Here is a 115,343-nt window from a genome sequence, read left to right as displayed (position 1 = left end):
TCCGAAATAATTAAGCCTTTAAAGCCTAAACGTTGCTTTAAAATGCCGGTAACAATTGGCCTCGACAATGTTGAAGGTAAATTTGGGGTGTTATCTAACGAAGGAATATTCATGTGCGCAATCATTACGCCAGATGCACCTTGCTTAATTAACTCCTTAAACGGATACATTTCCAGGCTATCCAAACGGGCAGCACTGAAAGTAAGTTGTGGCAAATCGTAATGCGAATCTACATCGGTATCGCCATGACCAGGGAAATGTTTTAAGGTTGTCAGCAAGCCACCATCTTGCATACCCATCATGTAGGCAGCCGTTTTTGTGGCAACGTTAAATTTATTTTCGCCGAATGAGCGGTAATTAATTACCGGATTTTTAGGATTGTTATTAATGTCGGCATCGGGCGCAAGGTTCATTTGCATACCCAAACGTTTGAAGTCTTTAGCAACTTCCTGCCCCATCTTGTAAATTAAATCTTTATTCTGTATCGCACCTAAAGTCATTTGGTAAGGGTAAGAAATGGTACTGTCTAAACGCATTCCTAAGCCCCATTCGCCATCATTCGCCACAATTAATGGCACATGACTTACTTTTTGGTAAGCATTAGTTGCTCGGGCCTGTCGCACAGGTCCGCCTTGAAAAAAGATTACACCACCCAACTGCTCTTTTTTAATAACCAGACCAACAGAATCGATATATTTTTGCCCCAGGTTGGTATGCGCCCGCACAAAAAACATCTGGGCAATTTTTTCCCGGCGGTTTAATTTTTTAAAAACAGAGTCAACCCATTTAGGTTGGTTGGCCAGCATTTGTAAGTAGGATGGCTTTTGCGCATGCGCCGAAAAGGTAGCAATGCATAATATTGCAATGAGAATTAAGTTCTTTTTCACGTTGTTTTGTTGTAACGGCTAAATTAATAAGTAATAATCGAATAAAACAAAAACCAATCCAAGTAATCGATTTAATACAATTTAACAGCATGAGTTGTGAAATTCATGATCATCAGGTACGCTTAAATAATTTTGAAAACTGGCGCTCAGTAATGCTACCATAACAGTAGTCCTGCTTTCTGTTACAATCTTTTTGCAGTGCTGCCGTTCTCGTTTTATCGTCATTGCTGTAACAAACAGACGTGGCGATCTTTTTCGTTAATCATCAAAAAGTATTTCCACGGCAATCAGGTTTATAAAACAAAGGCTTGTGTTTTAAACAGCAAAACTGGGTGGAAGAAGCATGGGCTGCAAAAAAAAATAAAACATAATGCAAAATCAAAAGTTAATATAATAACGCTTTGAATAATGTTTAACTAAAATTTATAGCCATGAAAAATGTAAATACACCGAAGAACAATCCAACTACACAAGGAAGTTCAATAGCAGACAGAGCAAACCACGATGTTAAAGTGGATAAAAAAAATCAGGGAATTACTAATGGTGGTGGTCAACGTTCTGATCAGACTTCAAACAAAGACAATCAGCGTAAATACGATAATAAGAAATAGTTGAGATGTAAGATGGAAAATGTAAGATGGACCAGTGTTCCATTCCACATTTTCCATCTTACATTTTCTCCATCACATCATTCCCTCTTCGCTCTTACATCCTCCATTTCCCATCCCTAAGACGGCTCATTTGCCAGATTAATGATGTCTTTTCCTTCTAAAATTTTTCGTTCGTTGTTATGACTTAAGGTATTGATCATTGCATCACCCAACTCGGTCATGGTACAGAAACCATTTGGAGAAAGTCTTCTTCCAATTGGGAATATCCAGTTAATATATTTATAGAATTTATGCGCATATTTCTGTCCTGGAATTGGTTTTATAAATCCCGGACGGAAATGATACACCTGCTCAAAAGGCAATTTCGTAATGTCATTCTCTGTTTTACCCTTTACTTTCTGCCAGTTTAACCGGCCATTTTCGTTGGTTCCACTTCCAGAAACATAACAGAAAGTCATCTGATCATTCAGCTTACTTAAGGTTTCTGCAACATGAAGTGTTAAGGTGTAAGTCATCCTGTAATAGGTATCGTTATCTACGCCAACCGATGAAATTCCAAGGCAAAAGAAACAAGCATTATATCCTTTCAACTGATCTTCAATAGATGAAAAATTAAAAAAATCCTGATGAATAATTTCTTTGAGTTTTGCATGCGTGTAACCGCAAGGTTTTCTATTGATCACTAAAACCGAATCTATCTCCGGGCTATTCAAACACTGGATTAATACGCCCTCGCCAACCATCCCGGTACTTCCGGTGATAATTACGTGATTAGTTGCTCTTGTTTTCCCCATAAATTTTCTTTTCAAATTATTAACTTATAAAGTTACTCTTTGTTTGATTTAATAAATTCAACATAACTTCTCTTCACATACATCAATATTTCGTAATCATTCATTTTCCTGATTTCCGGTAATGTCGGTCGATATTTGTCGATGAATTGCTGCAGTGAATCTTCTGCTAATTTAGTAATGGAATTGATTTTTTCAGGAGAAAACCTGTTATTGATATAATTTGTTCCTTCATCTTTTAGCTGAACTTTTTTGAGTTTTGAAATAGACGATTTATTTTTATTAAGTAAGCCGACTGTTTTCAATATATCTAAACTCAAGATAGATGATGTGGAATTTGAAACCAGGTTTGAACCAAAAGTTGGGTAACGCAGGCCTTTCTTCACTACAATATCTTTAATTGTCGGGGCCTTATAGGCGAAAACCTTTGCGAAATCTGCTCTTATCTGTAAGGAGTCTTTCAGATAATCACGCTTAGAATAAATGGTAATATCAGCTAAATTGATGGCTGCCGGTTTTAACAATATCACTAGATCCTTAAAATTATTGTTTAGGTTGAGATCAAAATCTTCGTAGCCAAGTTTTTTAATTTTGATTAACTGCACCGAAGGATTTCTGGCAAATGAGAATTTCCCCGTAGCGGAAGTAATGTTTACCTGATTTCCGTACGTAATTACAACGTTCTCTACCGGCAGTTTAGAAACCTGATCCAAAATCTGCCCGTTAATTTGCTGTTGTGCAAGTAACTGACTGGATGTGATGATTAGCGCAATGATGAATAAATACCTCATTTTATGCTAAGTTAACTGATATGAAATGATGGCGTAAAAGTTTAACAAAGCTTAACGTTTCTCTTCCCGGGAAAGAAAAAAGGGTTCCGACTTTTAATCGAAACCCTTCTTATTATCTGATAACTGTACCTTGCATCTTATAATCCTTTGGTGGTTCTGCACCCAGCAAATGCTGCACAAAATAATCCCATCTTCTCCTCATCATATAAGGCGAATAGGCGCCATATCCGTGAGCACTGTTCGGAAAAATAACCAAATCAAAAGATTTATTGGCTTTTTGTAAGGCTTCAACAACCAGCAAAGTATTGTATGGTGGCACATTATCGTCCATCATTCCATGAACCAACATTAATTTTCCTTTTAGGTTTTTAGCATAGGTTTGATTGGCCTGTGCTTCATAATCAACATTTTCTGCTAATCCATTATAACGTTCGCCCCAATCATCCTCATAATTTCTGTTGTCGTGGTTTCCTGATTCGGAAATGCCAACTTTAAAGAAATCAGGATAACGGAACATGGCCGCTGCGGTGGCAAAACCACCTCCCGAATGACCCCAAATGCCTACTTTGGCAGTATCAATTGGATATTTTTCTGATAGTTGTTTAATGGCGGTGATTTGATCTGGCAAAGTATTTTCGGCCATGTTCCCATAGTTCATATCATGGAAACTTTTTGAGCGGCCAGGATTACTTGATCCCTCAATAACCACAACAATAAAGCCCAGTTCAGCCAAAGCCTGATGATCGCCACGTGATGCCGAGAAAAACCAGCTGCCCATACTTCCGCCTTGCGGACCAGGGTAAATGTAATCGATCACCGGATATTTTTTGCCGGCTTCCATTTTATTTGGCGTGAAGATCAAGCCATAAATATCAGTTTTGCCGTCGCTTGCTTTTACCGAAACAGGTGTTGGAGCCTTCCATCCTGTAGCGCTCAATCTGGAAACATCAGTTTTCGCCAGTTCAGTAATCAATTTTCCGTTTACATCTCTAAGCGCTACAACAGCAGGAACGTTTGGTTGTGAGTAATTATCGATAAAGTATTTTTCAGAAGGAGAGAAGCTTACCATGTGGTTACCTGGCTCCGGAGTTAGATCTGTAAGTTTTTTACCATCGAAACCTATTTTATAAAAATGACCAAAGTAAGGGTTTAATTTATCCTGACCGTTTGCCATGAAATAAATGGTGCGGGTTTTCTCATCAACTTTTAGCAAACGGGTAACTACCCAATTTCCCTTGGTGATTTGATTTTTTACCTTTCCAGTTGTAGCATCGTAAAGGTAAAGATGGCCCCAGTTATCGCGTTCCGAATACCAGATGATTTCTTTGCTTGCAGGTAAATATCTCCAGTTAATGGTTCCCTGTCCAGATTCGAATTGTGTTTTAACAGTTTCTTCAAAAACTTCACGCACTGATCCGGTTTGTGCATTTGCAATACGGAATTTTTCATTTTTATGATCACGGGAAGTAGATACAAATGCCACTTCCGATCCATCTGCTTTCCAATCGATATCGTCGAATGTTCCGCTGCTCGAAATGTCGTCACTCAAGGTGCCACGGTGCTGGTCAGGCGCAACATTGATTGAAATCACTTTTGGATTTTCTACGTCAATGATCACTCGTCTGATGGTAGCGATTGATTTATCTCCAGGCAAAGGATACTTCCAGGCCTCTAATTTTGGTGCGCCAACATTTGTGGTCACCAAATACATATCTTTTGAGTTTCGTTGATCCTGCTGAAAAGTAGTAATCTTTTTCGAGTCTGGCGACCAGCGTAAGATTGGGGCATCGCTATGTTTCCAGCCAGCATTGTCAGTAGCATAACCGTAATCTTTTATTCCATCTGTGGTTAACTGCGTAAGTTTTCCCGATGCAACATCTTTTACGTACAAATTGTAATCTTTGATTAAGATTGCCTTTTTGCCATCTGGAGAAAGCACTTCACTTCCTGAGCTTCTTCTTCTGTTTGGTGATGTTGGTGCAGAAGTACCACTACCATATTCAGTGGAAATCGTTTTGGTCTTTTTTTCAGGATCTACTAAGAAAGTTTGAGTTCCGGTAGCATTTTTCAATGTAAACCAAAATTTATCTCCTTCAAGCCAGTTCGGAGAAACACTGCCATTATCGATGTATTTCGAAGTGTTGTAAGCCATAAAGCTTTCAGCATGTTCATAATCTTTCGCAGTTAAAACTTTCTGCTGGGCATTTGCTGTAGCAGCAAGCGCAAAGGCTGATAAGAATAGCCAATATTTATTCATAATAGTTAGTTGGTTGATCTTTGGGATAAAATTAATACTGTTTTGGCAGATCAGATTAATTTAGCAAGAATAATACAAATGATGAAGGCTGAAATTTAAGATAGGATTATGCCAATAAAAAATGCCATCTTTTGTAAGACGGCATTTTGCGGAGAGGGCGGGATTCGAACCCGCGGTACCGTGAAGTACACACGCTTTCCAAGCGTGCTCGATCGACCACTCTGACACCTCTCCGGAATGGATTGCAAAAATATATTTTTTATTCAAAAAAAATGCTCCCAAAATGAATTGGAAGCATTTATTATTTTAAAGCTGTTGAAATTAATCAACAACCGTAATTTTTAACATGTTGGTTTTACCTTTAGCTTCAATTGGAATCGCAGCAGTATTAATTAAAATATCACCTTGTTTAACCAGTTTCTTGCTTTTTAAGAATTCGTTAACTTCAATAATGGTATTGTCTGTGCTCTCCCACTTATCATAGTAGAAACCCCTAACACCCCAAAGTAAACTTACTGCATTTAAAAGTGCTCTATTGCTAGTGAAAATGAAGGTTAAAGCCTCTGGTCTGTGACTAGAAATTTCAAAAGCTGTGTAACCACTCAATGTCATCGAAACAATACCAACTGCATTGGTTTGCTTAGCCAAGAAACAAGCTGAATCACAAATCGCATCGCTTAAAAACGAAGGTGATTTTGGTTTAAGGAATTTATCAGGATTGAAAGGATAGTTATTCTGCTCAATGTTTTGAATAATTTTTTGCATCGTTTCGATCACGATCAATGGAAATTCTCCAACTGAAGTTTCACCACTTAACATTACCGCATCAGCGCCATCTAAAACAGAGTTAGCCACATCATTAACCTCTGCACGTGTAGGGCGAGGTGTAGTAATCATGCTTTCTAACATTTGTGTAGCCACAATAACAGGTTTAGAAGCTGCTCTACATTTGGCAACAATCATTTTCTGCAATAACGGAACTTCTTCCATCGGACATTCAACACCCAAATCTCCACGGGCAACCATAATACCATCCGTTACAGCGATAATTTCATCAATATTCGCAATGGCTTCTGGTTTTTCAATTTTTGCAATTACACGGGCTGTTTTGCCACGTTCAGCAATAATATTTTTAAGCTCGATAATATCTTCAGCCTTACGAACGAAAGACAAACCGATCCATTCTACATCATTTTCAAGAACAAATTCTAAATTTTCACGATCTTCTGGCGTTAAAGACGGGATGGAAACTTTAGTATTTGGAAGGTTTACACCTTTTCTTGAAGTTAAAATTCCACCGTGAACAATCTCGCAAACCACTTCATCCTTAAGATTGGTTGATAAAACTTTCATTTGCAGTTTACCATCATCCAAAAGAATGATTTCGCCTGCCTGAACATCTTGCGGGAAATTTTGATACGTGATATAAATACGCTCTTCATTACCAATACACTCTTGCGTAGTAATAATGGTAGTTTTACCGTTAATCAGGTTAATTCCACCTTCTTTTACCAATCCGATACGAATTTTCGGACCTTGTAAATCAGCAAGAATACCAACATTGTAATCGTATTTCTTGTTTAAATCGCGGATAGTGTCTAAAACTGCCTGATGATCTGCCTGAGAACCATGTGAAAAATTCAGACGGCAAACATCCAAACCTGCGTTAAACATGCTATATAATACATCTGGTTTTGCTGATGCCGGGCCAAGCGTGGCTACAATTTTAGTTCTGGAATGAAAAGGTTTCATTTAATTAATTGATTTTAGCAATGCAGTTTCAGAAAGCGCTAATTAATTATCTAAAGTAATTAAACTGCATTAAATTTTATATATTTTGTTTTTTTGTTCGTTGTTTATAACCCTCAAATATAGTGTATTTAATACACCAAGTATATAATTTTTATATTACCAAATTCTCTTTACTCTTTAATTTAGTAGGGTCTATTTTTGCAGCTACCTGAATATCAGGTAGTTTGTTTAATCCGTTTATCAAATAATTAAGATCTTCCTTATCGATAAATTCTTTAATTATAATAAAAAAATCAACGTTTCCCATTTCCGGAACCAGTAATCCATCGCTACTTCTGTTGCTAATCAGGTAATATTCAACCTCTCCTTGCTCTACAAAAAAGTAATATTTCGAGAAAGACCAGGCAGGTTCATCAATGTTAAAAAATATTTCGTGATCATCAATTTTCTCAAATTGCGTATTTAACCTCGTATTAATTTTGTGGCAAAGCACATAGTCTTTAAGGGGCGCAGTAATCGCAATTAGTATAAAATCAAGGTCTAACGTTAATTTCAGGTAAGTTCTGTTCAAATCGAAATAAATTATTTACAGAACGAAATTAAAAAACTAATTCTATATTCGCTGTGTTATTAAGACACCAAAAATAGGTGTCGAAATAAAAACATTTGAAAATTGTAAGAATTTATTTTTCTTTGCACAGAATTATTTAACCATTAAATTATAAAATTATGTCTGATATTGCTTCAAGAGTTAAGGCTATTATCGTAGAAAAACTAGGTGTTGACGAAAGCGAAGTTACGCCAGAGGCTTCATTCACCAACGATTTAGGTGCAGATTCTTTAGATACCGTAGAGTTAATTATGGAATTTGAAAAAGAATTCAATGTAGCTATTCCTGACGATCAGGCTGAAACCATCGGTACAGTTGGTCAAGCAATCGCTTATTTGGAAAAAAACGTTAAATAGAATTACGCTTTTTCAGTATAAATGGAATTAAAAAGAGTAGTAGTAACAGGGTTGGGTGCGCTCACTCCTATAGGCAATAATGTTCCTGATTTTTGGGAAGGATTGACTAACGGGGTGAGTGGCGCTGCTCCTATTAAAGGTTTTGATACTGAAAAGTTCAAAACGAAATTCGCATGCGAGGTAAAAAACTTTAATCCGGAAGACTTTTTGGAGAAAAAGGAAGCCCGCAAGCTTGATCCGTTTGTACAATATGCTTTAGTTGCAACAGAAGAGGCTGTAAAGGATGGTGGTTTTGATTTCGAAAAATTAGACACCAACCGGATCGGAGTAATCTGGGGCGCTGGCATAGGTGGATTGAAAACTTTCTTAGACGAAATTTCGAATTTTGCTAAGGGAGATGGTACGCCAAGATACAATCCATTTTTTATTCCTAAGATGATTATTGATATCGCTCCAGGGCATATCTCTATCAAATATGGCTTACGTGGGCCAAATTTCGCAACTGTTTCGGCATGTGCTTCATCTACCAATGCAATGATTGACGCCTTCAACTACATCCGTTTGGGTATGGCTGACGTGATTATCAGTGGTGGTTCTGAAGCCATTATCAACGAAGCAGGAATGGGTGGTTTCAACGCCATGCATGCATTATCTACACGTAATGATGATCCTCAAACAGCATCTCGTCCTTTTGATAAGGATCGTGATGGTTTTGTAGCTGGTGAAGGCGCAGGAACTATTATTTTGGAAGAACTTGAACACGCAAAAGCAAGGGGTGCAAAGATTTATGCAGAACTTGTTGGTGGTGGAATGAGTGCTGACGCAAATCACATCACTGCTCCGCACCCGGAAGGTTTAGGTGCCAGAATGGTAATGACTAACGCCTTAAAAGATGCTGGTCTAACTACTGCCGATATCGATTACATCAATGTTCATGGTACTTCTACGCCGCTTGGCGATATTAGCGAAACCAAAGCCATTGCTGATCTTTTCGGTGAAGATGCTTACCGTTTAAACATCAGTTCTACAAAATCAATGACTGGCCACTTATTGGGTGCTGCTGGTGCTGTTGAAGCGATTGCTGCAATTCTTTCTGTTCAAAATGATATTGTACCTCCTACAATTAATCACTTTACAGATGATCCTGCCTTTGATCCTAAATTGAATTTTACTTTTAACAAAGCTCAAAAACGCGAAGTGAGGGCTGCATTAAGTAATACTTTTGGTTTTGGTGGTCACAATGCTTCAGTAATTTTCAAGAAATACGAAGATTAAATACTCAGCTTTGCTATATAATTTTGTATGCTAATTAAAAATAGATAACTTAGTTAAATATGCTAATTAGCCGCTAATTGTGTTATTTATTTAATGCCGATATTAAAATTATATAAACTTTATCTTTCTCCCGAAAAGGAGTTTGTTAAGAAGCTGAAGAATATTTTGGGCTTTGTACCTGGTAATGTGACGCTATACAAAATGGCGTTCAGACACCGTTCTGTGGCTAAAGTTTTAAAAAACGGTAGCAGGAGTAGCAACGAGCGATTAGAGTTTTTGGGCGATGCGGTTCTGGGTTCTGTGATAGCAGAATTGCTTTTCAAACATTATCCTTACAAAGAGGAAGGCTTTTTGACTGAAATGCGTTCGAAAATTGTGAACAGGGCAAACCTGAACCAGTTGGCTAAGAAAATTGGATTTGATAAGCTTATCCAATTTGATCAGCGTTCTGTAAGTATCCAAACCAAGCATAATTCGATGTTGGGTGATGCTTTTGAAGCCATTGTAGGTGCGATTTACATGGATAAGGGATACAATTTTACCAAAGAATTTCTATTGCGTAGAATTGTAAAGCCACACATCGATATTCATACCTTAGAACTTACCGAAACCAATTTTAAAAGCAAATTAATCGAGTGGTGTCAGCGCCATGGTAAGGATGTTACCTTCGAGCTCGTTCAAAATGGAGAAGGTGAAAGTGCAAAACTGTTTACCATCAGTGCAATTGTTGATGGCGAAAAACACGGTACAGGTAGAGATTATAACAAAAAGAATGCAGAGAAACTGGCTGCCGAAAAGGCCTGTGAAGCACTCTCTATTTGAGGTTAATTGCCTATTTGTTTAAGTGGGTTAATTGTTCGAATCGTTTAATTATAGTTCTCCTATTTGTTTAAACTGGCCAACTGAAAATAACCAATTCCTAACTGCAAACGTCCAACTGAAAACTACTTTCCTTTCCCCAAGGTATCGGTAAATTTTTTTGATGATTCTTTAATGTATTTGATGTAATCGTAACTATTCCAGTATTGTGCTTTGTCAAAGTCTGGGCGGCAATCCAACATATATCTTTCAAGAGTATCGCCAGTTAACTGCGTATTGTTCTTAATGATGGTTTGATTAAAATACACATCAATCTGCGATTGTTTCAATTCATTATCAGCATATCTTCCAAATCTTCTGGCATTTTTTGGCTCTTTGCCAATCAAATTATAAAGCCCGTTTAAGGGCTGAAAAATAGCAGATAGAAAGGATGATTTGCCACCATTGTATACGCCCTTATTTCTAAAATCTCGCTTTAGATCTTCAAGATCCTGCTTTTTTGTGTTGCCGACAATGGTCACTTCATTTAACATCGTGCTTTCGCGAACCAGATAAATCAGGATGTCTTGCGTTCCAAGCACAACAATTCGTTGATCGGTTAAGTTTCGTTTGGTAATTAAAAGTGTATCTCCAACCCGGGCTTTAAGCTGAAAGAAACCAAGATCGTTACTGCCTACGCCAATTTGCGTACGTTCATTGGTTATTTCTGCCAACGCTACGCGGATGTTGGCTCCCTTTTCAAAAACAACACCTTTAACAATAAAGTCCTGTGCTTTTAAATTGAAGTTAATGAGTATCAATATTAGCGGTAAGATTGCAAGTTTTAAAAATTTCATTCGTATTAATTTTTCAAAGTATCCGTAAATTTTTTGGCAGATAACTTTATATAATTTACAGCATCGTAATTGTTCCAATGTTTCACCATTTCAGCTGCAGGTGAATATTCAAGCATAAATTTGTCTAAGTTTTTTCCTTTAAGTGTCGTATGCTTACTAATCAGGGTTTTATTAAAAAAATTATCTACTTGCATCAACTGCAATTCTTTATCATAGTACCGTTTAAAACGTCGTGCTTTAGCAGGTGTTTTGCCAAACAGTTCATAAAAGAAAGTCAGCGGACTTCCATTTAGTGGATTAAGCAAAGCTAAAGGTGGTTTGCCTTCGTAAAAAGATCCCTGGCGCTTAAATTCTCTTCTGATTTCCTGTAGGTCTTCGATTTTTGTTTTCCCCTTTACTGTTACCTCATCAAGGTTAATACTGGATCTGATTAAATAAACCAAAATGTCTTTATTGCTATTCACCACAATTTGCTGGGAAACGAAGTTTCTTTTCTCAATCAATAGGGTATCTCCCAAACTCACTTTGATGTTAAATAAGCCTAAATCATTACTCCCAACCGCTTTGCCCGAATGCTTATTGGTTATAACACCTAAAGCAATCCGAATGTTCGTACCTTTCTCTATGATTACGCCTTTAATTAAAACATCTTGTGCATAAATTCTGCCGCCAATTGTCATCAGCAAAGAGACTAACAGTAACAGAAAAAATGCCCTCATTTAGGTTAAATATTTCTGTAAAATTAACATTTGTTAACCTTTAATTTGTTAAATAAACGTTAATGGTAGCATGCAATCATCGAAGGTACAGGTTCTGATATAAGCACAAACCTCGTCTACAAACTCTAAACTAATTTTTCTATCTTTGCGCATGATAAAATCCATGACAGGATACGGCTTAGCAACAGCCGATTATGCGAATGCAAAGTACAGTGTCGAAATCAAATCACTCAACAGCAAATTTCTTGAGCTGAATTTAAAATATCCTAAAGCGTTTTCTGATAAAGAATTAATTCTACGCAACGTTTGTAGCAAAGATATCGAACGCGGGAAAGTGAGTTTGAGTATAAACGTAGAGCGATCGAGTGGAGAAGTTACTGGGGCAACCATTAATACTGCGTTGTTAACTCATTATTACAATCAACTGGTTTCAGTAAATTCGGAATTAGGGGCAAATAGTACTAACCTACTTCAAACGGCTTTAACTTTTCCTGAAGTAATTTCTTATAAAGAGGAAAGCGTGAGTGAGGATGAATGGAATCATTTATATCAGATATTTACTCAGGCCCTGGCAAATTTTAACAGTTTTAGAGAAGATGAAGGTGCGGTTTTAAAAGCCGATTTAGAATTGAGAATCAAAAATATTCTCTCTTACTTCAAATCAGTTGAGGAGCTGGAACCTAAAAGAATCGCAGCAATCCGCGATAAATTCTCGCAATTTTTAGAAGATGCGGTAGGCAAGGTTAATATCGACCAGAACCGTTTCGAACAAGAATTGATCTACTACATTGATAAAATTGATATTACAGAAGAAAAAACACGTTTAAAAAGTCATTGTGACTATTTTTTGCAAACCTTAGCAAGTAAAGAAGCAAACGGTAAAAAAATGGGTTTCATTTCGCAAGAAATCGGAAGAGAAATTAATACAATGGGTGCGAAGGCGAACGATGCACAAATGCAACAATATGTTGTTGGCATGAAAGAGGAGTTAGAAAAAATTAAAGAACAGTTATTAAACGTATTATAGAAAGCTTAAAGCTTATAGTTCAAAGATCAAAACTTTGGGCTTTCTGCTTTTCTCTTTATGCTAAACAGAATGAAACAAGGCAAATTAATCATATTTTCAGCACCATCGGGAGCAGGTAAAACAACTATTGTACACCACTTATTAGCTAAGTTTCCTGAATTGAGCTTTTCGATTTCAGCAACCACACGCGAATCAAGGGGTGCAGAAACTCACGAAAACGATTATTATTTTATTAGTAAGGAAGAATTTCTTCACAAAGTTGCCCGCCAGGAATTTGTGGAATTTGAGGAAGTTTATAACGGAACCTTTTACGGTACCTTACGTTCTGAAATTGAGCGCATCTGGAATGATGATAAACATGTAATTTTTGATATCGATGTAGAAGGCGGCCTTCGTTTAAAAAGAAAATATGAAGAAGATGCACTGGCTATTTTTGTTCAGCCACCATCGTTAGCGGTTTTAAAAGAACGTTTAAGCGGCAGGGGAACTGATAGCCCTGAAAAATTGCAGGAACGTTTTGTTAAGGCAGAAAAGGAGTTAACCTACGCTGATAAATTCGATGTAGTTCTTAAAAACTATGATTTGGCTACAGCCTGCGCTGAGGCAGAGGAGTTGGTGAGAAGCTTTTTACAGCGTTAGCAGTTTGTAGTTGCAGGTCGTCATTGCGAGGCACGAAGCAATCTCATTTGACGATCTCTATTTGAAATTTTGAGTAAGATTGCTTCGTGCCTCGCAATGACGAATTTGGTTTAAACTGAAAACTGTAAATTGAAAACTGGTCTATTCTTCGGCTCTTATAATCCCATACATACCGGGCATTTGATTATTGCCAACTATATGGCAAACCATACTGGCCTTGATGAAGTTTGGTTAGTGGTATCACCTCATAATCCTTTAAAAGATAAAGGTGGTTTATCAAACATGTACGACCGCCTGGAAATGGCAACCCTTGCTACCGAAAAAACGGAGAATATAAAAGTGAGTGACATTGAATTTTCATTGCCTCAACCATCTTACACTATTGATACGTTAACACATCTTCATGAACGTTACCCTACCAAAGAGTTTGTTCTGATTATGGGAGCAGATAATCTGGTATCGTTTAAGAAATGGAAAAACTATGAGGTACTTCTCAAGAATTATCAAATTTACGTTTATCCACGGCCCGGAGCAGATGTGAGCGAGTGGCAAAACCATCCGGCGATAACTTTTACAGATACGCCTTTGATGGAAATTTCTTCAACTTTTATTAGAAAAGCAGTTAAAGAAGGAAAAAATGTACAATTCTTTTTGCCGGATAAGGTAATTGATTTTATCGACAGCAAGGGTATGTACAAATGATTTACGATTTTAGATTTAAGAATTTAGATTGGAATCAATTACACTCCATCGCTAAATTTCTTCTAAATCTAAAATCGTAATTATAAAATTAAAATCAATCGGTTATTTCCAACCGCCACCCAGGGCACGGTATAAATTAACCACCGACTGTAGCTTCTGCAACCTGTCGTTTATCCCATTCAACTGAGCAGTTAATAAACTTTGCTCTGAAGTTAAAACATCAGTATAATTTGTTGCTGAGCTGTAACGCAATAACTCTTTAGTAAAATCAACTGCTTTAGTTAAAGATGCGATTTGCTTCGCTCTGGTTTCTTCTTTTTCAGCAGCGGTTTGATAAGCGTACAAGGCATTTGATACTTCTTGTCCGCCAGTTAAAAGCGCTTGTTGAAAAGCATAAAAAGCAATTTGTTGATTCGCCTGTGCTGTAGTTAAACGAGCTTTATTTGCGCCTTTAGCAAATATAGGTTGCGTTAATCCACCTACCAGGTTGTAAAAGATAGAATTATCGAAGAAATTACCCAATTGTAAACTGGTTAATCCACCGGTAGCGGTTAAAGTTAAAGCAGGGTAGAAATAAGTTTTAGCTACGTTTGTATTTTCAAAAGCGGCTCTGAAACCAAATTCAGCGGCGATCACATCCGGACGGTTTTGTAAAAGCTGTGCCGACACACCAGTTTGTAAATTTGTATATGGTAACTGCTGATCTAACGTCGTTCGGTTAATTGTTCCTGGTGCCTTAGCCAATACCACACTTAAGGCATTTTCAGCTTCTTTAATGCTTCTTTTTAAATCAGGAAGTGTTACCTGAGCCGCGTATAAGTTTGCTTCACTTTGAACAACTGCAGCTCCGTTTACCACTGCACCTTCTTTCAAAGCTTTCATGGTTTCAACATCCTCTGTTCTAATTTTAATCGTTTGCTCTGTAATCGCCAGCTGTTTATCTAAAGCAAGCAAAGTATAGTAGCTATTGGCGATAGTGGCAATTAACTGTGTTTGAACGGCTCTTTTTGTCGCATCACTCTGAAGCAAAGTTGCGAAAGCACCACGTTTGGCGCTGCTAAGTTTTCCCCAGATATCAGCTTCCCAGGCTGTACTTAAAGCGGCCCGGTAAGTTTGCGTTTCCAGATTAATGTTAATCCCGGCAGGAAAATTTAATGCCGCTTGTGATTGTTTTGCATCAGTAACCGATACATCAGCCTGCAAACTTGGTAAAAATGCTGCACGACTTTGGCGCAAGGTAGCTTCGGAAATCCTGATGCGTTCGATAGCCTGTTTTAGGTCAAGATTTTCATTTATTCCCTGTTGAATTAAAGATTGTAATGTTGTATCAGAGAACAGGCTTTTCCATGGCAAATCTGCCATGGTTGTGGTATCGGTGGTATTAATGTCTCGGTATAAACCTTCGTTTTTAACTTGCGGGCGATTGTATTTTTGAGTTACGCAAGCGCTTAAGCTAAGGATGGTAAAACCGATAAAAATGGAATGCTTATATGTGATTTTCATTGTTCGATTTAATTAATGTTTACTGTTAGCTGTTGCTAATTCGTATTCTTCCGGCGTTTGCTCTTTTTCAATTCCTTCATCGAAAGGCGACTTGTTACTTATTCTTTCCTGTAACGATTGGAAGACGATAAATAAAGCAGGGATTACAAAAACGCCGAAGATGGTACCGATTAACATACCGCCAACTGCACCTGTACCAATTGATTTGTTTCCTGATGCGCCTACGCCTGAAGAAAGCATTAAAGGCAATAAACCTAAAATAAAGGCGAATGAAGTCATTAGGATTGGACGCAAACGGGCCGTTGCACCATCAATTGCGGCATTAACAATACTCATTCCTTTGCGGCGTCTATCTACAGCGTATTCTACAATCAGAATCGCATTCTTGGCTAGTAAACCCACAAGCATAATCAATGTGATCTGCGTATAAATATTGTTATCGATACCGAAAATTTTATCGAAAATAAATGTTCCGGCTAAACCAACAGGAAGAGATATTAAAACAGCCAGTGGTAAAATATAACTTTCGTACTGAGCGGCCAATAGGAAATAAACGAAAATCACGCAGAGTAAAAAGATAAAAATTGTTTGGCTACCGCTGCTCATTTCCTCACGGGATAAACCTGAGAATTCATAACCATAACCTGCAGGCAAATGTTTTGCCGCTTCTTCCTGAACAGCTGCCAATGCATCACCCGAACTGAAGCCGGCATTTGGGTTTCCTGTAACGGCAATAGAAGTAAATAAGTTGAAACGGGAAATTGCTTGCGGACCGTAAACTTTCGATAGCGTGATAAACTCAGAAACCGGCGCCATTTGTCCATCTTTGTTTCGCACAAAAATACGGGTTAAGGTTTGTTCATTGGCACGATATTGTGCATCTGCCTGATACATTACCCTGAACTGTTTACCAAACTTATTAAAGTTTGAAGCATAAACACCACCGTAATAACCTTGCATCACCCCTAAAACATCGGCAACTGTTAAACCGGCCTGTTTCACTTTAGCAACATTCACATCAATTTGATATTGTGGGAAGTTAGGGTTAAAAGAGGTAGAAGCATACTGAATTTCCGGACGCTGGCTCAATGCAGCTAGAAATGTGTTGCCTATCTCATTAAATTTCTTGATGTCGCCACCGGTTTTATCCTGAAGCTGGAATTCAAAACCACCACTCGTACCAAAACCCTGGATGGTTGGTGGAGCAAAGAAAATAATTTTTGCGCCTTTGATGGTTGCTGTTTTGGCAAACAATTCGCCGATAATCGCTTTTACATCACGTTTACGCTCATCCCATGGAGATAAACGGGCAATTACCATTCCGTAGGAACTACCTGAACCAGAAATCATACTACGACCTACTACTCGTAGCGAGTTTTTAATTTCAGGGATTTTATGTGCAATACTATCAATTTTGGCAATTACAATACTGGTTTCTTCCTGCGATGTTCCCGCGGGTAATGAAATATCAGACATAATCGTTCCCAAATCTTCATTAGGTACGAAACCCTTTGGGGTGGTATTCATTGTCCACACCAAAACAACTGTAAACAATGCAATTCCTAAACCAACAATCCATTTCTTTTTAGCCAAGAAACCGATTGACTTTTTGTATTTACCTGTTACCGCATCAAATGAAGTATTGAAGGCGCCATAAAAACGTTCAAGGAAATTTTTCTTTTTGCCGTGATCATCTTTATGGGGTTTTAAAAATAAGGCACATAAAGCCGGACTCAACGTTAAGGCGTTAATCGCAGATAAGATGATTGAGATGGCTAAAGTTAAACCAAATTGCTTATAAAATACCCCTGATGAACCTTGAATAAAACTCACTGGAATAAATACTGCTGCCATTACCAAAGTAATCGAGATGATCGCTCCACTGATGTCGTCCATGGCATCAACAGTTGCTTTTTTTGCATCCGTATAACCTTCATCGAGTTTGGCGTGAACTGCTTCTACTACCACAATCGCATCATCCACTACAATACCGATGGCAAGCACCAGGGCAAATAAGGTTAATAAGTTGATGGTGAAACCAAATAAACTCAGGAAGAAAAACGTACCGACAATTGCCACCGGAACACTAATCGCTGGAATTAAAGTCGAGCGGAAATCCTGTAAAAAGATAAAAACCACCAGGAACACTAAAATAAAAGCTTCAATTAAGGTGTGGATTACTTTTTCAATTGATGCATCGAGGAAGTCGTTTACGTTAACCAAAGTAGCATAGTGTACGCCTTTTGGAAAAGATTTTTGCGCTTCATCTAAGGTAGTGATGGAGTTTTCAATTACTTCTTTCGCATTTGAACCAGCCGTTTGATTAATGGCGATACCTAAAGCAGGTTTTCCATTGAATCTTACAGAACTGGCATAACTTTGTGCACCTAATTCAATTCTGGCAATATCTTTCAGGCGAAGAATCTGGCCATTGGCATCAGTTTTAATGATGATGTTGCTAAACTGCGCTTCATCTTTTAACCGGCCGGTATATTTCAAAGTATACTGGAATGCCTGGTCTCCCTGTTCTCCGAACTGGCCCGGCGCTGCTTCAACGTTTTGATCGGCCAGGGCGGTATTTACATCACTGGGTACCAAACCATAAGTTGCCATTACATCTGGTTTTAACCAAATACGCATGGTATAATCAAGCGTACCAAATGCACTCGCATCACCTACACCATTAATACGCTTAATTTGCGGAATGATATTGATGTTGGCATAATTCTGTAAAAACTTTTGATCATAAGATGGATCATCACTGTATAAACCGAAGATTAAAACGTTACTGGCCTGTCTTTTAGCCGTAATTACACCCGATCTGGTAACCTCTGCAGGTAATAGACTTGTTGCCCTTGCTACCCTGTTTTGAACGTTAACCGCAGCCAAATCGGGGTTGGTACCTAATTTAAAGTTGATGGTGATGGTTGCAGTACCATCATTACTGGCGGTAGAAGTCATGTATGTCATGTCTTCCACACCATTAATTTGTTCTTCAAGCGGAACAACTACACTATTCATCACCACATCGGCATTCGCACCCTGGTATGATGTAGAAACCTGCACCGTTGGAGGCGCAATTTCCGGGTATTGTGAAACCGGCAACGTAGCTAAACCTAAAACACCGAGAATAACGATGATAATGGATATAACAGTTGATAGAACCGGTCTTTCTATAAATTTCTTAAACATAATATTAAATTATCTCAAAGGGATTCCCTTGGAACGATTAGCAATAAAACTATTTTCTAATATCAGCATAAACTGAATCGGCACTTTGTTCTTCGGGTTTGATTTTCGCACCATCTTTTAGCGATTGGAAACCTTCCAGAACGATTTTGTCGCCAGCTTTTAAACCCTTCGTCACCACGTAAAACTTATCCTTAGCCAAATCCATAATCTGAATTTCAGTGCTAATGATTTTAGATGAATCGCCCAAAACGTAAACAAACTTCTTTCCCTGTAAATCGATAGTTGATTTCTGCGGTACAAGAATTGCATTTTCAACTTTTTGAGGGATTCTAACAGAAGCGCTGGCGCCTGATTTTAAAAGAGAAATTGGATTTGGAAAAGTAGCTCTCAAACTTGCAGAACCAGTTGCGGTATTAATTTGACCGTTAATGGATTCGATTTTCCCATTTTGAGCATATACATTTCCATCAGCCAGAACTAAACTTACTGCCGGAATATTTTTCATTTGCTGAGCCAACGTATTTCCTTTATAGGTTTTTGAAAAGTCTAAAAGTTGTTTCTCATTCAATGAGAAGTAGGCATAAACCTTTGAGGTATTTGAAACAGTAGTTAAAGGTTCAGTGCTCGAACTGCTTACCAAACTACCATTTCTGAATGGGATACTGCCCACAACGCCATCAACCGGGCTGGTGATGGAGGTATAACCTAAATTAACCTGTGCATTTACTAAAGTTGCACGAGCTTGAGCCAGTGCAGCTTTTCTGCTTTGTAACGTTAATTGAGCTGCATCTAAATCATACTTGCTAATGATATCTTTTTCAACCAATGGCTTGGTTTTGTTTACCTGCAATTGTGCTGCATTCACATCGGCTTCTGCACTGCTAATGGCTGCTCTGGCTGTTCGCACTTCTTGTTCATATTGTGGCGCCATGATGGTAAACAATAACTGCCCTTTTTTAACAACCTGACCTTCATCTACCAGTATTTTCTGAATGAAACCATCAACCTTTGGGCGGATATCGATATTTTGAATCCCTTCAATGGTGGCTGGGTAATCTGAATTTAATTCTGTTGTTTGTGCATTAACCGTAAAAACAGGGTAGGCTTGTGGGCCAGCGGCCGCAGCTGCTGCTGCCTTCTTTTGTTCATCATTATTTCCGCATGATGCTAAAAGCATAGCGAGGCTCATGCTAAAAAAGAGAGTTGTTACTTTTCTCATGGACTATTTCTGTGTGTTTAAATTTAATTTCCGGGGTTTGAAAACCTGCTAAAATTTGCTTTTTAACCTGCCGATTTCTGCCCAAAAATAAAGCCTAAAAAAAAATATGTCTGTCCAAATTCTGTCATTTAATCAATCGATTGATTTATTTTAGAGATTAAAACGCCATTAGAGCGGGTTAAAAGGTTGTTATATAGTTGTTTGACTGATATTTTACAACTTAATGTTGTGTGTAAATATCTTGCGACACATGTTAAAACCTGTTAAATTGGTTTAAAATTAGAGCGGAATAATTATTTGCTGATGCCTAAAATAGCCATTTTTATGACATTGTTAGTGTAGATTGTACACTCTGCAGATTTTAAGATGTCGTTCAGAAATCAATTTACTTTTAATCAACCCTCAAAAAGTACAATTTTTGCTGAGAATGCTGAGAGGTAGTTTGGCAGTTTTACAATTGTCCTTCAAAAACCAGTTTAGCTGGTCCGCATAAAAATACATTTGTAAAGTTTGTTCCATCGTAATCAAATTCGATTTTAATATCGCCACCCAGTACCTTTATATCCGTTTTAACATGACCAGTTTGCGATTTGTGTTTAGCCATCGCCATTGCAACCGCGGTTACACCTGTACCGCAGGCATACGTTTCGTCTTCAACACCGCGTTCATAAGTTCTAACGAACAAGTGATCGCCCATATCTTCCACAAAATTTACGTTGATGCCTTTGGCGCTGTAAACATCATTGTAACGTATTTTCTTGCCTTCGGTGAAAACATCATAATTTTTTAAATCGTTTTGCAAACGAACATAATGCGGAGAACCTGTATTCAAAACAAAGGCATCACCATCGTTGGTAATGTTAAACACATCAATCATTTGTAGATCTATCCAATCGCCAGATGCTGATATTCTGGCATAATGCGGGCCATCGACTGCCAAAAAGTTTGTTTCCTTTTCAATTATTCCAAGGTTTTTAGCAAAAGCAACAATACATCTGCCCCCATTGCCGCACATACTTCCCAGTTTTCCATCTGCATTAAAATAATGCATTTCGAAGTCGAAATCAGGATGTTTTGTTAAGAACATTAAGCCATCTGCACCGATGCCAAATCTTCTATTGCAAAGCTGTTCAATCCATGCATGATCAACATCTTTCAAAGGACTCATTGTATGATCTATCAAAATGAAATCATTACCTGCACCTTGATATTTAAAGAAATTAACTTTCATGTGTTGATGTTGTTTTTAGGCTAATGAAGCTGTTCATATATGCTGTAATTTTGTCATTAAAATTAAAAACACATTACTGGTTTCATGAAACCTTCATTTTTAAATGCAATATTTGAGTTGCAAAAAGCAGGTTTAACGGCTGTGTATATTAATTTAACATTTTTTAACAAGGGTTTAAGTGCTTTGCTGATGCAAATATCGTTTATATGGTATTAAATTTGAATAAACTTAGTAAAGAAAATTTGAGCAGATAAAAACTGCTGGAGCATCTGCTTAAACAAAGTGAATACATGCTCTCGCAAAATTTAAATACAATGATTATTTTAAGCAAATAAATCGCTAGCAATATGCTTATTATTTTCATGACCACTAAAAAACAATATACAAACACATGAAAAAAATATTAGGAATTACCGTGTTAGCTGCTTTTATAGGTGGGGCAGCAGCAATTGGAGGTTACAAACTATTTGAGCGTAATCAAACTGGAAGTACAATTTCTGAGAAACAGAATTTATACTTTGCCAACAATCCACTAAAAATTTCTTCGGCTGGTACAGCTGATTTTACACAAGCTGCAGCGGCGGTTGCACCAGGAGTTGTCCATATTAAAACAACTTATGAAGCAAAGAGCGGTGGTGGTAGCAGAGGTTCTTCGCCGTTTGATATGTTCGATGATTTCTTTGGAGGAGGAGGTCGCCAAATGCAACGCCAACCGAAAGCTGCATCAGGTTCAGGTGTAATCATCAGTCAGGATGGTTATATTGTAACGAATAATCACGTAGTTGAAAATGCATCGAAAGTTGAAGTTGTATTAACCGATAGACGTAAAGTTGAAGCTACCGTTATCGGGCGTGATCCAAATACCGATTTGGCTTTAATCAAAGTGAATGCTACAGGTTTACCAGTGGTTAAAATGGGTAATTCTGACAATGTTCAGGTTGGTGAGTGGGTATTGGCAGTGGGTTTCCCGCTTGATTTACAAACTACTGTTACCGCCGGAATAGTAAGTGCTAAAAATAGAAGTATCGGTATCATTGGCCGTGAGCAACAAGGCAATGAAATAACGGAGGAAGAATATCGCGAGTATCAACGTACCGGCAAAAGACCACAGGCACCTGCAAATACCAGTATCGAATCATTTATTCAAACAGATGCTGCCATTAACCCTGGCAACAGTGGTGGTGCTTTAGTTAATGCGAATGGCGAGTTAGTAGGTATAAATTCTGCTATTGCTTCACAAAGTGGCTACAACCAAGGTTATGGTTTTGCAATTCCGGTAAACTTAGCCCGTAAAATTGTTGATGACTTTATGAAATACGGATCGGTTAAACGTGGTTACATTGGCGTTAACTTCTATCCGTTAAGCGGAGATGAGAAACCAGAAGGAATTACTACTTCTGAGGTAAGTGGTTTATATGTGAGTGATGTTGTAGCTGGTGGCGGTGGTGCTGCGGCAGGAATTAAAAAAGGTGATATCATTAAAAAAGTTGATGGTGTCGTAATTAACGATTCTCCTGATTTACAGGAAAAAATAGGTCGTTTAAATCCTGGCGATAAAGTGAAATTAAGCGTTTTAAGAGATGGTTCATTGAAAGATATCACCGTAACCTTAAAAGGCGAATCGAGCATTGGCTTAACCGCAAATAATACCGCTGCAAAAAGCGTAGAAGTTTCAAAACTGGGTGCAACATTTGCACCGGCAACTCAGGCACAAAAAACCAAATTTGGAATTAATGGTGGTGTTGTAGTTACTTCAGTAGTTACCGGAAAAGCTTTTGATAACATAGGCGTAGAGAAAGGTTTAATCATTACGAAAGTAAACGGTCAACCGGTAAATTCAGTAGCCGATGTGCAAAAAGCACTTCCTCAGGGAAGAAATAATATGATCAGTATTTCTGGTGTAGGCGAGCAAGGAACTTATAATTTTAGTTTCCCAGCTCAATAAAAAACTTTTAAAATAAAAAAAAATGTCCCGATGAAAATCGGGACATTTTTTTTTTGCAATTAATCTTGATCAATAGGTTCATGGTTGGCATGGCATGCATCTGCACATTCTTCACAAGCCACGGCACATTGCCTGCAATGTTCATGATCATGATTACCACATTCTTCTGCACAAAGGCGACAAATCTCTTCGCACAACAATAAATACTGACGGCCAATAACCGAATCGCGTTGAAGCAATCTCGCGGCCTGGGTGCAAATATCAGCACAATCTCTATTTAACTTGATGCATTCAATCATCATGTTAATATCCGTTTCGTCTTTTAAACTTGATGAGCCGCAATGCTCACAAGCCATAGCGCAATCTAATAATGCCTGAATTAAGGCATGGTTGTTTCTTGTTTCCATTTCGCTCGATTTTGGTTAGATTATATTCTGTACTAAATAACCAGTCAGGATTTAAAGTGTTTGCAAAATTTCTGGATTAACCGGTGAAAAGTTTTCTGGTCAGCTTTAAATTTGAAGTTTTCGCTGTCATGCCAGAGGTTAAATGATTTTATAATCACCGTAAGTAAAATTTTAACTGTTTTTGCCGGGGTGAGGCCTTTTTTCTGCACTGTTTAAAGTTTTCTAAACCTGACATTAGCGGGCAGCCCGAATTTCTCGGGCTAAAGCGATTGGCAGGACTATCGGAGCCGAAAAGGCACAGAAACTTGCTTTTCAAATCATTTTATTTGTCTCTAATGAAGCGAATTTGCTATTTCACACGTTTTATAAAAAAAACATGTTCATTTTAAATTCATGATCTCCGTCTAGTTTCGCATTTGCCGATTGATAATCTGCGTTTACCGACACTTTATGAATTGACATGTTTTATTATTTCATATTTGAACCAGCAATTAAAACCGAATTTATGGCTTTAGCTTACATCAACCTTAGTGCTAAGCAGTACTTTAATTTCATGTGCAGAACAGATTTCGAACGCAGAATTTTTCACGATACATACAAAGAATTTCAAAAAAGTTCTAAACCATTTAGTTTAAGGCAAACTTTGCATACCTTTTCGCAAATGTGCCAGGCAAATGATAATGCAGTTCAGCTGAACCAAAAAGTTCATTATGCGGTGATGGATACGATACAGGCTTTGGATAATAAGATGCCTGTTTTAAACGATGCCAACGGGAAAGCCATATCATTTGATTGGGCTGAACTGAATATTTATCAATCAGATTTGATGAACAAAGCAGCCCATGTAGTCTCGCTTACCTATACCGGTCCGAAATTGGTTTTACACGAAATAGTAAACGATTTGTTGATTTTAAGCTACGACATTAAAGGACAGTTTAACGAAACCTTTATGCTTAAAATGACAGATGATTTGGTTATCAATTATCAGCAAAGAAGGCAATTGCTGCATAGTTAAAAACATCACAGTCTAATAGCCTAAAAATTATTATTAATTTGTAGCATGCAACAATTTAAAACGCCAACTTTTATCATTCACGTAGCGGGTTGGCTTTTGTTTTTAACCTTTCCTTTAGTGTTCATGAACAATGAGCAATCTGGGCAAAGTAGTTTGTTGTTATTGGCTTCGCCATATTACTGGTTGTTTTGCCTTACCTACATGCTCATGTTTTACTTAAACGCATGGGTATTGGTGCCGTGGTTAATGTTTAAAAAGAGGTACCTGGCTTATAGCGGCGTGGTATTGCTTTTATTTGCATTTGTTTATTATGCACGGCCCTACGATAAGTTATTAGGACATAACAAAAATGTGATGGGAGTTATGCCCCGGCCATCAGATACGCCTAAAGGACTCAATCAGGTGCTACAATTTGGCAATGATTCCAGTAAGAAACCCCATGCCCAAATGCCGTTTGGCCCTTTGCCAAATGAACATTTGCGCATGGAGGAACCTGGTTTCGGAAGGATGGATCCTGTTTTTGATTTCCGCAGACCGATAAGAATTGATGTGATTAGTTTATTTATTTTTTTCATGATTATGGGTTTGAGCATTGCCACCAGTACAGTTCAGCGCTGGCAAAATGCAGAATCGAAAGTTGTAAAGGCTGAAGCCGAGAAGGCAATGGCAGAATTATCGTTCCTTAAAGCTCAAATTAATCCTCACTTTTTGTTCAATACATTGAACAATATCTATATGTTATCTATACTGAATAGTGAACATACCTCAGAAAGTATCATGAGGCTTTCGAATATTATGCGGTATGTAACGGATGATGCTGTACAGGATTTTGTGCTCTTAAAAGATGAAATTAATTGTATACACGATTATATTGAATTGCAGCGGTTGAGGCTTGGCGCTGATGCTGAAATAAACTTCGAGATTACTGGCCAACCGGAACAGAAGAAAATCGGACCCATTATTTTGATGACTTTTATAGAAAATGCATTTAAATATGGCGTAACTAAAAAGGAAAAAACGGTTATCAATATCAGCCTGATCATTGAGGCAGACAGCGTTCATTTTTCATGTGAGAATAAAATTTATCCTGATACCACAAAGTTGGAACGTGCTGGCGTAGGGATAGATAACACACAACGGCGCTTAAAACATTTATATCCAAATAAGTTTAAACTAAATATTAACCAGGATAATGAGCTTTTTTCGGTAAGGCTTTCATTAGATTGCTAATTGCAAAATTATGATTTTAAGATGTGTTGCCATTGATGATGAACCGCTTGCGCTTCAGTTAATTCAAACTTATGTTGCCAGATTTCCCGGATTGGAATTGGTTCAGGTTTTTGAAGATGCACTTTCAGGAGCAGAATTTTTGAAGCAAAATTCAGTTGATTTGTTATTTGTTGATGTAAACATGCCAGATATTACCGGCGTAGCGTTGGTGCGGAGTTTAGTAACACGGCCTATGGTTATTTTTACAACTGCCTACCGCAATTATGCTTTTGAAAGTTATGAATTGCAAGCTATCGACTACCTTTTGAAACCAATTGATTACAGCCGTTTTGCCGCGGCGGTAGAACGGGCTATAGATTTTCACAAATATAAAAATGCTACTCAGGAAGCGATTAGCGATGAAAGTATTTACGTGTATGCTGAATACAAAATGATTAAGATTTTATTAAGAGACATTGCTTATATAGAAAGTATGGGCGACTATTTGAAAATCTATCTTTCGGGGAATGATAAGCCTATTTTAACTTTAATGACCTTGAAAAAAATTTTGGAAAAGCTACCTGAAACGCAATTTGCGAGAATTCACCGCAGTTTCATTGTGGCTTTGGGCAAAATCAAATCTATCCATAACAGAAAGGTTAATTTAAGCGATGCAGAATTACCTATTGGAGATGCGTATAGCAGTTTTATCAACCAGCAAAAAGGTAACGCTGGTTAATGGCAATGGCCACTTTGGTATTTTCTAAAATTTTTATCCGAGGTTTTTATCCTTAACCAAAAACCATTTGTTATTTTTTGTTAAAACACATCCTACTATACATTCGGAGTGATACATTTGAATATAATTGATAATGTATTTAGATTTAGCTGTTTACAATAATCAGTTTATGATGGTTAGATATGAAATTTTTAACACTGCTCACCGTATTTGCAATTTTAAGCTTATCTGTTTTCGAACTTAGTGCGCAAAGTAATTTAGCTTTACAAAAGGCATTTCAAAATAGCTATAACGAGGAAAGTAAAAAGAATTATAACAAAGCGATTGACCATATTATTCCATTTTATGAAAAAGGAAGTTATGAAACTAACCTTCGGATAGGTTGGCTGTATTATTTGGCTAAAAATTATAGCGCTTCTCAAAACTATTATACAAGGGCAGTAAACCTCCGTTCAAATTCAATTGAAGCTAAATTTGCTCTCATTAAACCACTATCCTTTTTAGGCCATTGGGATAAAGTGATGGATCAATACAATGCCATTCTAAAAATCGATCCGCAGAACAAACAGGCAAATTATTGGGCGGGAGTGATGATGTACAATGAGAAGCAGTACGCCGAGTCAGTAAAATACTTTGCAAAAGTTGTTAGCGCCTACCCGTTTGATTATGATGGAAACCATATGCTGGGCTGGTCATTGCTTTTTTTAGGAAGAAAAGCAGAAGCCAAAGCTTGTTTTGAGCGTGCCTTACTCATTAAACCTGGCGATTTCTCAAGCAATGATGGATTTAACAAAGCATTGAAATAGGGTTTAATGTCCAATCAGTCAACATATTTAGAATTAATTTAAATAATTAAAAATAAAAAATTGATCTATAGGTATTTAACCATACCTTTGGATCAAATTAAAATACAATATAATGCAACAAGGAACAGTAAAATTTTTTAATGAAACTAAAGGTTTCGGATTTATCACTCCATCTAATGGCGATGCCGAAATTTTTGTTCATGCTTCAGGCTTAATCGACAACATTCGCGAGAATGATACCGTAAACTACGATGTAGAAGAAGGTAGAAAAGGCCTAAACGCGGTAAATGTAAAAGTAGCTTAAGAAAACTCGAACACATAAATCGTAAAAAGTCCCAACGCAAGTTGGGACTTTTTTTTTTGTGCTAATCATCTGGTAATACATTGAAAAACTCATTAACCATGAATTTCGCAGACTTCGTAATGTTGTCCGTATAGAAGTTAATTAATATGCCCTGCGGAGCACACAGTAATTTCATATAAGTTAATAGTTGAGCTTCGTGAACTGGTAGGATATGAGTAATCGCTTTTATTTCCAAAACGATTGTATCCTCCACAAATAAGTCTACACGCAGATCTATATCGACTTCCAACTCATCATATATTACAGGAACTAAAAACTGTTGTGCTACCTTAAAACCTTTTTTCTCTAATTCATAAACAAGGCATTTTTCATATATTTTTTCTAGTAGCCCCGGACCAAGAGCTTTATGTACGGTAATTGCACATCCAATAATTTCATAAGAAAGGTGTGAAAGATGTTTTTTTGTCATTTAGCCATTATGATAAGTTCATGAAAAGGGATGGCTTAAATAGGAATACTTACTTAAAGATAGTGTTTAAACCCTAAAGTTGTATTGATGTACAAGTGTTTTGTCTCACAGTTTCAATTATATCCATTAAACTGGTTTCGATTATAAGTGGGCAAATAATTTAAATGCCTAAATGTTGATATACAATTGTAGTTTACTTGATCATTTGATCATTAAACTAATTTTTTACCATCTAGGCATTAAGGCATTAAGTTGATTTCGCAGCAAGATACGGACATAGTCTTAATGCCTAAATGCCTAAATGTTGATATACCATTGTAGTTTACTCAGTCATCTGATCATTAAAATAATTTTTTACCATTAAGGCGTTAAGGCATTAAGTTGATTTCGCACAGGATAATAAGGACATAGTCTTAATGCCTAAATGCCTTAGGTTTGAATTCTTTTGTATTTAACATTGAAGTTATAACCCATTCGCTTTCTTACCATTAAGGCGTTAAGAAATTAAGCTGATTTCGCAAAGCATAATAAGGACATAATCTTAATGTTTAAATGCCTTAATGTTGAAATACTTTTGCAATGTACTTAGGTATTTGATCGTTATCATGCTTTCTTACCATTAAGGCATTAAGGAATTAAGTTGATTCGCACAGCCATATACTTACATAGTCTTACTGCCTAAATGCCTTAATGTTGAAATACTTTTGTAATGGGCTTGGGTATTTGATCGTTAAAACGCTTTCTTACCATTAAGGCATTAAGGAATTAAGTTGATTTCGCACAGCACGATATGGTCGTAGTCTAAATGCCTTAATGTTGAAATACTTTTGCAATTGGCTTGGGTATTTGATCGTTAAAACGCTTTCTTAACGTTAAGGAATCACGTCAATCAGCGTTTTGCCGAAATTTCAAAGCCTAAACTGTAACCATGATGTATTGGTGAAACAAATATCTACAGCATGTGATGTTTTAAAGAGGTATTACTATTGCATTTCTAAAGATTATAAAATTGTCGATTTACCAAATATTCATCATTCAGCTTTAGAATGTTTCTAAATAACTGATTTATCGCTGTTTTGTCATAATCGTTTATAAATTAAACTCATAATTAAATACTTTTGCAAGAAATTTAGATATAAATCCTAATCAAATGAGTGGTTTCGGAAATGCTCTTTCTTCATCAATAGGAAAGAAATTCATTATGGGTGTTACAGGAATATTCCTGATACTCTTTTTAATTGTACACGCTGGTATAAATGCTTTGATCTTTTTAGATGATCAGGGGTTAACTTTTAACGTTGGTGCTCATTTTATGGCAACCAACTGGATTATCAGAGCAGGTGAGGTGGTATTAATGTTGGGTTTGTTAACACACATTTTTCAAGCCTTGAGGTTAACTTTACAAAATCAAAAGGCCAGACCTGAAAAATATGCAGTTTATAATGGCTCAGCTAACAGTAAATGGTACAGCCGTTCAATGGGCTTATTAGGTACTTTGCTACTTATTTTCCTGGTTGTTCACTTAAAAGATTTCTGGGTGGTATCTCGCTTTACAGGTATTCCAACTGTTGATGCAAATGGTCACGAAGATTTATTTCAGGTAATGAAAGTTAAATTTCAGGATCCGGTGAGGGTTGGCGTTTACGTATTGGCAATGTTCTCATTATGCTATCACTTGTTACATGGTTTTGCTTCGGCATTTCAAACCATGGGTTGGAACCATTCAAAATACAATGGAATCATTAAAAATACAGGCGTTTGGTATTCGATCATTATTTCGATAGTATTCGCAGCAATGCCGATTGCAATCTATTTCGGTATTATTCAATAATTTTTAGCACAAAAGAGATATGTCAGATATTAATTCAAATATTCCAGAGGGCGAATTAACAAGCAAATGGACTAAATATAAGTCTTCTGTGCCTTTGGTTAACCCATCGAACAAAAGAACTATTGAAGTAATTATTGTAGGTTCTGGTTTGGCAGGTGCTTCGGCAGCGGCAACTTTGGCCGAAATGGGTTACAAAGTAAAATGTTTTTGTTTTCAGGATTCTCCACGCAGGGCGCACTCTATTGCAGCTCAAGGTGGTATCAACGCAGCAAAAAACTATCAAAACGATGGTGATAGTACTTACCGTTTGTTTTACGATACGATAAAAGGTGGCGATTACCGTGCCCGCGAAGCCAATGTGCATCGCCTGGCAGAGGTAAGTGCTAATATTATAGACCAGTGTGTGGCTCAAGGTGTGCCTTTAGCCCGTGAATATGGTGGCTTGTTAGATAACCGTTCGTTCGGGGGTACACAAGTTCAACGTACTTTTTATGCTGCGGGTCAAACTGGTCAGCAATTATTATTAGGTGCATATTCTGCTTTGGAACGCCAGATTGGTATGGGTAAAGTAGAAATGTATACACGTCATGAAATGCTTGAAGTTGTAAAAATCGATGGCAAAGCACGTGGTATCATTGCCCGTAACTTAATTACAGGAGAAATTGAGCGTCACTTCGGTCACGCCGTTGTTTTAGGAACAGGTGGTTACGGAAACGTTTTTTACCTTTCTACCAACGCTATGGGCAGTAACGTTACTGCGGCCTGGAAAGCGCACAAACAAGGTGCATATTTTGCTAATCCTTGCTACACGCAAATCCACCCAACCTGTATTCCAGTTTCTGGCGATCATCAATCAAAATTAACTTTGATGTCTGAGTCGTTACGTAACGATGGACGTATCTGGGTTCCAAAAAAGAAAGATGACAACCGTAAAGCTTCAGAAATTCCTGAAGATGAAAGAGATTATTATTTAGAACGTCGTTACCCTGCTTTTGGTAACCTGGTTCCTCGTGATGTGGCTTCTCGTGCGGCTAAAGAGCGTTGCGATGCTGGTTATGGTGTAGGTGCTTCAAAACTGGCCGTTTATTTAGATTTTAAAGCAAACACTGAACGTTACGGAAGAATTGAGGCTTCTAAATCAGGTATCCATAATCCGGATAAAGAAACTTGCATGCGTTTAGGTACAGAAGTAATTAAAGCAAAATACGGTAACTTGTTCGATATGTATGCGCAAATTACGGGTGAGAATCCTTACGAAACGCCAATGCGTATTTATCCGGCAGTTCACTATACCATGGGCGGACTTTGGGTTGATTATAACTTAATGACTTCGGTTCCTGGTTTATACTGTACAGGTGAGGCTAACTTCTCTGATCACGGTGCTAACCGTTTAGGTGCATCGGCTTTAATGCAAGGTTTGGCTGATGGTTATTTCGTTCTTCCTTATACCATTGGTGCTTATCTATCGAAAGAAATTTCTATAAAAGCAATTCCAACTGATCATCCTGCATTTGCAGAAGCTGAAGAAAGAGCTGTAGGTATTTTAAATAAACTGATTAACATTAAAGGAACGAAATCTGTTGATCATTTTCATAAGCGTTTAGGCCACATCATGTGGGAGAAATGTGGAATGGCCCGTAATGAAAAAGGTTTAAATGAAGCCATCGAAGAAATCAGAGCTTTACGTGCTGAGTTCTGGAGCAATGTTCGTGTTCCTGGTGCGGTTGGTGAACTTAACCCTGAATTGGAGAAAGCTGGTCGCGTTGCAGATTTTATTGAGTTAGGTGAATTGATGTGTATCGATGCATTGAACCGTAACGAAAGCTGTGGTGGTCACTTCCGTGAAGAATATCAAACTGAAGAAGGTGAAGCATTACGCGATGATGAAAACTATGCTTACGTTGCCGCATGGGAATTTAAAGAAGGTGTAAACTTTGAGCTTCATAAAGAAGAATTGAAGTTTGAAAATATTAAAGTAGCACAAAGAAGTTATAAATAGCAGAGGGCACTGTGCATGGAGCTTTCAGCCCTATGTCCTATGCTCCCCGCCTAAATCTCAATATCATGAGTACAGGAAATATGAACTTAACGCTAAAAGTTTGGCGTCAAAAAAATAACAATACCAAAGGTGCTTTGGTTGACTATAAATTAGCTGGTATTTCGCCAGATATGTCTTTCTTGGAGATGTTCGATGTGTTAAACGAAGAGCTGATCAATAAGGGTGAGGAACCAGTTGTATTTGATCACGATTGTCGCGAAGGAATTTGCGGAATGTGTTCAATGTTCATCAACGGTCGCCCACATGGTCCGAAAGACCTGGTTACCACTTGCCAGTTGCACATGCGTTCATTTAATGATGGTGATACTATCGTTGTTGAGCCTTGGAGAGCTGCTGCTTTTCCGGTAGTTAAAGATTTAACGGTAGATCGTTCTGCATTTGACAGGGTTATCGCTGCCGGTGGATTTATCTCTGTAAATACGGGTAACGCACAAGATGCAAACAACCTTCCAATTCCTAAAATGCAGGCAGATGCTGCTTTCGAAGCCGCTGCGTGTATTGGTTGCGGTGCTTGTGTAGCCACTTGTAAAAATGCTTCAGCTATGCTTTTTGTATCTGCTAAGATCTCACAACTGGCATTATTACCACAAGGTCAGCCAGAGCGTTATCGTCGTGTACAAAGCATGGTGGCGCAAATGGATGCTGAAGGATTTGGTAACTGCACCAATACTGGTGCTTGTGAAGCTGAATGCCCTAAAGGAATTTCATTAGAAAACATTGCCCGTATGAACCGCGATTTTGCTTCTGCGAAATTCATTTCAGAAGAAACGGTTTAAAAAATATACTGTGCATTCCGTTTTATCGGAATCTTGAGCCTCCACAATGTGGGGGCTTTTTATTTTTTAGGTAAAATGTTTAGCCGAAACTTTCAGATAGACTAAACCATTCGCAATATTATCCAATATCTGACAGGCTGTAGTAATCCATCTCCCAAAATAAAAGTTTGCGAAACTTATAATATTTCTATGTTAGCATATTAAAAAAATATGTTAATAGAAATTTTATTCTGTAATATTTGCATATACTTTAAAAAATTTATAAATTTAGTCTTCCGAGACAGGAGAGAAAACATAAAACCCCGGCTAATTTTAGCTGGGGTTTTGTGGTAATTAGCTTTATTTATTAAGACTAAAATTAATATTTATATTATATCTAACCCTTACCGGCACGCCGAACTGAATACCTGGATTCCAATTTGGCGAGGCCGACAACACCCTTACGGCTTCGTCATTAATGTCATAACTAAGGCCTCGTATTACTTTAATGTTGGTTAAGCTGCCATCTTTTTCAACAATGAAGGATAGGAAAACCCGTCCTTGAATTTGCCTTTTTGCCGCTTCCTTCGGGTATTTGATGTTTTCGTTTAGGAAACTATAAAACGCTTTAATTCCTCCCGGAAATTCTGGCTGTTTCTGTATGACAGTAAATTCAAATGTACCATTGGCGATAGAATCTCTTGATGGTTTAGCAGGCGCAGGTGCCTTTACAGCATCGGGTTTAGTTTTGAAATTAATTTTTGAAATTTTCTCTCTGATTAACAGATTTTCAGCACTATTCTTCTTGGCTTTGGTGATTACGATTGCAAGGCCTGCTTCGTCATTTACGCCAAATATTGTTATATGTTGTTTCTCTTTAACAATGGTGAGTGTTTCGATACTGTCCCTGTTAATTCTGGCAGCGTCGCTTTTGGAGATAAATTTTCCATCAACTAAAAACAGTAAATTCTGGCTAGGTGCTTGAGACTGCTGTGCAAGTAAGACCTTTCCAAAACACAACAATAAGAGTAGTGTGAATGAGCGCTTTTTCATTCACAAATATATACCTTCTATTCATACAAATGAAAAAATCGCAAATCCTTAACATTAAGTTAAAAATATTGCGATTTTAAATGGATTTGAGAACGAATGACTAACTAACTCATGGTAAAGTTCACTGCCATTTGGTATTTTACCTTAACAGGATGGCCATCCTGATCAATAGCCGAATTCCATCTTGGAGCCGATTTCATTACACGAACCGCTTCTGCATCTGTTTCTTTTGATAAACTTTTAATCACCTGAACATCTGTTAAAGCACCATCTTTTTCTACATTAAAAGCAAGCATTACTTTGCCTTGTGTGTTATTCTTTTTAGCTTGTTCAGGGTATTTAATATTTCGGGCTAAATAGCTATAAAGCTTAGTTGTACCTCCAGGAAACTCCGGTTTTATGCCACTTTTTACAGCAGCCTTTTTCTCTGTTCCTGGAGATAAATTGAAGTTAACGTTTAAGTTGTATTTTACTCTTACTGGTTTGCCATCAATTAAACCTGGATTCCATTTCGGGGAATTTTTAATTACCCGTACAGCTTCTGCATCTGTTTCCTTTGTTAAACCTCTTGTAATCACTACATCTTCGAGCTTGCCGGTTTTTTCTACGGTAAAGCTTAGAAATACTTTCCCTTGTGTTTTATTCTTTTTGGCAACTTCAGGATACTTAATTTCCTTTCCCAAATATTCATAAAACTTTGTAATACCTCCCGGATATTGTGGTTGTTTTTCAACCGAAACAAAGTCGTAAATTTTTTGTGCTTTTACCGAACTGGTAAACATGGCGATGCCCATTAGGGCTAAAATAATTAGCTTTCTCATAGTTAAATGTTAATAAATTTGATATTTAGTTTTTCTTCTGAAATTCTTTTGTAGATGTTTTCGTGGTAATGATCACTACACCATTTGCTGCTTCATCGCCATAGAGCGATTTACCTGCAGAATCTTTAAGCACACTTATAGATTCAATCGTTTCTGGATTTAAATTTTCAATGCTGGTAATTTTTTTACCATCTACAACATACAATGGCTTCGCTTTCAGATCAGTATCTTTTTGCAATAAATTTCTTAAAGTAACTGCCGGATCCGTGCTTTTTTGATGCAAATCCTTAATAATACCTCCTGATCCTGAAGGACGTACTTTAACATGACTCGGTTTTCCCAGTAAATTTATACGGTTAGAATCGATCTTGGTATTATAAATTCCTGCCAAGCCATTTTTTGTTTTAATTTCAATCACTCCGCCATCACCATCTCTTCCATATTTCGTTATGGCAGGTGCATCTTTCAAAACATTAATAGATTCTATATTATTAGGATCTATGCCACTCATAGCGTTTGTACCTCTCAAATACTGCTTGTTTCCATCAATCACGATAAGCGGTTCTGCTGTTGTAGTTGGAACACCACGTAAGGTAATTTTTGGCGTGGTTGTACTATCTGTTTTTTGTGCATAGCTACTTAAGGCACAGCCCAAAGCAGTTATTAAAATCATTATACGTTTCATCATTAAAATTTCTGTCTAAGTCCAATTATAGGTGAGCTTTTGTCTACCTTTAGTTCAATCTCATCAACTTTTCTGAATAGATTATTTTTTGTGGCGATAACCATTACGCCATTTTTACCTCTTTCCCCGTATAGACTGGTGGCCGCAACATCCTTCAAAACTGAGATCGATTCAATGTCACGATTGTCAAGCTTGGTAAAATCGAATCCCAAGCCTGCATCTTTGCCATTTAAAATCACCAGGCCATCAAATTTCGCTCCCCTGAATACAAGACCTGGAATTTCTTTATAATTAACCTTTGTTTTATCGGCGTTTGGGTCCTTCGGGACATCGTTATTTATCGTGAAATTAACATTGATGTTGTATTTCACTCTCACCGCTTTACCTTCTGCAAGACCAGGATTCCACTTAGGTGAGCCGCTAATTACCCTTACTGCTTCCTCATCTGTGCCACTTCCTAACCCACGCGTAATCTGTATATCGCTTAACGAACCATCCTTTTCAACAACAAATGATAGAAATACTTTTCCCTGTACATTATTATCTAGTGCCGCTTTAGGATATTTGATGCTTCTTCCCAAATATTGATAAAACTTGGTAATGCCTCCAGGATATTCAGGTTGTTTTTCAATTGATACAAAGTCGTAAATTTTTTCTGTTTTCTCATCGGTTGATCCATTAACTGATGGAGCCGAGTAGCCAATGATATTAAGGTCGGCAAGCTTTTGATAGGTAGCCGGAATAAGTGTTTTTTGATTTTTTACCTCAGCATCGTTATTTGAAAGCCTGAATGCAACTTTCAAGCTGAACTTACCATCCGGCAAATTTTTAAAGTCATTGTAAGAGAGCAGCGCCTTCATAACTTCCTCATCACATCCGTCGCCTAACCTCGATACCGTACTTAGATTAATTACTTTATTATTTTGCAGCCTAAACTTTATTTGCGCATTTCCCTGCAGGTTATTTTTAACGGCTTCAATAGGATATTTTATTGATCTTCCCATGAAGCGATAAAAGTTATTCCAGTTTGGATCGATATTTTCTGATGAAGGAATGATTTTACTTTTAGTTAATTGCTGATCAGTTAAATTATCTGTGGGCCCAACAATATCCTGAACAATTTCAATAGGTTTTTCTAACGGTATTTGTTCCGAAATGGAGATCAATTTTTCGTTCTTGCGAACTGTTGCTGATGAAAAGATGATTAGTACGGCAAATAGTGGGATAAAAACACCATATTTCATAACTGCAATCTTTTTTGACCTTTCTTTCTGCAACATGAAAATCCGCTTTTTAATTAATGATTTATCGAAAAATCCATTGGTTAACCGATTTGGTGAAATGCCAAACGACTGACTTAAAATAAGCATGGCATATTCAGCTTTATCGCCTTGAAACCGGGCAGCATGTTCATCTGCTAAAAATTCGTGAATATTTTTAATTGATTTTTTGTACAAATATATGGCTGGATTTAACCAGGTGAAAATGCCTAAAATCTCAAAAAATAATATGTCTGCAGTGTGCCATTGTTTAATATGAGCTTCTTCATGTACATCAATTACCCCAACCAATGGTAAATCCTGATCGACGACCTTCTTTTTAAAGAAAGAGAATGCAGATCCGGATTTAGCATTTTTGATCAATTTTCGAACTGACAATAAATTATACATTAACCTACCAAAGCAAAACACGATACCGCTAACGTAAATGTAAACCAGGGCAGTTCCCCAGCTTAGCCCTTTTTCACTTTCTGTTACAATTGTTGCCTGTTGTAATACAACCTCCCAGTTCACTGTAGCATAAACCTGCTGAGCAGCCTTTTGTTCTGTAAGCCACTCCAGCCGGATAAATGGTATGGAAAGGGATAAAAAACCAGCAGCAACTAAGTAAAAGCGGTTCAACATGAAATACGTTTCCTTATCTAATAGTATTTTATAGAAAATATAAAACACGATTAGGTATAAGTTTACTTGAAGTAGGTAGTGTGCAAAACTCATTTGGGTTTATGTTTAATTTTATCAATCATCTTCAAGATTTCATCCACATCGCTCAAGTCTAATTTTTCTTCTTTCACAAAAAATGAGAACATGCTTTCGACCGAATTTTCGAAATAGTTACCCAGAAGTTTTTCCGTTGCATAACGTTTATACGCTTCTTTGCTAATAAGTGGATGGTATTGATGGGCCTTCCCGAAAGCCTCGTGGCCAATAAAGCCTTTCGTTTCCAAAATCCGAATAATTGTTGAAACGGTGTTGTAAGCGGGTTTAGGTAAAGGTAGTTCGTCAATCACATCTTTAACAAATGCTTTTTCTAGCTGCCATAATACCTGCATGATCTGCTCTTCAGCCTTGGTTAAATCTTTAATTTCCATTTTTATTTTATAATAAGGATACGGGCAAAGCAATTGCCTTAACTAAAGTTAAAACTAATTATTTAGTTATCCAAATTTTTATAAAAATATTTCTATGTTAAAAACTATAACACAGGGAATTATATAACGATTAAATCATTCTTAATGGCATATACCACCAAGCCTGTGCGAGATCTGATGTTGAGTTTGGCAAATAAAGATTCACGGTAATTGTCGACCGTTCTAGGACTCACATTCATCAAGTCGGCTATTTCTTTGTAAGTAAGTTCTGTGCTGCAATGCTGCAGAAACGTAAGTTCTCTGGCACTAAAGATTGGTTTTGTGTCGCCATCTTTTAATGCAACAAGCAACCTGCCAGAAACCAGATCATTTACAAAGAATCCTTTTTCCATAACGGTTTTAATTGCTGTTAACAGTTCAGTAGGAGTAGATTCTTTCAGCATGTAACCACCAGCACCTGCCCTGAGCATCCCGATAATTGCCTTTTCGTCTTCAAGCATACTTAATGCCAATACATTCACATTAGGATGATATTCTCTAATCCATTTGGTAGCAGCAAAACCATCCATTATCGGCATATTAATATCCATCAGAATAAGGTCTACATTAGACTGGTTTTTTATTTTGTTCTGAAGGTCCTGACCATTTGTGCTCTCAAAAACGATTTCGATTTCATCAAATTCATCAAGCAAACTGGCTAAACCTGAGCGGAAGAGCGTATGGTCATCTACAATAGCGATGGAAATTTTTTCGGCTGACATCTTTTATGGATAAGGTATTTCGATTAATATGGTGGTTCCTTGATTGGGTAACGAATTTAACGTTAACTTTCCGTTAATCATTTCTGTTCTTTTAAAAATTGAGTTTAAGCCCATCCCAGTTCGCCTGCTTCTGGTTTCATCAACATTAAAACCTATCCCATTTTCTTTTACAGTTAAAAATAAGCTATTGTCTTTAAAATAACATTCTACTTCAATTATCGATGCCTTTGCATGTTTAATGATGTTATTAATGATTTCCTGCAATAAGCGAAGAATGATAAGGTCCTTATCAGGCGATGTATAACTTAAATCGAGTAAATTGTTGTTAACGATGAGTTGATGAACCCCCGCTTTGTTGAGCCAGTTTAATTCTTGTTCGATAGCATGCCCTATCCCATTCTGAACAATTTGTTCGCCGTGAAGGAGTTTGGCTAATTCCCTAAGTTCTTTAATCGAATTATTTACAAGCCCAAGTGAGTTTTCAATTTTCTTTTCTGCTTTTTCGGTATTAGTTAAGTCGATAGAATTTAACGTTAATGTTGTTAAACTGAGTAGCTGGCCAACGTTATCATGCAATTCAGTAGCAATACTTTGCATGGTTTGCTCTTGTACTTCGAGTTGTGTTTTTAATAATTCTGCATCAAACTTTTGTTTCATAGCAGTTTTTTCCAACACATGGTTTTTTCTATACTTAATGCTGATTTTGATGTAAAAAACCAAAAATATGGGCATGAGCAAGAATATCGTTGTTGATATGATTACTAAGATTGTAATCTGCGTTGTTTGATCCTGCATATAAATGAGTATGCCCAAAGGCTGTAAAATATCACATTGAGTACATTAAAAAGATGACCGCGAATAGAAAATTTACCTATTACAATTGAAGTAAATAATTCGTGGAACAAATTACCTGTAGTGCTCCCAAAGTAAAAGAACAGTACTGCTGTCATCCACCAGAATTCGGGACTGGTGTTAATTTCAAGGAGTTCTTCGGCTGAAATTACCAGATAATAATAATAAAGGCAATACAGCACAAAAATAACCGCTAAAATTGTTGCAGCCCAGGTGTTGTATGGGCTGATGCCATGAGTTACAAAGAAAGCGATGTATGTTGCGTAAAAAATCACCAATCCGATGGTGATGATTTTCATCGGATTGATATATTTTTTAAGGCATTGATAAATCCCTGCAGAAATGAAGCCAGCTTCAAAAAGTGTATAAATGTTATAAATGAATATGTTATTATGGAACTTTCTGGCTGCCCACCTGCCCAGGATAATTTCGGTTAAACACACAATTAATAAGAAAATAAGTGTGCCTCGCCATAAAGACTTTTTATCATTCCAAAGTGTAATTAGCCCAAAAATGAAGCATAATAGTTCTACAATGGTTATTATGGATAAGGAAATAAACATTACAGTTCAGTTCCATCGCACTCTTTCGGACAGAGGCTACCTTTATTTCCAATATCGCCGGTGTCATCTTCATGTTCACCTGTGGTACCGCCCGAGCTTTTAATTTGACCTGCAGCAAAAGTTGGTGTTAGTAAAACCGTGTTTCTGCCTAAATATTCATTAGTTAAGCCCTCAAGCGCATTAGCAGTATATTGGCCGAAATAAATCCTAAGTCCATCATGTTTTCCATCCTGCAGGGTTTTTGCAATTTCAATTATTTGTTCTGCCGGAAACCATACGGCTTTAGTATATGAAGGATTTTTACTCGATTCTTTAGCATAGGCTGCTACCATTTCCTTAGCAATAGCTGCAGGAACATTTGTAATTGTTTTTTCTCGACTCATGAAATATTAAATAGTTTGTTTGTTAAAGTTAAAAGTCGAAAATAAATAATGGTTCGGCAAGTATTTTACGAAATTATAATACCGTAAAAACACCTTTTTATTTAGGGTGATTTATACTACTCATAAATCGGTACTTGAACTTACTTTTGAAATGCAATAGCAAACGAAAGTTTAAAATTGTGCATCCCAAAGTTGTCTATCCCAAATAAAATCACCATCCTAAATAATCAATTTAGGATATTAGAGGTAGTCGCCTTTGTCTAACAACAGAATATTTACCCTATTAATAATTTGTTTGACATGATAAATAATATTCTTTTACAAGAAAATAATAATTCGATAACCGAACGGGAAGTTGAGATTGTGAAGTTATTATCGATGGGCTACAATAGCAAAGAAATTGGCGACATGCTTTTCATCAGTGAACATACTGTAAATACACACAGAAGAAATATGGTAAGAAAACTCGACTTAAGAAACTCTTATCAGTTAATTGTTTGGGCATTTAAAGAAAGAATACTATCCAATTAGGATAAAAAAATACACAATTTAACGCAATACTCTCTCTAAACAGCAAAGCCTGCTTTTTTGATCAAAAATCAAAAAGCAGGCTTTTGTATGTTATACTGTTTATGGCCTTGCAGCTTGAGCAGTTGGTAATTCTTTCCTTGGAATTTGCGCTTCGCGTTGAGAAGTGTTGTAAACAAATGAAGCAACAATTGTAGCTGACTGTTTCAAATCGTCTTCCACCAATCTATCATAGGTATCCATATTGCTATGGTGAGTACGGGTATTATAATCTGCCGGATCCTGAATAAACTGAAATCCAGGGATGCCAACCGCATCAAAAGCCTGGTGATCGGTACCGCCCGTATTGCTAACGGTTACGGTTGTTGCGCCCAAATCGTTAAACGGCGCTAACCAGCTTTGAAAAATTGGTCCGGCGGCTGCATTGCCTTGTAGGTAAATGCCACGAATTTTTCCGGTACCATTATCCAGGTTGTAATATGCTGAAATTTTCTTTTGGTCAGGAGTTAAAACCATCGTTTTCGGGTCGCCAAAATGCTTGGCTACATAACCGCGTGATCCAAATAATCCCTGTTCTTCCGAACTCCAAAGTGCAATGCGAATGGTGCGTTTTGGTTTAAAATCAATGGCTTTTAAAATACGCATGGCTTCCATCATTACAGCTGAACCAGCGGCATTATCAGTTGCACCTGTTGCAGCATGCCACGAATCAAAGTGACCGCCAATCATAATAACTTCGTCTTTCAGTTTTTTATCGGTTCCCGGAATTTCGGCAATTACATTATAGCCCTGCGGATCCTGATCATAAAACGATGTTTTAATATCAGCTTCAACTTCAACTGGCTTGCCAGCACGAAGCAAGCGAAGGATATGTAAAAAATCTTCTGCTGCAACTTCCAGTTCTGGAGAAACAGGTTTGGCATCTAAAGCGTATGATGCACCGTTACTGGTAAAAAAAGTTCCCTGTCCGCCGCGGGCATACGTTAAAATAAGTGCAACTTTTTCGTCTACCAACATGGCACTCATCGCAGCACGAACTTCACGCATTTTCATCATTTGTGCCATACGATCGGCCATTGGCCCACCGGTTGGACGCTGACGAGCGCCAGCTGCCATTGGCTTTGCTGCTGCCATTTGTGCCAGCGTAGTATCTGCATAGCGGGTAAAATCGGGTTTCAAGCCACTGGCAAGCGGTGCACCCTGATCCATCATAACAATTTTGCCGGCAAGTTTACCCTTGTATTTTGCTAAATCAGCAACACTATCTGCTTTGATTAAAATTACTTCAGATTTGATTGGGCCATTTGTTCCCGGTGTCCAGGCTTTAGGTGATGCAATAATTGGATGATAAAATGGAGCCGTGGTGGCTGCATAGTATTTATCTACCTGCCATCCTTTACCAAACGTTCCCCACGCTTCGAGATGTGCATTTTTCAGGCCCCATTCGGTAAGTTGTTTAACTGCCCATTCCTGTGCTCTTTTTAAACCAGGAGAGTTAGATAATCTTGGGCCTGATACATCGGTAAGGTTGAAAGCAATGTCCATTACTTTCGAATTGTTTAAACCGGCTTTGCGAATTTTTTCTACCACAGCTGCATCTGGAGCATCTTGTGCAAATGCAGATAGGCATAAGCTAAATGCCAATGCCGTTATTGTAAATCTTTTGATCATTTTAAGAAGTTAGTTGGTTGTAATGGCTAAATTACACTTAAACACAACGTTAATCGCTTTACCATGATATTTTTACAAAGGCCTTTGGTCGCTTGCATGGTTTGTTCGTTCGCTGCACTCGCCTGAGTTAACTAAACCTTATTGAAACGGAAAGCCCGCATTCCAATTGGCACTGGTGATTCCTATAAAAACTTGCTTTACGGTAGCACAGGATTTTTGAAGCGGACTTGTAGTGTAAAGAAGGACTAACCTTAAAATGAATGGCGGAAATTGCTTTTCAAATGATTATTTAATGCTTTTTCTGGTTACAATAAAATAACCGGCAATAAATAAAACAGCTGCATAAGCCAAACTTGTCCATATTTCTCGTGTGAAAATTTCGAAATCGAGCGGATCTTTCCCTTTTTTTACTTGTGTAAGCTGCAAAGCCAGCGACGGCAAACTGTAAGGAATTAAATAGGCATAAGTCCAGTTGAGCATTCCGGTTACAATACCCATTATGGTACCTACAAAACCAATACCGATGGGTTTAAGAAAATCGCCCCAGATTAAGCTTAAAATAAACTGAATAGATAAAATGCCCAGCGAGGAAAGAAATAATTTGCTGTATGAATTGATTAGGAAATTAGAAGGATTATATTGATTGAAAGTATATTTAGGTACCAAAACCTGTAGCAAATGACCAAAACCAAAGGTTAGTGATGCAAAAAGAAAAAGACAAATGAAGATGAGCAAAACCGAGAACAGGTACTTTGCGGTGTAAATGGAAAATTTATTTAGTGGTTGGGCAAATAAGGTTTTCCAGGTATCGTTTTTATGTTCGATGTTGTTAACCGAAAAGGCCATAAACATGACGTAAAATGGCATGACCAACATGCCCATTACATTTAAGGTAGCGCCTGCATACCTTACCCAAAGCATCATGCCGGGTGCATTAAGTTTTAATACCTTTTCTGAGCCGGAGTAAAAACCGAAGCTAACCAGGCTACATATTGCTACAGGAAGTAAAATTGCAGCCCAAAATGCGAGTGTTTTTCTTGATTTATAAAATTCTGAAACTAAGGAAATAAATATGGAGCGCATTTTAGTTGTTTTTCGTGATATCGAGGAATAGATTTTCTAGATCTTTGCGTTGTTTGGAAAGGCTGCTTACCGTAAAACCGTTGTTGATGAGTAGGGTATTAATTTTTCCGCTTTCTGTTGATGATGAAAATGGGGTAGTGATTTTTTTATCGTTTTTTGAAGTGACTTCATAACCTGCACTTTCTAAAAATTTAATAGCTTCATCGGTTTGATCAACCTCAATTTCGACCATGGGCTTACTTAATAAGTGAAGCTCATCGATTGTCCCCTGGAATAGCAGTTGGCCCTTGTTTATAATGCCGACATGTGTTGCGGTACGTTCAATTTCGGCTAGTAGATGGCTGGATACCAGGATGGTTTTATGGTGTTTGGTGGCCAGTTCAATCATCAGGTTTCTGATTTCGATAATCACATTGGGATCTAAGCCATTTGTGGGTTCATCTAACAGCAATAATTCGGGATCACAAACCAGGGCGAGTGCAATGCCTAAACGCTGTTTCATACCAAGTGAATATTTACTTGCTTTTTTGTTGGCCGCTTCAGTTAAACCCACCAAAGCCAGCATTTCATTGGCTTTTGTTTTGGAGATGCTTAATAAAATACATCGGTTAATTAAATTTTCTTTGCTCGAGAGGTGGCCATAGATAGCTGGTTGCTCTACCAATGCGCCAATTCTTTTTAGCGTTGCAATGCGATTGCTGTTGATCTCCTTACCAAAAATAAAAACCTGGTCTGCCGGCGATTTTAGTAAGTTCAGCAGGATTTTTATGGTTGTTGTTTTCCCGGCACCATTTGGTCCTAAAAAACCATATATGCTGCCTTTTGGTACTTGCAACGATAAATCTTTTACAATGGTTTGGTTACCAAAGTTAAAATTTAACCCTACGGTTTCGATTGCGTAATTGCTCATTCCTATTTGAAAATAGCAGTTGCCTGTTTTACAATAGTAGTTGAGTTGGCTGCAGGTTTAACCACAACTTCCGCATCGTTTTGATTGGTGTTAACAGTAAGTGTTAAAATAATCATCATAAATACTGGTACCAATAATAGTAAAAATGGCGATGTGTTTGCTAACTTTTTCATGATCGTTTCGTTTTGATGATTCAAAGGAACAGCATTCAAATTGCCTGCTAAAATGTATTATACCAAGCGTTAAAGATTCTAGATCAACAGGCATTTTTGGCGTTGATCGATAAATTTTGGCGTTGATCGATAAATTTTAAGGTTTTGCCTGTTGGTAGAAAAAAAATGCCCGTTGGTAGATTGTGTACTTTTAAAAAAGAAAGTTTATTTAATTTGGATGACGAAAAAAGAACTGGTGATTTAGCCAGAGATACGTGTTAAATAATGAAAAAAAGTAAAGGACCTTTTGTACTTCATTCTATTTTCTGGGGATTAATTTTATTGTTCATCATTGTTATTGTGATGTTTCGAGGCAATTCTGCCACGCTGAAAGATTATTTATTATCGTTTGGTGTATTTGGCATTATAAATATTTCGATTTTCTACATCAACTATATTTTTCTGATTCCGGGGCTGATTAAAAGGCGTAAAAAATACTGGTTATACATTATCTCATTTTTTGCATTGATTGCCGTAGCTGCATTGTTAAAAACTATAATAGCGGTGTTAAATCCTGAAGAGTTGTTGCACTACACTATGGAAGGAAAACCCCACGAAATGTCGGTAAATAACTTTGCACTGAATAGTGCATTTTCTGCCGGCTTTTTTCTGGTTTCAAGCTGCATCATAAAATTTACAATCGATTGGTTCTCAAATGAACGCATTCAGCGAAACCTGGAAAGCGAACGACGGGAAATGGAGTTGCAGTTTTTAAAATCACAACTCAATCCGCATTTTCTTTTCAATTCATTAAACAACATTTATTCACTGGCTTATCAAAAATCTGATAAAACAGCTGATGCAATTATGAAGCTGTCGGAGATTATGCGCTACATGATTTATGAGAGCAATACACCTACAGTAGCCTTAAACAAAGAGGTTGATTATTTAACCAACTATATCGAACTTCAAAAAATCAGGTTTAAAGATGGTGCTTTTATTGAGCTAACATTAAACGGTGAAATCGACGATCAGAAGATTGTTCCATTGATGTTGATTTCATTTGTAGAGAATGCATTTAAACATGGGGTGGTAAATGATCCTGAAAATCCTGTTAAAATTAACATCATTGCCAACCAGAAGATTTTACACTTTAGCGTAATCAATAAGAAAAATAACCAAAATAAAGATGCACAAGGTGGGGTAGGATTAACCAATGTTGAAAGAAGATTGCAGCTTGTTTATCCCGACAGATATAAATTAAATGTTGTAAATTCGGCTACTCATTACACCTGTGAACTGATGATTGATATATAATTTGTTATCCAATCGTATATTATCATTAAATAAAAATTAAACCTAAAATGAACTTAAACTGTATTGTTGTTGATGATGAGCCATTAGCGCTTGATATCTTGGAGGATTATATTTCTAAAGTTCCGTTTTTAACCCTGGTAAAAAGATGTGAAAATCCAATCGAAGCACTGCAGGTTGTTCAGGGCGGGGGCATAGATTTGGTTTTTTTAGATGTTCAAATGCCGGAATTAACAGGTATTCAGTTTTTGAAAATTGCTGGCACTAAATGCCACTACATTTTAACAACAGCATATCCGCAATACGCTTTAGAAAGCTATGACTTAAACGTTTCTGATTATTTGTTAAAACCTATTGCTTTCGATCGGTTTTACAAAGCGGTAGAGAAAGTTCACAAACAGCATAAACCGGTTGAAACACCAGCCAGCGTAGCACAGCCAATCATTACTCCTGCAGCTTTTTCTGCTCCGGCAAATCCGGTTCAGGATTATATTTTCGTTAAAACAGAGCACAAAATTCAGAAAATATATTTGCACGATATTCTTTATATCGAGGGCTTAAAGGATTATATTTCTATTTTCACCAAGGAGGAACGGATTATTACGTTGCAGAGTATGAAGAAAATGGAAGAAGCATTGCCTCAAAGTCAGTTTATCAGGGTGCACAAATCTTATATTGTAGCGGTTGATAAAATTGAAAGTATTGAGCGTAGCCGCATCACCATCAATCAGAAAATTATCCCGGTAGGAGATACCTATCGTGATGAATTTTTTAGGGTAATTGGAAATAAAAATATTTAATGTTGCCGAGGAGAATCAGGCTTAATTTGTTTTTGCCCTGATTCTCTAAATTAACGCACTGGCATTACAAAAGTATTTCCTGTCCTAAAACTTTTCGAATTTCTGTCTCTACCTCTAACGTGATTTCATTTGGCGTTTTTACTCCAGGCTCAACTGGTTTTAAAACCGTCCACTTTAAGGCGTTACCAGTTGTAAGCGGGAACATCCCGAAACGAACAATTTTCCATGAATTTTCAATGGCTACCGGCACAACCAGAGCGTTGGGCACAACTTTTAAAAGTGTGGCTATTCCGCCAAACTGAAACTGCTTCACCTGACCATCTTTTGCTCGTGTTCCTTCAGGGAAAATAACGGTGCTCCAGTTATTTTCTTTCATTCTGCGCCCTAGTTTAATAATTTCTGAGATGGCTTGTTTGTTGTCTTTCCGGTCGATGTTTGCACCACCACCTAAACGCAGGTTAATAGAAATAGATGGAATACCTTTTGTTAATTCGATTTTAGAAATAAATTTTGCACTGTACCTTCTTAAAAACCAAATCAGCGATGGAATATCGTACATGCTTTGATGGTTGGCGGCAAATATGATTGGCCGATCAGTAGGTAAGTTATATTCGTTTTTAAAACTAATCGAATTGAAAAGAAATATCTGGCAATAAGTTAAAAAGAAGTTTAAGATATCAACCGAAACTTTGTGCGCTTTATAGCCAAAAAATTTATGGCAAATCCATTGAATGGGATGGAAAATGCAAAGCATTAACCCAAAAAAAAGGTAAAATATTGGTGTAAGGAGGTATCCGAAAAGTCTACTCATTTGGTTTCAAAATAAAGCGACAAAGATAATGATAAATTATTCTGGTTCGTGAAAGATGTATCTGTCTTCATATTCTATTTCAAATGCTTTTAAAAATTTTGTGTACTCACCTAAAAAATTTTCCTTTTTATGGTGTTCTTTTTGGTTTTGGATGTAGCGAATCACGTTAGGAACATCACTTTTAGAATATGAAAACGCACCATAACCTTCTTGCCAGGAAAATTTGGTTTTTAAAAATCCCTGGTTGTTTATCCATTTGGAACTTTCAGTTTTTACGTTTTGTATTAAAGCCGAAATAGATTGATGGGTACGTAAACCGATTAATATATGAATGTGGTCAGGCATGGTATTAATTTGAATCATCTTGTGATTATTAGCTTGAACGATGCCTGTGATATATTTCATTAATCTTTCCTCCCATTCCGGATTGATCAGCGACGCTCTGTATTTCACAGCGAAAACGAACTGGATATGAATTTGGGTGTACGTATTTGGCATAATTATATTTGGCTGATTTGAATATAATTAATTTCACGAAACGTTCCTACGGAACGAAAACATTTTTCCGGGAATGATTATTTTTCTACCCAGGATATGTCCCTACGGGACATTTATGGTGTCATTTTCGTAGTTGATGCTTAAAAAAAATGTTAGAAATTATTCGGTAGAAAAATAATCTCATATCCCGTAGGGATATTTCCTGGGTAGAAAAATGTATATATTTTTCATGTTCCGTTAGGAACATTTCGTGAACAAAAAATTAAATCAAATTTTCCAACATCATCAATTTCGTTTTCAAAATGGCGGCAACGCTCATAGAGTCGGTAATTTCATTATTTAAAACCATCTGATAAGCGTCATTGAAAGGAAGTTTTTTAACTACCAGTTGTTCCGTTTCCTCTGGCATGGCGACGCCTTGAATTAAATCGGTAGCGATGTAAATGATACTGAGCTCATCACTCACCGAATTTGATAAATGCATGCGTTGAATTTCTTTCCAGTTTCTGGCACTCATTCCGGTTTCTTCCAGCAATTCTCGTCGGGCACTTTCTAAAGGATCTTCGCCCAATGGTCCGCCGCCTTCAGGAATTTCCCAGCTGTATGCTTTTAATGGATATCGATATTGCCCAACCAGCCAGGTGTTATAATTTTCATCCAGAGGCAAAATACCAATGGCTAAGTTTTTGAAATGTACTTCACCGTAAATGCCCTTTCCGCCCGATGGATTAATCACCTGGTGTTCAGTAACGCTAATCCAATTGTTGTCATATTTTAGATCACTCTCAAGTGTTTTCCAGGGATTTATTTCTTCCATGCTGCAAATTACAAATATCCATTGCGAAACGAAACTTATTATGGCTTTGATGCGGGCGGCGGCGGTGGAATTTTTTTGGCAATTTTAGTAAACCGGTAATTCAGACTGAAAATAAAATTTTGTGTGTTATTGGTCGAAAAGCTTTGAAGCCTGAAATTTTCACCCTCATTATAAACCGTATTGTTTCGGTTGCCAAAAATATCATTTAGTGTTACCCTCAGGTTTAATCTATTGCTGAAAAACATTTTTCGGGCAGAGAAACTTGAAGTTACAGAGCCTTTGTTTCGTCCCTGAGCACTCACGTTATTGGCATAGTTCAAGTTCGATTCGAAAGCAGTTTTCTGCGGCAGCTGCATAGAAAAACCAAAGGTTCCGCGAACACTAATTCCATCTCTGTTTAATGCACTGTTAAGTTTTGAAGTATATTTACTTTGAATAACGCTAAAATTTCCGTTGGCCGATATTTTATTTGTCGGCCTGTAGTTACCAATTAAAATCAAAGCAAGCGAGTTATTTGTGCCCACGTTATCGAATGTACTTTCTGAACGGGCAGAAGTTGAGCCTGGAATTAAAATCACCGTTCTGAAACGTTCAATAACACCTTGACTGCTAGAATAAGAAAGGCGGGGTGTAAATGACCATTTTTGTCCGAAGGCCCCAAAACTAATATCCATTTGATGCGTATAGGATGGTGACAGATTTGGATTTCCGTAAGAAATATTTAACGTATCAACATTATTTACCTGAGGATTTAACGTGTTTTCTCTCGGGCGGTTGATGCGGATACTATAGGTTGCACCCAGGTTGTATCGCTTCCTAAAAAATCTGTTGAGAGAAAGGTTAGGGAATACGCTCAAATAAGGTTTCACGTTATAATTCTCACCGGTGGATAAATCAAAGGCGACATCAGTAAGCTCTGTTCTAACACCTGTTTTAATTCCCCAGCCTGCATTTCGGTAATTGTAAGAGGCGTAGCCGGCCAGAATATTTTCATTATATAAAAACTGGTTGCTTAACCTGTTATTGGTTACAAACTGCTGCGTTTGGAAGTTGAAATTTTCGACCAACAGATCGTTATCATTTTTACGATAGTTGTACGCCAAACCGAATTCCACCCGATCTCTCTTTTTAAATACGGGTTTATCATAGTCGAGGTTAAAAGTCAGGCCGTTATTTCCAATGTCGTTGTTGTTTTGTTGCAGTGTTGCCCTTGATACCCCGAGCGGTTGATAAGTGGTATTAAAACTTCGCAAATCTAAACTGCCGTTTGTATTAAAAGTTAACCCTATTGATAAGCTTCCGCCACTGGTATCGGTTTGCAGTTTATAATCTGCATTCACAACAAAATTATTGCTCTTCCCATCGCCAGTATTGGTTTGATTTCTCAAACGGTTTTGAATGAGTTGCTCACTTAAGTATCTTAAATCGTTTGATGAATTGGAAGAAGATTTGTTGTCGTTATAGTTTGTTGATATCCGAATGTTTTGCTTTGGCGTGATGTCCCAATCGAAGCCTAATCTAAAATTTGCACCACGGCTTTTGCTTTTGCTTGCGCCGGTCTGATCATAGTAAAAAGTAGTGTCGGGAAAGAAATTTTCCCGGTAACTGTTGCTTTCTCCTCTGCCAACATTATATCGATAGGCAGCACTTCCGTTAATGGCGTAGTTTTTTCCTCGGTAAGATGCATTTGTATTGGCATTTCCATTGCCTTGTACCCCGCCTGCTATTCCAATATTTCCATTGAAACCAACCTTAAATCCTTTTTTCATTACAATGTTGATGATACCTTCTCCATCGCCACTATATTTTGCCGGAGGGTTAGTCAGCACTTCAATTTTTTCGATCGCATCAGATGGCAGCACATTTAAAAGATCAGCGATGTTGGAAGTCATGTAGTCAGACGGTTTTCCATCAATAAAAACCCGGGTACTTTTTTTGCCGGTAATGGTTGCGTTACCATCAATATCCACTTGCACCATGGGCACGTTCTTCAACACATCTGTTGCCGTACTTCCCTCGGCTAAAAGCGTTGATCCCACATTATATGTTACACCATCAGCACCAAATTCTATTGCGGGTTTTTGAACCGTAATGGTCACTTCCTGTAAAGCGTTTTGTTCAGAACTTAATTTTAAGGCACCTAAATTACGGTCGTAATCTTTTTCTGTGATGATGATTCCATTTACGATGAGTGGTGCATAACCTACGAAACTGATTTTGATCCGATAGTTGCCTGGTTTCAGGTTTTTAATGCTGAAAAATCCATCTTCATCGGTTGCTGAAGTGGTTACTGGCTGCTCTGTGCCGTCAATGTACACAGAAACAATTGCCGATGGGATAGATAAACCGCCAACCTCTTCTACAACCTTACCGCTAATTGTTCCTTTCTCAGCCGCAAAAGCAGTGGTCGCTAACAACAGCACCAATAAAATTAGAATTGATATAGGGAAGCGTTTTTTCAATGTTTGGTTAGCGGTTACAAAAAAGGCGTTTAAAAATATATTTTCAAACGCCTTTTTCAAAATTTAAAATGATCCTTCATCAGGACGGTTATCCTGCTGATCGTCTTTCTTTTTAGTTTTATTTAAGTTGAATGTTGTTTTTCCGAAACGGTATGAGAAAGTTAAATTACCCATTGTACCTTGCATCTGGCGTTCGAAATCAACAATAGTTGCTCTATCTTCGGTAGTCATGCTCCATCTTCTGGTATTGAATACATCTCTCACATTGAAACTTAAAGAAGCTTTTTTGTTAGGGAAATCATATTTGGCACCGCCATCAATTCCATACATCGCATTACGCTTTCCTTGCGCCATTACTTCAGGAGCACGATAATCTCCACGCAATTGCAAAGAAACGTCTTTGGCAACAGTTAAGTTCGCTGTAATATTGGCATTCCAGCTAAATCCGCTGCTGGTTGGAATGTCAAATCTGGTATCACCGGCAAACTTAGCCTGGTATAAGTTTACGTTAGTGGTAAAGTTTAAAGCTTTAACCAAATCAAAACGGCCAATTAGTTCCAAACCTGTATTGATTTGATTGGTTAAGTTTTGAGGCGTAGAAGTAATAATTCCATTAACAGGTGTACTTCTAACGCGTTGGATCACATCATTTGTTTGGCGGAAATATAAGCTCGAGGTTAAAGTAACCTTCTTGAAATATTTACTGTAACCTAATTCAAATGAGTGAACATCTTCCGGCAATAAATTCGGGTTACCTTGTCTGTAGTTAAATGGCTCTGAAACATCTAAAAACGGGTTGGTATCCCACGGACGAGGGCGGTTTACACGACGGGTGTAACTCAACTGCACCTGCTGCTCACCCTTTAATTTTTGTGTTAAAAATACACTTGGATATAATCTTCTATAACGGATATTGCCATCGCTTCCAACTAACACATTGCCGTTGTAACCTTCTAAATGCGTATCTAAACGGGCGTCTTCAGCTCTTAAACCCAGTTGATAACCGAAATCTTTAATCTGGTTCTGGTAGTTAAGGTATAAAGCATGAACCTGATCTTTGCTATTAAAATCGTTAATCAATTTATTATTCCTGATTACGATTTCTGTGTTGGTCAGCACTGAATCCGCATACTGATTATTGTCAGCCAAACGGATCTGGCTGCGATATCCGGCTTCAATTTTTCCTGTTTTGCCCACCGGTAAAGTATAATCGGCCTGGATATTATAATTTGAATTATCGCCAGTGTTGTAAATGCGTTGTAAACTCGGATTAATATTTACATCCGTACCGTTTCTATTGGTAATAGTGGTATTATACGCCTGATCATTATCATTGTAACCCGAAGAATAACCAAAATTAAAGGTTAACTCTTCTTTTGGTTTCTTAAATTTCTGCGAATAATCCAGGTTCAAATCATAACTGCTTCCAGTTCCCTGGTTAACGTTGTTTCTGTTGCTATACGAAACAGGGCTTAAATTTCTGGCCAATTGTCTGATATCGATGTATTCATTTCTATCGTTTTCCCTGGAATTAAATCCACCTGAAAAACTAACAACACTTTTTGGCGCCAGGTAATAATCGATACCGGCTTTAACGTTATGACCTTTATCTTGTGAAGTAGATTTTGTATTCTGGCTTAAAAATGCAGTTCTGCTGGTATCACTTTTATATGTAATATCTTGAAAACCGCCACCAATTCTGTTGCCATAACGGTAGCTGTAGTTTCCATAAATATTCACTTTGCTGTTTTGGAAACTCAAATTGGTATTGGCATTATAGTTATCTCTGTTACCTGCCGTTACCGCCGCAGAACCGTTAAAACCTAATTTTGTGTTTTTCTTTAACACGATATTGATGATACCTGCCTGCCCTTCAGCATCATATTTTGATGAAGGATTGGTGATTACTTCAACACTTTCAATTGAACTTGCCGGGATGGATTGAAGAATTTGCGCAACATTTCCCCCTGCAATTAAAGATGGTTTTCCATCGATTAAAACCCTTACGCCGCTTGATCCACGTAAGCTCACATTACCATCCATATCTGTAGAAACTGAAGGAACATTTTGCAATAGATCACTTGCCGATCCACCTTCACTGATTACACTTTGATCAACAGAAAAAATCTTTTTATCGATACCCATCTGCATGCCTTGCTTTTGGCCGGTAACGGTAACTTCGCTCAAAACATTTCCTTTGGCGGTATTCATCTTAATATCACCAAAGTTTAAAGTCCCGGTTGCTGCGGTAATGGCTACATTATCTCTAACCATTGTTTGGTAACCAACAAAGCTGATTTTGAAAGTGAAAGTTCCTGTTGGTAAATCAGCCATAGTAAAGGCTCCGTTAACGTCAGTTTGTGCAATTTTCACATTTTTAGCAGTTGCCTTATCAATTAAAACTGCTGTAGCAAAAGGAATAGTTTCTTGTGTTTTAGCATCTTTAAGTACACCTGTTATTTTGGCTTTCCCGCCAGTTTGCGCAAAAAGATTAAAAGATAAACTTAGTAGTAAAAGGGTAATTTGTATCGTCCTCGATTTCAAAATTCTCATTAAAATATAATATATGTTGTGTGTTTTCTGTAAAGGGAGACAAAGTAACGGCAACTAAGTTTAATTAAGGAGGCGTAACTATTTTATTACAGCCATTTTATAGTAATATTTTTGTGGGCATATTTCGGAAGATTTGGAGGTATATTGAGTTGATAGGGCAGTTAAATGGAAAACAATCGAACAATATTAATATGCTGCAATACCTAAATTGTTACTTTTGCTTTAGATGAAAAAAATATTAATCGTTGATGATTTACATCCGGCTTTTAAAACGCAAGCCATTGCAATGGGTTACGAAGTTGATGACGAGCCGAAAATTACCCGTGAACAAACTTTAGCGAAAATTAAAGATTACGTGGGTATTGCGGTGAGAACAAAATTTCGAATTGACGCGGAAATTCTTGCTGCGGCAACAAACCTGAAATTTGTGGCTCGTGCTGGTGCTGGTTTAGATAATATTGATGATAAAATTGCTTTTGAGCGAAATATTCAACTGATAAATGCACCAGAAGGAAATTGCGATGCCGTTGGAGAGCATGCCACAGGTTTACTCTTATCGCTGATGAACAATTTTCGCCGGGCTGATCTGGAAATTAGAAACGGGATCTGGGATCGAGAAGGAAATCGTGGTTACGAACTAAAAGGTAAAAAAGTTGGCATTATTGGTTACGGTTTTATGGGGCAAAGCTTTGCCAAAAAGTTAGCGGGTTTTGAAGTGGATGTGATGGCTTACGACAAGTATAAAACTGGTTTTTCTGATGCGTTTGCCCGCGAGGTAAGCATGGAGGAAATTGTAAAACATAGCGATGTTTTAAGTTTACATATTCCCTTAACGGCAGAAACCAGGCAGATGGTTGATGATGAATATTTTTTCCATTTCAAAAAACCAATTTTCTTCATCAATAGCGCAAGAGGTGAGATTGTCAACACACAAGCGGTTTTAAATGCAATTGATGCTGGAAAAATTTTAGGTGCCGGTTTGGATGTGTTGCAAACTGAAAAGTTTCCGGCACTTGCTGAACAAAGCTGGTACGCGGAATTAAAGCAGAGTGAAAAAGTAATTTTAACCCCGCATGTTGGCGGCTGGACTTTTGATTCTTACCGCAAAATTTCGGAAGTATTGGCCGAAAAATTAAAAGGATTATCTTTTTAAGTTTTTGCACCTTATTATGCTTAGCTTAATCTTATTCTAAATAAGAAACAAATCGCCATTTGTTCTCGAAGTTTCCATCCTATTTTGCTAAATTGGAATACAAATTCTAACTAAATTATATCATGCCGAAAGATCATTTATATTCAACAACCGTAACATGGACAGGAAATAAGGGCTCCGGAACAATGGATTATCGTTCCTACGACCGCGATTATGTTATTTCTGTAAAAGGGAAAGCTGATATTTCAGGGTCATCAGATTCTGCCTTTCTTGGCGATAAATCAAAATATAATCCTGAAGATTTACTGCTGGCTTCTATTTCGAGTTGCCACATGCTTTGGTATTTGCACCTTTGTTCTAAAAATGAAATCGTTGTGATTGATTATAAAGATGAGGCAGTAGGTACCATGGAAGAATCGGCAGATGGAAGTGGTAAATTTAAAGAGGTTACCTTACATCCGCAGGTTTTAATCGCCGATAAGGCTCACCTGGAGCTGGCAGAATCACTACATGCAGAAGCGAACAAAATGTGTTTCATTGCCAATTCATTAAACTTCCCTGTTAAACATGAAGGGCTTTGTAAAGCAGAAAACAGTTTTTAAGTTGAAAGGGAAAAGTAAAAAGTAGAAAGTGAAAAGTTGAAAGTAAAAAGTAAAAAGCTGGCAGTTTTCAGTTTGTAAACTGAAAACTGCCGACTGAAAACTGTTAACTATTTCACTGTATAAACATTATCACTCGGTGTTGCATCTACATAAATGCCATTATCCAAGGCGATTGATTTTATTTTGCGGTTTGTATTAATCGTCATTGTAAACTCTTTCTGATTCACTTTCCAAACTGCTGGCGTTTTGTGAATCGTTTCTGTTTTTCCTTCCGTATCTGTAACCAAAATATCAAAAGGTATGGCAAAACCACCCACATTGTTGATTACAAAAGTTGCCTTTCCTGAAGTGATTTGAGGCTTCGTAATCGCCAAATCCAAATAGTTGTTGGTGAAAAACCAGTTTTGGAAAAACCAGTTTAAATTCTGGCCCGAACCCGTATTCATCGAATTGAAATAATCCCATGGGATGGGATGTTTGCCGTTCCAGGTATTCATATAGTGGTGTAACGCTTTTTTGAAAAGATCATCACCAAGCATATCTTTCAATGCCAGATAAGACAACGAAGCCTTGCCATAAGAGTTATTGCCATAACCTGCACCCGAAACCTGATCAGACATCGAAATTACTGGTTGATCTTCCTCTGCAGATTTATCGTTGATGTAGCTATTTACCCTGAACTTTTTGTAAAAATCATCTGCAGCTTGTTTGCCATGTTCGGCAATGCCGATTAAATACTCGAAAGTGGTTGCCCAACCTTCATCCATATACGCATAACGGGTTTCGTTTATGCCCATGAAAAACGGAAAATAGGTATGCGCTACCTCATGATCTTGAACCAATTGAGCGAAAACCGGATCTCCAAAATTGGAATCGTTAACCATCATCGGGTATTCCATGTCTGCAAAACCCTGGAAAGCGATGCTTTTAACATATGGATAAGGAATTCCTGGCCAGTTGTTAGAGAACCAAGCCAGAGCATTGATGTTATATTTTACAGAATTTAAAAAATCTTTTCCCGTTGTTGGATTATACGCTGCCTGTGCACTTGCCCTGCGGCCAGTCTTAGCATCAACAATTACACTTCCACCATCCCAAACATAGTGATTGCTCAAGGCAAAAGTCACATCAGGAATATGATCTGCCTTAAACTTCCAGGTGTTCCAGTCTTTTTGTGCAGTTACCTTTCCATTTTTTAATTCATCTGCAGTAGCAATGTTTACCACGCCATCCGTATTGTACGATTTTTTTAAACGGGCCGAAATTTCAGGCTGCAATACTTCATCAGGATTTAAAAAATCGCCTGTGGCATATACCACGTAGTTTTTGGGTGCTTTCACCGAGAACACATAATCGTTAAAATCATTGTAAAACTCTGCCCTGTCGGTATGCGGTATGCGATCCCAGCCATTATAGTCATCAAATACCGAAATACGCGGATAGCTGTAGGCTACAAAAAAGGAATTAGGATCAATCTGGCCTTCGCGGCCGCTTTCTTTTGATAATGGATAATCCCAACTGATTTTTACAGTCGCTTTTGATTTTGGATTTAAAGGCTTTTTCAAACGAACATTTCCTACCGTTCCCCAATTTTTCGAATCAACTTTATAAGTTTCGCCATCAACTGAAAAAGAAGAGATGTTTAACCCTGAAGTAAGGAAATCTTCACTAACGGCACCGCCACGGGGAGAAGTTGGTTTATGCAGGTTGTTTACAAAACGGATGACCAGTGTTTTTAAAGTATCGCTGCTATTGTTGCTGTATACAATTTCTTCTTGCCCGCTCACCACTTTAGTTTCAGCATCTACCTTAATATCCATAGTGTAGCGGCCATGATTTTGCCAATAATTTGCCCCAGGATTTCCATTCATAGAACGGGTACCTTTTTGGTACGCTGCTTTAATATTTCTGGGCATGTATAGCTCTTGCGCCGAAAGCTGATAACTGCCAAGGGCAACCAGCATTGCTATTGAAAATAACTTTTTCATTTTTAAGAATAATTTTAGCTAAAAATATAATTATAGAATGAATTTTGGATGATGATATCGCCTAATGTTAATTTTCATTTCGATTGAACTGAAAAGAACCACGAATCGGTAGATGATCGAATGTGCGATGAAATGATATTTGTATCGTAAAATCATCGCCTTCAAAGCTTCAAATCATAAAAATCCTTTGTATTTATTTGCTTTTGTAATTTCCACAATTTATCTTCGTTATAATTGAAGCAAGACTATGTAGCAAACCAACTATATAGTCTTGTTTGTTTTTTATAGCGTTTGAATAATAAATAATAGAGCAATGACAGAGGTAACGTATTACACACAAGAGGGGTTAGATAAATTAAAGGAAGAAGTTCATTATCTAACTACAACCGGCCGTCAGCTAATATCTAAAGCAATTGCTGAGGCGAGAGATAAAGGTGATTTATCGGAAAATGCAGAATATGATGCGGCAAAAGAAGCACAAGGTTTGCATGAGGCGAAAATCGCGAAACTTAAAAATACATTGGCAAATGCCCGTTTAATTGATGAGTCGAAATTGGATTTATCGAAAGTTTTGGCATTATCCATCGTTAAAATTAAAAATGTTAAAAACGGTGCTACCATGACTTACCAATTGGTGGCAGAAAGCGAAGCTGATTTAAAAACAGGTAAAATTTCTGTGAAATCGCCAATTGCGCAAGGTTTATTGGGCAAATCTGTTGGCGAATTCGCTGAAATCGAAGTACCTGCAGGTAAAATGCAGTTCGAAGTTTTAGAAATCTCAAGATAATAGAAGTTAAAAGTTATGGGTTACAAGTTGTGAAACTAAACCTATAACCTTTAACTCATCACTTACAACCCCATTATGACTATCTTTTCAAAAATTGTTGCCGGCGAAATACCTGCGCATGTTGTTGCAGAAACTGTTGAGTATTTAGCTTTTTTAGATGTTCAACCTTTAACTGCTGGTCACGTTTTAGTGATTCCAAAAGTTGAAGTGGATTACATTTTTGATGCAGATGAAGATTTGTATGTGGGTTTGTGGATGTTTGCCAAGATTGTTGCAAATGGGTTGAAAGTTGCTTTCCCTTGTAAAAAAGTTGGCGTTTCGGTTATTGGCTTAGAAGTTCCACATGCGCACATTCACCTCATACCGATGAACAGCGTTAGTGATATGAATTTTGCTAAAGAGAAACTCAAACCAACACAGGAGGAATTGGCAGAAGCCGCTGAAAAAATTAAACAGGCTTTGTTGGAAGCTTAAGTTTTGGTATTTAAAATATGTTTGCCCGACAGAAATGCCGGGCATTTTTTTTAGGCACTATGCGAAGGCTTGTCGTCCTGCTGAATTTATTTCAGCATCTTTAAATTATGACAGGCCCTGAAATAAATTCAGAGTGACGTAGCGATTAAACATTTGTCAAACGCCTACATACACGAACGGTCGTGATCCTGAACTTGTTTAGGGACTTAATTGCAAGACAGGTAATGAAGCAAATTCAAAATCTGAATCACAGAAACATCACTTCTTTTGATACGGATTTTGATTTGGCAGCGGCACAAAGTCAGTTTCTCCGGGAACAGGTTTAAACTTCTGTTCCAGCCAATCCTGTTTGGCTTTTTCAATCAGGTTTTTATCCGAAGCAACGAAATTCCAGTAAATAAATCTTTCTTCGGGAAAGGGCTCACCGCCAAAAATGTAAACGGTAGTGTTTTCCAGCATGGTAAATTCACAAAGCTTGGCGTCGTTGGCAATGAGGATCAACTTAGGTTCGAATAAATGCCCGTCACTTTCAATTCCACCTTCTAAAATGTATAGTGCACTTTCGCCAAAAAGTTGGTCGCCAATGTTTAATTTTTGTCTTTTAGTACTTTTAATTTCAATGAAATACAGCGGGCAATAAACCGGAACTGGCGATTTTTTGCCAAAAGCTTCACCTGCAATCAGTTTAATGTTTACACCATCTTGTTCCCAGCTTGGTATATCTTTTTCCTCCACATGAAAAAATTCGGGCTCCATTTGCTCCAGCGCTTTTGGTAATGCTACCCAGATTTGTAAACCATGAAGAAATTTGTCAGTATGTCGGAGGTATTCCGGTGTCCGTTCTGAGTGTGCAATGCCACTTCCCGAAGTCATCCAATTTACCTGCCCAGGTTTAATAATGATGTCGGTTCCTAGGCTATCACGATGTTCAATTTCTCCATCAAAGAGAAAAGTTAGGGTTGATAAGCCAATATGCGGATGCGGTGGAACATCTAAATTCTCATGGTCGCTCATCGCCGCTGGCCCCATGTGATCGATAAATGCAAAAGGACCAACCATTCTTTTTTCTCTGAAAGGCAGCAGCCTGCCGACCATAAAGTTGCCAATATTTGCTGGTCTTTCTTCTATAATAAGGGAAATGTTCGACATGGGATTCTGAGCTGTTTTAAAATGTGAATTTAATAAAATTTTACTTGAGTTAACTGTTGCTCGTCATTTCGACCGCAGCGGAGAAATCTTTGAACCTAGTTTGTAGTTTTAAGCATTGAAACGCTTCGATATTGTGTGGAACCTAAGATCAACGGTCGTCATCCTGAACTTGATTCAGGATCTTTATGACTGTCACTTTAAGATGCTGAAATAGATTCAGCATGATGGAATGGGTTGCGATTAAATCGCTAAACTAGTTTGCGCTCGTTAGCAACGAGCGCAGGCAACCAGTACAGGCCATCGTCATTTCGACCGAAGCGGAGAAATCTTTGAAGCTAGTTAAAAGGCAAATACAATTAAAACGCTGCGATATCCTGTGAAACCCAATATGAACGGTCGTCATCCTGAACTTGATTCAGGATCTTTATTACTATCACTTTAAGATGCTGAAATAGATTCAGCATGATGGAATGGGTTGCGATTAAATCGCTAAACTAGTTTGCGCTCGTTAGCAACGAGCGCAGGCAACCAGTACAGGCCATCGTCATTTCGACCGAAGCGGAGAAATCTTTGAAGCTAGTTAAAAGGCAAATACAATTAAAACGCTGCGATATCCTGTGAAACCCAATATGAACGGTCGTCATCCTGAACTTGATTCAGGATCTTTATGTTTTTAATGCCTAGCAAGCACCGAAATTTTTAAACAGCAAACAAGCTGCTGAAATAAATTCAGCATGACGGAATGGGACGCGATTAAATCGCTAAACTATTTTGCGCTCGTTAGAAACGAGCGCAGGCGAAAAAAAAGCACCTCATTGCTGAGATGCTTTTACCTAATATACTTAAAAAGAAAAATTATACCAACTCCGCTAATGCTTCTTTACTAAAACCTTTCAATTCATCCATGCGGTTATCTTTAATTTTTTTAACCCAATCCGGATCAGATAATAAAGGACGACCTACGGCAATTAAATCGAAATCGCCGCGATCCATTCTGCGTACCAATTCGTCTAATGAACTTGGTTCTGAACTCTGGCCAGCAAAGGCACCAAAAAAATCGCCGTTTAAGCCCACCGAACCTACCGAAATAGTTGCTTTACCTGTAATTTTTTTAGCCCAACCCGCAAAGTTTAAGTCAGATCCTTCAAACTCCGGTTCCCAGAAACGACGCTGAGAGCAGTGTAAAATATCGATTCCAGCATCAACCAGCGGCGTTAACCACTGCTCCATTTCTGTTTCGTTTTTAGCCAACTTAAAATCGTAGGCTGCTGGTTTAAACTGCGATAAGCGAATAATCAAGGCGAAATCTTCGCCAACACGTTTACGCACTTCCTTAATTACCTCAACTGCAAAACGCGTACGCTCAGCAAGGGTTTTACCTCCATAAATATCTGTGCGGTTGTTGGTCGCGTCCCAAAAAAACTGATCAATTAAATACTGGTGTGCACCATGAATTTCAACCGTATCGAAACCTAAAGCTTTTGCATCGGCTGCAGCCTGACCAAATGCGGCGATGGTATCTGCAATTGCAGCATCCGTCATCGGAACGCCGTTTTCAAATCCCGGACTGTTAAAACTCGAAGGACCCTCGAAAGGTGCGCTTGGTACCCAGCCAGAAGCATGGTTGGCATGAATACCCTGATGCCAGATTTGCGGCCCCATTTGTCCGCCGGCAGTATGTACTTCATTAATTACTTTTTGCCATCCAGCCAATGCCTGATCGCCATAAAAATGTGGAATGTTTGGATCAGCTGATGATGATGGACGATTAATCACGGTACCTTCCGATAAAATTAAACCCACTTCACCTGCAGCTCTTTTTGCGTAATATTCTGCCACTGCATCAGTCGGAACGCCATCAGGAGAAAACGACCGGGTCATCGGAGCCATTACAATTCTATTTTTTACGTTTAATGTTTTTAAGCTAAATGGCTTAAATAAACTATCTGTGTTCATATTATTCTGTTTTATAATTCTGTATTGATGATTTCACTTAATTTTTCCAGCCCCTCTTTATTGCGTTTGTAGTAAGTCCATTGCCCTACACGTGTAGCACAAACTAAATCTGCCCTTTGCAAAATGGAGAGGTATTCGGAAATGGTACTTTGAGATAAACCAGCTTTCATTTGAATTTGACCCACGCAAACCCCAACGTTTTCAAAATCGGCATTTGGCTGATCGGGAAAGTTTTCTGCCGGTTGTTTTAACCAGCTTAATATTTGTAAGCGTGTTTTATTTGATAAGGCTTTGAAAATCTCTACTTGATCCATGATGCAAATGTATATCGACTTTTCCCGATATACCAATTATGTACTTCAATTTTACAATATTATGTAAAAGTGCCTGATAAGCGTTTGTAAAACGTTTTTTCATAAAACTGATTATTAAATTTTGTTAGGATTTAAGCGAAACTATTTCTTACATTCGTTTAATCATTCTAACCAAATGTCCACTTATCAATCATTAACTGATCACGAACTTTTCGTCCTCATGCAGGATGGAGATAAATTTGCTTTCGAGGAAATCTACGAGCGCTTTAATGGTTTGCTATATGTGTATGCCTGTAAGATGATTTCCGATCGGGAAGATGCCCGGGACATTGTTCAGGAGATTTTTGTTTACCTGTGGAGCAATCCCAACATTCAAATTAAAACACAACTTTCCAGCTATTTGTACACGGCGGTACGCTACAAAATTTTCGATTGGCTGGATAAAAATAAGTCCCGAACAAATTATTTACAATCGTTAGAAGATTTTTCTCAGAAAGGAGATTATGTTACAGACGATTATATCCGGGAAAAAGAATTTGCTGCTTTGATTGAAAAAGAGGTTTCCTTGTTGCCACCAAAAATGCGGTTGATTTTTGAGATGAGTCGCCGCCAACATTTAACGCAGAAAGAAATTGCAGAAATCCTTCATCTATCTGATAAAACGGTTAAAAAACAGATGAGCAATGCGCTTAAGGTTTTGCGCTTAAAATTAACATCGTTTTTGTTGTTGGCCATCATCTTATTGATTAAATAATTTCTTGGAAAGCAAATTGCTGCTTATCGGTTTCATCAGTCCCGCTTTTGCTTTAATCTTTTTGTTAAAGTTAGTGCTTCGTTAAAATTATTGCCACAAAAAGTATTATCGCAACAATCGCGTTTAGGTTACCTGGGTCTGTGCACATCAGTCATTTCTAAACCTGACATTGCGGATACCGGCCTTGTGGTTAAGGCCTGCAGGCGTATGAGCAGGTGGCAGGAACAAACAATAAAATGAAATACAGGCCTTGCTTTTCTAAAGATTTTAAAAAAAAATAAAAATATTTTCATTTCATCTACTACCTGGGCATTCCTCAGCCTACATGTATTTAATAGCCAAATATTTTGAAATGAATAAAGAGGAAGTTGCAAAACTTTTAGGAAGATACAGCGCCGGACTTTGCACTGAAGATGAAAAGGCTTTGGTAGAATCATGGCACCTGCATGAACTTTCCAATAAACATTCTGATGTAGATCATACCGAATTGATTGCTGCCCGCAAGCAAATTTGGAATGCCATTCAGGAAGAAACCCAATTACATTCGCGAAACAGAACCCAACTTTGGTTTAAACTGGCTGCGGCGGCAGTAATCCTGTTCTTTATCGGCGTGGTGATAAATTATCAGGTTAAAAAAGAATTTCCTGGAAGTCAGCAAATAAGCAATAAGGTAAACGGTGAAGTTATTTTACCTGGTGGTAATAAAGCAACCTTAACATTGAGTGATGGCTCAAAAATTTCGCTTACTGATGCGGCTAACGGCATAATTGCAAAGCAGGCCGGGATAAATATTACCAAAATTAATGGCGAATTGGTTTATAAGGTAGCTGCAGTTTCCGGCGGCAAAAAAGGTCTGTATAATACGATAGAAACGCCTCGTGGCGGGCAGTATCAGATAAACCTGCCCGATGGTACCAAGGTTTGGTTAAATGCCGAATCATCATTAAGGTATCCGGCAACTTTTGATCAATCAGAAAGATTGGTTGAACTTAAAGGTGAAGCTTATTTTGAAGTGGCCAAACGCCTGGATAAAAAAGGTTCGCGTATTCCCTTCAAAGTAAAAACTGAACTGGGCGCTGGCAGAAACCAGGAGGTTGAAGTATTAGGTACCCATTTTAACATTAATGCCTACCGAAATGAACCGAGCAATAAAACAACTTTGCTGGAAGGAAGCGTACGCATTAAAAATTTAAGTTCAAACGCCGATGGCCTGCTCAAACCCGGACAGCAATCAATTATTAGCGCATCTTCAATAGCGGTTTCTATTATAGCTGTTGATGCAGAGGAATCAATAGCGTGGAAGGATGGTTTCTTTAGCTTTAATGAAGAGAATTTAGAAACGATTATGAACAAGTTATCTCGTTGGTATAACGTAGAGATCGATTATCGTGGAAACAAAATTAATAAAACTTTTGGCGGCCGCATTTCGCGGTTTAATAGTGTGAATGAGGTTTTAGATATGCTTCAAACCACGGGCTCAGTTCATTTTAAAATTGAAGGAAGGAGGATTTTAGTTATGCCTTAAACCTATACTTTTTTCATCAAGCATTGATGATTTTAGAATAGCGCCTGAAAAAAAAACCGGAAGCGCGGCAACGCTCCCGGCCATATTTAAGGTTTTATTCTAATCGTAAAACTGTGAGATACAACTATTCCAAACCTAATAACCAAATATATGAATTTTTATACTGAATGGTTGCCCCAACCAAAAGGGTGCCTGTTTAAATTTCTGTTGATTATGAAATTGACTTTTGTCTTGCTAATCACTTCTTTTCTCCAGCTTAGTTATGGTGCTGTTAAGGCACAAAACGTAACCTTATCTGAAAAAAATACAACGCTACTTAAAGTTTTTCGCAAGCTAAACAAAAGTGTGGGCTATAACTTTTTGTACGATCTTGATTTATTGAAAGAGGCAAAACCTGTTACCATTGAAATCAAAAATACAGACATAAAAGAAGCGCTTAAACGCATCTTTAGCGAGCAAACTTTGGGTTATACCATTAAAAATAACACCATCATTATTCATCGCAAAGCAGCTGACGGATTGCCCTTAATGATTAAATCTTTTGTTGACATCAGGGGAAAAGTGGTAGATGAAAAAGGTCAGCCAATGGCCGGTGCGAGTGTAAAAGTTAAAGGCTCTACTTTAGGTGCAGTAACTGACGAAACTGGTGCTTTTACCCTAAGGGATGTAACAGAAGGGGCAACTTTAGTAATTTCCTATATCGGCTACGAAAACAAGGAAGTAACTGCTGCAAACGGATTAACCATTGCGTTAAGTCCACAGGCTGGCTTGCTGGCTGATGCAGTGGTAATTGGTTACGGTACGCAAAAGAAAAGTGTAGTAACGGGCGCTATCGCCTCCGTAAAAGCAACTGATTTAAAAGATATGCCGGTAGTGCGAATTGAGCAATCGCTACAAGGTCGTGCTTCTGGTGTTACCGTAACTACAAGTTCTGGCCAGCCGGGCGATGGCGGAACCATCCGTATTCGTGGTACTGCAAATATCAACAACGCCAACCCATTATATGTGGTTGATGGTGTGGTGATTTACGGTGGTATTGAGTACTTAAATCAATCAGACATCGAATCGATTGAGGTGTTAAAAGACGCTGCATCGGCTGCCATTTATGGAACCCGGGCTGCCAATGGGGTAATCATCGTTTCTACGAAAAAAGGCTCAAACACAGGTCGGGTACGTGTAGAGTACAACAATTACATTGGTACACAGGCACCATCTACTCGTTTAAACCTGTTAAATGCAACACAGTATGCTACGATTTACAACGAATCGCAGCTGGCAGATGGCATCACCGCGGTTCGCTTTCCAAACCCTGCGCAATATGGCGAAGGAACAAACTGGCAGGATGCGGTTTTTAATAATAAGGCAATGATTCAAAACCACGATTTAAACATGAGTGGTGGTAATGATAAATCGATCTATTACGGATCATTCAGTTATTTTGATCAGGATGGTATTGTGGCTACATCAAACTCGAAATTTAAAAGGTTTACAGCCCGATTTAACTTCGAACATAAAATTACGAAGAACATCAAATTCGGTAATTCGATTGGCTACACCAGAATCAACTCTATCGGCGTAAGTACCAATACAGAATATGGTTCTCCATTAAGCAGGGCGATTAACATGGATCCGATTACTCCGGTTGTTGAAATGGACCCGGCTAAATACGGTTTGCCAAAATACTTAAATAACCCTGTGGTTAGAAATGAGGCTGGTTTCCCGTATGGAATTTCTGACTATGCACAATCTGAGGTATTAAATCCGGTTGCTGCTTTACAAGTAGCACAGGGAAATTCATGGAGCGATAAAGTAGTTGGCAACGCCTTTGTTGAAGTTGAATTTTTAAAAGGTTTGAAACTGAGAAGTACAGGTGGTGTGGATTTGGCTTTCTGGGGAGGACAATCTTTCCGCCCGATTTATTACTTAAACTCAATTAATCAGTCAACCTTAACCGCTTTTACCAGAGATAGCAACAGAGGTTTATTCTGGTCGTTGGAAAATACACTGAGTTACGATAAAACGATTGGAAAACATGTAATTACCGCTTTGGTGGGCTATTCTGCTCAGAAAAATAAAGGCGAAACCAACGGTGGTATTAAAGAAGGCATTCCGGTAGATAACATCAGAGATGCATCATTACAGTTTCCGGTAGCCAGAACCAATTCTGATTTTTATGGCGGCGAATATCAAAATACTTTAAACTCTATTTTCGGAAGGATTATTTACAACTATGATGAGAAATACTTATTCACGGGTATCATTCGTAGAGATGGTTCATCGCGTTTTGGCCCGAACAATAAATATGGTTACTTCCCTTCAGGTTCTGCCGGTTGGGTAGCCTCACGAGAAGATTTCTGGCCGAAAAATAGCATCGTAACTTTCTTAAAATTCAGAGGTTCTTATGGTATCAACGGTAACGATGCGATTCCTGATTTCAGTTATCTGGCAACAGTTAGCGGCGGGCGTAATTACTCGTTAGGAACAGCATCGGGTCAGGCTTTAACCAATGGCGTAAGTCCGAATGCGCTTTCTAATCCCGATTTGAAGTGGGAAGAAACTTCCTCCTTTGATTTAGGTTTTGATGCAACTTTATTTCAAGGCATTACTTTATCAACCAGCTATTTCAACAAGAAAACTTATGGCATGTTATTGCAACAGGTTGTTCCTTCGTATGTAGGTAACTCTGGTCCGTATGCCAATACAGCCGATTTATACAACCGCGGTTTTGAGATTGAACTGGGCTGGAATAAACAGGTTGGTGAGGTGAGTTTCCGTGTAGCTGGTAATGCATCATTCATTAAAAATGAAGTGACTTTATTAGGAGCCGATAAAGATTATTTACCGAGCAGACAGACCATTACCCCACAAAGTTTGGAGGTTACCCGTGTGGCTGTTGGTCAATCTGTTGATTCGTTTTTCGGCTATCAAACTGCCGGATTATTCCAGAACCAGGCAGATATCAATAATTATAAAAATAGTGCCGGAGCGTTGATTCAGCCTAACGCAAAACCTGGTGACATTAAATTTTTAGATTTAAATGGTGATGGCTTGATTAGCGATGCTGATAGAACTTTCCTTGGAAGATCAAATCCAAACTTTACCTATGGGTTAACATTCTCAGCAAAATATAAGGGCTTTGATGTTTCGATTTTCGGTCAGGGAGTTTCAGGAAACATGATTTTTAATGGTTTGAGAAGATTTGATTTAAGTCCATCAAACTACACTACCAATATTTTAAACCGTTGGACTGGGGAAGGAACAAGTAATACTGTTCCCCGTGCTACATTGGCTGATGAAAATAAAAACTACAGTCGTGTTTCGAGTTTATTCCTGGAAAGCGGCGCTTATTTCAGGTTAAAGAATGTTCAGTTGGGTTATACCTTGCCAAAGACGTTGGTTAACAAAGTAGGAATTGATAACCTGAAGTTTTATGTGATGGCTAATAACCTGTTTACTTTAACTAAATATAACGGTTACGATCCTGAAATCGGTGGTGGAAGTTTAGGTGTCGATCGTGGTTTCTATCCACAGGCAAGATCATTCTTTGTAGGTGTTAATGTTGGATTTTAATAATACTCATATGAAAATTAAACATATAAAATATTCGATAGCCATTTTGGCGATCATGCAGTTAACAGTTTCCTGCAAAAAAGACTTTTTGGAATTAACACCAAAAGGTACCGCGACGGAAGAAAATTTCTATCGCAACGAAACTGAAGTTTATCAGGGTTTAATTGCTGTTTATGATGTGATGCAATGGGGTACAAGTGGCGGTTATACCATGAAGCAACCTTTGTTAAGTGCCGCATCTGACGATTGTTGGGCAGGTGGTGGAAATGCTTCCGATCAACCGGGTTGGGTAGCTTATGATAACTTTAACATGGATTCAAGATTAGGCCCTCAGGTTGGCCTGTGGTCTAAAAACTTTACCGGCGTAAATCGTGCCAACATCATTTTAGAGAAAATTGAAAAAGCAACAACTTTAAGCGCCACCTTTAAATCAAGGGTAACTGCTGAAGCAAAGTTTTTAAGGGCTTATTTTTATTTCGATCTGGTTCGTTTTTTCGGTAACGTTCCACTGATCACAAAACAAATTCCAACAGCCGATTTGTACACGCAAACCCAGGCTGCACCTGCTGCTATTTATGCTCAGGTAGAAAAAGATTTAAGAGAAGCTTTCCCTAATTTACCAGCCACTGTAGCTTCGAATGAAAAAGGCAGAATCTCAAGAGGAACGGCAAAAGCGTTATTAGGCAAGGTTTTACTTTACCAGAATGATAACGGTAAAATTGCTGAGGCTGCAACATTGTTCAATGATGTGAATAAAGCCGGCAATGAATATGGTTATGCATTGCTGCCAAACTATGCCGATATTTTCCGTCCGGATAATAAGTTTAATGCAGAAGTGATTTTGGAAATTCCTCATTCTACGTTATCTGCATGGGGCGATTGGGGTTGGGTAAATGGCGGTGAAGGTAATGTTGCACCACAATTTATTGGTATGGATAGTTATAATGGCGATACTTATTCTGCTGGCTGGGGTTTTTGCCCGGTAACATTGGATTTGGTAAACGCTATGAAAGCTGATCCGCGTTTTGCTACTTCAATTATTGATGGAGCAGCTTTGAAAGCCGCCGGCGGAACGTACAACGCCCGTTACCAAAACACGGATTACTTCATTAAAAAATATGCGCCACTAAAGGCTTATCGCTCAAACAGTGGTGTCGCAGAATTAAACTGGCCAATTGATGAAATTGAAATCCGCGTAGCTGATACTTATTTAATGGAAGCTGAAGCTTTAGTAAGATCAGGTGGAAATGCCACACGAGCATTGGAATTGTTAACTGCAGTTCGGGCAAGAGTTGGCTTAGCGGCTGTGCCTGCAACACTTGATAACATTTACAACGAGCGCCGTTTAGAGCTTGCGTTTGAAGGCCACCGTTTCTTCGATCTGGTGCGTTCGAATAGGGCAGTTGCTACATTGGGTTCAGTTGGTTACAAGTCGGGTAAAAGTGAATTGTTACCTATCCCACAGCAAGAAATCGACCTAACAAAAGGTGTTATTAAACAAAATCCTGGCTATAATTAATTAGAAGTATCATGAAATTAAATTATATCATTAAACAAACAGCCGGATTTCTATGCCTGCTATTTGTATTAAGCTTCAGTGCTTGCAAGAAAGAAAATACAGATAAGGATCTGGATCCTGCACCAACTGCAGATCAGGTGAAATTTACTGTTACGCCGACCGCTACAAATGCCAACATCGTTACCTTGGTTAACCAATCACCTGGTTTTAAAGCCATTTGGGATTTTGGAAACGGTGCCACTGCCGATGGCAATACGGTTAGCGCATCTTACCCGTTGGCTGGAACATACAACGTAAAATTAACCATTGTTACTGCGGGTGGTTCTGTATCAAGCACCAAAGCCGTAACCATTGCAGCAACTAATCCTGCCATGTTAACTGATCCGGCTTTTACGACATTATCCGGGGGATTATCAAATGCAGCGGGATTTACCTGGGTAATTGATCAGAAATCTGCCGGCCATTTAGGCGTTGGTCCGGTAACTTCTCAGGGGCCGGATTGGTATCAGGCTGCGGCTGATGAAAAAAATGGGTTGGGCTTTTACGATGACGAGATGACCTTTAACATGAATGCGTTAAAATATACCTACGATAATAAAGGAACAACTTTTGCCAATGCAGCGAATGCGCCGGGTATTGGCGGACCAGCAGCATCAAGCGATCCGACGGTAAACTATACACCTCCAACCAATTTAACCTGGTTGGTTACTGAAACCAATGGCGTGAAATACCTTACCATTTCTGGCGGAGGTTTTATCAGCTATTATTTGGGCGTATCTCAATATCAGATCTTATCGTTAAATGAAAATGAAATGTGGTTGCGTTGCCTGGATAAAGCAAATGCCGGTAATGCCTGGTATTTAAAACTGGTTAAGAAAGGATACGTGAGGCCAGTGGTTCAAAAACCTTTGCAGGCAGCCAACTTAAGTGATGATTTTCAAGCTACTGCTAATTTTGCCTGGACTGCCGAAAATGTTGATTTTGTAAGACCTTACGATAATCCTGCAAAGTTTCCTGTAAATACCTCGGCAAAAGTCGGGTATTATGAGAAAAGAACCGGTGCTGACGGGCAGTATGGAAACCTAAATGTTACACTTCCTTACCGCTTTAACCTGACTACCACGAACAAAATCAGGCTTAAAGTTTTCTTCCCAAGTGGAAATGATTTTACTAAAACACCTGCAACAGTTTCTGTGAAATTACAAAATTCTTTATTGGGAGGTAATGCATGGCAAACACAAACTGAAATTGTAAAAACACTCACCACAGTTCAGTATAACACCTGGACGCAGCTCGAGTTTAATTTCTCTGGCATCAGCGCTCAAACGTTGTATGATAAAATTGTGGTTCAGCTTGGTGGCGAAGGTCATCCAAATCCGGGCATCTTTTACATCGATGATTTCGAATTTAAATAGAACTGCTTTAAGATCAGTTTATCCCTTTAAAGATAAACTGATCCTTTTAATTTTTACCTTATGAAAAGATCAATGAATGAATTAATGAAGAGGGGTTTTGCGGCATTGGCAATTGTAGTGATTGCATTGAGTTCATGTTCGAAAAAAACAGGAGATGACGGACCAGTTTATGTACCACCTACTCCGGCAGGTCCTCCGGTTGATAAGGGCTGGACATTTGAAAGTACACCAACCTGGGCAGATGAATTTACCAATTCAGGGGCACCACTCAGTAGTAACTGGGATTATGATACCGGTGGCAGTGGCTGGGGCAACAACGAATTGCAGTTTTATACCAATACCACTAACAATGCGCAGGTTGCAAACGGTATGTTAACCATCACGGCGAAAAAAGAAAATATGGGTGGCATGGCTTATACATCTGCTCGTATGGTTACCAGAAATAAACTCGATGCTTTATACGGTCGTTTTGAAATCAAAGCAAAACTGCCTTCGGGAAAAGGTACATGGCCGGCCATTTGGATGTTGCCAACCGATCGTTTTTACGGCGATTGGCCAAAATCAGGAGAGATTGATATTATGGAGCATGTGGGTTATGATCAGGATGTGGTTCACTTTACCACGCATACCGAAGCCTACTATTTCAAGATTAACACTCAAAAATCGAGCACCAAGAAAATCGATGGGGTAAGTACCGCTTTTCATCTGTACCGGGTCGACTGGACGCCATATGCGGTACGGGGCTATTTTGATGACGTCAAGGTTTTTGAATTTGCCAACGAAGGCAATGGTTATAAGGTTTGGCCATTTGATAAGCGCTTCCATTTGCTTTTAAATATCGCAGTTGGGGGCGATTGGGGTGGGGCGATGGGTGTTGATACCTCCATCTGGCCACAAAAAATGGATGTAGATTATGTTCGTTATTATAAAATGATAGATAAGTAATTTGCTGGTTAAGTTTGATTGTTAAAGTCGTTCCATTTGGAACGGCTTTTTTTTTCTTTAGTCATCACTCTGAATTTATTTCAGAAGGTTTGATGCTATTAAGATGCTGAAATAAATTCAGCAAGACGATTTTAGAAGAAATCCCGCCAAAAAAAAACGGGGATAAATCATACCGACCTATCCCCGTCATCTAAATTAACGCTCTCATATATATAAACAACCAAAAAGGTAATTTATTATACAGGGTCAAAAATATTTTTATTTTTTTGCTGCGGGCTTTTTCGCAGCAGCCTTTGGTTTCTTTTCTACAGCTGGTGCTTCCTCTTCATCGGCCACTTTCTTTTTAGCAGGTGTTTTGACTTTTTTTACTTCTGCAGAAGGCGCTTCAAGGGTTTCAGCTTTCTTTTTCGCAGGTGCTTTAGTTTTTTTTGAGTCAGCAGAAACAATTTCTTCTTCAACTACTGCCTTTTTCTTTGCTGGTGCTTTAGCTTTTTTTGGTTCTTCAACAGGAGTTTCTGTAGCCACTTCTTCTTTAGCTTCAGCTACTTTCGGAGTATCTACATTTTGCAAATAGATGGCTAAAATCTGCTTCAAATAAACTTCCGGCTTTGGCATATTAATCACATGACCAGGCTCTTTATCCTGCGATTGTTTGATATAGGCTGATTTAATTTTGCCCCAATCTTTCGAATAAAGTTTGATAAACATTTCTACGAATTGCTCATCTGTATATTTTTTAGGCAACCTACCCAGCACTGCCTGAATTTTTTCTTCTTTTTTATGTAATACCGCCATCGCTTTTATTTTCTGCAAAGATAACCGATATTACAGATAATCATGTAAATACGAAATTTAAACTTTTTATTAAGCAGATTGCAATCGAAATTTTGTTCCCTGGAGTTAGGCCTCTTCCAATATTTTGGTTGTTTTTCGATTTAAAACCAAACGTTCGCGATGCTGTGTTCCCCAGTTTCTCAACTCATCAATTACTTTATCAAGCGAACCACTGTAGTCTGTCAATTCATAAGTAACAGTAACCGGGGTGGTAGAAAACACCTTTCTAATCACAAACTCATTCAATTCTAAATCTTTCAATTCTTTGGATAAAATTTTCGGCGTAATCTCTCCGAGCGATTTCTGAATTTCGTTGAAACGTTTTGGACCATCCTGTAAAGCAATAATTAGCGGCAGTTTCCATTTTCCGTTTAATACATAAAGTGCGTCCTTTACCGCATTCAAGCTGGCGCTACAAGTTTCTTTTGTATGATTTTTGTTCCTAAAGGTCATGACACAAATTTACAGCTTTCCAAAAGAATATAGCTATCCTTTGGGAAAGTAGTATTATTTGGATAGCGAGGTTTGATTCCCTAAATCAAAAAGCTAAATGATTTCTCTACTTCTTTTTCCAGCCCTTCTGCATTTTCTTATAAGCTTTTTTGCTGATTTTCGATTTCTTTTTAGACCGGGATTTGCCTTTCTTTTTGCGGGCATTGATGTTATTTACCAGCGAATTTTTTACACCCAGTTTGTTTTTCTTAGTGCCTTTTTTCTTTTTCTTTTCGCCTTTTTTCTTGCCACCTTTTTTCTTTGTAGCTTTCTTTTTCTCTTTTGCCATTATTCAATTATTAATCAGTTCTGAATAATAACATCAAATATTCGCCAAAGGTTCAAAAATTTGCATTTTGTTGTAATTCATGTTTATCTGATAATCGCTACGCTACCTGATAACTTTTTATTTCCTCCGTCAGCGATAATGAGATAATAGTAAATGCCGATAGGCAAGGGCTTGCCATTTAAAGTTCCATCCCATGGATTTCCATAACCTGTAGCCGAATAAACAACACCGCCGTTGCGGTTAAAAACTTTAACCAAATCTTTTATGCCTACACTCATCACTTTCCAGTAATCGTTAATCCCATCACCATTAGGACTGAAAGAATTAAGTGCAACAATTTCGCAGTCATTTCTGATGGAAGTTTTGATTACATTAGAATAGGCAATTAAATTGCTCACACAGTTACCATTGCTTTTTATCGTACAGCTAACCTCGTCACCATCATTCAAATTATTAAGGGTTACCGAACTGGTTGCCATATCTATGTCCTTGCCGTTAACAAACCATTTGTAAGATTCTATGATGTTAACATTTTCAGCTGTTGCAGTGAAAGTGATTGGTCTGCCGAAGCAAACGGCGCCATTTGCCGATGATTCGATGTTCACAGCTGTAACTTCATTCTCCATAACACTCATTCTGATAATGTTTGATATGCCGGAAGCGATTGGAATACAATAATCGTTGTTAATAATTTGCAGTGTAACCTGATCTCCTTCTTTAAGTTCAGTTGTAGTTAGTGTTGCCGAATTATTGGTGATTTGTTCGCCATTAACCAGCCAGATATATGTAGGATTATCTCCAATATTATCGGTAGCGGCATTAAAAGTTACGGGAGTGCCTTCGCAAACGGTATTGGTAATTGTACGGATTAAAGCGTATGGAGTCTGGTAGCCGGAAACCACCAAATTTTGTTCTTTAGTTTCAACGCCATTAGACGCCGTGATGGTACTTGAACCTGTTCCGTTGATGTGGATACGCCCGTTTATAATTTCTGCAACCTGTGTATTTGAACTCGTGTAAGTAATTGGTAAACCGCTGGAGGCTCCGGGATCGAAATCCGGATCGCAAGGTGTTTTTGCTGGTATTTCAGGGAAAGCAATGCTACTAACAGAAATGACTTGAATTTTTAAAACCGTGCTACTACTGCCAAAAAGGTTATAGGCCGTAATCATGTAATCGGTTAGGGGTGAGGTGGTTATTGCTGTGCCTGAAATCGTCCCGGTTTTGGCATCGAAAATAAGCCCGGCGGGCAAATTTTTGTCAATGGTATATCCTGTAAGTGATATTTTTCTTATCAGGTTGTTCTGAAAATCGGTAATAAAAAGATTCCCCTGAATATCGAAAACAAGCATTATTGGTCCGTTAAAGCTACTGTTAGTACCAATACCATTCGAATTTCCAGCTGCACCATTTCCAGCTAATGTAGTTACTACACCTGCCGGACTAATTTTACGAATACGGTTATTCCGGTAATCGGCGACGTATAAATTATCCAAGGGATCAATTGTAATTCCCGTTGGATAATACAACCGGGCATTGGTTCCAGTTCCGTCAGTGCTGCCTGCTATGCCATTACCAGCAAAAGTAGAAACAACACCTGCAGGTGTAATTTTTCTGATTTTATTATTGCCAGCATCTGCAACATAAACATTCCCTGCACGGTCGACCGCAACGCCATCAGGATTGTTAAATGTTGCAGATGCCGCAGTTCCATCTAAACTGCCTGTAGCACCTGATCCGGCAACAGTGGTTACGAAGCCGGTGCTCGATATTTTCCTGATTTTATTGTTTTTCTGATCGGCAAGGTACAGGTCTCCAGCCAAGTCAAAATTTAATCCGCCAGGACTACTAAAGCCAGCAGTTGCACCCACGAATATCGAATTTGCCCCCGCTGTATTTATTTTATGGATGCTGTAATTATCAAAGCTCGAAATGTACGTATTTCCGACCGCATCGGCAGTAAGTCCTGTGGGTGTACCTACATATCCAATGGTACTCACTAATCCTGCCGGTGTTATCTTTCTAATCTGACCACTGCCATAATCGCAAACATAAATATTACTTTGCGCATCGCTGCCTATACCCGATGGCATATTGAAACCAGATGATAAACCAGTTCCGTTATAGGATGATGCAGAACCGCTGCCTGCGAAAGTACTTACCTGCTGATAAATGTTTGGAGGTACTGAACCGCCTGTATTGGTTGGTGATGATGGCATGATGGTAACGCCAGTAAAATAGGTTTCTGGCGATTTGTAACCAATTATTGGCGCTTGAGCCTGAGTTATTTGTCCACTTAGTAAAAGGAACAAAAATACGATTCGGGATATTGTTGTTTGGTTGTTCACGAGGGCGATTTATCCGTAATTGTATAAAATTACATAAATTGTCGAGTTTCTTCCGAACTATTTATTGCCCTTTTTTCTTATTCCTTCCTAATACTTATACAATTAGAATAATGTGTTGCGTTTACTGTAGCTCCATGGCCAGAATGGGGTAGGGTTTACCTGCTGCATCTTCGGCGAAACGCTCTGATACCGAAAAACCCAAATGTTTGTAGAACCCTACTGCTTGTTCATTTTGCTCATTAACATCTACTTTGTCTGTACCTTTTTCAGCTATAGCAAAATCTATAAATCTTTTTCCAATGCCTTTGCCGCGTTGATCAGGGTGAATGAATAACATCTGTATGGTATCGCCTGCCAAACCTAAGAATCCTGAAATAATATTATTTTCCTCAATGTAATATAGATCAACCTGATCAAAGTATTCGTTTAAAATCAATTCTTTGTAGCTCAAAATATCATCTTCTTTCAAGAAATGATGGGTGGCCCTTACCGAAGCTTCCCAAACTTGAATGAGCTGTAAATAATCTTGAGCAGAGGCTTTTATAATGGCATTTTGTTTCATAGATGAAGCTTAATTAAACTTAGATCAGGCAAGTCAGTAAATTATATACCATATTCAGTCCGTTACGGTTAAAACGATCCAATTATTGATACATTAATTTGAAATGAACTTTCGATCTAAAAAATCCGTATTTACGCTTATTTGAATAAACCCTGCGAATAATAATTTGTTCGGTGCGTATTTAAATTATGGATAAAATACTTTGTAATTGGCGTTAAACTTGCCTTCTGATTTAGCAAAGAATCAATATCACTCATTACATGGCTAAACAAATCAAAGCAATTAAATGTCCGCATTGCGGAAGTATTGGGAAAACGGAAATCAAAGCCGATCATTTTAAATGCAACAGCTGCAATACAGAATATTTTCTGGATAATGATGATATCAATATCAACCATAATATAAATTATAATTCTCCCTCACCATTTTCTGATCCATCAACTGCTAAAAAAGTAGGCTTAATAGTTGGTGGTGTGGTAATGGTATTCATTCTTTTTACGCTCGCTATTCCCTTATTATTTAGCAGTAAAAAAAGTGTTAATCGAAATGAACATGTCAGGGCAGAATTCAGTTGGTATTCTGAAGAGTTTCTGGCTTACATTAATAAAGATGGTCAGCCGATAGTGGTAGTACTTGGTGCTAAAAGGTATTCGGATAATGATAATGAAACTGGTGAGTATATCAGTTTTTACGATTTGATATCTCACAAAGAACTTAAAACACAAAAAATAGGAACATTTAATATTGCGAATAATAACGATTTCAAGTTAAAACTATTAAGCAATGGCGATTTATACGCTATAGCGGATAAATCATTTGTATTTAAAATTGATAAGGAAAATTTAGCAGCAAATAATGTTACTCAATCATTATTTAAAGATCATCCTAAATTGGCAAGCGGAATTGCGAACGCAGCGTTTGCGTATGATAGCGACGGAGAAGCTTTGAACTTAATGAGCAACGAGGGTATAAACATCTTCTTTTATCCATTAGTTAATAAAATCTACACAAAGGATGAAATAAGCATGGTTCGAAAAACTTTTGAAAAAAAGGAATTAAATGAAAAAGTTAAAACCGAATATAGTTTTTCGTTGCTTAGCAGCGATTACCCTGAAGAGAAAATACAATTGTTTAAATATACGATGAAAGATAATGAGGGTGGGCCTGATTATTATGTGCCTTTGCGCTGGATGAATTATAGGGGTGAAAAAATACTCAATTATTTTCTTTGGGATGTTCTCCGTTCTTATACAGATCTTACCCCGGGCAGGGTATATTTTAATCCTAAAATTTTATTTAGTGATAACGATTATGTAGTTATTGCTGTAAATAAAACCCCTGCAGATAAATCACCAACCAATATTCAATGTATTGATGCAAAAAACGGCAAATTAATTTTTAGCTATCCAGTTCCTACTCATGAATATTTTTATGATGGTACTCGATACAAAGATGGATTTGTGGTTAGGGCAGGAAATCTCCTCCTCGCCATTGGAATGGATGGGAAATTAATTAAAGAATTTAAAATCAAATAAGTTATGGGAATTATGAATTTTTTTAAAAATCAATTATCTCAAGTTATCGAATGGGATAATCAAAATCCGGAGATTTTGGTTTATAAATTTCCGTCTGAAAACGATGAGCTTAAAAATGCAAGTAAGTTAATTGTTGGTCCCGGTCAAGGTGTTCTTTTAGTGTATGAAGGAAAACTAACGGACGAAATAACTACTGAAGGGATTTATGACATTGAAACAGATAACCACCCGTTTATCACCACTTTATTAAAATTGCGTACTGCTTTCGAGAGTGAGCATAAGCTTAAGGTTTATTTCTATCGTACTTCTGAAAACGTAAACCAGGGTTGGGGAACGGCTCAGGCAATTAAATATGTAGATCCTGTTTATAAAATTCCGGTAGAGCTTGGTGCAAACGGTTCATTTTCTTTTGCAATTTCTGATGCAAAACACTTATTTGTTAATGTGATTGGTTCTGCCGATAACTATTCAGTATTAGATGCCAGGCAAATGTTGCAAAGTAGATTTCCGCAGGGGATAGCAGCTACACTTGCGCAAAGTGGTGTTTCCTATCAGAATATTGATGCGCAATTGCCTCAGCTATCGCAAATGATCAAAGACCAAATCAATGGTGAGGTAGCCAAATTGGGTTTTCTTTTGACTGATTTTAAGCTTAACGGAACCATGTTTGATGAAGGAACAAAAGAGCGAATTGATAGAATTGCAAATATTACTGCTGATAATTTAGCGGCGGGAGAGGGTGGATTAACTTATGTAGAGCTTGAGAAACTACGGGCACTGCGAGATGCTGCAAGAAACGAAGGTGGCCTGGCTGGCGCAGGTTTGCAGTTTGGAGTAGGGATGGAAATTGGGAAAACCTTCGATACGATTAGAAATAACCAGATTGATTCCTCTACCACAGATCCGGTGTTGAAATTACAGCAGCTCAAACTTCTGCTTGATGAAGGCATCATTACGCAAGATGAGTTTGATGAAAAAAAGAAAGATTGGTTAAGTAGATTTTAAAGATTGGTTATGAAAAAGGTTATTGGAATTATTATCGTCCTGTTAGTTATCGCCTTTTTGGGCATAATAGGTTTAAGGATTTGGGGTGTAGAAATTGTTAGTCTTCAAACCATTTTAAAAAGTAGTGCCACCTTACTTATTTTAGGCAGTTCCATTGTTATCCTAATTATTTGTTATGGCTTTTATTTTAAAAACCCTTCAAAAGGATATGACAGGTCTGTAGGCAATCGGGCTCATCCTAAATTATAACGCTGAAAACAAGTGTTTATGTGGGTGGGTAGCTTTTGAATAAAATTGCAAGGAAATAGGGCATTTTTTTTCCAAAAATAGGAGAAGTTTGATTGTGGGAGGCTTAGGCAATACCTCATCTTGCGAGTATAAATAATATTGTTTAGAAAAAGGCCCAATCGGGGCATATAATCCATTTCATTTTTTGTACTTGTTAGCCCAATAACATCACATTAATGTTTTGAAGATAATTTATCGATTGCTATACCCTTGTTCTTTTTGCTTTTCCAGCAAAATTTTAAGTTCTTTTACCACTTCAGGATATTTTTCGTAAAGATTATTGGTTTCCCGTTCATCTCGTTCCATGTTGTAAAGTTGGCCAGAAGATTCATCTAATTTATTGCTCAAAAATTCTGCGCCACTGCCCTGGCCGTCTATCAACTTCCATTTTCCTTTTCTAATGGCGAAAGTACCATTAGCGGAGTGATGAATAATACTTTTTCTAACAGCTTTATTTTTTCCTTTTAATAATGGCAATATGTTATAACTGTCGGGTCCGGAAGTTTTGGCGATGGTTTGACCGGTAATTGCCGCCATAGTGGCCATTAAATCAGTCAGGCAAATGATTTGTAAACTTGTACTATTTGCCTTTACAAATGTTGGCCATCTCACTATAAATGGAATATGATGGCCGCCATCCCATATATCCTTTTTTTGCCCCTTGAAGATATAATTTGCCTGGTGTAGCGGGTACGTCGCAGCATCTGAATTATTCCAGTTCGCTCCATTATCAGAAGTAAACACAACTAATGTATTTTTGCTTATGCCTAGGCTATCTAATGTTTTCATAATTTGACCTACTGCATCATCCGTATGCATAACGAAGTCGCCATAGATGCCGGCATTAGATTTGTTTTTGAAGGCTGCAGCTGGCAGCCACGGGGCATGCGGACTGGTTAATGGTAGGTAAAGAAAAAATGGTTTAGCATCGTAAGTTGCTTTTGTAATATAGTTTTTGGCTTCATTAATGAAAATATCCAATGTTTTCTCAATCGCAAAGTCATCTGCTGCTAATCCTGCAGTCCAAAAAACACCCCTGGGACTGGAGTTACCCTCAAACGGAATCATTTTAGCATTGGTAGATAAACCATTTTTTAAAAAGGTGTATGGTGCCATATCCAAAGAACCAGGAAGGATGTAGCTATAATCAAAGCCTAGTTGATTTGGGCCACTTTTTATCGGAGCAGCGAAATTTATGTTCTTTGGATTTTCATTTTTTCCAATTGTATTTTGCAACATTGTGGAAGTATCCGCATTTTTTGTCCAGCCTAATCCCAGATGCCATTTTCCAATAATTGCCGTTTGGTATCCGGCAGCTTTTGCCAGGTTTGCAACAGTATAACGGGTTTCTTCAATTAATGGCGGATCATAACCTTTTAACACGCCATTTTTTAAAGATGACCTGAAAGCATACCTCCCGGTGAGTATGCCGTAACGGGTTGGTGTGCAAACTGAAGATCCAGAATGTGCATTCGTAAATATTGCGCCTTCACTTGCCAGGCGGTCTAGGTTTGGTGTGCTTATTTGAGAATTACGATTAAACTTTTTGATATCTCCATAGCCAAGATCATCTGCCAGGATGTAGATAATGTTTGGTTTTTGTTTAATGTTTTGCGTATATCCGCTTTGGCTGGATAAGGTAAATAAAAGCAGGATGCTTAACAGAGCGTAATAAATCTTTTTCATTAGCATTCATTAAAAGGTTATTAGCCATATACTTTTCAATTAACATAAGCTGGTTGCAGCCTTTGCTATTACTATTTGTTATTGGTTCGAACTTTTAAAGAATATGGATTGCTTTTCTAATATCTATTTAATTGTTGATTTGGACAAATGATGAACAAGATTTTTCACTCGACTTATATAAGCGATATTTGAACTAAAAGGCTATAGCTATAGCTAGCTAATCTATTTGCCTGTAACAACTTAAGGCTACCAGAGGGCAGGAAAAATAAAAGGCCGTAAATTTTAAATTTACAGCCTTTTTTCATTTGTGATAAACTTGTAGCCCGTAGGGGAATCGAACCCCTGTTTCCAGAATGAAAATCTGGCGTCCTCACCCCTAGACGAACGGGCCATTTTCAATTTTAGAGTTTAGATTTTAGAATTGTTTCAAATCTAAATTCGTAAATCTACCATCGTCAATCTACTTGGTAGCGGGGACACGACTCGAACGTGCGACCTTCGGGTTATGAGCCCGACGAGCTACCAACTGCTCCACCCCGCACTCTATATCTTCAAAAGATTCCTCGTTTGAAGGAGTGCAAAGGTATATAATATTTTCAGTTTTCAAAAGGCTTCTCGAAGATTTTTGAAATAAATAAATTATCTTGTTGATTTTTAGTGAATTATTTTTGCAGCCGCTGATTTTTGTTGATCCTGAAAAAAATGGGTACGAAAAACTTCCGGCAGGTAGGGCCTGGTAATGTTGAAGATTCCACTATTTACTGCTTAGTAAAGCTATTGCTTCCGTTGGTGTTAAAACTGGTAAGGTGCTTTTCTTAAAGTCTTTAGTATTACGAGTCACGATAAAATCAATATTAGGTACTGTCAATGCAGAATAATACTGTATTGCATCTTCATAATCTTTAAAATCTGTTTTTAAAGACTGCCGTATTACCTGATTGCTGACGTCTGTAATCTCAGTTATTTCTGCTAAATTTTCCAATAATTTTATAGTTGCGTTATTAGTTAGTGACTGACGAAGAACGTAATAGATATTATTGTACGAGACAGCGGATATATGAATTCTAATTCTCCCTTCTAGCGACATGTTAAAAAGCTTGGCGGCATCTAGGGAAAAAGGTTGTCTGTTGGCTAAAAAATCAATGACAACGTTAGTATCCATAAAGATCTGCTTCATTGCTAGAGTTTGTGTTTTTTTGTCAAAGCATTTCCTAAATCTTTTTTGTAATCATAATCCTGAGGTAACTTAATTACCCCCATCATTTTCATTACTTTTGGCGATAGCTTTTCTGTGGTATCTTCAGGTGTAGCAATTGATTTTAGATAGTTCTCTACAATATCTGAAAGACTCTTTCCTCTTTGACGTGCATATTTCTTCGCAGAACTGATTACGCTATCTTCCATTGTTAATGTAAGCTTAGTGGTCATACGTGTAAGTTTATAACCAAATATACGTGTTTTATTGCAATTAGAAAATTGGTAAATTTAAATATGGGGGATCACATATATAATGAGTATTTGGGTATAATAAGTCCAAACAAGTCTGTTAAATCTGATATAGAAAGTATGAAAAAAAGATGTAAGGATGATTATGGCTGGACGTCTTCTGCTGCTCATTTTACGGTCTTTAATTTACTGCAGCCAACTTCAAATGAAAAAAGATTTCTTCTATGTTTTGAAAGGAATATCTCAAATATTTCACCCTTTGAGATAAACCTCTGTGGTTTTGATTATTTTTCTGGGCCTACTTATACGCTTTATGTGAAGCTGAAAGATGAAAATGAGTTTTCAAAACGGGTACAATATATTAGGAAATTTTGCAAACCAATATTGAAGTCAGTAAAAAATTACTTGCCTCGTTATAATACAAAAAATGCTCATTTAACTATTGTTAAAGGAATTTCAATGTTTGATTTCTTAAAGGCGTGGCCAAGTTGGGAAAATCTAAGATATGAATCTAGTACAACTGCAGATCGTATTTTATTGTTAAAAAGGCCATTTACGGAAGCCAATCCTAACTTCGAGATTATTGGTGAGTATCCTTTTTTAGGACAAGGTCCGTTAAAACCTCAAATAACATTATTTTGAATAAAAAATCCCGCCTTATTTATCATAAAGCGGGATTGTAGCCCGTAGGGGAATCGAACCCCTGTTTCCAGAATGAAAATCTGGCGTCCTCACCCCTAGACGAACGGGCCATTTTCAATTTTTGAGTTTAGATTTTAGAATTAGGATTGTTTCAAATCTAAATTCGTAAATCTACCATCGTCAATCTACTTGGTAGCGGGGACACGACTCGAACGTGCGACCTTCGGGTTATGAGCCCGACGAGCTACCAACTGCTCCACCCCGCACTCTATACAACTCGTTTTAAGCTTAGATTAAATCCTTAATGCTGTTTCCGAATTGGAATGCAAAGATATAATTCGTTTCTTTGTGCTGCAAATTTTTTTTAAAAAATATTTCAATGGCGCATAAAGCAGGTTTTGTTAGTATAATAGGTAAACCAAACGTAGGTAAATCTACCCTAATGAATGTGCTTGTAGGCGAGCGACTTAGCATTATCACACCAAAAGCGCAAACTACAAGGCATCGTATTTTAGGTATTGTAAATGAAGAAGAATATCAGATTGTTTTTTCTGATACACCAGGTATTATCAAACCCAAGTATTCTTTGCAAGAGAGTATGATGAGTTTTGTTAATGGATCTTTAACTGATGCCGATGTACTTTTGTTCGTTACCGATATCAATGAAACGCATGATGAAGATGATGTACTGGATAAAATTTTAGACAGAAACATTCCAACTATTGTACTTATAAATAAAATTGATAAAGCTTTACAAGAACAGGTTGATGAGAAGATTGCCTATTGGCAGGAAAAGCTTAACCCCGTTTCTATTTATGCCATTTCTGCTTTGCATAAACATAATGTTGATGGGATTATGGCACACGTTTTAGATTTATTACCAGAGCATCCACCATATTATGATAAAGAAGATTTAACTGATCGCTCGGAACGTTTCTTTGTTTCTGAAATTATCCGTGAGAAAATTTTTCTGAATTACCAGAAAGAAATTCCTTACAGCACAGAGGTAATTGTTAAAAGTTTTAAAGAAGAAGCGCTTAAAAATGGTAAAGGCGATATGGTGCGCATCATGGCGGAAATCGTGGTCGAACGCGACTCTCAAAAAAACATTCTAATTGGAACGGGCGGAAGCATGCTTAAGAAAGTGGGTACGGAAGCACGTTTAGAAGTAGAGAAGTTTTTAGATACAAAGGTATTTTTAGAATTGTTTGTGAAAGTAATTCCAGATTGGAGAAGTAAAAAGAATTACCTGAAGAGCTTCGGTTATGATAATTAATTTCGAAATTTAGGGATGAAAAATTTTTTAATAACGCTCTTATTATTTTCCGGTTTTAAGGCTTTAGCACAGGAATCAAACAATGGTAAAAAGCTTTGGGCAAAATCTGTTTTAAATGAAAAAGCGCCAGAACTAATTGTAGAAAAATGGATTTCCAAACAGCCAAATACGAAGGGTAAATTCGTTTTGGTTGATTTTTGGGCAACCTGGTGTGGGCCATGCAGGGCTTACATTCCAACACTAAACGAAATTCAGAAAAAATATGCAGATCAGTTAGTCATCATTGGTATATCTGATGAAGCAGCAGAAAAGGTAGAAGCTTTTGCCAACCCAAAAATTGAATACTTTGAAGCAATTGATACCAAAGCAAAAGTGAAGAGTGCACTTGGTGTAACTGGTATTCCGCATGCTATTTTGATCGATCCGAAAGGTATAGTGAGGTGGGAAGGTTTTCCATTGCTGCAAAATAATCAGCTCACCGAAGATGTAATTAAAGGGCTCCTGAGCAAGTATAAAAATTAATATTGATAAAGGTTCCAAAAATTAACCTTACCTTTGCAGCCCGAAATAAATCGGTTAGTAGTTGATAGTCAATGGCTGATAGCCAAATAGTTTAAGCAGCTTGCTGAACATCCAGACCTTTAACTATAAGCCATTAACTATCAATAATACACGAAATGAGTAATATTATCGCCATCGTAGGCAGGCCAAACGTAGGCAAAAGCACCCTTTTTAATAGATTAACCGAAAGTCGCAAGGCCATTGTAGATGATATGAGCGGCGTAACCCGCGACAGGCACTATGGTTTAGGTGAGTGGACCGACAGACAATTCACCGTAATTGATACTGGAGGTTATGTAGCTAATTCTGAAGATGTTTATGAAGCTGCCATCCGTGAGCAAGTAATGATTGCCATTGAAGAAGCCAGTGTTCTGGTTTTTATGGTTGATGTTACCACTGGAATTACTGATTTGGATGATGATATTGCCCAGGTTTTGCGTAGAAGTAATAAGCCTGTTTTTGTTTGTGCTAATAAAGTAGATAATACTGCATTGTACAATGAAATTCATACTTTTTATGGTTTTGGTTTAGGCGAGGTTTATCCATTATCGTCAATGACTGGGTCGGGTACTGGTGAGTTATTGGATGAGATCGTAAAAAACTTTGAAGATATTCCGGAAGAGGAAAATCAATTGCCGAAAATTACTATCGCCGGTCGCCCGAATGTAGGTAAATCATCGTTGGTAAATGCTTTAATTGGTAAAGAACGTAATATTGTAACGGCCAATGCTGGTACCACCCGCGATTCGATAAAAATTCACTACAACCAGTTTGGACATGAATTTATGCTTATTGATACCGCCGGATTGCGTAAAAAAACAAAGGTTAAAGAAAACCTTGAATTTTATTCGGTAATGCGTACCATTAAAGCTTTAGAAGAAGCAGATGTTGTGGTACTAATGATTGATGCTGTTGAAGGTATCGAAAGTCAGGATATCAATATTTTCCATCTTGCGGAGAAAAATAAAAAGGGTATTGTTATTTTAATTAACAAATGGGATTTGATTGAAAAAAATACCCAGACCATGAAAGCTTTCGAGGAGCAAATTCACGAACGCATTCGCCCATTTACCGATGTGCCAATCATATTTACCTCAGTATTGAATAAGCAGCGTATTTTCAAAGCAATTGAGGCTGCTTTAGAAGTTTATAAAAACCGTGGAAAGAAAATTCCTACATCAAAATTAAATGATGTAATGTTGCCATTGATTGAGAAATTCCCACCACCAGCATTAAAAGGTAAACACATTAAAATCAAATACATCACGCAAATTAACGGTACCTCGCCAATGTTTGCGTTCTTCTGTAATTTGCCACAGTATATTAAAGATCCGTATAAACGTTTCATCGAAAATAAGTTAAGAGAGAATTTCGATTTTTCAGGTTCGCCAATTCAAATTTTCTTCAGGCAGAAATAATATTCTGCATTTTGAAACGAATATTTATAAAACAGGGCTTGTATTTCATCAGAAGTGCAGCCCTGTTCTTGTTTCAAGTGCAATGAAAAATCAAGATATTTCTACCTCAATAGCGTTAGTTAACTCAATAGCTAATTTCATATCTTCGTTTTATGCAAATTGAAGTAAAAAACAGCCAGCCGAATGATATAGATACCATCTTTGATTTTTACGACATGGCTGTTGCGCATCAAAAAAAGGTATTCAATAAACATTGGCAAGGCTTTAGCAGCGCTTTGGTGGAAACCGAAATTGAGGAGAACCGTCAATATAAAATTTTAGTTGATGGAAAAGTGGCATGCGTTTTTGCTGTAACTTTTACCGATCAGCTGATTTGGGGCGATCGAGATCATGATTCTTTATATATACACCGGATTGTAACGCATCCCGATTTCAGGGGTTATGCTTTCGTTAAAGAAATTATCAAATGGGCAAAGAAATATGCGATTGAACATACAATAAAATATATCAGGATGGATACCTGGGCAGATAATGAAAAGCTTTTGGAATATTATACCAGTTGTGGTTTCACGTACGTTGGCGTTGTTACCCTGCAACAATCAGACGGTTTACCGAAGCATTACGAAGGCATCAGTTTAAGTCTGTTTGAGATCGTTATGTAGGGTTTAGAAAGTGATTTTCCAGCTTAGCATATCATCTACTTCTCCAATATGGAGGAAGTGGTTTTTTTCTAATATGGAATATGAAGCCACATTTCGCTTTTCTGTAGCCGCAAATATCGATCTTACATGAGGTTGATCCTTAGCCCACTCTACAATTCTGCCTACCGCTTCGGTCATAAAGCCCTTCCCCCTAAATTCTTCGTAAGTTCCATATCCAATCTCAATTTCTCCTTCCGCATCAGGTTCGCCTACGAAACAAATATCTCCTACCATCCTGTTGTCTGGCTTAGAAATTATCGCCCAAAGCGTATGGTATAAATAATCCTTATCCCGATCAGAAACATTTGGTAAAATGGTTTGCGCTAATGCATCATGTAATGATCTGGAAATGTTTTTCTTTGTGGGTAAAAGCTTTAACTCCTTTTCGAGGGAATGATCGTCCTTAATGTATTTTAACAGTTGATTATGCGTAAGAGGCTTTAAAATAAGGCGATCGGTTTCTAACATGTGAGGCGTTCCTGGTAAGAAAATTTGCGTAGTTTATTTAAGTTACGGGATGAAATCTCTCAAAGATGCATTTGGTGAAGTTATTGCAAATTCACCAAAGCTTGCTTCACTGCGTTATCATTTTGATTTGCCGAACGGTAATAGCCTACATCGCCGAGGTAATAACGGCAAAGTAATGCTTTTAAATCGTTAAGAATAACTGATTTGGAATTGTACAATTGAAAACGATCAATCTGAACATTCTTTCGTTGCAAATAACCAATAAAATCTTTAAAATCATTATCGCCAAGCGTAAAAGAGTTGATGTTTTGCTCTACAAAGCCGGCATTGTATTTATTGGTTAATACATTAAAAACGTAATCTGAAAGAATTTTTTTGCTTACCAGCGTTGCATAAAATCTGTTGTAACCTGCAGTGTCTAGCTTAACAAAAACATCTGGTCGAATACCGCCATTTGGCTTTTGCTTTTTGCTGTTTTGAATTGCTACGCCTTCAGCTTTTTCAATTGAGTCCTGAAACGAAGTACGATCGCCGGTTAACTCACCATCCATCATTCTTTCATCTAACTCATGTTTGTAAGCATCATAACCTTTTTTGTAAGATTTTTGAATACTTCGTCCCGATGGGGTGTAATATCTTGCAATTGTTAAATTCAACGCAGAGCCATCTCCAAAAGAAAATTGTTCCTGCACCAGTCCTTTACCAAAAGAACGGCGGCCAATGATAATCCCGCGGCCTAAATCCTGAATGGCTCCGGCAACAATCTCACTTGCAGAAGCCGTATTTTCGTTAATCAGGATAGCAAGCTTTCCGTTTTGAAATGAACCTGAACCTGTAGAGAAGTAATCTGTACGGGGTTCGTGTTTACCTTGCGTATATACAATCAGTTTATTTTCTGGTAAAAACTGATCGGCCAGGCCTGTGGCTGCAGAAAAATATCCACCGCCATTGTCGCGTAGGTCGAGAATCAGCTTTTTCATTCCCTTTGCTTTCAGATTATTAGCAGCCGTAGCAAAATCATTATCAGTATTGGCGCCAAATTTACTGATCCTCACATAACCCGTTTCGGAATTAATCATGTATGCCGCATCGATACTACTAATATTTACTTTACCTCTGGTAACCATCAAACGGCTTTGCACTTGAGTACCGCTATGCATTAAGGTAACACTTACGCCGCTACCAGCTTTACCTCTAAAACGACCAGTAAGTTGTTCTTTCGGTAAATTCCTTCCACTCACCGTCGCGGTATCGATAGTTAAAATTTTATCACCCAATTTTATTCCAGCCTGGTAAGCCGGACCATCCTTAACCACGCCCGTAACCATCATGGTATCATTAAGCATATAATATTCAATGCCTACTCCTTCAAAGTTTCCTTCCAGGTTATCGCTCATATCCTGGGCATCTGTTGGAGGCAAGTAAACGCTGTGTGGATCTAACTGATGTAAAACGCTATCGATAGGAAGATTTTGAAATGAATCGGTATTAATATCATCAACATAATTTTTATTGATGATGTGGAGGATTTCCTCAAGCTTGCCATCACTGTTAACAGCTAATTGTGGACTTCTTTTTACACCGAAACCTTGATCTTTGATGAACTTTATGCCCAAAATCATACCCACTATTAAAATTACAGAATAGCTTATTGCAATTAGTATGTTATTTCGGGTATTCTTTTTCATTAGCGCTATGCAAATTTATGAAATTTAGCGGTTTACTATATTTTTTAACTGCATTTTCCTGTCTTTTGTTTCTAATATTTAACATAAATTAACGCTATAAATTAGCCGTAAGAATTTTAGCCGACATATTTTTGAGTTTTTAGGGTACTTTTTAAAAAGAATTTACCGAATTTTATCAAAATTAAATTTATGAACAGAGTTACCGAGCAGGAATCTAACTATAACAATATCGATCAAATGTCGGTGTTAGAGGTTTTGCAGGGCATTAATGATGAAGATAAAACTGTTGCTTACGCGGTTGAAAAATCTTTGCCTCAAATAGAAAAACTAACTTCGGCAGTAGCCGAAAGAATGAAAAAAGGTGGTCGTTTATTTTACATCGGCGCAGGTACAAGCGGTCGCTTAGGCGTGGTTGATGCATCTGAATGTCCGCCGACTTACGGTGTGCCCTTTGACTGGGTAGTGGGTATTATCGCAGGTGGAGATACGGCAATCAGAAAAGCTGTGGAATTTGCTGAAGATGATGCTGTTCAGGCCTGGAAAGACCTCGAAGAATTCAATATCAACGAAAAAGATTGTTTGGTTGGCTTAGCCGCATCAGGAACCACACCATACGTAATTGGTGGTTTAAATACCGCCCGTAAACATGGGGTTTTAACGGGTTGCATTGTTTGTAATACTGGTGGACCAATTGCTGCTGAATCTGATTTCCCGGTTGAAGTGGTTGTAGGCCCTGAGTTTATTACAGGTTCAACAAGAATGAAATCTGGTACAGCACAAAAGCTGGTTTTAAATATGCTGAGTACCACGGTAATGGTACAATTAGGACGGGTGGTTGGAAACAAAATGGTAGATATGCAGTTAACCAATAATAAACTGGTTGATCGTGGGACACAAATGGTGGCAGACGAATTGAACATTGGTTATGATGATGCAGCCGATTTGCTTACGCAACATGGAAGTGTTCGTAAAGCTGTTGAGGCGGGACAGCAAGGGGTTAAAAGTTAAAAGATATACGTTTTAAGTCTGGATGTTCATAAAACCTTCGCAATACTAAAGTCTGGATCAATACACGTTTATCTTTTAACCTACAACTTTTAACTCAAAATGCACGAAATCGAGCCTTATTACCAGTGGAGAGATGATTATATTTCGGCAGAAGATGAGCGCTCGCCGTTTTACAATACCGAATATTCGGAAATTTATTTCGATAAACAGATTTATAATTTCTTGCTGCATCCGCAGTGGGACGAATTTGGATCGAACACCCTTTATATGAAGGTGCTTTACGCCGATTACGATAGGAGTTATGCGATTATCGAATTTATTGGTGAATGGAACGATGCCATCAACAATGATATCATGTTATTAAAACGAGATATTCTGGAGTTAATGATGGATGAGGGCATTAACAAATTCATCTTGATTGGCGAGAATGTTTTAAATTTTCATGCTTCTGATGATAGTTACTACGAAGAATGGTTTCAGGAGGTAGAAGATGGCTGGATTGTTGGTGTTAACTTTCAGGAACATGTGATTTCAGAGTTCAGGGATAACAACATTGATTACTACATCAATTTTGGTGGCGCTTTTGATCATCTCCCCTGGCGAACTTTGAAGCCCTTACAATTCTATAAGAAAGTTGAAGAACTACTGACAAAAAGATTGAACTAAATTGTTATTTTTAAAATTATTAAATACACTCAATTAAAAATGGAACAACAAAATTATAATTATCAAACCAATAGTGTTTTCGTACAGGAAAATTCTGTGTCGAAGAAATTTTTTGCAAATGTCTTTTTATGGATGTTTGTGGCATTAACCTTATCTACCTTATCTGCTTTCTATATCTCAAATACTGAATCAGCACTCAGGGCATTAATCAATTTCGAAACTGGTCAAAGAACAGGTTTAGGTTATGTGGCCATGTTTGCACCACTTGGCTTAGTTTTGGTTATGGGTGCTGGTTTTTCAAGATTATCTTACGCAGCTTTATTGGGTGTTTTTGTGCTCTTTTCGGTTTTGCTCGGCGTGAGCTTAAGTTTTATTTTACTTATTTATACCGGAACATCTATTATTACCTGTTTCGCGGCAGCAGCTGGTATTTTTGGTATTATGGCCGTTATGGGTTATACCACAAATATTGATTTGAGTAAATTCGGCCCAATATTAATGGTTGGCGTTGCCGGATTATTTATCGCAAGTATTGCCAATATGTTTATTAAAAGTGAGCAATTTAGTTTAATCATGGCCTTTATCGGTATTGCTGTTTTTACGGCCTTAACTGCTTATGATGTGCAAAAGATTAAAAGAATTGGTCAGGGCATTGAAGAAAGTGGTGAAACCATTCCATCTGCCGATACGAAAAAGCTGGCAATTATGGCTGCGTTATCGTTATACCTTGATTTTATTAATATCTTCCTTTTCTTACTTCGTATTTTTGGAAGTAGAAAATAATATGGTAAGTCTGGGTAATCAGATTTACGATTTTAAACGTTATCACGAAACAATATTCTTAAGGCTGTGCAGTTTTGCATGGCCTTTGTAATTTTATTTGGCTGCCAGCTGATAATTTTTGGAATTGATGTTGCTTTGTTGCATTTTTGTATGCTTATTAAGAAAGACGGAGGGATTAGACCCAACGAAGTCTTAGCAACCTGTGCCAACAAGGTGCTACATTCTAATCTCAGCAGTGGCGAGAGCAGATAAGTTTTAGTGGTAATCAATATACCAACTTTTAAGATAAGCCTTTTTGGAGATGTAAGATGTTCAATGTAAGATGTTTAACGCGTCTTTCCATTTTCCATTTTCCATCTTACATTTTACAAAGCAAATGAGTATAAGAGAAGAATTAGAAAAACGTATTTTAGTAATCGATGGTGCGATGGGAACCATGATTCAGCGTTATACTTTAACTGAAGAAGATTTTAGAGGGGAACGTTTTAAAGATCATCCATGTGATGTAAAAGGCAATAACGATTTGCTTAACATTACACGCCCTGATATTATTAAAGCCATACATCTTGAATATTTAACGGCCGGAGCCGATATTATAGAAACCAATACGTTCAGTACGCAAAGAATTTCGATGGCTGATTACCAGATGGAAGATCTTTCGTATGAAATGAGTTACGAAGGTGCCCGTGTGGCAAAAGCGGCAGCTGATGAATTTATGGCGGCTAATCCCGATCGTAAATGTTTCGTCGCTGGTGCAATCGGACCAACCAACCGTACACTTTCCATGTCGCCAAATGTAAACGATCCGGGCTTTAGGGCCGTTTATTTTGATGAACTTGAAGCTGCATATTACGAGCAGGTTCGCGGTTTGGTAGATGGCGGTTCGGATGTGTTATTAATCGAAACTATTTTTGATACGCTAAATGCTAAAGTGGCCATTGTAGCCATTAAAAAATACGAAGAAGTTATCGGTCGTAAACTGGAAATTATGATTTCCGGAACCATTACCGATGCCTCTGGAAGAACACTTTCCGGGCAAACAGCTGAAGCTTTTTTAAACTCAGTAATGCATGCAAAACCTTTAAGTATTGGTTTCAATTGCGCTTTAGGAGCGAAAGAAATGCGTCCGCATATCGAAGAACTGGCCAATAAAGCTGGTTGTTATGTTTCGGCCTATCCAAATGCGGGTTTGCCAAATGAGTTTGGCGCTTACGATGAGCAGCCTCATGAAACGGCTCATTTGGTAGATGATTTTATTCAGTCAGGATTTGTAAATATTGTGGGCGGTTGTTGTGGAACCACACCTGATCACATTGGTTGCATCGCCAAAAATGCGAAAAAAGCATCTCCCAGAAAGTTGCCCGTTATCGAACCATTTATGCGTTTGAGTGGTTTGGAACCGGTTACCATAAAACCAGATAGCATTTTTGTAAACGTTGGAGAAAGAACTAATATCACTGGTTCGCCAAAGTTTTCAAAATTAATTTTGGGTGGCGATTACGAAGCTGCTTTAGCCGTCGCTTTGCAACAGGTAGAAGGTGGGGCGCAGGTAATTGATGTGAATATGGATGAAGGTATGCTTGATTCGGAAGCTGCCATGACCAAATTTTTGAACCTCATTGCTTCCGAACCGGATATAGCCAAACTGCCGATTATGGTCGATTCTTCTAAATGGTCGGTTATTGAAAATGGTTTAAAATGTTTACAGGGAAAAGGAATTGTAAATTCAATTTCGCTTAAAGAAGGCGAGGAAAAATTCCGCGAAAGCGCCCGTAAAATTATGCAATACGGTGCTGCGGTTGTGGTGATGGCTTTTGATGAACAAGGTCAGGCCGACAATTACGAACGAAGAAAAGAAATTTGCAAACGCAGTTATGATATTTTGGTAAATGAAATTGGTTTTCCTCCTGAGGATATTATTTTCGATCCGAATATTTTAACCGTTGCAACAGGATTAGAAGAGCATAATAATTACGCTGTAGATTTTATTAATGCCACAAGGTGGATTAAGGAAAATCTGCCTTATGCAAAAGTAAGTGGCGGTGTTTCCAATATATCATTCTCTTTTAGAGGAAACAATGTCGTTCGCGAAGCCATGCACTCTGCGTTTCTTTATCATGCCATTCAGGCTGGTTTGGATATGGGAATTGTAAACGCTGGAATGCTCGAAGTTTACCAGGAAATTCCACCTGAACTTTTAGAAAGGGTAGAAGACGTGTTGCTGAACCGTAGAGATGATGCAACCGAGCGGCTGGTGGAATATGCTGATACGGTTAAATCAAAAGGAAAAGAGGTTGTTAAAGATGAAGAATGGAGAAAGGGTTCGGTAGAGGAAAGGCTATCGCATTCTTTGGTAAAAGGTATTGTTGAATACCTTGATGATGATGTGGAAGAAGCACGACAAAAATACGCCCGCCCGATTCAGGTAATCGAAGGTCCGTTGATGGATGGAATGAATATCGTGGGTGATTTGTTTGGTGCCGGAAAAATGTTCCTGCCTCAGGTGGTAAAATCGGCAAGGGTAATGAAAAAGGCTGTGGCTTATTTGCTTCCTTTCATTGAGCAAGAGAAGCTGGATAATCCGGATCAGGACCAAAATTCTTCTGCAGGAAGAGTATTGATGGCTACTGTTAAAGGCGATGTACACGATATTGGGAAAAATATTGTAGGTGTAGTTTTGGCCTGTAACAACTTCGAAATTGTTGATATGGGTGTGATGGTTCCTGCTCAGGAAATCATCAAAAAAGCTAAAGAAATTAATGCGGATATCATTGGTTTAAGCGGTTTAATCACACCTTCATTAGATGAAATGGTTCATTTTGCCAAAGAAATGGAGCGTGAAGGTTTTACCATTCCACTGATTATTGGTGGTGCTACAACTTCGCGTATCCATGCTGCAGTAAAGGTTGCGCCAAATTATTCTGGTCCGGCGATTCATGTTTTAGACGCATCAAGAAGTGTTACGGTTTGCAGTACTTTAATGAATCCGGAAACCAAAGATGATTACGTTGCAGGTATCAGAGCAGAATATGATAAAGCCCGTGAAGCGCATTTAAATAAACGTTCTGATAAACGTTTTAAAACTATAGAAGAAGCAAGAGAAAATAAATTCAAGATAGATTTTAAATCAGATTTACCTGTTCCTGAATTTACTGGCACAAGAGTTTTTGATAACTATCCTTTGGAAGAATTGGTGCCCTACATTGATTGGACCCCATTTTTCCATACCTGGGAACTTCGTGGCAGTTATCCTAAAATATTTGATGATAAAAATGTTGGCGATGAAGCTAAAAAGCTTTTTGATGATGCACAGGCTTTACTAAAACGGATTTTGGATGAAAAACTGCTTACAGCAAGGGCTGTAATTGGTTTTTGGCCGGCAAATTCGGTTGGCGATGACATTGAGTTACAAGTTGCAGGTTACGGGTTACAAGACCTGCAACCTGCAACTCATAACACGCAACCCATCAAAATCCACACCCTTCGCCAGCAGGCTGAGAAAGTAGATGGACAGCCATATTACGCATTATCCGATTTTATAGCTCCAAAGGAAAGCGGTATTCAGGATTATTTTGGTGGCTTTGCGGTAACTGCAGGTATCGGGATAGATGAATTGGTAGCTGAATTCGAGTCAAATCACGATGATTATAACAGCATCATGGCCAAAGCATTAGCCGATCGTTTGGCCGAGGCATTTGCCGAACGGATGCATGAACGTGTGCGTAAAGAATACTGGGGATATGCTAAAGATGAAAATTTAAGCAATCAGGAATTGATCAAAGAAGAGTATGCAGGTATTCGTCCGGCTCCAGGTTATCCAGCTTGTCCGGAACATACTGAAAAAGGCACTTTATTTCAACTGCTCGATGCTGAAAATAAAATCGGATTGCATTTAACTGAAAGTTATGCCATGTATCCAACAGCAGCCGTTAGCGGGTTTTACTTCGCACATCCCGAATCGAGATATTTTGGCTTAGGAAAAATTACTAAAGATCAGATTGATGATTATGCAGTTCGTAAAGGTATGTCTGTTGAGGAAGTAGAAAGATGGTTGAGCCCGAATTTGGCTTATTAGTTTTTTGGTTGTTTAGTTTATAGTTGTTTAGATAACTTAATTTTTGGTTAACAATATGGCATATCAAAAATATACTGAATTGGAGGTTTGGAAGAAGGCAAGGATATTTACTGCTTTTATTTACAAATTAACAGCCTCCTTTCCAAAAGAGGAGATATATGGATTGGTTTCTCAAATCAGACGGTGTGCAGTTTCAGTACCTTCAAATATTGCAGAGGGATCTGGAAGACAGCATCCTAAAGAAACTATTCAATTTTTAGCGATTGCTAGAGGATCATTATATGAATTGGAAACTCATATTTATGTCTCCTTTGATATTGGATTTGTCTCTGAATTACAATTAAACGATTGTCTTTCACAAATAGAGGTATTAGGTAAATTGATTAATGGTTACATAAGATTTTTAAATAAAGAATAATTACGGTATCAGTGTTTTTTAAGATGAGGTTGGATGAGCCTATTTATCTAAAAAACGAATAACCAACCAACTAACCAACTAATGAAAATTACAGATCATATAAAAAACGCAAATGGCAAAGCGCTATTCTCTTTTGAACTATTGCCGCCTATTAAAGGGCAAAGTATCCAATGGATTTATGATGCCATTGATCCTTTGCTAGAGTTTAATCCTCCTTTTATTGATGTCACATCGTTAAGAGAAGATTATATTTACAAAGAGCAGGACAATGGTTTGTTGCAAAAGGTTTCTTATCGCAAACGTCCGGGAACCATTGCCATCTGTGCGGCAATTATTCATAAATATAAAATCGATGCCGTTCCCCATTTAATTTGTGGTGGTTTTACCAAAGAAGAAACTGAAAATGCTTTAATCGATTTACAGTTTCTGGGAATCGACAATGTTTTGGCGCTGCGAGGTGATGCCCGTGCTGCTGACACCGCTTTTATTCCTACTAAAGGCGGGCATTGCTATGCTACAGATTTAATTGAGCACATTAAAAACCACAATGAAGGCAAGTTTCTTCATGAGGATATAGAGACATTTAAAAGTGATTTTTGTATCGGCGTTGCCGGATATCCTGAAAAACATTTCGAAGCACCGAATCTAAACGCTGATTTCAAATACCTGAAAAAGAAGGTAGATATGGGTGCGGAGTTTATCGTTACACAAATGTTTTTCGATAATCAAAAGTATTTCGACTTTGTTAAAAAATGCCGTGAGAACGATATTAATGTGCCGATTATTCCAGGTTTAAAACCAATCAGTACGCTTACGCAGTTAAATGTTTTGCCGAAAATTTTTCACATCGATCTTCCTGATGAACTGACTGATACATTAGCGCATGCTAAGAATAATGCCGAAGCAAAAGAAATTGGAACTGCCGCCATGATTAAGCAGTGTAAAGAACTTATTGATTTTGGAGCACCAGTTTTGCATTTTTACACCATGGGCAGGCCAGAACAAACGCGTCAAATTGCCCGAGCTATATTTTAGGTTTAACATAAATGATATTTTAATCCATCGTTCTGATTAAGGGCGATGGATTTTTATTTTCTTACAGAACTTTAACAGACAATATTTGTTAATTAAATCGTACAACTTATATTTGTAACAATGAAGTTTAGTGGTTTTAAATATATCTTAATTCTTTGCCTGGCAATCGCTTTGTTTTTGAAGGTGGGCAATGTTTTATCGTATTTAAGCTATGCTGCAGTAGATATCGAAAATGTATCATCAAATGATGCTACAGAAAAAGAAGACAAGAAAGTAGAAACGGAATATTTCGCTCAAGATTTTCTAATGATTAATGATGCTGTATGGGCGTTTGAAATGCCTGCCAAAGTGATTATCCCAAATCACTTTGATAAATTAAGCTATTTTCCTGAGGTTTTAACACCTCCTCCTGCCGTTTAGAAATTATTTTCTAAAATCATCCCTAATTAAGGGTAATCCATTTTTTAATCTAAATATATAATCATATGAAACGAGCAATTTCATTAGGTTTTGCAGTATTTTTAATTGCTGCATCCTTAAAAATCAGTGCACAAGAAGTGGCACAAACAAACGTGAAACCAGTAAGTAACTCATTGGAATTGGTTTCTAAATTACAACCTGTAAGCTTTAATTATGATAAAGCCTGGGCAGAAAAACTTAAGCTACCATCAACATCACAGTATGGCTTTGTAGGTGCTGATGCAAAGGCAGCAGTTCCATCTGTTGTAGCGGTACAGGCCAAACAATATCCGGCAGGTAAAAACGCTTATAATTCGGCAACGCTTACCAAGGTTGATTATGAAAGTTTAATTCCTTTGTTGGTTGGAAGTATTAAAGAACAGCAGAAACAGATTGAGGAGTTAAAAAATGAACTACGTTCATTAAAATCTCAGGCATCAAAATAATTAGGTTTAGTTTTATAGTTGAAAGGTTGGAGTTTTTTAATTCCAGCCTTTTTTTTGTCAGACCAAGAAAGGTGAAAAATTTAAAAAAACTGTAGGCCGAAAGACATAAATCCAGTATGTTTATCATTCAATTTTATTTCATGCTCAAGAAACATTTACTTTTATTACTGACCTTTGTCTTTGGTTTTCTCTGCACAAAAGCTCAGGTTTCAATGCCGCAGCTTCCAAGCCCTGAACGAGAATTTAGGGCAGCATGGGTGGCTTCGGTTGCAAATATAAACTGGCCGAGCAAACCTGGTTTATCTACCCAGCAGCAGCAAGATGAAGCCATTGCTTTATTGGATCTCTTGAAGAAAAATAATTTCAATGCGGTTATTTTTCAGGTTCGGCCGCAGGCTGATGCGTTATATAAAAGCAATATAGAACCCTGGTCGTATTTTTTAACAGGCGTTCAAGGTCAGGCACCAAAACCCTATTACGATCCGCTGGAATTTTGGATAGATGCAGCACATGAACGAGGGTTGGAACTGCATGTTTGGTTAAATCCTTATCGGGCCCATCATATCTCTGGTGGTCAACCTTCAGCATCATCGGTGGTAAAAAAACATCCGGAACTGGTTTATAAATTGAAGCAAGGTTACTGGTGGCTCGATCCATCAAAAAAAGGCACACAAGATTTATCTGCCGATGTTGTTAAAGATATTGTGAAACGATACGATATAGATGGCGTACATTTCGACGATTATTTTTATCCCTATGCCGAGTACAACGGCGGGGCAGATTTTCCCGATTCGGCAAGTTATGCTGAATACCAACAAAACGGTGGTAAGCTGGCTGTCGGCGACTGGAGAAGAGATCAGGTAAATACCTTTATCCAGCGGGTTTATAAGATCATCAAAGACGAAAAAAAACATGTTAAATTTGGCATTAGTCCATTCGGGATCTGGCGGCCAGGGTTTCCAGAATCTATCAAAGGGTTTGATCAATATGACAAGTTATATGCTGACGCTAAGCTTTGGTTAAATGAGGGTTGGATCGATTATTTTATGCCACAGTTATATTGGCAGGTAAATAACATTCCTCAAAGCTTCCCGGTGCTGTTGGGTTGGTGGCAGTCAGAAAACACCAAGCAGCGTCACCTGTGGCCTGGAATGAACAGTGGGATTGGTGGCGGAGACAAAAACAGCGATGAAATTATTAACCAAATTATGATCACCAGAGGGATTTTGCCTAAATCGCCCGGTGCTGCCCATTGGAGCATTGCTGCATTGGTCATGCATGAAAGCTTACGTCGTGATTTATTAAAAGGACCCTATAAAAACGAAGCCTTAGTTCCTGCTTCGCCCTGGTTAGATGACGATAAACCATTATCTCCAAAAGTAGAAACGGAGAGTAGAGATGCTGATTTATACATTAAATGGAAACCAGCAAACAAGAAAGACGAGTTCAAATATATAGTTTACACCAATTATGGCGGCAAATGGACTTATACCATTTTAAATTATAAGAGCAGGTTTTTACAAATTCCGAAAGTGTTGTTTGCTGATGCTGCAAAATTAATTAAACAGGATTTACAGGGTATAGCCGTTACAGCAATTGATAGAACCGGCAATGAAAGTGAAGTTAAAATTGAGCAGGTTTTGTAAAGGATTAAAAATCCTTGGTTCATTAGTACTTGCGTTGTTGGTCGAGATTTGCAATCTCGACCCGTACGCCGTAGAGCGGGAAAGCTAAGCTAAATTGAGCAGGTTTTGTAAGGATTAAAAATCCTTAGTTCATCAGTCGGGATTGCAAATCCCGACTAACGCTTACGATGTTGGTCGAGATTTGCAATCTCGACCCTTTTGCCATGGCTAAGCTAAATTGAGCAGATTTTGTAAAGGATTAAAAATTCTTAGTTCATCAGTCGGGATTGCAAATCCCGACTAGCGCTTACGATGTTAGTCGAGATTTGCAATCTCGACTACGGTACTGTGGATTTGTAATCCACAATTAGGCTTTATTTAGTAAATAGTTTTTAAACCCTCCAAAATCGACACCTAGTTGATCAGCGTGTTGTGGCTTGCTCTCTAAGGCTCTAACCTGTTCTGGAATTTCAATTTTAGCGGCGATTTCCACAGGGAAAATATCCGGAAATTTGCAAGCATGTGCTGTTGATAAAAATACTGCCGCACTTTCATCCTCTGGATTTTCTTTTCTGAATTTTTCAATGGCTAAATATGCAATCGCAGTATGCGGACAAGCGACATAATTAAATTTAGCATCTATTTCGTTGATACCAGCCAATGTCTCATCATCATTAAAGCGATAAGACGTAACCACATTTTTCAATGCTTCAACATCGTTTTTAAACAAATCCATAATGCGAACCCAATTACTAGGTGCGCCTACGTCCATGGCATTTGAGTAAGTTTGTGTTGATGGTTTCGTTTCATAAACACCGGTTTCCAGAAAACGAGGAACGGTATCATTAATATTGGTGGCGGCGATAAATTGTTTTACAGGTAAACCCAATTTGTAAGCCAATAAACCAGCACCGATATTTCCGAAATTTCCACTTGGAACAGAAAAAATAACTTCACTTAAACCTTGCTTTTTCAACTGTGCGTAGGTGTTGAAATAGTAGAACGTTTGCGGAATTAACCTCGAAATATTGATTGAATTTGCTGATGTTAAACGATATTTTGCATTTAATTCGTCATCAGCAAATGCTTGTTTCACTAATGCCTGACAATCATCAAAAGTACCTTTAACTTCAATTGCCCTGATGTTTTGTCCGTTAGTGGTGAGTTGTAATTCCTGTATCGGACTCACTTTGCCTTCAGGATAAAGAATGGTAACACGAGTATTTGGTACGCCTAAGAAGCCTAAGGCAACAGCACCACCTGTATCACCAGAAGTCGCAACCAAAACGTCCAACAACTGCTCGCCATCTTTTAAGAAATAAGCCATCACACGGCTCATAAAGCGAGCACCGAAATCTTTAAAAGCTAAAGATGGCCCGTGGAAAAGCTCTAGTACAAAAGTTTTATCATCAAGTTTTACCGCAGGAGCGTCAAAATTAATCGCATCATCAATTATAGCTTTTAAATCACCGGTAGGAATTTCATCTTTCAACAAAGTTGAGGCTACCTTAAAAGCAATTTCCGGCAGAGAATATTGCTCGATATTTTGAATAAAATCAGCATCAAGTTGAGGGATTTCCACAGGCATATATAAGCCTTTATCTTGTGGCATGCTGTTAAAAACGGCTTCTTTAAAGGAAACACTTAGATCTTTATTGTTTGTTGAGTATAGTTTCATTTTGAGAATGGAATAGGGAAGATGGATGATGGATAATGTATTTACACATCTTCCATTATCCATTTCCCATTTTACATATTTAAATAACTCTCGGTCCTTCGGCGTTAACCGATGAAACGTAAGCTTTGCTGTTAATATTTATTTTGTGTAGGTGCTGTTGTTGTGCTTTGGTTATTTTTTTTGCGGTTTCTTCATTGTTGGTTAAGGCAAAAACAGATGGTCCGGAACCTGAAATGCCGAAGCCGATTGCGCCATTGTCCATTGCAATGTTTCTCATTTCTTCAAAGCCAGGAATTAGGATGGAACGGGTTGGTTCTACCAAAACATCTTTCATACTTCGTCCGATTAAATCGAAATCATTCATAAATAATCCGCTAACCAAACCGGCAACATTTCCCCATTGGGTAACCGCATCTTTTAAAAATACTTTGCTGCGAATCATCTGGCGGGCATCTTTTGTGGGTACATCAACTTCAGGATAAACAATTGCCGCATACATTCCGGCAGGAGTAGGAAGCGAAATCACATCCAATGGGTCGTAACTTCTAACCAAAACAAAACCGCCCATAATGGCAGGAGCAACATTATCGGCATGACCATAACCGCAGGCCAGCTCTTCACCTTTCATGGCAAAAGGAACCAATTCCTTTGGTGTGAGTAAATCGCCCATTAACTTATTTATGGCGAACAAACCTGCAACAGTGCTTGCCGAACTAGAGCCTAGGCCGCTACCGATTGGCATTTTTTTATGTAGCTCGATTTCAACGCCAACATCTAACCGGTTAATGTGTTGTAAATAATGCTGAACGCTGGCGCTCACCGTATTTTTTTCTGCATTTAAGGGCAAACGACCGTCATCACCAGTAATTCTTTTGATGACCACTCCTGGCGTTTCGGTTAAACGCATTTCAACTTCGTCGCCAGGCTCGTTAACAGCGAAACCCAATACATCGAAACCGCAAACTACGTTGGCAACCGTTGCCGGAGCGAAAACTTTTATTTCTTTCATAATTTGAATAAAGATGAAGGAGCAAGGATTAAAGACCTTACGCCGACTCACTTATATTGATCTTTTTGTCTCTGAATATGTGGTATGTGTTTAAGTTTATAAGAGTTGTCAGTCTGAGTTTATCGAAGACCCTTATAAAAAGTGCTTCGACAGGCTCAGCATGACAAAAATATATTTGATCTAACTTAATGAACCCACATTTATTATATCTGCAAAAACACCTGCTGCAGTTACTTCTGCGCCTGCACCTGGGCCTTTTACCACTAACGGACGAGATTTGTAGCGATCTGTTGTGAAGGAGATGATGTTATCACTTCCAGAAAGCATATAAAATGGGTGGCTGTCATCAACCATTTGTAGGCTGATTTCTACATTTCCATCTTCTAGTTTACCAATGTAACGTAAAACTTTGCCGTCATTTGCAGCTTTGTTTTTCAAATCTTCAAAGTAAGCCGCATTCTTTTGTAATTCTGTATAGAAATCTTCAACAGAAGTTGCATTTAAACAAGCTTCAGGTAAAATGTTATCGATTTTTACATCAGCGGCTTCTAAAGGATAACCTGCATCACGGGCAAGGATTAACATTTTACGCATAAAATCCTTTCCGTTCAAATCATCACGTGGGTCGGGTTCGGTATAACCCAATTCTTGTGCCTCTTTTACGGTTTCGTAAAATCCTGCATCGCCTTTAAAATTATTGAAGATGTAAGAAATCGTTCCTGATAAAATCGCCTCGATGCGGGCTACTTTATCGCCACTCATCATCAATTCTCTCAAGGTACGGATGATTGGCAAACCAGCACCAACATTTGTTTCGTAATAAAAATCTACACCAAATTTGCGGGCAGTATCTTTAAACGATTTGTATTGCGCAAAATCAGCAGAGTTACCTTTTTTGTTGCAGGTCACAACAGAAATACTACTTTCGAATACGCCCTGATAAAACTCAATTGGCGCTTCTGCTGCGGTATTGTCAACAAAAACACAGTTCGGTAAATTCATTTCCTTCATACGCTCCACAAAGCCAGCCAAATCTGCCTGTTCGCCATTTGTATCTAAACTGCTTTCCCAATCTTCTAGCGATAATCCTTCTGCTTTGAAAATCATTTTACGCGTGTTGCTGATTCCCGCAACCTTAACCTGTAAATCATTATTTGCCGCCAAAAATGGCATTTGCTCTTTCAATTGGTTGAACAGCGTTTTACCAATATTTCCGGTTCCTAAACAAAAAATGTTCAGTGTACGCTTCAAATCAGTAAAGAAAGCATCGTGGACAGCATTAACAGCTTTTGATAAATCAGCGGCGCTGATAATTACCGAGATGTTATATTCGGAAGAACCTTGTGCAATAGCCCGAACGTTAATGCCGTTACGACCTAAAGCATTAAATAATCTTCCGCTCATGCCTGGCGTACGTTTCATGTTCTCGCCAACAATGGCCAAAACTGCAAGATTATTTTCAACTTCGGGTAATGCCAGTTTGTTGGCATCCAATTCAAGCTCAAATTCTTTTTTAATTAAGGCAATTGCCTGACCAGCATCTGTTGGTTTAACCGCAAAGGTAATGCTATGCTCTGATGAAGATTGTGTAATCAACACCACGTTAATCTGCTCGCGAGAAAGCAGCGAAAATAATCTACCACTAAAACCAGCTTTGCCAACCATTCCACTACCAGTTAAGTTGATAATGCTGATGTGGTCGATAGAAGAAATCCCTTTTATGGGTAAGCTTGATGCTTTAACATCACTTTTTATATAGGTGCCTGCAAAGTCAGGCTGAAAAGTGTTCTTGATAACGAGTGGAATTTTTTTCATGAAAGCCGGAATCATCGTTGGCGGATAAATCACCTTCGCCCCGAAATAACTCAGCTCCATTGCCTCAGTATAACTCAGTTCTGGTAAAGAAAATGCTTTCTTAACAATGCGAGGGTCGGCTGTCATCATGCCGTTTACATCCGTCCAGATTTCGATTTCTTCTGCATTTAATGCCGCACCCCAAACTGCTGCGGTGTAATCAGAACCACCACGACCGAGGGTTGTTACTCTGCCGGCTGCATTGCTGGCAATAAACCCGGTAACGAAAAGCACTTTTTCTTTATTAGTCTGGTAGAAATCATTAATTAACATCTCAGTTAATTCGGTATCTACCTTTGCTTGTCCGAAATTACTGTCTGTTTTAATCAATTCCGAACCGTTAACGTACAAAGCTTCTGGCAATTGTTGCGATGCGATGTGCGCAATCATGAACGAGGAGCAGCGTTCGCCGTAGCTTAAAATCTGGTCTTTTGTTTGTAAGCTCAGTTCTTTAAGGTTGGTTACTGCCTGTAATAAATCTTCCAATTCGTTAAAAAAGATTTTTAAGCGGGTAAAAACTGGGTTTTGTGCTGCTGCCGGTAAAAGCGAACGAATTACTGCAAAATGTTTTGCCTCAATCTCTTTAAGTCCGGCATCATAACTTTCGCCGCGTTCGGCACTTTCTGCCATGTCGGTTAGCAAGTTGGTGACACCACTCATTGCCGATAATACAACTACCGGATTGCTTTGTAATTTTTCTTTTGCTACTATGTTTAGCAGCGTTTTAATGTTCTCGGCCGAACCTACGGATGTGCCGCCGAATTTTAATACTTTCATCAGTTTTTAGTTTTAATGAATCTTACACGTTTTGCTTGTTAATTATTTTGTGCAGTTTCAATGGTTTTGGTTTTAAAAAAAAAGCGCCCCGATTTGTGTCGGGACGCTTTCTGTGTTTATCTTTTTTCAATTTACAACAAATTAGCCTCCCTGATTTTCTCCGGTGGTAATAATAATCGTTGTAATAATTGATGTGTTAAAATTCATGCTGTCTTTGTGTACTTTGTACACCGTAAAGTAGAAGATTATTTTTTTAAAATGCAAATGTTTTATTAAAAATTTTGAAAATATTTTAATTAAACGATTAACCAGATGAAATGATAGCATGTTTTGAACCGAAAACTAAATCAGAAAATCGTTGCGAGGAGGAACCGCTTAGGAATCTTCTTTAATAGTTTATTATTAGAAAAGGTGCTTTAGTAAATCTTTTCCCATTTGCTACAATCTTTTCTAACTCCTGTCATTCTGAGGAACGAAGAATCTGTTTTATCGGTTGCAGATGCTTCGTTCCTTAGCATGACAGCTGATTCAGGGTTGCAGTAAAAAAAAAGTATTTCCGCGTCTGTCAGGTTTAGCTAAATTCGATTGGTGATACTATTTGAGTTTCTTGCCTGTAAAGTTCGTAAAAGTCTAAAGCGTTCGGCATTGCGAGGCACAGTTTATCCCGAGCCTTCGGGAAAGCAATCTTAAACGCTGGCTATTTAAACCATAGTTCCAAGATTGCTCATTACTTAGTTTTAAATATTAATGCATTTAAAATTTATTAGTTATGGAATGCCCAGCTATTGAGAATCATTAATAAAAACCCTGTACATGAAATCTATTTTCCTTCTCCTATTTCTTTCAATTTTTAGTCTCCATGCATTTTGTCAATCTGCGCCAGTAATCAGGATGAAGTGCTCCTCAACATTTTCAAAAGATGAAGTGCTTTGGATCGTTGTATTAAATAAAAAGAGCTATATTTTGAATCACTCAGCAGAAAGATTGATTAACACTGAAACAATTGAAGAAATAAAAATTTTAAAAGATGCAGCAGCAACAGCGTTATATGGCGTTCGGGCGGCAAATGGAGTTGTGGTTGTAACTATTAAAAAATCTAAATCCAGAAAGGAATATAAACGGTTAAAACCTTATTTCGAAAAGGCTTAGGTTTAACTTCTTACCCCAATATAAATTTCCACTTCAGATTTGTCTCCTTGTTGAGATTGCTCTCCATAAACTTCAAAATCGGCATTGTAAGTTCTGTATAAAGCGATGTCATTTGCCCAGATTTCCTGCCAGGTTTCTACAACTGCCTGAGGCATTTCACCTCTCGCCGTATATTTTATAAGTTTATCATTTTTAATCTCCCTACCAATCAAACCATCAGGAATATGATCTAGAGTAGTTACCCGCTGCCCAATGATGGTGGTGTATTTCCCCGTGTAATTACTTTCATAATCAGTATAAACGGCATAAACATCGTCGCTTTCTTTATTCGGAATTTTATTGGAAATTTCTTCAGTATAAAATCTTTGCCAAAGCTTACCTAGATCTATGGCAGACTGGTTGTTCTGGTTTGTTGTTTCGGTAGAGATGCCAATAATTTTGAAGTTTTCCATGGGAGATTTTTAGCGAAGATAATGTTAAATTCAATATGACCGTTTGTGTAACACCTTAAAGAAGTCCATTTATTTCGAGCACAGCTGAGAAATCTTTGTCGCTTGAAGAACTCCATCGTACAAGGATTTCTCCATTTCGCTACGCTACAGTCGAAATGACGATTTCCCGCTTACATCTTCCATCCTTTTCATACCTTTGTTTTCAAATATGCAGGGCTTAATTATTAAATCTACTGGGAGTTGGTACAATGTTTTGGCCGATAATGGCAAACGTTACGACTGCCGGATTGTTGGCAAGTTCAGGATCAAAGGGATTAAAACAACTAACCCGATTGCAGTTGGTGACCGGGTGAAATTCGACCTCGAGAAAGATAGCAACCAGGGCTTGATAAACGAATTGTTGCCACGAAAAAACTACATTATCCGCAAATCGATTAACCTGAGTAAGCAAGCTCAAATCCTCGCTGCTAACCTTGATATGGCCATTTTGCTGGTTACACTGGCCTCGCCAAGAACCTCATTAGGCTTTATAGATCGATTTTTGGTTACTGCCGAAGCTTACGATGTGCCCGCTGTTTTGGTATTTAATAAGCTCGATTTATTTAGCAAAGAAGGACTGGAAATCCTGCAGGATTTTAAAGAGATTTATGAAAACATCGGTTACCCATGTTATGAAGTTTCTGCATTAAAAGGGATCAATATTCCCGTTATTCAAGAATTGATCACCGATAAAATCACCCTGATTTCTGGGCACTCAGGCGTCGGAAAATCGAGTTTAATTAATGCTTTGCTGCCAGATAGAGATTTGCGTACTGGCGAAGTTTCTGATTGGAGCGACAAAGGACAACACACGACTACATTCGCCGAAATGTTCGAATTGCCGCAAGGTGGTTTCATAGTAGATACACCTGGAATCAGGGAACTGGGGGTAATCGACATTGAAAAAGAGGAATTGGGGCATTTTTTCAGGGAGATTTTTAAAACATCGCATGATTGCCGGTTTAATAACTGCCGTCACGTAAACGAGCCTGGCTGTGCTGTGATTGATGCCGTGAATGAAGGAGATATTGCCGTTTCGCGTTATGAAAGCTACCTGAGTATCTATCACAATAACGATACAAGGCATTAAGGCCCCAGCCCACCGAAGGGGGGGAAGCTGAGTGGAATATAAACTGTAAAAATAATTTTAGTTTAGGCATATTGCTTAAACTTTAGAAAGGAGAAGTCCCCTTTAGGGGATTTAGAGGTTATGAAATTTAAACTAGGAGATTTTGTTCGTTTTGTTGATGAAAAACGTGAGGGATATGTAACCAAGATCATCGACAGCCAAACTTTAGGCGTTACGGATGAAGATGGTTTTGAAATTCCGGTGGCGGTGAGTAACCTAACATCCGTTCATGGACATGGGGTATCTGCCGAAGAAGTCGATGCGCCCAAACCAATTGAGGTTAACGTTCCATCTATCAGTAAAATCGAAAATGGAATATATGTTGCCGTTGCTACTGATCAGAAAGCGGGTAATGTTGTTCATTTCCATCTTCAAAATCAATCGCCGAATGTACTTTTGGTTAGTTTAACTGCAGAGAAGAAGGAGAAATACTCAGGTTTATTTCACGGTATAGTTGAAGCTTACCAATCGAATTTAATCTATTCTGCATCGTTAGCAGATTTAGATATTTGGCCGGAATTCACTTTTCAGATTTTAGTCTTCAGCAGAGCTGATGTAAAACCGGTTGATCCTTTAGTGATCAGGAAAAAATTCAGGGCAAAAGATTTTTCAACAGAACAGAAAGAGCTACCTCATTTAAAAAACAAAGGCTGGTTAGTTCGTTTAGATGATCTTGTTCCGATCACCATCGATGCGCAAAAACTAAAAGAAAGTTTCTTTAAATCACCCGCTGAAAAAAGAACTGTTGACGCACCATCAAAAGAAATTGATCTTCACATTGAAAAACTGAGGGATGACCATCACTTTTTGGAAGCTGATGAAATCCTCCAGATACAGCTAAATTATTTTCAAAATGCTTTAGATGCTGCGGTGGTGCATCATTTTGATAAAATGGTTTTCATTCATGGCTCCGGCAATGGAACCTTGAGGGATAAAATCCATAAGCTAATTAGTAAAAATCCACACATTAAAACCTATATGGATGCACGTAAGGAAAAGTTTGGTTATGGCGCAACCGAAGTGGTTTTTAAATAATAGGTTAATTGTTTAAATTGTCTAATTGCTTAACTGTAAATTGCTAACTGTAAACTGCTTACTGGTAATTGTAAACTGAAAACCGTTAATTAAAAACTTCATCACTATAATCTGGATTAGCGCCAGGTTGCGACGCTACGAAAGCGCCAACTTTGCAGGCTCTATCTAAAATCGTATCTATAGGAAAACCTTGTAAATAACTTGATATGAAGGTAGCCAGAAAAGAATCTCCTGCGCCAACCGTGTCTGCCACTTTAACCTGGTAACCTTTATGATGGTGTAATTTGCCGTTTTCCAATACATAAGCACCTTTTTCGCCAACAGTTAGGCAAATGATATTTATTGTAAATAAGTGGCTTAATTGTTTTAGCAGCTGTTCATCGGTATTTCCGGTCAGCAGCAGTTCATCTTTCAAATAAACCAGCTCATGTTCGTTAACCTTTAAAATGTCAGCTTCGCTTAACAATGCTTTTAAGGTATCAATAGTATAAAACGGCGGACGAAGGTTGATGTCGAAAATTTTAAGCTTAGCCTGTTTAAGTAGTGCCAAAATGGTATTTCTGCTTTTTTCGTTTCTGCAGGTTAAGCTACAATACACAAAGGCATCTGCATTGGTCACCGCTAAAATAGCTTCTTCGGTAAGATCAATCGCATCCCAGGCCACAGGTTGTACAATAGTGTAAGTTGCCTGATGCTGTTCGTCTAATTTCACTTCAACCGTGCTGGTTGGTAAGTTGTTGCCTTTTTGAATTAAATCAGTTGAGTAATTTTTTGAGTTAAGGAAATCCAATAGCTCCCGTCCATTTTCATCATCTCCAACGGCGCTGATAAATTGACTATTGATATTTTGTTTGTGAAGATTCAAAGCCACATTCATTGATGATCCGCCTGCTTTTTTACCTTCAGGAAAAACATCCCATAATATTTCGCCAATGGCCACAACTGATTTTTTCATAGTAGAATTTAAGTGCGCAATGTAGCAATTTTGAGAAATAAACTTTCACAAGATCAAGATCTAACTTGATTATCAATTTGTAATGTTTTTTGGGCGGCGCAATTTTTTATAAGCAAACACCATTAACCAGCTTAATAGCAATGCAAAGGTTAAATCATATGCGAAGTTTAGCGTATCAAATTCAACGCTGGTACCGCCTTCCATTGTTACCTCATTATAACCACTTACTTTTGTGTAGAAGTTAAATGGAAAGCCATATTGATCGGCACCATCGGCATCATAATCTAAGTTCATGGTAGCGCAGGTAATTACACCAAAAAGTAAGACGCCACCAAATAAAATTTTTACGCTATTTTTCATTTAGTCGAAATCATAGTATAATCTGTATTTATTGCAGCAAATACATTGAAAGAGATAGCCTTGACAGGAGCCATTATCTCTTAAATGATTTGGTAATTCTGATAGTTTAAGTCCTCCGGCACTTGCTAAATCACTTTCTATGTCTGCGAACTGATCGAGCAAAGGTTCAATTTCCTGCCAGCCGACATAACCTTTAAATGCGCAATAATCGTTGCAATGGGCTAGCCAATATTCTTGCTGCCAACCGTTGTAGCCTGGTGTGCGCTCCACTAACTCCATCAATTTATCTTCATCATTAATATCATCAACACTGATATCATCCTGAAAACTCCCTTTAAATTTTTTAGCTGCTTTCCCGTCGGCTATACACCAGGGGCAAAGCGCTTCAATGTCATCAACAGCAAAAAAAGGATTGGTGTAGTAAACATCAGTAGTTTTTTTACAGCAATCACATGTAACCACCGCATCTGTTTCGAAAGCGCCGGTTACTGTGGGTTCCGGATGATACTTGAAATAAGGTAATTCCCGTTTTTCCAAATTACTTTCAGTTTTTTTGACTTTTGCTTTTGGCTTTTCAACATCTTTATGTTCCAATAATTCAGCCAGCTGGGATTTATCTTTTTGTTTGTTTTCTAAGGCGATAACTTTTTCTAATGCCGTGATTGCCGCTGCATAATCCATGGTATAAGTTTTAACATTGCATAGCATTCGCCAGAAATTGGTGTCGGTAGGATAATCTTTTAAGATGGCATTCAATTCTGCTTCGGCTTTTTCAAATAAGGGCAATGACATTTGTGAAGGTAAAATATGTTCGAAACAAAATTTATTGCTCTTGGAAATTGCGCTGGAAATTATGGTATTGATTTCTTTAAGTTTTTCGATTCTCGGATCCATTGCAATTAACCTAATAAATTTTCTCTGCTATTATTCAATATTTCCTGTGCGTTTTTCTCAATTAAACGATCTAAAAGTGCGTTGTAATTGTTTGCTATTTTGTATTCGAGTTCGTTTTTATACAGTGGGAATAAACTATAAATATTGATTAGGTTATCGCCAGCTTTAATTTCAGTAAATTCTTCATCGAATGTTACCGAGGGCAATACCACCAGGCCAACATAATCTGTTTCTTTGCTATACGTTTCCATATCAGCAGTGGCTTGCAAAGTATGCCCAATGCTTAACCAGGTATCGTAATGGTGTGGAAAACGGGCAGTTTCCTTAATCATTTCCAGTATCCAATCGTTTTCATTATTGCCTGGAAAGGTTTTACCAAATTCAACTGACTTAGGCAACAGGATCATCAACTCTGCAAATTTATACAGCTCAGGCTCTTCAACTGCTTCCGGAACAGTCATTTCCAGCAGACTCATTCCTGAAGTTAACAAAATATTAAAGGCATGTTTTTCAGCATTGATGAAGTAAACATCTAAATGAATATCAGGAGAAACCATTTCATGAAATACCGTAATTTCGTTTGATTCATAATACTGATCTAAATGATCGGCAATGGCTTCAGGATGATGGTTAAAGTAAGTTCTGTTCCGAAACTTCTCGTAAAATTCATTCATATTTCTAAATTGGAAAGAAAACTAAATTATTTTGCTTTTAAAATCTACCACAAATCTTAATCCATTTAATCAACCCAAGAGAATCTGAATTTTCAAAGGTTTTGTTCATTTAGTTGCGGATGTATTTCTACATTTGAGTACAGAAGTAATTTATTTTCCTCACTTAATACGAGCATCATGACTAAATCAATTTTCACCTTTCTTTTTTGCTGCGTTATTTCAGTTGCTTCAGCACAAACAGCAAATGATAAAAAAGCAATTTTAAATGTGCTTGAAACACAAAGACAAGCCTGGAATAAAGGCGATGTGGAAACCTTTATGCAGGGATATGTTAAAAGCGATAGTTTACTTTTTGTAGGAAAAAGTGGTCCAACCTATGGATGGCAACAAACGCTTGATAATTACAAAAAAACCTATCAGGGAAAAGCAGGCATGGGCATTTTAACTTTTGGGATAAAAAAAGTGGAGTTTTTAAATACCGATGTGGCTTTCGTTTTGGGTAGCTGGCATCTAAAACGCGATAAAGATGAACCACAGGGTTATTATACTTTATTGTTCAGGAAGATTAACGGGATCTGGAAAATAATTGTTGATCACAGTTCTTAGCTGATGAAAAGATTTTCATATTTCGTTTGTGCATTTATGTTGCTGGTTTCGGCATGTAATCCATCTGATAAAAAACCACAAAATATAATTTACAGCAAAGATGGAATGAGCTTCAGTCTGCCGAAATACTGGAAGGTAAAAAAAGACCGGCCTATTGATGGTGTGGCAAATAGCCGCTTCATTTCAGTTAGTAACGAGGAACCGTTTGCAAAAAATACGTATTTAATTATTACCAGAATCGATTCTGTGAGTTTAGCTAAAACTTTACAAAATTTGATTCAACAATCCAGAGCGAGTTATATTAAACGCAAGGTTGAGTTTGGCATGTTAAACGAGCCAAAAGTAGAAAAAATAGGAAATCACGAAGTTTTAAAAGCCAACTTTGAAACCAGGATAATTGCTAACCGCAACAGAGGCAGTTTCGCCGTGCTTCATTATAAAGGAAAAACCTATTGCTTTGTAAGCAGCGTGGATATAAAAGATAAAAAGGAAAACTTTAGCGTTGCGGATTCTGTAATTAAATCTTTGAGTGTGAAATAAACTTTTTGGTGAAATAGTACAGTGAATAAAGGGTTAAAATACAACCGATTACTGATAGCAGAATTACACTGTTGGAGAAAAAGTTTACCCAGTTTAACTGTACCTTAAATATCTCTTTGCTCAGCAGAACACCTATGCTCCCAACATAGCCGAAAGAATCGGCAATATAAATGAGGAAACCCACGTTTCCAGCTTGTTTGAAAGTCGATATCAGGCGATCAAAAAATACAGCATTGAAAGGAATGTAAACCATGTAAAGTCCTAAGCCTACCAAGGTCATCCACCAAACCGGAGAGATGAGGTTTGCTTTAAACACAATTGTGCAGGTACCTGCTAACAGGAATCCAAATAAGATAAAATAATGAGCAGTTTTTAAAGCAATGAAATTATTTTTGATTAAAACCATGCTGCCAATGAGCAATAGCACAATTAGGGTAATTGGCGTTTCTGTTTTGGCAAAAATGGCTGGTTGATTAATATAACCCATTTCTTTCCACATTTCTGCACCAAAATTGTCTCTGATGTCTCTAAAAATGGTTGCAAAGCAATAAATGATCACACAGGCGATCAACCCACCTAAAAATTCTTTTACAAATAATTTTCGATCTAAATCGATCATCGGCGTTCTTTCTGATCGAAAATTAATGTCTTCATCATCTGGAGCAGGAATTTTTTCCATCAGGAAGATAAAAAGCAATAGGGGTAAGGCGAAAACTAAACCTGTGCTAAAGGGAATCCAAAATTCTGAAAGATGAAAAGTGATGGCCAACCATGAGCCGACAGATTTTACAAATCCTGAAGCAAAAATAAAACTTACCGCTAGTGTTGCGCCAATGAAATCGGTGCTTCGCCTGCCTTCAACATAGGAGAAAACCACACCCCAGAGCATACCAAGGGGAAAACCGTTAATGAAAAGAAAAACGATGTTATATGGTAGAGGAATAATGGCAAAAAACAGCCAGCTTAACCAGGAAATTGCTGTGAGAATAATAATTATTTTCCCGCGACCATTGCGTTTTAGTTCGGAGATAAATTTTATACCGTAAAATTTTGCCAATAGATAACCCAGCATCTGGCAAATTACCAGTACAGTTTTGTAGCTGTAACCTCCAATAGTGAGCCCATCGAATGTGGCAACCGTGAACGATTTTCTAAAACCAAAAATCATGGTGTAAGCGAGAAAAACAACTATCGCTGCATAAAGTCCGGTTTTGATGTGATGGTTAAACTTGAAGCTGGTTCGCATTATTTAGCGTTTTCTTCATGGAAAGATAAGGCTAAAACTTTAAAATGCACTTTTTACTTTAGGTTTACTTGTTGTAACTTAACTATTCTTCCAGTTTAAAATCTTTGTAGTAGAAATCTTTATCCGCATCAGTAAGCTGTCGGATTACCCTGCAAGGATTTCCTGCCGCGAAAACATTATCGGGGATATCTCTAGTTACAATACTTCCCGAGCCAATAACCACATTGGATCCAATGTTAACGCCGGGATTAATTACCACATTTCCACCAATCCAAACACTATTGCCTATGCTGATTTCTTGTGCCCATTCCCATTCCTGATCACGTAAGTGTGAGTGGATCGGATGCCCTGCGGTGTAAATGGCTACATTTGGAGCAATAAAAACGCTATTGCCAATGCTCACCCTGGCGCAATCTAAAATAACCAGGTTAAAGTTTGCATAAAAGTTATCGCCTATTTCTATATTATAACCATAATCACAACGAAAAGGTGGTTCGATGTAGAACATCTTTTCGGTTTTGCCAAAAAGTTTTTTTAACAACTCTTTTCGTTGCTTGATAAATTTTGGTGCAAGATTGTTAAACTCGTAAACAATTTCACGAGCTTTTAACCTTTCTTTTGACAGTTCCGCATCGCCGGCTTGGTAAGCTTTTCCGGAAAGCATTTTTTGTTTTTCGGTAAGTAAATTAATTTCCATAAAATGATCTTGGTTTTACTGATTCGGAAAAGTTATAAAATAAAATCTTTCTATCATGATGAATTAATGTAATAGTTTATAAAACATGTCGTCATTGCGAGGTACGAAGCAATCTCATACCGGTGTAAGGACACAATTGCCAATCTCAAAATTTAGACTTCATTTGCCTCGTCAACAACTGATTAGACCAATAATAAAAAAAAACGGGGCTATCGATACATCGATTCCCCGTTGAAATTGCTTTCCCCAAAACCCATTAAACGGATTTTGATATGTTTTATTTTAAGGCTTGCCCTTAGCTAACGCTTTTTCGGCAATTTTAACTGCTTTTTTCTCTCTCCAGTGTGCGTATTTCTCTTTGAAGGTCATTTTTATTAAACTATCAACGGCACCATGGGTAAATAAACTCCATACACTTGCAACTTTACGCGTGATCGATTGATCCCAGGCCCGCAAGCTTAATGAGAAAGAACCATCCAAATACTTCATCCAATGCCACA

Annotated in this window: 108 protein-coding genes, 5 tRNA genes and 1 riboswitch (2 of these 114 cut by a window edge); of the genes, 51 read left to right on the top strand and 62 right to left on the bottom strand. The window is 37.9% G+C overall.

Features of this window, described 5'->3' with window-relative positions; all coding sequences use genetic code 11:
- On the bottom strand, positions 1-887 hold the 5' portion of the coding sequence (locus R2Q70_RS02075; protein ID WP_316806018.1) for a glycoside hydrolase family 3 protein. It extends 814 nt beyond the left edge of the window; the window shows 887 of its 1,701 coding nt (coding positions 1-887); the start codon lies at positions 885-887; its stop codon lies off the left edge, out of view.
- A 431-nt stretch (positions 888-1,318) separates the two neighbouring features.
- Here R2Q70_RS02075 and R2Q70_RS02070 point away from each other — a divergent pair, with 431 nt between their 5' ends.
- Positions 1,319-1,498, top strand: coding sequence for a hypothetical protein (locus tag R2Q70_RS02070; RefSeq protein WP_316806017.1), 180 nt, complete (start codon positions 1,319-1,321; stop codon positions 1,496-1,498).
- A 116-nt stretch (positions 1,499-1,614) separates the two neighbouring features.
- On the opposite strand, the gene R2Q70_RS02065 is transcribed toward R2Q70_RS02070, so the two are convergent.
- The 6 genes from R2Q70_RS02065 to R2Q70_RS02040 form a co-directional block, all read right to left on the bottom strand.
- Complete coding sequence (locus tag R2Q70_RS02065) at positions 1,615-2,292, bottom strand: NAD-dependent epimerase/dehydratase family protein (RefSeq protein ID WP_316806016.1); 678 nt, start codon at positions 2,290-2,292, stop codon at positions 1,615-1,617.
- Between the two features lie 32 nt (positions 2,293-2,324).
- On the bottom strand, positions 2,325-3,080 hold the full coding sequence (locus R2Q70_RS02060) for a hypothetical protein (RefSeq protein WP_316806015.1): 756 nt from the start codon (positions 3,078-3,080) through the stop codon (positions 2,325-2,327).
- Between the two features lie 112 nt (positions 3,081-3,192).
- Positions 3,193-5,337 (bottom strand): S9 family peptidase, encoded by a 2,145-nt coding sequence (locus tag R2Q70_RS02055; RefSeq protein WP_316806014.1) that lies wholly within the window; start codon positions 5,335-5,337, stop codon positions 3,193-3,195.
- 149 nt (positions 5,338-5,486) lie between these two features.
- Positions 5,487-5,571: transfer RNA gene (locus R2Q70_RS02050), tRNA-Ser, on the bottom strand.
- A gap of 87 nt (positions 5,572-5,658) precedes the next feature.
- On the bottom strand, positions 5,659-7,089 hold the full coding sequence (gene pyk / locus R2Q70_RS02045) for a pyruvate kinase (protein ID WP_116169050.1): 1,431 nt from the start codon (positions 7,087-7,089) through the stop codon (positions 5,659-5,661).
- Positions 7,090-7,240: 151 nt separating this feature from the next.
- A complete protein-coding gene (locus R2Q70_RS02040; RefSeq protein WP_010599620.1) occupies positions 7,241-7,660 on the bottom strand; it encodes an IPExxxVDY family protein in 420 nt (139 codons plus the stop codon).
- A gap of 158 nt (positions 7,661-7,818) precedes the next feature.
- Between R2Q70_RS02040 and R2Q70_RS02035 the strand changes: the two genes are divergently transcribed.
- The 3 genes from R2Q70_RS02035 (at position 7,819) to rnc (ending at position 10,152) form a co-directional block, all read left to right on the top strand.
- Positions 7,819-8,055 (top strand): acyl carrier protein, encoded by a 237-nt coding sequence (locus tag R2Q70_RS02035; protein ID WP_008508386.1) that lies wholly within the window; start codon positions 7,819-7,821, stop codon positions 8,053-8,055.
- 21 nt (positions 8,056-8,076) lie between these two features.
- Positions 8,077-9,330: a beta-ketoacyl-ACP synthase II gene (fabF, locus tag R2Q70_RS02030; RefSeq protein ID WP_010599621.1), complete on the top strand. Its 1,254-nt coding sequence runs from the start codon at positions 8,077-8,079 to the stop codon at positions 9,328-9,330.
- A gap of 93 nt (positions 9,331-9,423) precedes the next feature.
- Complete coding sequence (gene rnc, locus R2Q70_RS02025) at positions 9,424-10,152, top strand: ribonuclease III (RefSeq protein ID WP_010599622.1); 729 nt, start codon at positions 9,424-9,426, stop codon at positions 10,150-10,152.
- 122 nt (positions 10,153-10,274) lie between these two features.
- On the opposite strand, the gene R2Q70_RS02020 is transcribed toward rnc, so the two are convergent.
- Together R2Q70_RS02020 and R2Q70_RS02015 are read right to left on the bottom strand one after the other, a co-directional pair.
- A complete protein-coding gene (locus R2Q70_RS02020) occupies positions 10,275-10,985 on the bottom strand; it encodes a hypothetical protein (protein WP_316806013.1) in 711 nt (236 codons plus the stop codon).
- Between the two features lie 5 nt (positions 10,986-10,990).
- Positions 10,991-11,704, bottom strand: a complete 714-nt coding sequence (locus tag R2Q70_RS02015; RefSeq protein WP_316806012.1) for a hypothetical protein — start codon at positions 11,702-11,704, stop codon at positions 10,991-10,993.
- 163 nt (positions 11,705-11,867) lie between these two features.
- Between R2Q70_RS02015 and R2Q70_RS02010 the strand changes: the two genes are divergently transcribed.
- The 3 genes from R2Q70_RS02010 to nadD all read left to right on the top strand — a co-directional run bounded on the left by R2Q70_RS02010 (position 11,868) and on the right by nadD (position 14,072).
- Complete coding sequence (locus R2Q70_RS02010) at positions 11,868-12,731, top strand: YicC/YloC family endoribonuclease (protein ID WP_316806011.1); 864 nt, start codon at positions 11,868-11,870, stop codon at positions 12,729-12,731.
- Positions 12,732-12,800: 69 nt separating this feature from the next.
- Entirely contained in the window at positions 12,801-13,370 is a 570-nt protein-coding gene (gmk, locus tag R2Q70_RS02005) for a guanylate kinase (RefSeq protein ID WP_010599626.1), read from the top strand.
- A 129-nt stretch (positions 13,371-13,499) separates the two neighbouring features.
- Positions 13,500-14,072: a nicotinate (nicotinamide) nucleotide adenylyltransferase gene (gene nadD / locus R2Q70_RS02000; protein ID WP_116169054.1), complete on the top strand. Its 573-nt coding sequence runs from the start codon at positions 13,500-13,502 to the stop codon at positions 14,070-14,072.
- 102 nt (positions 14,073-14,174) lie between these two features.
- Here nadD and R2Q70_RS01995 read toward each other — a convergent pair whose 3' ends face one another.
- The 4 genes from R2Q70_RS01995 to dapF all read right to left on the bottom strand — a co-directional run bounded on the left by R2Q70_RS01995 (position 14,175) and on the right by dapF (position 21,217).
- A complete protein-coding gene (locus tag R2Q70_RS01995) occupies positions 14,175-15,575 on the bottom strand; it encodes an efflux transporter outer membrane subunit (protein ID WP_316806010.1) in 1,401 nt (466 codons plus the stop codon).
- 12 nt (positions 15,576-15,587) lie between these two features.
- On the bottom strand, positions 15,588-18,767 hold the full coding sequence (locus R2Q70_RS01990; protein ID WP_316806009.1) for an efflux RND transporter permease subunit: 3,180 nt from the start codon (positions 18,765-18,767) through the stop codon (positions 15,588-15,590).
- A gap of 49 nt (positions 18,768-18,816) precedes the next feature.
- Entirely contained in the window at positions 18,817-19,986 is a 1,170-nt protein-coding gene (locus tag R2Q70_RS01985) for an efflux RND transporter periplasmic adaptor subunit (RefSeq protein WP_316806008.1), read from the bottom strand.
- A gap of 451 nt (positions 19,987-20,437) precedes the next feature.
- Positions 20,438-21,217 (bottom strand): diaminopimelate epimerase, encoded by a 780-nt coding sequence (gene dapF, locus R2Q70_RS01980; RefSeq protein WP_316806007.1) that lies wholly within the window; start codon positions 21,215-21,217, stop codon positions 20,438-20,440.
- A gap of 391 nt (positions 21,218-21,608) precedes the next feature.
- Here dapF and R2Q70_RS01975 point away from each other — a divergent pair, with 391 nt between their 5' ends.
- Entirely contained in the window at positions 21,609-23,162 is a 1,554-nt protein-coding gene (locus R2Q70_RS01975; protein ID WP_316806006.1) for a trypsin-like peptidase domain-containing protein, read from the top strand.
- Positions 23,163-23,221: 59 nt separating this feature from the next.
- Here R2Q70_RS01975 and R2Q70_RS01970 read toward each other — a convergent pair whose 3' ends face one another.
- Entirely contained in the window at positions 23,222-23,569 is a 348-nt protein-coding gene (locus tag R2Q70_RS01970; protein ID WP_316806005.1) for a four-helix bundle copper-binding protein, read from the bottom strand.
- A 505-nt stretch (positions 23,570-24,074) separates the two neighbouring features.
- Between R2Q70_RS01970 and R2Q70_RS01965 the strand changes: the two genes are divergently transcribed.
- From R2Q70_RS01965 to R2Q70_RS01945, 5 genes are all read left to right on the top strand, one after another.
- Positions 24,075-24,584: a hypothetical protein gene (locus tag R2Q70_RS01965; RefSeq protein ID WP_316806004.1), complete on the top strand. Its 510-nt coding sequence runs from the start codon at positions 24,075-24,077 to the stop codon at positions 24,582-24,584.
- A 45-nt stretch (positions 24,585-24,629) separates the two neighbouring features.
- Complete coding sequence (locus tag R2Q70_RS01960; RefSeq protein ID WP_316806003.1) at positions 24,630-25,814, top strand: sensor histidine kinase; 1,185 nt, start codon at positions 24,630-24,632, stop codon at positions 25,812-25,814.
- Between the two features lie 10 nt (positions 25,815-25,824).
- Positions 25,825-26,532, top strand: coding sequence for a LytTR family DNA-binding domain-containing protein (locus R2Q70_RS01955; RefSeq protein ID WP_316806002.1), 708 nt, complete (start codon positions 25,825-25,827; stop codon positions 26,530-26,532).
- 182 nt (positions 26,533-26,714) lie between these two features.
- The gene (locus R2Q70_RS01950) at positions 26,715-27,338 is read left to right on the top strand and encodes a tetratricopeptide repeat protein (protein ID WP_316806001.1); all 624 of its coding nucleotides are present in this window, start codon (positions 26,715-26,717) and stop codon (positions 27,336-27,338) included.
- A gap of 112 nt (positions 27,339-27,450) precedes the next feature.
- The gene (locus tag R2Q70_RS01945) at positions 27,451-27,642 is read left to right on the top strand and encodes a cold-shock protein (protein WP_010599638.1); all 192 of its coding nucleotides are present in this window, start codon (positions 27,451-27,453) and stop codon (positions 27,640-27,642) included.
- A 61-nt stretch (positions 27,643-27,703) separates the two neighbouring features.
- Here the strand turns inward: R2Q70_RS01945 and R2Q70_RS01940 are convergent, their stop codons facing one another.
- On the bottom strand, positions 27,704-28,111 hold the full coding sequence (locus R2Q70_RS01940) for a GxxExxY protein (RefSeq protein ID WP_316806000.1): 408 nt from the start codon (positions 28,109-28,111) through the stop codon (positions 27,704-27,706).
- Between the two features lie 1,150 nt (positions 28,112-29,261).
- Here R2Q70_RS01940 and R2Q70_RS01935 point away from each other — a divergent pair.
- From R2Q70_RS01935 to R2Q70_RS01925, 3 genes are all read left to right on the top strand, one after another.
- Positions 29,262-29,942, top strand: coding sequence for a succinate dehydrogenase cytochrome b subunit (locus R2Q70_RS01935; protein WP_316805999.1), 681 nt, complete (start codon positions 29,262-29,264; stop codon positions 29,940-29,942).
- 19 nt (positions 29,943-29,961) lie between these two features.
- Positions 29,962-31,941, top strand: coding sequence for a fumarate reductase/succinate dehydrogenase flavoprotein subunit (locus tag R2Q70_RS01930; protein ID WP_316805998.1), 1,980 nt, complete (start codon positions 29,962-29,964; stop codon positions 31,939-31,941).
- A gap of 65 nt (positions 31,942-32,006) precedes the next feature.
- Positions 32,007-32,777 (top strand): succinate dehydrogenase/fumarate reductase iron-sulfur subunit, encoded by a 771-nt coding sequence (locus R2Q70_RS01925; RefSeq protein WP_029204080.1) that lies wholly within the window; start codon positions 32,007-32,009, stop codon positions 32,775-32,777.
- Between the two features lie 339 nt (positions 32,778-33,116).
- On the opposite strand, the gene R2Q70_RS01920 is transcribed toward R2Q70_RS01925, so the two are convergent.
- From R2Q70_RS01920 to R2Q70_RS01880, 9 genes are all read right to left on the bottom strand, one after another.
- Positions 33,117-33,809, bottom strand: coding sequence for an energy transducer TonB (locus R2Q70_RS01920; protein ID WP_316805997.1), 693 nt, complete (start codon positions 33,807-33,809; stop codon positions 33,117-33,119).
- Positions 33,810-33,913: 104 nt separating this feature from the next.
- Entirely contained in the window at positions 33,914-34,630 is a 717-nt protein-coding gene (locus tag R2Q70_RS01915; RefSeq protein ID WP_316805996.1) for an energy transducer TonB, read from the bottom strand.
- 25 nt (positions 34,631-34,655) lie between these two features.
- The gene (locus tag R2Q70_RS01910) at positions 34,656-35,318 is read right to left on the bottom strand and encodes a TonB-dependent receptor plug domain-containing protein (protein ID WP_316805995.1); all 663 of its coding nucleotides are present in this window, start codon (positions 35,316-35,318) and stop codon (positions 34,656-34,658) included.
- Positions 35,318-37,312, bottom strand: coding sequence for a TonB family protein (locus R2Q70_RS01905; RefSeq protein ID WP_316805994.1), 1,995 nt, complete (start codon positions 37,310-37,312; stop codon positions 35,318-35,320). Before R2Q70_RS01905 ends, R2Q70_RS01910 begins: the two co-directional genes overlap by 1 nt.
- On the bottom strand, positions 37,309-37,686 hold the full coding sequence (locus R2Q70_RS01900) for a BlaI/MecI/CopY family transcriptional regulator (protein ID WP_010603058.1): 378 nt from the start codon (positions 37,684-37,686) through the stop codon (positions 37,309-37,311). The genes R2Q70_RS01905 and R2Q70_RS01900 overlap by 4 nt, the downstream gene beginning before the upstream one ends.
- 119 nt (positions 37,687-37,805) lie before the next feature.
- The gene (locus tag R2Q70_RS01895) at positions 37,806-38,447 is read right to left on the bottom strand and encodes a response regulator transcription factor (protein WP_316805992.1); all 642 of its coding nucleotides are present in this window, start codon (positions 38,445-38,447) and stop codon (positions 37,806-37,808) included.
- A gap of 3 nt (positions 38,448-38,450) precedes the next feature.
- On the bottom strand, positions 38,451-39,104 hold the full coding sequence (locus R2Q70_RS01890; RefSeq protein ID WP_316805991.1) for a sensor histidine kinase: 654 nt from the start codon (positions 39,102-39,104) through the stop codon (positions 38,451-38,453).
- Positions 39,105-39,208: 104 nt separating this feature from the next.
- Positions 39,209-39,862 carry a hypothetical protein gene (locus tag R2Q70_RS01885; RefSeq protein ID WP_316805990.1) on the bottom strand — a complete coding sequence of 218 codons (654 nt, stop codon included), beginning with the start codon at positions 39,860-39,862 and terminating at the stop codon, positions 39,209-39,211.
- Positions 39,862-40,245, bottom strand: a complete 384-nt coding sequence (locus R2Q70_RS01880; RefSeq protein WP_316805989.1) for a hypothetical protein — start codon at positions 40,243-40,245, stop codon at positions 39,862-39,864. The genes R2Q70_RS01885 and R2Q70_RS01880 overlap by 1 nt, the downstream gene beginning before the upstream one ends.
- A 300-nt stretch (positions 40,246-40,545) precedes the next feature.
- On the opposite strand from R2Q70_RS01880, the gene R2Q70_RS01875 reads away from it, so the two are divergent.
- Positions 40,546-40,776, top strand: coding sequence for a response regulator transcription factor (locus R2Q70_RS01875; RefSeq protein WP_316805988.1), 231 nt, complete (start codon positions 40,546-40,548; stop codon positions 40,774-40,776).
- Between the two features lie 99 nt (positions 40,777-40,875).
- Here R2Q70_RS01875 and R2Q70_RS01870 read toward each other — a convergent pair whose 3' ends face one another.
- The 4 genes from R2Q70_RS01870 to R2Q70_RS01855 all read right to left on the bottom strand — a co-directional run bounded on the left by R2Q70_RS01870 (position 40,876) and on the right by R2Q70_RS01855 (position 44,610).
- Positions 40,876-42,444, bottom strand: coding sequence for a M28 family metallopeptidase (locus R2Q70_RS01870; RefSeq protein ID WP_316805987.1), 1,569 nt, complete (start codon positions 42,442-42,444; stop codon positions 40,876-40,878).
- Positions 42,445-42,729: 285 nt separating this feature from the next.
- A complete protein-coding gene (locus tag R2Q70_RS01865; protein ID WP_316805986.1) occupies positions 42,730-43,527 on the bottom strand; it encodes an ABC transporter permease in 798 nt (265 codons plus the stop codon).
- Between the two features lies 1 nt (position 43,528).
- Positions 43,529-44,437 carry an ABC transporter ATP-binding protein gene (locus R2Q70_RS01860; protein WP_316805985.1) on the bottom strand — a complete coding sequence of 303 codons (909 nt, stop codon included), beginning with the start codon at positions 44,435-44,437 and terminating at the stop codon, positions 43,529-43,531.
- Positions 44,438-44,439: 2 nt separating this feature from the next.
- Positions 44,440-44,610, bottom strand: a complete 171-nt coding sequence (locus R2Q70_RS01855; protein WP_316805984.1) for a hypothetical protein — start codon at positions 44,608-44,610, stop codon at positions 44,440-44,442.
- Positions 44,611-44,874: 264 nt separating this feature from the next.
- Here R2Q70_RS01855 and R2Q70_RS01850 point away from each other — a divergent pair, with 264 nt between their 5' ends.
- Together R2Q70_RS01850 and R2Q70_RS01845 are read left to right on the top strand one after the other, a co-directional pair.
- Positions 44,875-45,906, top strand: a complete 1,032-nt coding sequence (locus R2Q70_RS01850) for a sensor histidine kinase (RefSeq protein WP_316805983.1) — start codon at positions 44,875-44,877, stop codon at positions 45,904-45,906.
- 47 nt (positions 45,907-45,953) lie between these two features.
- Positions 45,954-46,703 carry a LytTR family DNA-binding domain-containing protein gene (locus R2Q70_RS01845; RefSeq protein ID WP_316805982.1) on the top strand — a complete coding sequence of 250 codons (750 nt, stop codon included), beginning with the start codon at positions 45,954-45,956 and terminating at the stop codon, positions 46,701-46,703.
- Positions 46,704-46,767: 64 nt separating this feature from the next.
- Here R2Q70_RS01845 and R2Q70_RS01840 read toward each other — a convergent pair whose 3' ends face one another.
- From R2Q70_RS01840 to R2Q70_RS01820, 5 genes are all read right to left on the bottom strand, one after another.
- Complete coding sequence (locus tag R2Q70_RS01840; RefSeq protein WP_316805981.1) at positions 46,768-47,514, bottom strand: lysophospholipid acyltransferase family protein; 747 nt, start codon at positions 47,512-47,514, stop codon at positions 46,768-46,770.
- A 36-nt stretch (positions 47,515-47,550) separates the two neighbouring features.
- A complete protein-coding gene (gene tnpA, locus R2Q70_RS01835) occupies positions 47,551-48,012 on the bottom strand; it encodes an IS200/IS605 family transposase (RefSeq protein ID WP_316805980.1) in 462 nt (153 codons plus the stop codon).
- A 262-nt stretch (positions 48,013-48,274) separates the two neighbouring features.
- Positions 48,275-48,829 carry an NUDIX hydrolase gene (locus R2Q70_RS01830; RefSeq protein WP_316805979.1) on the bottom strand — a complete coding sequence of 185 codons (555 nt, stop codon included), beginning with the start codon at positions 48,827-48,829 and terminating at the stop codon, positions 48,275-48,277.
- 38 nt (positions 48,830-48,867) lie between these two features.
- The gene (locus R2Q70_RS01825; RefSeq protein ID WP_316805978.1) at positions 48,868-51,291 is read right to left on the bottom strand and encodes an outer membrane beta-barrel protein; all 2,424 of its coding nucleotides are present in this window, start codon (positions 51,289-51,291) and stop codon (positions 48,868-48,870) included.
- Between the two features lie 63 nt (positions 51,292-51,354).
- A complete protein-coding gene (locus R2Q70_RS01820) occupies positions 51,355-53,844 on the bottom strand; it encodes a TonB-dependent receptor domain-containing protein (protein WP_316805977.1) in 2,490 nt (829 codons plus the stop codon).
- 226 nt (positions 53,845-54,070) lie between these two features.
- Here R2Q70_RS01820 and R2Q70_RS01815 point away from each other — a divergent pair, with 226 nt between their 5' ends.
- A complete protein-coding gene (locus R2Q70_RS01815; protein WP_316805976.1) occupies positions 54,071-54,997 on the top strand; it encodes a 2-hydroxyacid dehydrogenase in 927 nt (308 codons plus the stop codon).
- 122 nt (positions 54,998-55,119) lie between these two features.
- The gene (locus tag R2Q70_RS01810) at positions 55,120-55,599 is read left to right on the top strand and encodes an OsmC family protein (RefSeq protein WP_316805975.1); all 480 of its coding nucleotides are present in this window, start codon (positions 55,120-55,122) and stop codon (positions 55,597-55,599) included.
- Positions 55,600-55,706: 107 nt separating this feature from the next.
- Here the strand turns inward: R2Q70_RS01810 and R2Q70_RS01805 are convergent, their stop codons facing one another.
- Positions 55,707-57,587 (bottom strand): M1 family metallopeptidase, encoded by a 1,881-nt coding sequence (locus R2Q70_RS01805; protein ID WP_316805974.1) that lies wholly within the window; start codon positions 57,585-57,587, stop codon positions 55,707-55,709.
- A gap of 313 nt (positions 57,588-57,900) precedes the next feature.
- On the opposite strand from R2Q70_RS01805, the gene greA reads away from it, so the two are divergent.
- Together greA and R2Q70_RS01795 are read left to right on the top strand one after the other, a co-directional pair.
- Positions 57,901-58,374, top strand: coding sequence for a transcription elongation factor GreA (gene greA / locus R2Q70_RS01800; protein WP_010603520.1), 474 nt, complete (start codon positions 57,901-57,903; stop codon positions 58,372-58,374).
- A gap of 72 nt (positions 58,375-58,446) precedes the next feature.
- Positions 58,447-58,848: an HIT family protein gene (locus R2Q70_RS01795; protein WP_316806261.1), complete on the top strand. Its 402-nt coding sequence runs from the start codon at positions 58,447-58,449 to the stop codon at positions 58,846-58,848.
- A gap of 258 nt (positions 58,849-59,106) precedes the next feature.
- Here R2Q70_RS01795 and R2Q70_RS01790 read toward each other — a convergent pair whose 3' ends face one another.
- The 3 genes from R2Q70_RS01790 to R2Q70_RS01780 all read right to left on the bottom strand — a co-directional run bounded on the left by R2Q70_RS01790 (position 59,107) and on the right by R2Q70_RS01780 (position 62,267).
- Positions 59,107-59,997, bottom strand: a complete 891-nt coding sequence (locus R2Q70_RS01790) for a pirin family protein (protein WP_316805973.1) — start codon at positions 59,995-59,997, stop codon at positions 59,107-59,109.
- A gap of 855 nt (positions 59,998-60,852) precedes the next feature.
- The gene (locus R2Q70_RS01785) at positions 60,853-61,953 is read right to left on the bottom strand and encodes an NADH:flavin oxidoreductase (RefSeq protein WP_316805972.1); all 1,101 of its coding nucleotides are present in this window, start codon (positions 61,951-61,953) and stop codon (positions 60,853-60,855) included.
- A gap of 11 nt (positions 61,954-61,964) precedes the next feature.
- The gene (locus tag R2Q70_RS01780; RefSeq protein ID WP_316805971.1) at positions 61,965-62,267 is read right to left on the bottom strand and encodes a helix-turn-helix transcriptional regulator; all 303 of its coding nucleotides are present in this window, start codon (positions 62,265-62,267) and stop codon (positions 61,965-61,967) included.
- Positions 62,268-62,442: 175 nt separating this feature from the next.
- Between R2Q70_RS01780 and R2Q70_RS01775 the strand changes: the two genes are divergently transcribed.
- The 6 genes from R2Q70_RS01775 (at position 62,443) to R2Q70_RS01750 (ending at position 71,995) form a co-directional block, all read left to right on the top strand.
- On the top strand, positions 62,443-63,021 hold the full coding sequence (locus tag R2Q70_RS01775; RefSeq protein ID WP_316805970.1) for an RNA polymerase sigma-70 factor: 579 nt from the start codon (positions 62,443-62,445) through the stop codon (positions 63,019-63,021).
- Positions 63,022-63,373: 352 nt separating this feature from the next.
- Positions 63,374-64,546 carry a FecR family protein gene (locus R2Q70_RS01770; RefSeq protein ID WP_316805969.1) on the top strand — a complete coding sequence of 391 codons (1,173 nt, stop codon included), beginning with the start codon at positions 63,374-63,376 and terminating at the stop codon, positions 64,544-64,546.
- Between the two features lie 213 nt (positions 64,547-64,759).
- Positions 64,760-68,116, top strand: a complete 3,357-nt coding sequence (locus tag R2Q70_RS01765; RefSeq protein WP_316805968.1) for a TonB-dependent receptor — start codon at positions 64,760-64,762, stop codon at positions 68,114-68,116.
- Between the two features lie 10 nt (positions 68,117-68,126).
- On the top strand, positions 68,127-69,635 hold the full coding sequence (locus R2Q70_RS01760; protein WP_316805967.1) for a RagB/SusD family nutrient uptake outer membrane protein: 1,509 nt from the start codon (positions 68,127-68,129) through the stop codon (positions 69,633-69,635).
- 11 nt (positions 69,636-69,646) lie between these two features.
- Positions 69,647-71,050, top strand: coding sequence for a PKD domain-containing protein (locus tag R2Q70_RS01755; RefSeq protein ID WP_316805966.1), 1,404 nt, complete (start codon positions 69,647-69,649; stop codon positions 71,048-71,050).
- Positions 71,051-71,110: 60 nt separating this feature from the next.
- Complete coding sequence (locus R2Q70_RS01750; protein ID WP_316805965.1) at positions 71,111-71,995, top strand: glycoside hydrolase family 16 protein; 885 nt, start codon at positions 71,111-71,113, stop codon at positions 71,993-71,995.
- A gap of 258 nt (positions 71,996-72,253) precedes the next feature.
- Here R2Q70_RS01750 and R2Q70_RS01745 read toward each other — a convergent pair whose 3' ends face one another.
- The 5 genes from R2Q70_RS01745 to R2Q70_RS01725 form a co-directional block, all read right to left on the bottom strand.
- The gene (locus R2Q70_RS01745; RefSeq protein ID WP_316805964.1) at positions 72,254-72,808 is read right to left on the bottom strand and encodes a hypothetical protein; all 555 of its coding nucleotides are present in this window, start codon (positions 72,806-72,808) and stop codon (positions 72,254-72,256) included.
- An 87-nt stretch (positions 72,809-72,895) separates the two neighbouring features.
- On the bottom strand, positions 72,896-73,282 hold the full coding sequence (locus R2Q70_RS01740) for a helix-turn-helix domain-containing protein (protein WP_316805963.1): 387 nt from the start codon (positions 73,280-73,282) through the stop codon (positions 72,896-72,898).
- Positions 73,283-73,388: 106 nt separating this feature from the next.
- Positions 73,389-73,610 (bottom strand): hypothetical protein, encoded by a 222-nt coding sequence (locus R2Q70_RS01735; protein ID WP_316805962.1) that lies wholly within the window; start codon positions 73,608-73,610, stop codon positions 73,389-73,391.
- A gap of 83 nt (positions 73,611-73,693) precedes the next feature.
- A complete protein-coding gene (locus tag R2Q70_RS01730; protein ID WP_316805961.1) occupies positions 73,694-75,958 on the bottom strand; it encodes a gliding motility-associated C-terminal domain-containing protein in 2,265 nt (754 codons plus the stop codon).
- Positions 75,959-76,079: 121 nt separating this feature from the next.
- Positions 76,080-76,520 carry a GNAT family N-acetyltransferase gene (locus tag R2Q70_RS01725; protein WP_316805960.1) on the bottom strand — a complete coding sequence of 147 codons (441 nt, stop codon included), beginning with the start codon at positions 76,518-76,520 and terminating at the stop codon, positions 76,080-76,082.
- A gap of 260 nt (positions 76,521-76,780) precedes the next feature.
- On the opposite strand from R2Q70_RS01725, the gene R2Q70_RS01720 reads away from it, so the two are divergent.
- Genes R2Q70_RS01720 through R2Q70_RS01710 form a run of 3 tightly spaced genes read left to right on the top strand, consistent with a single transcriptional unit; the run spans position 76,781 to position 79,309 of the window.
- Positions 76,781-78,055 carry a hypothetical protein gene (locus R2Q70_RS01720; RefSeq protein WP_316805959.1) on the top strand — a complete coding sequence of 425 codons (1,275 nt, stop codon included), beginning with the start codon at positions 76,781-76,783 and terminating at the stop codon, positions 78,053-78,055.
- Positions 78,056-78,067: 12 nt separating this feature from the next.
- On the top strand, positions 78,068-79,060 hold the full coding sequence (locus R2Q70_RS01715; RefSeq protein WP_316805958.1) for an SPFH domain-containing protein: 993 nt from the start codon (positions 78,068-78,070) through the stop codon (positions 79,058-79,060).
- A gap of 9 nt (positions 79,061-79,069) precedes the next feature.
- Positions 79,070-79,309, top strand: a complete 240-nt coding sequence (locus R2Q70_RS01710; RefSeq protein ID WP_316805957.1) for a hypothetical protein — start codon at positions 79,070-79,072, stop codon at positions 79,307-79,309.
- A 231-nt stretch (positions 79,310-79,540) separates the two neighbouring features.
- On the opposite strand, the gene R2Q70_RS01705 is transcribed toward R2Q70_RS01710, so the two are convergent.
- The 5 genes from R2Q70_RS01705 to R2Q70_RS01685 all read right to left on the bottom strand — a co-directional run bounded on the left by R2Q70_RS01705 (position 79,541) and on the right by R2Q70_RS01685 (position 82,462).
- The gene (locus R2Q70_RS01705) at positions 79,541-81,034 is read right to left on the bottom strand and encodes an arylsulfatase (RefSeq protein ID WP_316805956.1); all 1,494 of its coding nucleotides are present in this window, start codon (positions 81,032-81,034) and stop codon (positions 79,541-79,543) included.
- A gap of 319 nt (positions 81,035-81,353) precedes the next feature.
- A tRNA-Glu gene (locus R2Q70_RS01700) sits at positions 81,354-81,425 on the bottom strand.
- Positions 81,426-81,499: 74 nt separating this feature from the next.
- Positions 81,500-81,575: transfer RNA gene (locus R2Q70_RS01695), tRNA-Met, on the bottom strand.
- Positions 81,576-81,788: 213 nt separating this feature from the next.
- Positions 81,789-82,211, bottom strand: a complete 423-nt coding sequence (locus R2Q70_RS01690) for a PIN domain-containing protein (protein WP_316805955.1) — start codon at positions 82,209-82,211, stop codon at positions 81,789-81,791.
- Between the two features lie 2 nt (positions 82,212-82,213).
- Positions 82,214-82,462: a DUF6364 family protein gene (locus tag R2Q70_RS01685; RefSeq protein WP_316805954.1), complete on the bottom strand. Its 249-nt coding sequence runs from the start codon at positions 82,460-82,462 to the stop codon at positions 82,214-82,216.
- Between the two features lie 63 nt (positions 82,463-82,525).
- Between R2Q70_RS01685 and R2Q70_RS01680 the strand changes: the two genes are divergently transcribed.
- Positions 82,526-83,122 carry a 2'-5' RNA ligase family protein gene (locus R2Q70_RS01680; RefSeq protein WP_316805953.1) on the top strand — a complete coding sequence of 199 codons (597 nt, stop codon included), beginning with the start codon at positions 82,526-82,528 and terminating at the stop codon, positions 83,120-83,122.
- A 38-nt stretch (positions 83,123-83,160) separates the two neighbouring features.
- On the opposite strand, the gene R2Q70_RS01675 is transcribed toward R2Q70_RS01680, so the two are convergent.
- Positions 83,161-83,232, bottom strand: a tRNA-Glu gene (locus tag R2Q70_RS01675).
- An 80-nt stretch (positions 83,233-83,312) separates the two neighbouring features.
- Positions 83,313-83,388, bottom strand: a tRNA-Met gene (locus tag R2Q70_RS01670).
- A 113-nt stretch (positions 83,389-83,501) separates the two neighbouring features.
- Here R2Q70_RS01670 and era point away from each other — a divergent pair.
- The 4 genes from era to R2Q70_RS01650 all read left to right on the top strand — a co-directional run bounded on the left by era (position 83,502) and on the right by R2Q70_RS01650 (position 87,039).
- Positions 83,502-84,398: a GTPase Era gene (era, locus tag R2Q70_RS01665; protein ID WP_316805952.1), complete on the top strand. Its 897-nt coding sequence runs from the start codon at positions 83,502-83,504 to the stop codon at positions 84,396-84,398.
- A gap of 15 nt (positions 84,399-84,413) precedes the next feature.
- Positions 84,414-84,920 carry a TlpA disulfide reductase family protein gene (locus R2Q70_RS01660; protein WP_316805951.1) on the top strand — a complete coding sequence of 169 codons (507 nt, stop codon included), beginning with the start codon at positions 84,414-84,416 and terminating at the stop codon, positions 84,918-84,920.
- A gap of 155 nt (positions 84,921-85,075) precedes the next feature.
- Positions 85,076-86,377, top strand: coding sequence for a ribosome biogenesis GTPase Der (der, locus tag R2Q70_RS01655; protein WP_316805950.1), 1,302 nt, complete (start codon positions 85,076-85,078; stop codon positions 86,375-86,377).
- A 152-nt stretch (positions 86,378-86,529) separates the two neighbouring features.
- Positions 86,530-87,039 (top strand): GNAT family N-acetyltransferase, encoded by a 510-nt coding sequence (locus R2Q70_RS01650; RefSeq protein ID WP_316805949.1) that lies wholly within the window; start codon positions 86,530-86,532, stop codon positions 87,037-87,039.
- Between the two features lie 3 nt (positions 87,040-87,042).
- On the opposite strand, the gene R2Q70_RS01645 is transcribed toward R2Q70_RS01650, so the two are convergent.
- Positions 87,043-87,546 (bottom strand): GNAT family N-acetyltransferase, encoded by a 504-nt coding sequence (locus tag R2Q70_RS01645; protein WP_316805948.1) that lies wholly within the window; start codon positions 87,544-87,546, stop codon positions 87,043-87,045.
- 80 nt (positions 87,547-87,626) lie between these two features.
- Positions 87,627-89,234, bottom strand: coding sequence for a S41 family peptidase (locus R2Q70_RS01640; RefSeq protein ID WP_316805947.1), 1,608 nt, complete (start codon positions 89,232-89,234; stop codon positions 87,627-87,629).
- A gap of 189 nt (positions 89,235-89,423) precedes the next feature.
- Here R2Q70_RS01640 and murQ point away from each other — a divergent pair, with 189 nt between their 5' ends.
- From murQ to R2Q70_RS01595, 9 genes are all read left to right on the top strand, one after another.
- Positions 89,424-90,242, top strand: a complete 819-nt coding sequence (murQ, locus tag R2Q70_RS01635; protein WP_316805946.1) for an N-acetylmuramic acid 6-phosphate etherase — start codon at positions 89,424-89,426, stop codon at positions 90,240-90,242.
- A 99-nt stretch (positions 90,243-90,341) separates the two neighbouring features.
- Entirely contained in the window at positions 90,342-90,908 is a 567-nt protein-coding gene (locus R2Q70_RS01630) for a hypothetical protein (RefSeq protein ID WP_316805945.1), read from the top strand.
- Between the two features lie 39 nt (positions 90,909-90,947).
- A complete protein-coding gene (locus tag R2Q70_RS01625) occupies positions 90,948-91,691 on the top strand; it encodes a Bax inhibitor-1/YccA family protein (protein WP_316805944.1) in 744 nt (247 codons plus the stop codon).
- Between the two features lie 151 nt (positions 91,692-91,842).
- Positions 91,843-91,946, top strand: a riboswitch (SAM riboswitch).
- A 121-nt stretch (positions 91,947-92,067) separates the two neighbouring features.
- A complete protein-coding gene (gene metH / locus R2Q70_RS01620) occupies positions 92,068-95,766 on the top strand; it encodes a methionine synthase (protein ID WP_316805943.1) in 3,699 nt (1,232 codons plus the stop codon).
- Positions 95,767-95,821: 55 nt separating this feature from the next.
- On the top strand, positions 95,822-96,184 hold the full coding sequence (locus R2Q70_RS01615) for a four helix bundle protein (protein WP_316805942.1): 363 nt from the start codon (positions 95,822-95,824) through the stop codon (positions 96,182-96,184).
- Positions 96,185-96,265: 81 nt separating this feature from the next.
- Positions 96,266-97,219 (top strand): methylenetetrahydrofolate reductase, encoded by a 954-nt coding sequence (locus R2Q70_RS01610; protein WP_316805941.1) that lies wholly within the window; start codon positions 96,266-96,268, stop codon positions 97,217-97,219.
- 120 nt (positions 97,220-97,339) lie between these two features.
- Positions 97,340-97,639, top strand: coding sequence for a hypothetical protein (locus R2Q70_RS01605; protein WP_316805940.1), 300 nt, complete (start codon positions 97,340-97,342; stop codon positions 97,637-97,639).
- Between the two features lie 65 nt (positions 97,640-97,704).
- Entirely contained in the window at positions 97,705-98,124 is a 420-nt protein-coding gene (locus tag R2Q70_RS01600) for a tail fiber domain-containing protein (RefSeq protein ID WP_316805939.1), read from the top strand.
- 212 nt (positions 98,125-98,336) lie between these two features.
- The gene (locus R2Q70_RS01595; RefSeq protein WP_316805938.1) at positions 98,337-99,770 is read left to right on the top strand and encodes a glycoside hydrolase family 10 protein; all 1,434 of its coding nucleotides are present in this window, start codon (positions 98,337-98,339) and stop codon (positions 99,768-99,770) included.
- A 346-nt stretch (positions 99,771-100,116) separates the two neighbouring features.
- On the opposite strand, the gene thrC is transcribed toward R2Q70_RS01595, so the two are convergent.
- The 3 genes from thrC to thrA form a co-directional block, all read right to left on the bottom strand.
- Entirely contained in the window at positions 100,117-101,427 is a 1,311-nt protein-coding gene (gene thrC, locus R2Q70_RS01590) for a threonine synthase (protein WP_316805937.1), read from the bottom strand.
- A gap of 79 nt (positions 101,428-101,506) precedes the next feature.
- The gene (locus tag R2Q70_RS01585; protein ID WP_316805936.1) at positions 101,507-102,436 is read right to left on the bottom strand and encodes a homoserine kinase; all 930 of its coding nucleotides are present in this window, start codon (positions 102,434-102,436) and stop codon (positions 101,507-101,509) included.
- A 180-nt stretch (positions 102,437-102,616) separates the two neighbouring features.
- Positions 102,617-105,067, bottom strand: a complete 2,451-nt coding sequence (thrA, locus tag R2Q70_RS01580; RefSeq protein WP_316805935.1) for a bifunctional aspartate kinase/homoserine dehydrogenase I — start codon at positions 105,065-105,067, stop codon at positions 102,617-102,619.
- Positions 105,068-105,880: 813 nt separating this feature from the next.
- Here thrA and R2Q70_RS01575 point away from each other — a divergent pair.
- A complete protein-coding gene (locus R2Q70_RS01575) occupies positions 105,881-106,216 on the top strand; it encodes a hypothetical protein (RefSeq protein ID WP_316805934.1) in 336 nt (111 codons plus the stop codon).
- A gap of 2 nt (positions 106,217-106,218) precedes the next feature.
- Here R2Q70_RS01575 and R2Q70_RS01570 read toward each other — a convergent pair whose 3' ends face one another.
- On the bottom strand, positions 106,219-106,668 hold the full coding sequence (locus R2Q70_RS01570) for a GyrI-like domain-containing protein (RefSeq protein ID WP_316805933.1): 450 nt from the start codon (positions 106,666-106,668) through the stop codon (positions 106,219-106,221).
- A 208-nt stretch (positions 106,669-106,876) separates the two neighbouring features.
- Between R2Q70_RS01570 and rsgA the strand changes: the two genes are divergently transcribed.
- On the top strand, positions 106,877-107,797 hold the full coding sequence (rsgA, locus tag R2Q70_RS01565) for a ribosome small subunit-dependent GTPase A (protein WP_316805932.1): 921 nt from the start codon (positions 106,877-106,879) through the stop codon (positions 107,795-107,797).
- A gap of 120 nt (positions 107,798-107,917) precedes the next feature.
- A complete protein-coding gene (locus tag R2Q70_RS01560) occupies positions 107,918-108,871 on the top strand; it encodes a Smr/MutS family protein (protein ID WP_316805931.1) in 954 nt (317 codons plus the stop codon).
- 85 nt (positions 108,872-108,956) lie between these two features.
- Here the strand turns inward: R2Q70_RS01560 and R2Q70_RS01555 are convergent, their stop codons facing one another.
- From R2Q70_RS01555 to R2Q70_RS01540, 4 genes are all read right to left on the bottom strand, one after another.
- The gene (locus R2Q70_RS01555; RefSeq protein WP_316805930.1) at positions 108,957-109,826 is read right to left on the bottom strand and encodes a carbohydrate kinase; all 870 of its coding nucleotides are present in this window, start codon (positions 109,824-109,826) and stop codon (positions 108,957-108,959) included.
- 72 nt (positions 109,827-109,898) lie between these two features.
- Positions 109,899-110,186 (bottom strand): hypothetical protein, encoded by a 288-nt coding sequence (locus R2Q70_RS01550; RefSeq protein WP_316805929.1) that lies wholly within the window; start codon positions 110,184-110,186, stop codon positions 109,899-109,901.
- Positions 110,187-111,080 carry a CbrC family protein gene (locus R2Q70_RS01545; protein ID WP_316805928.1) on the bottom strand — a complete coding sequence of 298 codons (894 nt, stop codon included), beginning with the start codon at positions 111,078-111,080 and terminating at the stop codon, positions 110,187-110,189. It abuts the gene before it with no gap.
- Between the two features lie 5 nt (positions 111,081-111,085).
- A complete protein-coding gene (locus R2Q70_RS01540) occupies positions 111,086-111,754 on the bottom strand; it encodes a suppressor of fused domain protein (RefSeq protein ID WP_316805927.1) in 669 nt (222 codons plus the stop codon).
- Positions 111,755-111,931: 177 nt separating this feature from the next.
- Between R2Q70_RS01540 and R2Q70_RS01535 the strand changes: the two genes are divergently transcribed.
- Together R2Q70_RS01535 and R2Q70_RS01530 are read left to right on the top strand one after the other, a co-directional pair.
- Positions 111,932-112,360 (top strand): YybH family protein, encoded by a 429-nt coding sequence (locus R2Q70_RS01535; RefSeq protein ID WP_316805926.1) that lies wholly within the window; start codon positions 111,932-111,934, stop codon positions 112,358-112,360.
- A 3-nt stretch (positions 112,361-112,363) separates the two neighbouring features.
- Positions 112,364-112,900, top strand: a complete 537-nt coding sequence (locus tag R2Q70_RS01530; RefSeq protein ID WP_316805925.1) for a hypothetical protein — start codon at positions 112,364-112,366, stop codon at positions 112,898-112,900.
- On the opposite strand, the gene R2Q70_RS01525 is transcribed toward R2Q70_RS01530, so the two are convergent.
- The 3 genes from R2Q70_RS01525 to R2Q70_RS01515 form a co-directional block, all read right to left on the bottom strand.
- Positions 112,878-114,146: a DUF5690 family protein gene (locus R2Q70_RS01525; protein WP_316805924.1), complete on the bottom strand. Its 1,269-nt coding sequence runs from the start codon at positions 114,144-114,146 to the stop codon at positions 112,878-112,880. The two genes, R2Q70_RS01530 and R2Q70_RS01525, sit on opposite strands and share 23 nt — an antisense overlap.
- 82 nt (positions 114,147-114,228) lie before the next feature.
- Positions 114,229-114,843, bottom strand: a complete 615-nt coding sequence (locus tag R2Q70_RS01520) for a sugar O-acetyltransferase (protein WP_316805923.1) — start codon at positions 114,841-114,843, stop codon at positions 114,229-114,231.
- A 282-nt stretch (positions 114,844-115,125) separates the two neighbouring features.
- A protein-coding gene (locus R2Q70_RS01515; RefSeq protein WP_316805922.1) for a cupin-like domain-containing protein crosses the window boundary here: on the bottom strand, positions 115,126-115,343 show its 3' end. Its footprint extends 661 nt past the window's final position; the window shows 218 of its 879 coding nt (coding positions 662-879); its start codon lies beyond the right edge, outside the window; the stop codon is at positions 115,126-115,128.

The sequence above is a fragment of the Pedobacter agri genome (assembly GCF_032678665.1).
GTDB classification, from domain to species: domain Bacteria; phylum Bacteroidota; class Bacteroidia; order Sphingobacteriales; family Sphingobacteriaceae; genus Pedobacter; species Pedobacter agri_A.
Note: the sequence above shows the minus strand (reverse complement) of the source record. Positions and strands in the feature narration are given on the sequence as shown.

What these genes read in the sequence shown, in the direction of transcription:
- R2Q70_RS02070 (WP_316806017.1), top strand. Translation starts at nt 1,319, where the DNA reads ATGAAAAATGTAAATACACCGAAGAACAATCCAACTACACAAGGAAGT.
- R2Q70_RS02065 (WP_316806016.1), bottom strand. Translation starts at nt 2,292, where the DNA reads ATGGGGAAAACAAGAGCAACTAATCACGTAATTATCACCGGAAGTACC.
- R2Q70_RS02060 (WP_316806015.1), bottom strand. Translation starts at nt 3,080, where the DNA reads ATGAGGTATTTATTCATCATTGCGCTAATCATCACATCCAGTCAGTTA.
- R2Q70_RS02055 (WP_316806014.1), bottom strand. Translation starts at nt 5,337, where the DNA reads ATGAATAAATATTGGCTATTCTTATCAGCCTTTGCGCTTGCTGCTACA.
- pyk (WP_116169050.1), bottom strand. Translation starts at nt 7,089, where the DNA reads ATGAAACCTTTTCATTCCAGAACTAAAATTGTAGCCACGCTTGGCCCG.
- R2Q70_RS02035 (WP_008508386.1), top strand. Translation starts at nt 7,819, where the DNA reads ATGTCTGATATTGCTTCAAGAGTTAAGGCTATTATCGTAGAAAAACTA.
- fabF (WP_010599621.1), top strand. Translation starts at nt 8,077, where the DNA reads ATGGAATTAAAAAGAGTAGTAGTAACAGGGTTGGGTGCGCTCACTCCT.
- rnc (WP_010599622.1), top strand. Translation starts at nt 9,424, where the DNA reads ATGCCGATATTAAAATTATATAAACTTTATCTTTCTCCCGAAAAGGAG.
- R2Q70_RS02020 (WP_316806013.1), bottom strand. Translation starts at nt 10,985, where the DNA reads ATGAAATTTTTAAAACTTGCAATCTTACCGCTAATATTGATACTCATT.
- R2Q70_RS02015 (WP_316806012.1), bottom strand. Translation starts at nt 11,704, where the DNA reads ATGAGGGCATTTTTTCTGTTACTGTTAGTCTCTTTGCTGATGACAATT.
- R2Q70_RS02010 (WP_316806011.1), top strand. Translation starts at nt 11,868, where the DNA reads ATGACAGGATACGGCTTAGCAACAGCCGATTATGCGAATGCAAAGTAC.
- gmk (WP_010599626.1), top strand. Translation starts at nt 12,801, where the DNA reads ATGAAACAAGGCAAATTAATCATATTTTCAGCACCATCGGGAGCAGGT.
- R2Q70_RS01995 (WP_316806010.1), bottom strand. Translation starts at nt 15,575, where the DNA reads ATGAAAATCACATATAAGCATTCCATTTTTATCGGTTTTACCATCCTT.
- R2Q70_RS01990 (WP_316806009.1), bottom strand. Translation starts at nt 18,767, where the DNA reads ATGTTTAAGAAATTTATAGAAAGACCGGTTCTATCAACTGTTATATCC.
- R2Q70_RS01985 (WP_316806008.1), bottom strand. Translation starts at nt 19,986, where the DNA reads ATGAGAAAAGTAACAACTCTCTTTTTTAGCATGAGCCTCGCTATGCTT.
- dapF (WP_316806007.1), bottom strand. Translation starts at nt 21,217, where the DNA reads ATGAAAGTTAATTTCTTTAAATATCAAGGTGCAGGTAATGATTTCATT.
- R2Q70_RS01975 (WP_316806006.1), top strand. Translation starts at nt 21,609, where the DNA reads ATGAAAAAAATATTAGGAATTACCGTGTTAGCTGCTTTTATAGGTGGG.
- R2Q70_RS01970 (WP_316806005.1), bottom strand. Translation starts at nt 23,569, where the DNA reads ATGGAAACAAGAAACAACCATGCCTTAATTCAGGCATTATTAGATTGC.
- R2Q70_RS01965 (WP_316806004.1), top strand. Translation starts at nt 24,075, where the DNA reads ATGGCTTTAGCTTACATCAACCTTAGTGCTAAGCAGTACTTTAATTTC.
- R2Q70_RS01960 (WP_316806003.1), top strand. Translation starts at nt 24,630, where the DNA reads ATGCAACAATTTAAAACGCCAACTTTTATCATTCACGTAGCGGGTTGG.
- R2Q70_RS01955 (WP_316806002.1), top strand. Translation starts at nt 25,825, where the DNA reads ATGATTTTAAGATGTGTTGCCATTGATGATGAACCGCTTGCGCTTCAG.
- R2Q70_RS01950 (WP_316806001.1), top strand. Translation starts at nt 26,715, where the DNA reads ATGAAATTTTTAACACTGCTCACCGTATTTGCAATTTTAAGCTTATCT.
- R2Q70_RS01945 (WP_010599638.1), top strand. Translation starts at nt 27,451, where the DNA reads ATGCAACAAGGAACAGTAAAATTTTTTAATGAAACTAAAGGTTTCGGA.
- R2Q70_RS01940 (WP_316806000.1), bottom strand. Translation starts at nt 28,111, where the DNA reads ATGACAAAAAAACATCTTTCACACCTTTCTTATGAAATTATTGGATGT.
- R2Q70_RS01935 (WP_316805999.1), top strand. Translation starts at nt 29,262, where the DNA reads ATGAGTGGTTTCGGAAATGCTCTTTCTTCATCAATAGGAAAGAAATTC.
- R2Q70_RS01930 (WP_316805998.1), top strand. Translation starts at nt 29,962, where the DNA reads ATGTCAGATATTAATTCAAATATTCCAGAGGGCGAATTAACAAGCAAA.
- R2Q70_RS01925 (WP_029204080.1), top strand. Translation starts at nt 32,007, where the DNA reads ATGAGTACAGGAAATATGAACTTAACGCTAAAAGTTTGGCGTCAAAAA.
- R2Q70_RS01920 (WP_316805997.1), bottom strand. Translation starts at nt 33,809, where the DNA reads ATGAAAAAGCGCTCATTCACACTACTCTTATTGTTGTGTTTTGGAAAG.
- R2Q70_RS01915 (WP_316805996.1), bottom strand. Translation starts at nt 34,630, where the DNA reads ATGAGAAAGCTAATTATTTTAGCCCTAATGGGCATCGCCATGTTTACC.
- R2Q70_RS01910 (WP_316805995.1), bottom strand. Translation starts at nt 35,318, where the DNA reads ATGATGAAACGTATAATGATTTTAATAACTGCTTTGGGCTGTGCCTTA.
- R2Q70_RS01905 (WP_316805994.1), bottom strand. Translation starts at nt 37,312, where the DNA reads ATGAGTTTTGCACACTACCTACTTCAAGTAAACTTATACCTAATCGTG.
- R2Q70_RS01900 (WP_010603058.1), bottom strand. Translation starts at nt 37,686, where the DNA reads ATGGAAATTAAAGATTTAACCAAGGCTGAAGAGCAGATCATGCAGGTA.
- R2Q70_RS01895 (WP_316805992.1), bottom strand. Translation starts at nt 38,447, where the DNA reads ATGTCAGCCGAAAAAATTTCCATCGCTATTGTAGATGACCATACGCTC.
- R2Q70_RS01890 (WP_316805991.1), bottom strand. Translation starts at nt 39,104, where the DNA reads ATGAAACAAAAGTTTGATGCAGAATTATTAAAAACACAACTCGAAGTA.
- R2Q70_RS01885 (WP_316805990.1), bottom strand. Translation starts at nt 39,862, where the DNA reads ATGTTTATTTCCTTATCCATAATAACCATTGTAGAACTATTATGCTTC.
- R2Q70_RS01880 (WP_316805989.1), bottom strand. Translation starts at nt 40,245, where the DNA reads ATGAGTCGAGAAAAAACAATTACAAATGTTCCTGCAGCTATTGCTAAG.
- R2Q70_RS01875 (WP_316805988.1), top strand. Translation starts at nt 40,546, where the DNA reads ATGATAAATAATATTCTTTTACAAGAAAATAATAATTCGATAACCGAA.
- R2Q70_RS01870 (WP_316805987.1), bottom strand. Translation starts at nt 42,444, where the DNA reads ATGATCAAAAGATTTACAATAACGGCATTGGCATTTAGCTTATGCCTA.
- R2Q70_RS01865 (WP_316805986.1), bottom strand. Translation starts at nt 43,527, where the DNA reads ATGCGCTCCATATTTATTTCCTTAGTTTCAGAATTTTATAAATCAAGA.
- R2Q70_RS01860 (WP_316805985.1), bottom strand. Translation starts at nt 44,437, where the DNA reads ATGAGCAATTACGCAATCGAAACCGTAGGGTTAAATTTTAACTTTGGT.
- R2Q70_RS01855 (WP_316805984.1), bottom strand. Translation starts at nt 44,610, where the DNA reads ATGAAAAAGTTAGCAAACACATCGCCATTTTTACTATTATTGGTACCA.
- R2Q70_RS01850 (WP_316805983.1), top strand. Translation starts at nt 44,875, where the DNA reads ATGAAAAAAAGTAAAGGACCTTTTGTACTTCATTCTATTTTCTGGGGA.
- R2Q70_RS01845 (WP_316805982.1), top strand. Translation starts at nt 45,954, where the DNA reads ATGAACTTAAACTGTATTGTTGTTGATGATGAGCCATTAGCGCTTGAT.
- R2Q70_RS01840 (WP_316805981.1), bottom strand. Translation starts at nt 47,514, where the DNA reads ATGAGTAGACTTTTCGGATACCTCCTTACACCAATATTTTACCTTTTT.
- tnpA (WP_316805980.1), bottom strand. Translation starts at nt 48,012, where the DNA reads ATGCCAAATACGTACACCCAAATTCATATCCAGTTCGTTTTCGCTGTG.
- R2Q70_RS01830 (WP_316805979.1), bottom strand. Translation starts at nt 48,829, where the DNA reads ATGGAAGAAATAAATCCCTGGAAAACACTTGAGAGTGATCTAAAATAT.
- R2Q70_RS01820 (WP_316805977.1), bottom strand. Translation starts at nt 53,844, where the DNA reads ATGAGAATTTTGAAATCGAGGACGATACAAATTACCCTTTTACTACTA.
- R2Q70_RS01815 (WP_316805976.1), top strand. Translation starts at nt 54,071, where the DNA reads ATGAAAAAAATATTAATCGTTGATGATTTACATCCGGCTTTTAAAACG.
- R2Q70_RS01810 (WP_316805975.1), top strand. Translation starts at nt 55,120, where the DNA reads ATGCCGAAAGATCATTTATATTCAACAACCGTAACATGGACAGGAAAT.
- R2Q70_RS01805 (WP_316805974.1), bottom strand. Translation starts at nt 57,587, where the DNA reads ATGAAAAAGTTATTTTCAATAGCAATGCTGGTTGCCCTTGGCAGTTAT.
- greA (WP_010603520.1), top strand. Translation starts at nt 57,901, where the DNA reads ATGACAGAGGTAACGTATTACACACAAGAGGGGTTAGATAAATTAAAG.
- R2Q70_RS01790 (WP_316805973.1), bottom strand. Translation starts at nt 59,997, where the DNA reads ATGTCGAACATTTCCCTTATTATAGAAGAAAGACCAGCAAATATTGGC.
- R2Q70_RS01785 (WP_316805972.1), bottom strand. Translation starts at nt 61,953, where the DNA reads ATGAACACAGATAGTTTATTTAAGCCATTTAGCTTAAAAACATTAAAC.
- R2Q70_RS01780 (WP_316805971.1), bottom strand. Translation starts at nt 62,267, where the DNA reads ATGGATCAAGTAGAGATTTTCAAAGCCTTATCAAATAAAACACGCTTA.
- R2Q70_RS01775 (WP_316805970.1), top strand. Translation starts at nt 62,443, where the DNA reads ATGTCCACTTATCAATCATTAACTGATCACGAACTTTTCGTCCTCATG.
- R2Q70_RS01770 (WP_316805969.1), top strand. Translation starts at nt 63,374, where the DNA reads ATGAATAAAGAGGAAGTTGCAAAACTTTTAGGAAGATACAGCGCCGGA.
- R2Q70_RS01765 (WP_316805968.1), top strand. Translation starts at nt 64,760, where the DNA reads ATGAAATTGACTTTTGTCTTGCTAATCACTTCTTTTCTCCAGCTTAGT.
- R2Q70_RS01760 (WP_316805967.1), top strand. Translation starts at nt 68,127, where the DNA reads ATGAAAATTAAACATATAAAATATTCGATAGCCATTTTGGCGATCATG.
- R2Q70_RS01755 (WP_316805966.1), top strand. Translation starts at nt 69,647, where the DNA reads ATGAAATTAAATTATATCATTAAACAAACAGCCGGATTTCTATGCCTG.
- R2Q70_RS01750 (WP_316805965.1), top strand. Translation starts at nt 71,111, where the DNA reads ATGAAAAGATCAATGAATGAATTAATGAAGAGGGGTTTTGCGGCATTG.
- R2Q70_RS01740 (WP_316805963.1), bottom strand. Translation starts at nt 73,282, where the DNA reads ATGACCTTTAGGAACAAAAATCATACAAAAGAAACTTGTAGCGCCAGC.
- R2Q70_RS01735 (WP_316805962.1), bottom strand. Translation starts at nt 73,610, where the DNA reads ATGGCAAAAGAGAAAAAGAAAGCTACAAAGAAAAAAGGTGGCAAGAAA.
- R2Q70_RS01725 (WP_316805960.1), bottom strand. Translation starts at nt 76,520, where the DNA reads ATGAAACAAAATGCCATTATAAAAGCCTCTGCTCAAGATTATTTACAG.
- R2Q70_RS01720 (WP_316805959.1), top strand. Translation starts at nt 76,781, where the DNA reads ATGGCTAAACAAATCAAAGCAATTAAATGTCCGCATTGCGGAAGTATT.
- R2Q70_RS01715 (WP_316805958.1), top strand. Translation starts at nt 78,068, where the DNA reads ATGAATTTTTTTAAAAATCAATTATCTCAAGTTATCGAATGGGATAAT.
- R2Q70_RS01710 (WP_316805957.1), top strand. Translation starts at nt 79,070, where the DNA reads ATGAAAAAGGTTATTGGAATTATTATCGTCCTGTTAGTTATCGCCTTT.
- R2Q70_RS01705 (WP_316805956.1), bottom strand. Translation starts at nt 81,034, where the DNA reads ATGAAAAAGATTTATTACGCTCTGTTAAGCATCCTGCTTTTATTTACC.
- R2Q70_RS01690 (WP_316805955.1), bottom strand. Translation starts at nt 82,211, where the DNA reads ATGAAGCAGATCTTTATGGATACTAACGTTGTCATTGATTTTTTAGCC.
- R2Q70_RS01685 (WP_316805954.1), bottom strand. Translation starts at nt 82,462, where the DNA reads ATGACCACTAAGCTTACATTAACAATGGAAGATAGCGTAATCAGTTCT.
- R2Q70_RS01680 (WP_316805953.1), top strand. Translation starts at nt 82,526, where the DNA reads ATGGGGGATCACATATATAATGAGTATTTGGGTATAATAAGTCCAAAC.
- era (WP_316805952.1), top strand. Translation starts at nt 83,502, where the DNA reads ATGGCGCATAAAGCAGGTTTTGTTAGTATAATAGGTAAACCAAACGTA.
- R2Q70_RS01660 (WP_316805951.1), top strand. Translation starts at nt 84,414, where the DNA reads ATGAAAAATTTTTTAATAACGCTCTTATTATTTTCCGGTTTTAAGGCT.
- der (WP_316805950.1), top strand. Translation starts at nt 85,076, where the DNA reads ATGAGTAATATTATCGCCATCGTAGGCAGGCCAAACGTAGGCAAAAGC.
- R2Q70_RS01650 (WP_316805949.1), top strand. Translation starts at nt 86,530, where the DNA reads ATGCAAATTGAAGTAAAAAACAGCCAGCCGAATGATATAGATACCATC.
- R2Q70_RS01645 (WP_316805948.1), bottom strand. Translation starts at nt 87,546, where the DNA reads ATGTTAGAAACCGATCGCCTTATTTTAAAGCCTCTTACGCATAATCAA.
- R2Q70_RS01640 (WP_316805947.1), bottom strand. Translation starts at nt 89,234, where the DNA reads ATGAAAAAGAATACCCGAAATAACATACTAATTGCAATAAGCTATTCT.
- murQ (WP_316805946.1), top strand. Translation starts at nt 89,424, where the DNA reads ATGAACAGAGTTACCGAGCAGGAATCTAACTATAACAATATCGATCAA.
- R2Q70_RS01630 (WP_316805945.1), top strand. Translation starts at nt 90,342, where the DNA reads ATGCACGAAATCGAGCCTTATTACCAGTGGAGAGATGATTATATTTCG.
- R2Q70_RS01625 (WP_316805944.1), top strand. Translation starts at nt 90,948, where the DNA reads ATGGAACAACAAAATTATAATTATCAAACCAATAGTGTTTTCGTACAG.
- metH (WP_316805943.1), top strand. Translation starts at nt 92,068, where the DNA reads ATGAGTATAAGAGAAGAATTAGAAAAACGTATTTTAGTAATCGATGGT.
- R2Q70_RS01615 (WP_316805942.1), top strand. Translation starts at nt 95,822, where the DNA reads ATGGCATATCAAAAATATACTGAATTGGAGGTTTGGAAGAAGGCAAGG.
- R2Q70_RS01610 (WP_316805941.1), top strand. Translation starts at nt 96,266, where the DNA reads ATGAAAATTACAGATCATATAAAAAACGCAAATGGCAAAGCGCTATTC.
- R2Q70_RS01605 (WP_316805940.1), top strand. Translation starts at nt 97,340, where the DNA reads ATGAAGTTTAGTGGTTTTAAATATATCTTAATTCTTTGCCTGGCAATC.
- R2Q70_RS01600 (WP_316805939.1), top strand. Translation starts at nt 97,705, where the DNA reads ATGAAACGAGCAATTTCATTAGGTTTTGCAGTATTTTTAATTGCTGCA.
- R2Q70_RS01595 (WP_316805938.1), top strand. Translation starts at nt 98,337, where the DNA reads ATGCCGCAGCTTCCAAGCCCTGAACGAGAATTTAGGGCAGCATGGGTG.
- thrC (WP_316805937.1), bottom strand. Translation starts at nt 101,427, where the DNA reads ATGAAACTATACTCAACAAACAATAAAGATCTAAGTGTTTCCTTTAAA.
- R2Q70_RS01585 (WP_316805936.1), bottom strand. Translation starts at nt 102,436, where the DNA reads ATGAAAGAAATAAAAGTTTTCGCTCCGGCAACGGTTGCCAACGTAGTT.
- thrA (WP_316805935.1), bottom strand. Translation starts at nt 105,067, where the DNA reads ATGAAAGTATTAAAATTCGGCGGCACATCCGTAGGTTCGGCCGAGAAC.
- R2Q70_RS01575 (WP_316805934.1), top strand. Translation starts at nt 105,881, where the DNA reads ATGAAATCTATTTTCCTTCTCCTATTTCTTTCAATTTTTAGTCTCCAT.
- R2Q70_RS01570 (WP_316805933.1), bottom strand. Translation starts at nt 106,668, where the DNA reads ATGGAAAACTTCAAAATTATTGGCATCTCTACCGAAACAACAAACCAG.
- rsgA (WP_316805932.1), top strand. Translation starts at nt 106,877, where the DNA reads ATGCAGGGCTTAATTATTAAATCTACTGGGAGTTGGTACAATGTTTTG.
- R2Q70_RS01560 (WP_316805931.1), top strand. Translation starts at nt 107,918, where the DNA reads ATGAAATTTAAACTAGGAGATTTTGTTCGTTTTGTTGATGAAAAACGT.
- R2Q70_RS01555 (WP_316805930.1), bottom strand. Translation starts at nt 109,826, where the DNA reads ATGAAAAAATCAGTTGTGGCCATTGGCGAAATATTATGGGATGTTTTT.
- R2Q70_RS01550 (WP_316805929.1), bottom strand. Translation starts at nt 110,186, where the DNA reads ATGAAAAATAGCGTAAAAATTTTATTTGGTGGCGTCTTACTTTTTGGT.
- R2Q70_RS01545 (WP_316805928.1), bottom strand. Translation starts at nt 111,080, where the DNA reads ATGGATCCGAGAATCGAAAAACTTAAAGAAATCAATACCATAATTTCC.
- R2Q70_RS01540 (WP_316805927.1), bottom strand. Translation starts at nt 111,754, where the DNA reads ATGAATGAATTTTACGAGAAGTTTCGGAACAGAACTTACTTTAACCAT.
- R2Q70_RS01535 (WP_316805926.1), top strand. Translation starts at nt 111,932, where the DNA reads ATGACTAAATCAATTTTCACCTTTCTTTTTTGCTGCGTTATTTCAGTT.
- R2Q70_RS01530 (WP_316805925.1), top strand. Translation starts at nt 112,364, where the DNA reads ATGAAAAGATTTTCATATTTCGTTTGTGCATTTATGTTGCTGGTTTCG.
- R2Q70_RS01525 (WP_316805924.1), bottom strand. Translation starts at nt 114,146, where the DNA reads ATGCGAACCAGCTTCAAGTTTAACCATCACATCAAAACCGGACTTTAT.
- R2Q70_RS01520 (WP_316805923.1), bottom strand. Translation starts at nt 114,843, where the DNA reads ATGGAAATTAATTTACTTACCGAAAAACAAAAAATGCTTTCCGGAAAA.